The following is a 101,349-nucleotide window of genomic DNA, read 5'->3' on the forward strand; positions in this document are numbered from 1 at the left end:
CTGGTCGACAGCAGCAGCGCGATGACCATCGGCGCCATGCCCTGCTTGAACGCACGCACGGCGCGCAGCTCGCGGTTGCGGTGGCCCCACTGCGCCGCCACATAGGTCAGCACCGTCGACGGAATCATGATGCCGAGCATGGTCACGGCCACGCCGAGCAGGGCGGCCGTCATGCTGCCGGCATTCATGCCGACGTGCCAGCCCATCAGCGCGACGAACAGCACGTTGGGCCCGGGCGCGGCCTGCGCCAGCGCGATCGATTCGTTGAACTGGGCCTGGGTCAGCCACTGGTGCTGCTCGACCAGGAAGCGGTGCATTTCCGGCGTGGTGGAGATGGCGCCGCCGACCGACATCAGCGACAGCATCAGGTAGTGGCCGAACAGGTTGGCCCAGTCGGCCCAGCCGAGCACCAGGTGCAGCGGCGCGTTCATGGCTGGAGCCTGCGATAGGTCAGCACGCAACTGACGCCGCCAAGTCCGAACAGCACGTAAATGAGCGGCACCTGCAGCAGCGCCACCAGCACGAAGCCGGTGATGGCGATGGCGGCGCACCATGCCAGCGGCATGGGATTGCGCGCCAGCGCGCCAGTGAGCTTGAGGCCGGCTGCGCCGATCAGCCCGGCCGAGACGGCCGCCATGCCGCGCAGCGCGCCGGCGACGTGCGAGTCGGAGGCGAACTGGGCGTGCAGCAAGGCCAGCAGCAGGATCAGCACCAGCGGCACCGCCAGCATGCCGGCCAGCGCCGCCATCGCGCCGGCCAGGCCGAAATAGCGTCCGCCGATCATCATCGACAGGTTGATGACATTGGGGCCGGGCATGACTTGGGCGACGGCCCAGTCTTCGATGAATTCGTCCGGCGTCAGCCAGCCCTTGCGCTCGACCAGTTCGCGCTGGACAACGGCGAGCACGCCGCCGAACCCTTGCAGTGCAAGCAACGTGAAGGAAACGAACAGGTCGGTCAGCGACTGTGGCGCGGGCCGCGGAGGCAAAGGCGCGGGGATCATGCGTCCATTATCGCGTGCGTGCGCGGTGCTGTCCATGCCGGCAGGAATCGATTTTACGGGGCCGGACGTGGCGTACGACGCGTGCATTCGGATGGTGTTAGTGTGCACCTCAGCGCCCGATGAGGCCGCTTCAATAATTGCAGCCTCGATGGGAATGTGACATTGACTTTACAATTTATTGTTGGATACTCTGTAGGCAATCCGCGCCCCCGTCGTTACATGTAAAGGAACCGCGATGACTCAAGTCCTCAATCCAATGGCAGGCGAACTGGCCTTGGATGAAACAGCTTATGAGCGGCGCGACGTACGTAGTCGCGATATCGTCGATCACGCCATTTCCGTCCAGCAAACGCGCAACACCATGTCAGCACTGGAATACATGAAGTCCCACGACGTTGCCGCAGAGGTCATCGAGCGCGTGTTGCTCGATCCGGATCGCCGCCGCGCCATCGCAGAGCATTAAGCTCGTCCACCGCCGCCGCGCCATGCCGCGCGCGACCGCCTTAATCGTGTAAGAATGATATCGAATTCTGTCCTGTTCAGAACGCCAGGCCAGTGGGGTTATACACAAAAAAGTCCCACAGGAATTGTCGAGATATTTTTTCGCACTTTCTTCATTGACTTTCTAAGTCGTTGATTTTAATCACAATATTTATTGCCTTCCGAACGGGCACTTTGTTGAAACCCGCATCGTTACAGGCTTGCGCGATGTCAAGGGGGGCTTATCCACAAAGTTATGCACAACTGCTGTGGATATCTGAAAAAGTGCTTTAGAAACGGCCACTTACGTGAATCGGCATGGATTGACGCGCGAGCGCGGCTGGCGCCGGCCTGCCTTTGTCGCCGCCATTTTCTAAAAATGCCCGAAATCTGCTTGCGCCAGACAACTGGACGGATGTACAGTCATATTCCTTTCCAGTTTGAATGCATGCCATGTCCGTCGTTGCTGTCCCCGTCGCTTCCGATGACCCGTACGCCAGCCTGAACCGCGAGCAGCGTGCCGCCGTCGAGCACGATATCGGCGCCCAGGATGGCGTATCGCGGCCGTTGCTGGTCATCGCCGGCGCCGGTTCCGGCAAGACCAACACGCTGGCGCACCGGGTTGCCCGGCTGATCCAGAGCGGCGCCGATCCGCAGCGCATCTTGCTGCTGACGTTCTCGCGGCGTGCCGCCAGCGAGATGACGCGCCGCGCCGGCAGCGTGCTGCACCGCGTGCTCGGCTTGCGCGGCAGCCAGGCGCCGACCAGCCTGCCGTGGGCCGGCACCTTCCACAGCATCGGCGCGCGCCTGCTGCGCGAGTACGCCGGCCGCATCGGGCTGGAAGAATCGTTCACCATCCATGACCGCGGCGATTCCGAAGACCTGATGGGAATGGTGCGGCACGACATCGGCCTGACCCAGACGCAGAAGCGGTTCCCGTTGAAGGGCACTTGCCTGTCGATTTATTCGCGCGTGGTCAACAGCCGCGACCCGCTGCCGCTGGTGTTGCAAAGCACTTTCCCTTGGTGCAACGAATGGGCGGAGGAACTGAAGACGCTGTTCGGCGCCTACGTCGACGCCAAGCAGGAACAGAACGTGCTCGACTACGACGACCTGCTGCTGTTCTGGTCCGAGATGGCGGCCGATCCGGAGCTCGGTCCCGAGCTGGGCGAGCTGTTCGACCACGTGCTGGTCGACGAGTACCAGGATACCAACCGGCTGCAGGCGGCCATCATCACCGGCATGAAGCCCGACGGGCGCGGCGTGATGGTGGTGGGCGACGATGCGCAGTCGATCTATTCGTTTCGCGGCGCCACGGTGCGCAACATCCTCGATTTTCCGAAACAGTTTTCGCAGCCGGCGCAGATGATCACGCTGGACCGCAACTACCGGTCGACGCAGCCGATCCTGGACGCATCGAACGCAGTCATCGATGCGGCGCTGGAGCGGCACGCCAAGAACCTGTGGACCGACAAGGTGTCGACCGCGCTGCCGCAACTGGTGCTGATTCCCGACGAGGCCGAGCAGGCGCGCTGGGTCTGCAACCGTATCCTTGAGCATCGCGAGGCCGGCATCGCGCTGACGGCGCAGGCGGTACTGTTTCGCGCCGCCAGCCATAGTGCCGCGCTCGAGCTCGAACTCATGCGGCGCAATATTCCGTTCGTTAAGTTTGGCGGGCTGAAGTTTCTGGAGGCGTCGCACATCAAGGACGTGCTGGCGGTGCTGCGCTTTGCGCAGAATCCGAGCGGGCGGCTGGCCGGCTTCCGTGTGGCACAACTGATTCCCGGCATCGGCCCGGCCAACGCCGCCAAGTTGCTGGACGCGGTCGGCGAAGCGGCCGAGCCGGTGCTGGCCGTGGAGCAGTTTGTGGCGCCGACAAAAAGCAGCGGCGACTGGCAGCAGTTTGTCGACCTGTTTCGCGCGCTGCGCACGCCAGGGCTGCGCTGGCCGGCCGACATCGAGCTGGTCAAGAACTGGTACATGCCGCATCTTGAGCGCATGCACGACGACGCGCAGGTGCGTGCGGCCGATGTCGAGCAACTCGCCGCGCTTGCAGGCGGCTACGGCACGCGCGAAAACTTCCTCGCCGAAATCACGCTCGATCCGCCGGAAGCGACCAGCGACCGCGCCGGGCCGCCTTTGCTCGACGAGGATTACGTGATTCTGTCGACCATTCATTCGTCGAAGGGGCAGGAGTGGAAATCGGTGCACGTGCTCAACGTCGTCGATGGCTGCATTCCGTCCGACATGAGCACTGGCAATGCCGATGATATCGAGGAGGAGCGACGCCTGTTGTATGTGGCGATGACGCGTGCCAAGGAGCACTTGCACCTTGTGGTGCCGAACCGCTTCTTCATCAAACAGCAGGCGCAGATGGGCGATCGTCACGTGTACGCCGCGCGCAGCCGCTTCATCAGTCCGGCGATGCTGAAGCATTTTGAGGAATGCGTGTGGATTACCGCCGACACGCAGAAAAGCCGCAAGCCGATGCCCGACAGCGTGCGGATGCTGGTGCGCGATCGCGCGCGCAAGGCGTGGAAGTAGGGCGGATCAGGCGGGCGGCAGGGGTGTGGCGACGGCAATGTAGTGCTGCGCGGCGCCGTCCGAATTTTTGATGGCGAGCACCGAGCAATGAAGGCGGCGCGGGCCGGCGGGCAGCGTGGTATTGATGTCGCCGGTCCAGGAACCGTCACGCGCCAGGGCGACACGGATATCGTTGGCAAGCGCTTCGGGAAATGGCTGGCGATGGACCGCGTGCAAGTCGCGGCCGCGCAGTTGTTCGCGGGCGAGGCCGGCGAAGTGGCAGAACAGCGGGTTGGCGTCGAGTATGCGGCCGTGGAGATCGAGCGTGAGCACCATCGCGTGGTGGTCGACCGCGGCCTGGACTTGGCGGGCGCGGTCGAGTTCGGCCAGCGCGTCATTGCGGGCCTGAGCTGCGGCGGCCAAGGTTGCGTAGGCGCGCAGCGAAGCGATGACGGTGGTGAACAGTTTGCGTGTCGTGAGATCAGTTTTGCTCCAGAAATCGCTGATGTCGTAATCGACGATAATGCTGTGCTCGAGTGCCTGGCCAGGCTGGCCGGTGCGCAAGACGATGCGAACGAGGTCGTTGTGCAAGGTTTCGCGTACCTGGCGCGCCAGGCGCAGGCCGGCGTCGGGCGTTTCCATCATGACGTCGAGCAGGATCAGGGCTACGTCGGGGGTATCGCGAAGCTTGGCCAGCCCTTCCTTGGCGGAGTAGGCGTGGAAAAAGCTGAGGCGGCGACCAAGAAAGTTGGTGGTGCTGAGTGCGAACTTGGTGACGACGTGCACATCGACATCATCGTCGACGATCAGGATGCGCCAAGGCGCCGGCTCTGCCGCGTTGGCGCCGGCCGACGACGCTTCCTCATCATTGAGGAACATGTCCGGCTCATCTTCATCGACATGATCGGTTGCTCGCATCTGCCAACACTAAGTCAGTGCGGGCGCTTTGTCAAAGCAATTCCCGGCGCATGAAATTGGCTGCAGAGCCGCAATTTTCGCCGACTTATCCCCTGTTGTAGGAATTTGTAGGAATATGCCGCATAGGAGCTTGATGGAAAAAACGATGACGAAGGCAAGTCATTGATTTTGTTCATTTTTAATTTTGCCTTTAGAACGGGCATTTTGTTGAAAACCGCGTGAATACGGGCCTTCCGGGGAGTCGGAAGTGCCTTATCCACAACGTTATCCACAGTTCGTGTGGATATCAGGAAAAGTTGAATTAAATCCGTGGGTTAGCGAAGAACGGACGTCGAGTTCACCTCCGGTTGCCATGACTTTATAGTGCTTCTCAGCACTTCATCGTGCTAAGAAGTAAATCTCGCACGCGGCGTCCGGTTCGTGGTTTACTTCGAGTACTCGTCGAGAAGCGCACGTATTTCCTGTTTGGAAAGCTGTCCGGATTTCAGGATAGCGGCGAGATCATCCTTGGTGATTGGGTTGCGAGCGAGGATGCGCTTGAGGTCTGCTTTGTCTATAGCGAACGCGGTAATTGGAACTATCGAAGTCGGATCGTCGAGTTCGCTTAGCGGAAGGGGGAACCTGTCCACATTGACGTAGATCTTGTACCTGGTGAAACCCTCGGGGAAATCCCGATCGTGATACAGGGTCGTGCCCGTAGGCAGGAGATGAAACGGACCATTTCTACTGTGGCTTCCCAGGAGCATTGGGACCTGAAGCTGGTGCACTTTGATCGCTGTTGGTCTTGCTTTCTCATGTGCGTAAGTTCCCGACCCCATCAGAGCAACCATGATTACGACGGTCATCTTCGACTCACGAGTTGTCTCTAAGGGCCGAGCAGGACCGCTTTGGCTGAATTCAAAAAGTTTCGGTGCCCCTCGAGTTTTAAGATTGCGTCGGGTCCCATTGCCAGATGGTTTTGCCGTATGCCGAATCAAAATTTGGAGCGCGTTCTCCCTGCGTGAGGCGTCGGCGCGAGTTTGCGTGTGCAGGAGTGAAGTAGAATCCAGAGGTTCTACACATCTCACCGCCTATCACTTGTTTTAGCAGCGTGATTTCGGCTTTCGCTTCATCTGGCATAGCGTCGTCAAATTCACCTTCCATAATTTCCACGAAATACCAGTTGCATGGCCGGTCCACGAACGCTTCGTCTGCGATAGCCAGAGCCGCAAAATCCCGATGTTCCTTCCCTAACATGTAGACGGTCGGCTCGAATAATTTCACCCATTGACTCTTGGTGGCGAATTCAAACATTTTCTCTTCATCGATCCAGAGATTGTCTCTGCCAATTTTTTTAAGCGCCTCGATTCCAATATCACTAAACGTCTTGGACGGACGCAGCTTGCCGCCGCCATTTCCCATCCATGCAAATTGAAGCGATGCGTTTGGGTCGTCTTGAGAGACATAAACGCCTGTTCGACCGGGCGTTTTTCCACTTTGGCCGGTTACGTCCGTCCTTATGCGAAAGCGTGGCAGTTTCGGGTGCTCCAACACGAACTTCGCGTATATGTGGTGAAATCCAAAGTCAGACCAACGGCTGTCATGGTAATCATCAAGGGTTTGGTCGAGCATGATTGCATAGTCGCTGATTTCTCTTACTATCCTCTCAAAAGCGTCTTCTTCTTCAACCGTCGCCCACTGTGTTGAATATTCTGCGATGGCGCGAAAGCAGTCATTCGTACCAGACTTTGCGTAGCGCTCCAGCGCGCGGCCAGCCATATCTTTAACGAGCGATGCTTGAAAGTCCTTCAAAAATGGCCAAGCGTTATTTGACCAATTTGCCACAGTGTTGCGTGTGCCCCAACGCGGATCCACTAGAACCGAATCGCGGCCCTGCTGTTTAGCAGCAGACAGCAAGGGGTCGATAAAGCCGTTCATCAAGTCTGACACCATCCTGTGGAGGCCTTTAAGATAATCCAGTGATGCGAAGTGGTAGAGCATGGCGGCTTGTTTTCGCTGCCAAGCGGTTAGCTTTAGCTCGTTCGGATTAGATACTGATATATTCATCTCGCCGCTCCGTTGGTAAGTTGGCCCGGCAAAGCCGGAATGCCAATTTTTCCTGAAAATCCTGGACCATCGAAATCGGTGTATCCCCACCCGGTTTCAAAGGGTCCCGAAATGCTCGGGTGGTTAATTTTTTCACGAATTGCCAGGTGATTTTCGAAGAATATTGTTTTCTGTCGGTTGTTCATGTTAGCTGTGAGCGCATCGGCCTCTGCTTGTGTTAAAGACTTGCCCAAGGATTCCTTTTTTCCGTTTTTCTTGAAATAAGTAATTGTGTCGGCGCGAGCATCCCCTTTGGGAATATTAAATACTATTTGCTCCCAGCCTCCTTCAAGATGGTGTTCCGGCAATCCCTGTTTTGTCTGACTAGAAGCCATCCCTGCCCAAGTATTCAGCCTCTCTCCTGCTTTGACATCATAGTTAGCAAACTGTCCATTGGCATTCCAGTCTGGCCAGACCCCGAGGTGCCGCCGCCAGGCTGCCTTAGGGTCAGGAGAGCTTTGCAGTTTCCTAAAAATTTCTTCCGAGATCCAACAATCGCTCATGCCGCGGCTACTTGGCGAAACGATTCGGTATAGTCGGGCAGGTCCGTGAATCACGTTTGCCCTCAATGTGTGAAATGACGCGATACTCTGATTGTTCAGATTCGGAAATTGATCGGCCGGTGTTCTATTGTTGCCTTTCGTGTCTCGATGGGATGACATTCGAACTACTAACTGTCTCGCATTTAATGCCTCAACGGGACGATGAAAGCGGTCACCCGCCGAGGATAAATATCCCGGCTTCCGCTTGCGCATGAGGGCAATTGCATGGGATTCCGGGAGAACACCGCGATAGTGAATGTTCGCCGTATCTAGGGAAGCGCTGAACAATTGACGATTTCTGCGCAGTCGACGCGCGCAACAGAGCCGCGTTTTTGGGGTGCCTCAATTTTCATTCTCAAGCAGTCAAACCGGCGAATTTTGCCATTTTTGATGCATTTTCCCTGTGCTTCCGTCCTCAGGACGGAGCTCGGGTTTCAGAGACCCTAAATTGTCGGCCAGCCAGCACCAGATTAGCGAAGCCGAACAGCGTGAACAGTTGCGCGGTGTTTTTCGCCAGGCCACGATAGCGCGCCTTACGATGGCGGAAGAGGTTCTTCACAACGTGGAATGGATGCTCAACTTTCGCGCGAACGCTGGCCTTCAAGTGCTCCAGCTTTTCCGTCATGCGGCCGAGTTTGTTGTTGGGCAGCGCCTTGCGTTTGGAGCGCTTCATCGCGACGTGCCAGGTCACGCTTTTTCCAAGATTTTCTTCGCGTTTTTCGACGCTTTGGTAGCCGGCGTCGCCCATCGCCGCGACTTCATCACCATGCAGCAGTGCGTGTGCCTGCGTGACGTCCGACACGTTGCCGGCAGTGCCGATCACGGTGTGTACGAGGCCAGACGCCGAGTCCACACCGATGTGGGCTTTCAGCCCGAAGTGCCAGTCGTTACCCTTCTTGGACTGGTGCATTTCTGGATCGCGTTTCTTGTCTTTGTTCTTGGTCGATGGAGGTGCCGCGATCAGCGTGGCATCGACGATCGTACCTTCCCGCATCATCAAACCCTGCGCTGCCAGGTGCCCGTTAATCGTCTCGAAGATCTTACGTGTGAGTTCATGGGTCTCAAGCAGTCGACGAAATTTCAAGAGCGTCGTCGCGTCCGGCGCCGACTCGCGATTGAGGTCGATACCGACGAAGGCACGAATCGCCTGGCTGTCGTAGATCGCGTCTTCAATGCCTTCGTCAGACAGGCCGAAGCACTGCTGGGCCACGTACATGCGCAGCATGCGCGCCAGTCCGATCGGCGGGCGGCCAGCGCCTTCTACCTTCGGATAGTGCGGCTCGATCAGTTCATGCAATTTCGACCAAGGCGTGACACTGTCGATCTTCGCGAGGAAGCGATCGCGCCGGGTCAGCTTCTTTTTGGCGGCGTATTCGAGGTCGGAAAAACTCTTCTGCATGATCAACTGGACGGTGGTCGCGATGGCATTATTGTCGCAGGTCTTGCCAGCGACCGGAACGGGTTCCGGAAGAATAAATCAGTGCTTCCCTAGAATGGCATGTTGCTTCGTCAATATCTGAAGCTCTAGTTTTGCAATTACTTTATCGACAAGCCGTTGGGTTGGTTGGAGCGCAGCTCCAATGTATTTGTCGGCGACTTCGCGGACGCTTTTCACTTGCTCTAGCGCTGCCTTGGCCTTCGCGCTAATAACGGGAATAGCGTTGACGCGGCTCGCAAGCGTATCGAGCACCTTGATTCCTCGATCGAATGCCGCCATCACGGCAGCCGTATTGATCTTCCCGCGCAGCGACTTCAACTCATCTGCCAGCCATTGGAAAACTTCGTCGACTCGTTTCGACTTCAGGAAAAGCTGTACATCTCTACGCCTTAGGAAAGTTATCACCCAGGTCATTGCGCCATTCAATGCTTTCTCAACTGCTAGTCCGCCCTCGCGGCGGATGAAGGCGAAGAAGATCTTTAAGACTCCTTTCGCAAGCGATCCCAAGCTTGGAAACAGACCAATTAAAGTCAGGAGCAAGGAAACCCATGTCCAAGAGTCTGCGGGTGCCTTGCCGATCTTTTTGCAGTCAGCAATAAGGTCCCTAATGTCGCAGACCTGATCGATGAGCGGAATCATCGATATGCCTGCGTCCACCAAAATTTGTCCCGTAGTGCGGTTCTCGTTGAAGTCGCCTTCCACCGCCTCCCAGAACCATACAAACGGATTCGAGCTGGCCTCATGTTTGGGTTCGGGTTCGTTCGTTGCCCACGCAAGGGCATCCCTCAATTGTGTTGTTTGGACGACTTCAGCCATTAGGGTCAGCCTCGGGAAAGGTTTTTAACGCGGGACGCAAAAGTGGATTAGTTGTTCGCTATTTTTTCGAGCGCTGATGCTGGATCTTCTTTGGTGGGCTTTCGTGGCTTGTAGAACACCTTTTTGACTGGTTTGTTGAGAACGTTGTCATGGCGCGCCTTGCCGCTTGAGTCGAGCGTGCCGGTCAGCACGCCGCCTTTTTCCAAATGAATCTCGTAGTCCGCTCCCCCGACTCCCTCACCGGTTTCTGGATCGAGATAGTGCAGCGCGATCCAGTGAGATTCGGTTTGCGTTTCGCTTGGAAGATTCGCCAGGTTTGCGCCTTTGCGACCGCCACGATCGAAAAGATGCTGCCCGCCCTTGACTGTAAAATTTCCTGGGCATGCGAAGGTGATGTTGCCGCCCTCGAGCGTGATGGCCGACTGGCCAGCCTGGACCACGATCTTTTCCTTGGCGCGGATCTCGATCGAATCGTTGACCGAGATGACCGTAATGGCCTTGTCGGCAAGGATCTCGAGTTGGTCGGTGTGCGATTGCAGCGACAACTGGCCATTGCCGGCGAAGGCCTGGATACCGCCGGAGTGCGTGAAGAATGAAGCAGCGCCGCCTGCGACGGACGCGACCGTATGGCCGGCGGTGTAGTGCGTGTCGGATTGCGTCGTCCAGTGCACGTGCTGGCCGGCATACAACACCGTCGACGCCGGCGTTGCCCAGTTGATGGTGCTGGCCGAATCCATCAGCATCAGCGGGGCGCCGAACTTCTCCACCGGCTTGGACGAATCGGGATCCCTGCTGCCTGGCTTCGCTTTGAAGGCGCCGTCGTGCTTTCCCTTTTCCTGCGGATCGAGCAAGTCGATGAACTTTTTCTGAGCCTCCAGTCCATCCTTGCTGGTCAGCGCATTTTGCTGAACCGCGGCATCAGCCAGCGCCTTGCTCAGTTCGGATGCGCCTTTCATCGCCGAGATGGCTTCGGCCGCATCGAGCTGTGTCGAGCCGGCGCCACTGCCATTTCCGCTGCGCCCCGCCGTCGAGATCAGCACGCCGTCGCCGCCGCGCACCACACCCCATGCATCGGTGCGCAGTTCGAATCCGCTGCCGCGGTAGTTGCCGCGCTGGGCGGAGCCAGCCGGCTGCTGGACGATATAGCCCAGATTGAGCTGGGTCGCCGCCGTGCTGGTTGCCAGTCGCGTGCGCAGTTGTGACTGGGTGTCGTCGATCTGCCATTGGTTGTACCCGCCGCCATCAAAGTTGCGGCTGTGGATGCCAGACAGCACGCCGGCATGGTTGGCACTCGCATCGACGCCGGCAGAGTAGGGCGGCTCGTCATTGCCGGTGTACAGCTGCGACACGATGAGCGGCCGGTCGATGTCGCCTTCGACGAAGTCGACCAGCACCTCGGTGCCGATACGCGGCGTGAACTGGGTGCCCCAGTTGGGGCCGGCAAGCGCTTCTGCCACCCGCACCCAGGCGCCTGAGGCATCATTGCCGGGGGCATTGCCGCTTGGATCGGTGTTGTGCGCGGCGCCGCCGGCATTCGGGCTCGTCCCGCGCTGCCAGGCAAACTGGATCTTGACCTGATGGTCGCGACCGGTTGTCGCTACCGCACCCGGCAGCCCAACCACCAACGCCGTCTGGGAGCCTACTGCGATGCTGCGGCGCGCCCTGATTGCGGCGGGAACGATGGCCGCGGCCTCGCGCACGCAGCCGAAACTGTTGCGATAGATGCCGTTTTCGAGCTGATGCTGCGTGGCGCGCGCCAGCGCCGGCTCAAAATTGTTGCGCGCTTCGTGGACTACCCAAAGCACGGTGTAACGTTCATCGCCGAAACGCTCATGCTGGGTCAGCTGGAAGGCATGTCCGGCGGCCATCTGGCGCACCGCGCCGGCGCCTTCGCATTGCTTATTGTCGAGCTCGTGCGATTGCAGCACCAGTTCGCTATGCGCCTGTGCAGCCATCGCATCGGCGTGGCGCCGCTCGTCGCTGCCGTCGTGCATCGCCAGCACCGGCAATTCGCCGGCGTCGAGGCCGGACACGCGCTCAGCGGCAGGGGCGATGAGCTCGTCGGGATGCCAGCTGCTGCTGGTCACCGAATTGGGGGCGATCCGGCGCACCGCGGCGAACTGGTCGATCGCATCTTGCGTGTCGGTCGCGCGCACGCCTTGGAAGCGCAGGTCGGCATCGCCGGGCACGTCCGGAACAACCGCCTTGCTGTCGAAGATGACGAACTTGTGTTTCGCCTGCGAGGTCGAAGAAGAGGTGTCGGACTGCTCATGCTCGAAACGCCAGCTGAGGCCCTCGGACGCCAGGACGCGCTGCAGGAAATCGAAGTCGGTCTCGCGGTACTGCGTGCAAATCGGCCGTGGCGCGAGCGGCTGGCCGATGTCGCATTCGAGCCGAACCTGCGGGTAGTCGGCCAGCAGCTCGATGGCGATTTCCTGCGCGTTCTTGTCCTGGAAGATGTAATTGTCGCTGCGTTCGCGCAACAGGTGCAGCGCCGGTTCGAGCCGCAGCCGGTAGCGCGCCACGCCGCCGTCGGCGCCCACCCAGCCGGCGGCGGTGCAGATGCCATGCCAGGCGCGGCGGCTGCCATCGGCCTGCAGCAGCTTGATGGTGATCTCTTCGCCAAGAAACTGGTCGAGTTCGAGGTCGGTCGATACGCTGAGCGCGTCGACGTCGAAGCAGAACAGCTCGTTGACAGCTTCGCGGCCGGTGAAGCGTTCGGCCATCAGCGATTCAGGCAACGTCGAGTCTTGCGCGGTGGCCAGCGTGATCAGCCGGGCGTTCTGGCTCAGGCCGGTGCCAAAAAAGCCGAGTGCGGAGATGAGGGGCGCCGACATCAGGAAGCAACCGCCACTAGTTCGAGCTTCAGGTCGCGCATTCCGGACGGCACGTAGACCGCGATCGACTGCGCCTGCAACATGCGCTCGTACATCGGCCCTTTGCTGTCGAGCGTGAAATAGCAGGTGTCGGGGCGCACCGGCACCGCGGCCGGCACTTGCGGCGCATGCTGCAGCCGCACGCCGGGCATCGCGGAAAGCACGAACTTGTCCACATCATCCGGCGCGCCAACCTTAAAGCGCAGCGGCACCACGTCGACCAGCTCGAGCGCCGGCATGTCGGCCGAGACCGCCAGGTAGAAGGCGGTGCGCTCGTCGATCTTGCCGGAGTCGAGCACGCCGTGGTGATACGACGGCCGCGTCTCGGTCAAGGTAATGGCGAAGTATTTCGACGAGATGACGGTGTCGAGCAGCTCGCGGATGATCAGGTGCAGCTGGGCAAACGAGGGCCCGGGATCGGCATGCTGGTAGGCCGGCAAGTCGGCCAGTACATAGTTCTTAGAAAACGTCATCAGCGAGCCGGCTAGGCCGAGCAGCTGCTGGTACAGCCGCTCCGGGTGAAAGGTCGGGTGCTGGAAGTAATGGGTCAGCGACGCGAACGCCGAGCTGGCCGTGTGCAGCAGCCAGAAGGTCGACATGTCGCCCGAGCGGTACTCGATGACGTTCTTGCTCGGCTCGCGGTGATGGCCATGCAGGGCGCTGACCTTTGCCTGCAGCGCGTCCATCAGCCGGCGCAATTGCAAAATCAGCAGCGGCGCACTGCGGATCGACAGGCTCGGCGGGATGAAGGTCGGATCGACCTCGAAGCCGCCGGTCGACACACGGCGCAGCCGCACCAGCGGAAAGTTGACGTAGGAGTCGCGCGGTTCGGTTTCCGACACCAGGCGCAGGGTTTTCTTCAGGTACGTCAGTTCGGCCAGCGCCGCCTGGGTGTACAGGTCGGGCGTTTCGCTGGTTCGCTGGGCGTAGCGGGCGCTGTTGTTGGTCTGGCCGGCTGGCGTGAAGTTGCCGCCGAAGTGCTTCAGCGCCGGCAGGGCGGCGTGGAAGGTGACGGTCTGGCCGGGGCCGATTTCGCTCAGGTCGACCGCTTCGGGCAGGCCGTCGTTGCCGGGCGCGTTGTAAATTTCGCCATCGGGGAACACTAGCGACAGCTCGAGCACGCGCAAGGTGTTGCTGGCCAGCGCTTCGCGGTCGAACTGGGCGTGGCCAACGCCCCAGGCGTAGGGGTGCAGCGCCTTGATGCTCTCGTGCAGCCGGTGCTCGTGGTACTGGTCTTGTTGCTGGAAATGTTGCGGCCGCAGGAACAGCCCTTCGCCCCACAAGACTTTGCTCGCAGTACTCATCATGATCCTTGGTTCGGGAGGGAGGAGGCGCGTCGGCGCCGCATAGTGTCTTGATCCAAGAAACCATTTCACCGGGAAATTGCTTGCCTGCTTTTGTTCTCGATCAAGCCAAACGAGTTCGGGAGGCAATAAATTCGACATCTGGCGCCGCTGTTGCGGGCGAAAAATGGAGCGGACACATCGTGGAAGAATTGCTGCCCTACTACGAACGCGAACTGGGCTTTTTGCGCCGCTACTCGCGCGAGTTCTCCGAGCGCTATCCTAAGATTGCCGGGAGGCTGCTGATCGCCGGGGAGGTATGCGAAGATCCGCACATCGAGCGCATGATCGAGTCGTTCGCGTTGCTCAACGCGCGCGTGTCGAAGCGGCTCGACGACGACTATCCGCAGTTTACCGAGGCGCTGTTCCAGGTGCTGTACCCGCACTACCTGCGGCCGTTCCCGTCGTGCTCGATTGCGCATTTCGACTGCAGCGGCGGCGCCGTCCAGCTGACCGCGGCCAGCGAAATCCCGCGCGGCACGGAAATGACGTCGCGCCCGGTACAGGGGACAATCTGCGTTTTCCGCACGTCATATCCGATCACGGTCGCGCCGATTGAACTCAATCGCGCAACGTTTTCGGCGATCCTGGAAGCGCCCGAGGCAGCACAGGCGCCGGCCGGCGCCAGTTCCTGCCTCAGCCTGACGCTGCAGACCACCACCGACCAGGTGTCGCTCGCCCAGCTCGGCGTGGCGTCGCTGCGCGTGTTTATCGATGGCGAGCCATCGTTTTGCGCGGCCTTGCGCGACGCGCTGTTCATGCGCGCGGTGAAAGCCTACGCCGAGGCCGATGGCAGCGGACGCTGGATCGCGCTGCCGGCGATTCCCGTCAAGCCGGCCGGCTTCGCCGAGGAAGACGCGCTGATCAGCTTTTCCGCCCGCTCGCAACCGGCATACCGGCTGCTGACGGAGTATTTCTGCTTTCCCGAAAAGTTCAACTTTTTCGATATCGACCTGGCCACCATCTCCGCCGCTTTGCCGGCCGGCACCCGAAAGGTGACCTTGCACCTGGCGCTGGCGGGACTGCGGACCGACTCGAACACGGCGCGCATGCTCGGTACGCTGTCGGCCAACAACGTGCTGCTGGGCTGCACGCCGGTGATCAACCTGTTCAGCCAGCGCGGCGAGCCGATCCGGCTGACCCACACCTGCGAAAGTTACCCGGTGCTGGCCGATGGGCGCCGCGCGTTCGCCTACGAAATTCACTCGATCGACTCCGTGCGGCTGGTGCGGCAGACGCCGCAGGGCGAGTCGGTAGTCGATTTCGGCCCGTTCTATTCGTTACGCCACGGCCAAACGCCGGAGAAAAATGGCCACTACTGGGTCTTGCGGCGCGACGACGCGCTGTCAGAAAAAAGTCCCGGCTTCGAAACCGCGATCTCTATCGTCGACATCGATTTCGACCCGGCCGAAGTGGAAACCGACACGCTCAGCATTGACCTGACCTGCACCAACCGCGACTTGCCGGCGTCGCTGACGTACGGCGTGCGCGGCGGCGACCTGTTCTTGCCGGGCGGCTCGCACATCCGCGCGGTCAGCTTCCTGCGCAAGCCGAGCCCGACGTACCGCTTCCCTCGCGGGCGCGGCGCGCACTGGCGGCTGATCTCGCACTTGTCGCTGAACCACCTTTCGCTGTCCGGCGGCGGACTGGAGGCGTTTCGCGAAATGCTGACCTTGTACGACTTGCCGCGCTCGCCCATCTCGCAGCGCCAGATCAGCGGCATCGACGCGATTGCCCACAAGCCCGCCAATGCCTGGCTGCCCGGCAATCCTTTTCCGTGCCTGGTGCGCGGCGTCGAAGTGCGGCTGACGATCGACGAAGAGGCGTTTGTCGGCAGCGGCATCCATGCATTCGCCCACATCGTCGAGCGATTCCTCGGCCTGTACGTGCATGCCAACAGCTTCACCCAGCTGGTGGTCGTATCGAAGAAGAACGGGGAGGAACTGTTGCGATGCTCACCACGAAGCGGCGATTTGAACCTGGTGTAATCGAGCGGCTGTTCGCCGAGCCGCATCGCTTCGAGTATTTCCAGGCGGTGCGGATGCTGGAGTTGTGGCTCAAGCGTCACGGCGTGCCGCATGAAGGCGCGGTGGCCAATTTCCTGCGCTTCCAGAATTCTGTCTCGCTCAACTTTCCGCCGAGCCAGATCGAAGCTGTGCAGCCGGAGCCGCGCGACCTGCCGCGCGACGCCAAGTCGCTCGGCGAGGCGCTGCAGCGCGCCGAACTGAAATACATCCGCGTCACGCCCGCCTTCATGGGCATGCTGGGCATGGCCGGCACCTTGCCGGCGCACTACACCGAACGCATTGCCGCCCACCAGCTGTTCGACAAGGATGAAGGGCCACGCGCCTTTGTCGACACGTTTTCGAATCGCGCCCTGGCGCTGTTCTACGAAGCTTGGAAAAAGTATCGGCTGGAACTGAAGTACCAGCTCGACGGCAAGGACCAGTTCCTGCCGCTGCTGCTGGCGCTCGCCGGCGTCGGCCACACCTCCTTGCAGCGGCGCATGGACGACGCCGATGGCGAAGGGCTGCGCGACGAGTCGCTCGGCTACTTCTGCGGCGCGCTGCTGCACCGGCCGACGTCGGCCGGCTCAATCGCGCGCGTGATGGCCGAGTATTTTGGCGTGCCGGTCGTCATAAGGCAATTCGTCGGCAACTGGTACGCGATGCCGCTGGAGCAGCAGAGCAACCTTGGCGGCGCCAACGCCGTGCTGGGCGCCGGCGCGGTCGTCGGCGCGCGCGCGTGGCAGCGCGACTTGCGCCTGCGGCTGACGGTCGGGCCGCTCGCGCGCGCCAACTTCGTCGCTTTCCTGCCGGGCGGCAAGGCGGCGCGCGTGCTGGCCAAGATGCTGACGATGTTTACCGGCCTCACGTTGGAATACGAAGTAGAACTTGTGCTGCGCGCCGCCGACGTGCACTGCGTGGAGTTGCGATCGGAGCGCGAAGGCGGCTTGCTCGGCTGGGATACATTCCTCGGCGACAGCGCCGGCGGCGCCGACCGGCGCGACGTGCGCTACGAAATCAACGCTATCTAAACGCAAAAGCTGGTGTCAGGTCTGACATTCGGACATTTTCAGAGAGAAATGTCCGAATGTCAGACCTGACACCAGCTTTTGGAGGGCGATCAGGCGCGCCGCACCAGCAGCGCGCAGCGGTAGTGGCTGTCCGAATTGCTCAGGCACAGAACCTCGCCGCCGTTGGCGAGCGCGTCGTGGCCGGCCAGCGCCAGTGCCGCCACCGGGCCGACCGCGCCCACGGTGCCGCAGCAGGCGCCCACGCTCATCATCTGCGTTGCCAGCTCCAGATGGGGCAGCAGCGCGCTGGCCACGCCCATCAGCTCGCCGACGCGGGTCGGGCGCAGGTCGGCGTCGGCGCATATGGCGGTGATGGCGGTGGGCTCGGTCTTGCTCTCCTGCAGCGCATGACGGCTCAGGCAACTCAGCATCTCGGTATTGATGTTGCCGGGTGCATCGGCCGACCCCGGACGCTGGCCGTCACAGGCGCCTTGCAGCGCCGCCACGCCATCGAGCCCGAGCAACGGCGCCTGGACGGCGTCGGCCAGCAGCAGGCCGGCCGCGCCTTCGCCCGGCACCTGGCCGCGCGGCGTGCGCCCGGAGAACAGGACGCGCCGCTCGCTCCAGTCGCGCACGCTGTCTTCGCCGATGTAGGAGTCGCACGCCACCAGCATCGTCAGGCTGGTGGAGCGCGCCAGGACGTCCACCAGCGAAAAGGCGGCCTCTTCGCCTGCAGCGAGCTGCAAGCGCTGCGCCGGCCAGCCTTGCTGCTCGACCAGGTGCAGGAACCAGTCGGCGGCGGCCTGGCGCTGGGGCAGTGGCCAGCCGGATGGCAACACCGGGCGCAGTTGCAGCAGCGGCAAGGCGACGGCGGCGCGTTCGGACGGGCCGGCCGCCAGGTAGTCGGGCAGCAGCGGGTGCATCAGCGCGTGCTCGGTCAGGTCGGCCACCACCGCGCCGCCCAGCGACAAGGCGCGCCATTGCTCGTCGCTGAAACTCAGTTCGGCCATGCCGCGCAACGCCAGCCACGGCGTCATCACCTCGCGCGCGGAGGGATCGTCGGCCGATTCGATGCGCCCGCTAAGTACCGGATAGCCGGCGTCATCGGTCAGCTCGATGTCCAGTTCGCACGGCGCCGCGTTCGACAACAGCGACTCGGCCAGTTCCTCGAGCGATTCGCCACCGCGCAGCCGGACCGCACCGGCGGCGATGGCGGGCAGGACGGCGCGCGGGGCGCTGGTGTCGGCGGCGGCGGGCTGCGCAATCGGCGCCGCGGTCTGGCGCGCGCGCATCGCGTTGTTGCCCAGCCACAGCGCCAGCAAGATCGCCACCGGCAGACCCAGCAGCAGTTGGCCGATCGCCATTTCTGACGGCGTCGCGCCGGACGAGCGCCAGTAGAATACCGATGCCGTCCAGCAGGTGGCGAAGACGGCAACGGCAAGCAGGCTGTTGCCTACCCAGGACGGCGCGGAGCGTAACGGATTTTCCATGGCTAGATGAGGTCCTTGGTGGCTTGCTGGCTGGCGATCAATGTGGCGCCGCAAGTGGTCAGGTCGCCGTGGCGGGCCACCGGCTTGCCGTCGACAATCAGGGTGGCGTCGCCGGCGGCGATCGGGTTGGTGCCGTGGCCGGGCAGCGGGCAGGCGGTCTTGTCGCCCATGCGCGCCACGGCAATATCGCCCGAGGTGGTGGTCGGCGATGCTTCGATGACGGAACCGCCGTGGGAAGTCTTGTCGCCTAAGCGAATGAATGCACCTGGCATGGCCGGCTCCGATGAAGTTTCCGACCGGGAATGGTCGAACATCGCTTATCGTAGCCGTCTCATCTCGCGCGGACTTGAAGATGAGCAATAACTTGGCGCGGCGTCGCCGCCGTTAGATACGCGCTGTCAGGCGGTTCAGTTCTTGCAGGAAACGGTCGCGCGCCAGCCCCGGCGGCCATGGCTCCCATGCCTGGCCGCCGTACACTTCGGCCAGCGGATCGCAGGTCAGCGGCGGCACCGTGATCTTTAGTGTGTGCAACACCTCGTGCGCCGACCATCCGACCACGTGCACCGCTTCGCTGGCGGCGGCGAGCCGGTCGGCGCGCTTGTGGATGGCGTGCTCTTCGGGCGTCCAGGCCGGCAGGCCATAGCGCAGGAACACCGCGCGGTCGAGCCGGCTTGTGAGGTCGCGAAAACCGTCGCCCAGAAACGGCTTGAGCACCGAGATGCAGTCGAAGCCGAGCAGCCCTTCCTCGGCGTCGTGCAGCAGCTCGCGCAGTTCGGCCAGCGGCGCCAGCGACGTGGCCGAGGCGGCGCGCCGCAGCAGCATCACCGTGATCGAGTGTTGCGCCACCGACAGCGGCAGCGGCCATGCCGAGTGCCCGCCCCAGCGGTAGGTACGCGCCAGGCCGAGCGCCAGGTCTTCGTCCTCCCAGTCGTCCGGGCTTGGGTCGAGCAGGTCGAGTCGCTTGCCCGAAGGCATGCGCACCCAAGCGCGGGTGTGGGCGGGGGACCCGGGGGCGTTTGGCAGGCTGGTCATGGCGTAATTTTACACAGTGCCGGGCGCGGCGCGATTGGCGGCGCGAATTGATCCGCAACGCACCGGCCTTTTGCGAAAGCTCGGCGTTGGCCCGGAAGAATGTCATCACGCACGCCGCTTTTTGGACCACAATGACAGGCGTCGCGGCTAACTGGAGTGGCCGATGGGGGAAACGATGGAACGGATCGATTGCGATGTGCTGGTCGTTGGCGGCGGCATCAACGGCGCCGGCATTGCGCGCGACGCCGCAGGGCGCGCTCTGCGCGTGGTGCTGTGCGAAAAAGACGACCTGGCCGCGCATACTTCATCGGCCTCCAGCAAGCTCATTCACGGCGGGCTGCGCTACCTCGAACATCGCCAATTTGGCTTGGTGCGCAAGGCGCTGATCGAGCGCGAACTGCTGCTGCGCAGCGCGCCGCACATCATGTGGCCGCTGCGCTTCGTCATGCCGCACGACGCCCACCAGCGCCCCGCGCTGCTGATTCGCGCCGGCCTGTTTCTCTACGACCGGCTGGCGCGACGCGAATTTTTGCCGGCATCGCGCGGCGTCACGCTGGCACGCCACGCGGCCGGTCAGGTCATCAAGGGCGAGTTCACGCGCGGCTTCGAATACTCCGACGGCTGGGTCGACGATGCCCGCCTGGTCGTGCTGGCCGCGCTCGACGCGCGCGAGCGCGGCGCCACGGTGCTGACCCAGACCCTGTGCAGCGGCCTGCAGCGCCATCGGCTGCACTGGAGCGCGACCTTGACGGCGATCGACGGGCGCAAGACGCAAGTCAGCGCGCGCTGCCTGGTCAACGCGACCGGGCCGTGGTCCGACCGCTTCATGCAGGACGCCACCGGCGCCGCGCCAGGCCAGCATCTGCGACTGGTCAAGGGCAGCCACATCGTCGTGCGCCGCCTGTTCCACCACGCGTACGCCTACATCTTTCAGCATCCGGACGGGCGCATCGTGTTCGCCATTCCGTACGAGCGCGAGTTCACCCTGATCGGCACCACCGACCTCGAATATACCGGCAGCGTCGATGACGTGGCGATCAGCGCGGGGGAGGTCAAGTACCTGTGCCAGCTGGCCAATCACTACTTCCGCCAGCAGATCAGCGCCGCCGACGTGGTGTGGTCGTACTCGGGCGTGCGGCCGCTGGTGGAAGACGCCGGCGCCAGCGCGCAGTCGGCCAGCCGCGATTTTCGCCTGGCGCACGACAGCAGCGGCGCGCCGATGCTGACCGTCCAGGGCGGCAAGATCACCACCTTTCGCAAGCTGGCCGAGGAAGCGGTCGACTGGATCGGGCCCTTGCTGGGCAACCGCAGCGCCGGCTGGACCGCGCGCGCCTGCCTGCCCGGCGGCGATTTGTTCGGCGAGCGGCCGTCGAACCGCGGCGTGCTCGAATTCGACCAGTGGGCAGCGGCCATGCAGCAGCGCTACGGCTGGCTGTCGCCGGCGCTTGTGCGGCGCTACGCCCGCGCCTACGGCACCCGCATCAAGACGATGCTCGACGGCTGCCGCAGCCTGGCCGACCTGGGCCCGGAAATCGTGCCAGGCCTGTACGCCGTCGAAGCCGATTACCTGATCACGCACGAGTGGGCGTGCAGCGCAGCCGATATCCTGTGGCGCCGTTCGAAGCTGGGACTGCACCTGCCGTCGGGCAGTGCGGAAAAACTCGATGCCTGGATCGCCGGGCGCAAGGCCGACGCGCCGGACTAACTAGCGCGCCACGATGCGGTAGCGCAGTTCCAGCGCGTCGTGCACCGTCAGCGCGCCGCCCATCACCGACATCGGCACGATGCCGAAATCGCTCTGGCGCAACCGCAGCGTGCCGCTGGCGGTAACGGCGCCATGGCGCTGTTCTATCAGCGCTGCGGCGTCGACCGTGCGCGTCACGCCGTGCAGCGTGATCGCCAACCGCACAGGCTTTCCGTCGGCTGCGTCGGCGCGCAGCGCCACCACCGGAAAGCGTTCGGCGTCGAGAACCCTGGCCAGCATGTTCGCGCGGGTGCTTTCGATCGCCGCCGCCGACGGCGTGGTATCTAGCCCGGCTTCCTTGCGCAGCGCCGCCTCGTCCACGCTCATCTGGTCGAGCCGGAAGCTGAAGTCGGCTCGCCCGGCCGCCGGCGCGACGAAGCCGGTCACGCCGCGGCTGGCCACCACGTGATCGTGGCCGAGGCGCGCCAGGGGGCCGCCGCGCCGCACCGTGACGGCAATGAGCGACTGCGCCGGATCGATCGCCAGCACCGTCGTGCCTGCCGCTGCGGCGGCGCGATACCAGGACGCTGCGTTGTCGGCGGCCGCCGGCGGCGCCACCGGTGCGCGCGCGCACCCTGCAAGCAGGACGGCCAGCAGCAGCGGGCGCGTCGGCTTCATGCTACTTCGCATTGGCCGATACCCACGCGTCGATCGCGGGCAGGCGTTCAGCGCGTACCTTGACGCGGTCTCGAATGTCGGCAATCGCGGTGTCGGCGTCGCGCCTTGAACCGGCGGCGAGATTGGCGCCCGCATAGGCCTCAAGCTTTGCGATGGTCGCCGGGTTGGACGAGCCGGCCGCCAGGCGCGGGAAAAAGCGGCTGCGCGACGTCGCGTCGACCCGCTCGTTCACCTTGGCGATGTTCGCCAGCGCAAAGTCGAACGCCAGGTCAGGATGGCGCTGCGATACCTGCGCCAGCATCGCCGCGCTGTTGGTCACGCCAGGTTCGTCCGTCATCGCCAGGTCCATCGCTCGCCGCGCCAGCACCGGGTCGGCGGGCGCGGCGAGCAGCTCGTACAGGCTGTCCTTGATCATCGGCGACTTCTCGGCCTTCGCGGCGCGGTGCAGCTCTTCCCACGCGGCGCTGTCGGCACGCGTTGCCACCACCACCAGCACGGTCTTGCGCAGCGCGGCCGGCAATGCCTGCGGGTCGGAAGCCTGCGCCGCGTAGCGCCGGCGTGCCTCGGCGATCGTGGCGGCGTCGCCAAGTTCGCTGAGCGTCTGGATCAGCCCCGTGCGCAAGGTGGCGACGGTGGCGTTTTCGCCGGCGCGGGCATCCCAGCCTACTTGCTTCATGACCGGCGCCAGGCGCCCGAGCGCATACGTGTCGAAACGCTGCTGGCGCTGGCGCTCGCCGGCGTAATGATCGTGGATGGTGCGGAATACGTCGGCGACCTTGCCCCACACCTGGGGATCGGCGCCGAGGGTGGCGGCGTTGGCCAGCGCGAGGAAGTCGGACGCCGGCTGCAGCCCTGCCAGGCCGAGCGACCAGCTGTCGGCCAGCAGGCCCATTTGATCGATCGGCGCCAAGCTGCCAAAACCGGCGGCGAGCGCGCCGAAATGCTTCGGCGCGTACAGCGTACGATAGTAGCCGCTCTGGCCGGCGTTGACGATGACCGCGCCGCAGCCAGGCACGCTGACGCTCGCCTTGCCGTTCGAGACCAGCGTGCGCACCTGGCGGCTGGTGCCGGCCGCCTGCAGCGTCACCGGCACGCGCCAGCGCAGCGGCTTCTTGTCGGGCAGGTCGCGGCTAAATTCGGACTGGGTCAGTTCGACGCGCGTGCTGCTGCCGACGCAGTCGGCGCTCGCCACGCGGATCAGCGGCACGCCCGGCTGCAGCGTGAAGTCGTGGGCGATCGCGATGACCGGCTTGCCGGCGGCCCGTTCGACCTGGCGCCACAGGTCGCCCGACACCGTGTTCTTGTAGGCGTGTTCGCGCATGTACGCGCGCACGCCGTTGCGCCAGGCCTGCTCGCCGACGTAGTTCTCCATCATGCGGATCACCGACTCGCCTTTCAGGTAAGTGATGTCGTCGAACGCCTGGCTGGCCTGTTCGACCGTCTCCACGTGCTGCACGACCGGGTGGGTGGTGGCGACCGAATCGCGTTCCATCGCCTGCTCGCGCACGCCGACCGCATTGAGCCTGGTATTCCATTCCGGATGCAGGCGCTCCGACATGCGGCTTTCCATCCACGAGGCGAAGCCCTCGTTGAGCCACAGGTCGTCCCACCACTGCATCGTCACCAGGTTGCCGAACCACTGGTGCGCCATCTCGTGGGCGGCGGTGACGAACACGATCTGCTTGTCGCCCTGCGTCGAAATCGCCGGGTCGAGCAGGATGGCGTATTCGAACGTGAAGATCGCACCCCAGTTTTCCATCGCGCTGAAGAACTGGCTGCGGCCGGGCGCGGCGATGTTGTCCAGTTTGGGCAGCGGGTAGTGCACGCCGAAGTAGCGGTTGTACTCGACCAGCAGCGACTTGGACGCGTCGAGTGCGAACGCGGCTTGCGCGGCGCGGCCTTTCGGCGTGACCACGCCCAGTTCGGTGCCGTCCACTTTCGTCGTCACGCGGTCGAATTCGCCCAGTCCGAAGAACAGCAGGTAGGTCGACATCTTCGGCGTCTGGGCGAACCTGACCAGGCTGCGACCGTCGGCCAGCGCCGTCGTTTTCGCCACCGGCATATTACTGACCGCCATCTGGCCGGCGGGGATCGCCGCTTCCAGCGTGAAACTCGCCTTGTAGGCCGGCTCGTCCCAGGAAGGAATCATGCGCCGCGCGTCCGAGTTCTCGAACTGCGTGTAGAGCGCGCGCTTCTTGCCGTCGGCGCTGTCGTAATCGAGCGAGAACAATCCAACCGCTTGCTGGCCGATCAGGCCCGTGTAGTCGAGCGCGAGGCGGTAGCGGCCCGGCGCGATCGGCCTGGCGAAGCGGAAGGTGGCCGTCTGCGCGTCGGCGTCGACGCTGGTCGTCGCCGTCATCGGGGCGCCGCCGGCGCCGGCGGCCAACGTGACGCGGCGGAACGCCAGGTCGGCGGCGTTAAGCGTGATCGAGTCGGTCGGCGTCAGCACGTCGAGCGTGATGGTGACCTTGGCTTCGAAGGTGGAGCGCGCCGCGTCGGGCGTGATCGACACATCGTAATGTGCAGGGCGCGCACTGCGCGGCAGCTGGGTGGTCGCTTGCGCGGCGGGTGCGGCGGCCGGTGCGGCCATGACCGGTTGGATTGCCAGGCCCGCCAGGGCGAGTACGGCTGCTGAAATCAGGGTGCGATGCATGAAAACCTTTTGTAATGACGCGGCGTGACGAACCGCGCGACGAGGGTGATCAGGCAATCTAAAGCGAAAGCGGCACTCTGTCAACGCGCGGCGTCCCGCGCGCTGATACGCCGAATCTGGCGGCGCTAGCGCGCAGTCCAGTTCTGCCAGTTTGCATCGGCCAGCTCGAACTCGTGGCGCAACGCCTGCTGCATGGCGAGAACGTCCGTCGGGGTGGCCGGGCGTGCGGCGCCATGAGCGCCGTGCGGCTGATTTTGCGGCTGGGGATCGAACCCCTGGCTGCGTACTTCCTGGCTCGCCACCCCCAGCTCGCGCGCACGCGTGAGCACCTCGACGGTGACGGCCGCCTGACGATTCCAGATCTGCGCGGCGGTGCCGATCGGGATCAGCGCGCCGCCGAGTCCAAGGTCGGTGGCATACGAGCCGCGCGTGCCGCTCCAGCGCATGGTGCCGGAGCGCGTCAGCAAATCGGCCAGCCTCGCGGCCATGACGACACCCGAATCGTCCCAATTCTGCAGGTGCGGACGATCCGCGACCGGGCCGCGGAATGCGCCCACCTCGCCGCTGGTGCCGACCGCACGCAGCGCTTCCCAGAACAGCATCGCCTGATCGCAGCGATGGGCATCGAGGCGATGCAGCCACGAGGTCTCGTTTTCGATGACGCCGCCATCGCGGTTCAGCCAGCGCAAGCCGGCAAAGCCAAGATCGACCGCCATGCCGAAATTGTGGTTGCTCTCGCCCGGGCCTGCATTGGTCACGCCGCGGCCGCTCGCGAGCAGCTCATACTGCGTCTGAAAATCACGCCGGTCGCCCTTCGGACAGACATTGATGGCGATGCTGTGCAGAGCGTGCATGCGGTTGATGCAAGCGATGACCTTGACGCGGAAGCCGGCAGTGAACGTATCCGCATTGGCGGCGGCGATGTTCCTCTGCAGTTGGGCGTTCGGCGCCGCGACGTACACAGTCGTGCCCAGCACCCGCATATCTGAAAAATCGCGGTCAACATTTTCGAGCAGCTTGGTCCAGGTGGCGTCGCCAGGCCTGACCAGCCCTGCCGCCACGGCCGGATTGGGCGGCGCCAATTCATGGTCCGCTTGAAAAGCGCGGATCGCCCCCTTGGTGATGGGGCCGCAGATGCCGTCACAGGACGACAGGTAAGGCGCCGCAGGCGTGGGCCGCCGCGCCGTTTTTAACAGGATTGCCTGCAGCAGCGCGACATCGCTGGCCGCGTTGGTACCGCTATCGCCGACCGAGGCGCGAATCGTTTGCATGGTGAACCTCCTTCAAAGAGAGTAAATCCCAGACTTTTTATTCGTAGCAGGTGAACGGTAAGATTTCGGACAGGGTCGGCGCATCCTTCACGCCCATCAATGAAGCTTTCAGAGTGATCGTTCGGCATCCGGTATGGGGAAGCCAGAAACCCACGTAGCTCATGCCTTCGGTATTCGCGGGGCCTAACGCGGAGGTGCTGTTCAAGATGACGCGATCGCGCGCCCTGGTACGATTCGACGAAAACTGCGTGGCGCCGCTTTCCGTTGCCAGCAAGCGGATTTGTACGCGTTGAGGAACCGCGGCCATGCGGCCCACATCAACCTTGACGGTGATGAAAGTGGACACCGAAGCGAATTCACCGCTCGGGACATTGCCCAATTCCGGCGCCCCTCTTGCCAGCATGTCGGCCGACAGCGAGCCTGTTTTACTGCTGAACGAATAAGCCTGGAACGCCGCCAGCCGAACGGCGCCTTCCGCGGCAGCGGGCACCGCCAGGCACAAAGCGAAGGCAAGCGAATGCAAGAACAGTGTGCTATGCATGCTATATCCTTATCGCTCGCGCTTGGGAAGATAAATGAGAAACCCGTTCGAAATGATAGGCGCATCGTTGGTGCACGGCGCGGCGCCTTCGTTAATGCTGCGCGCCGTCGCCATCGGTTGTCAAGCGCGCTGTGAGCGAAACAACAGCAGGCGCCGATTGCGGCTATGATCGGGCAGCGAGGCCTTCGCCGGCTTTGGCAACGCCCGAATCCCATCCTGGAGAACGCATGAAACTGTACATCAGCACCTTCGCGCCGAATCCGCGCCGCGTCACCATGTTCATTGCCGAGAAGGGCATCGGCGGCATCGAAAACGTCATGATTGACCTCAACGCCGGCGAGCATCGCCGCGCTGCGTTTGTCGCCAAGAACCCGCTGGCGCGGGTGCCGGCGCTGGAATTGGACGACGGCCGCGTGCTGTGCGAGACGCGGGCGATCTGTACCTACATCGAGGGGATGCACCCGGAGCCGAACCTGATGGGCGAGGGCTTCGAGGAACGCGCCTTCATCGAGATGGCCGACCGTCGCGTCGAGCTGCATCTGTTCGCCGGCATCGCCAACTGCGTACGGCATACGCATGCTGGCCTGGCGGTGCTCGAGCAGCCGCAGTTTGCCGAGTTCGGCGCATCGCAAGGCGAGAAGATGCGCGAGGCCGCGCGCTGGCTCGACAGCGAACTGGCGCGTCAACCTTATGTAGCGGGGCAGCGCTTCACGGTGGCCGACATCACCGCGTTTTGCGCGCTCGAATTCGCGCGCGCACTGATGAAGTTCAGGCCGGGCGCGGAGGGGATGAACAACTTGCAGGAATGGCGCGACCGCATCGCCGCGCGGCCGTCGGCGGCCACCAGGGTCTGACCATTTGCCGGGACTCGGCGTCCCCGTCAGACCCAGGACGCGGCTTACCCGATGCGCTTGTACCAGTGCTGGTGCGGGAAAACACCCTGGTAGCTGGCGGCCAGCTCGTCGCCGTCCGGGATCTCGCGGTCCAGCCCAAGTACGCCGAACAGCGACAGGCTGTCGTGGAACAGCCCGATCACGCGCTGGCGCAGCATCGGCCCGAAATCACGCAAGGCGCGCTGGCAGATGATCAGCTGGAATTCGTTGAACGACGCATCGGTCACCAGGTTGTACTGGGCCCACGTGATGCGGCTGCGCAGCGATGCCAGCAAGGTCGCGCGGCCGTCCTGGATGTCGAAATATTCGGCCAGCTGCGCCGTTCCGCCGCTCCTGAAATAACTCTCCTGGTACCGTTCCATGCGCTCGGCCGGAAAACTGGCCAGGCTGGCCGCAGCCAGTATCTCCTCGTTGGCGACAGTGGCGTAGATTTCGGTGCGCAGGTGCAGCTGCTCCTCAGCGAGCAGGATCGCCAGCGACCACGCCTGCTCCGGCCCGGCGCATTCGGCCAGCCACACCTTCGGCACCGCCGACGCGCGCAGGCTCGCTGCCAGCACGATGCGCAGTTGGCGCGCCTGCTCCGGATCGTCGAACAACGTCGCCGGCTCCACCGACAGCGCGCGCAACAGCGCCGCGCCGGCGCCGGGGTCGTGCAGCACGCGCTCCTGCAGCGACGAGACGGTGTTCAGTGCCCGCGCCTGCATCACCTGGTGCAGCTTGCGCCGCAGCGTCGGACGGTCGTAGGACCTGAAGTCGTAGCCGAAACGCTGAAACAGCGCTTCGAGCAGCAGCTCGATTTCAAGTTCTTCGGTCGCCAGCCCACCTTCCATTGTCAGGAAGCCGGTCAATGCAGCCACACGCGCATCAGCGACAGCAGCTGCGCCACGTCGACCGGCTTGGTGATGTAGTCGGAAGCGCCGGCGGCGATACACTTGTCGCGGTCTCCCTTCATCGCTTTTGCGGTGAGGGTGATGATCGGCAGCGACTTGAATTTCGGAATACGCCGGATCGCGCGCATCGTGTCGTAGCCGTCCATTTCCGGCATCATGATGTCCATCAGGACGATCTCGATGGTCGGATCCTTCTCCAGCACCTCGATGCCGTCGCGGCCGTTTTCGGCGAACGACACCTGCATCTGCTGGCGCTCGAGCAGCGAGGAAAGGGCGAAGATGTTGCGCAGGTCATCGTCGACAATCAGAACCTTGCGTCCGGCCAGGCCGCCGTCGGCGGCATGGATTTCTTCGAGCATGCGGCGCTGCAGTTCGGGCAGCGACGCGTGCGAACGGTGCAGGAACAGCGCCGTTTCGTCGAGCAGGCGCTCGGGCGAGCGCGCATCCTTGATGACGATGGTCTTGGCGTAGCGCTTCAGCTTCGTCACTTCCTTGCGCGACAATTCCTTGGCGGTGTAGATCACGATCGGCAGGTCGCGCAGGTTCGGCTCCTTGCCGATCACGTCGAGCAGGTCGAAACCGCTGATGTCGGGCAAGGTCAGGTCCAGCACCATGCAGTCGAAGTGCGACGTCCGCAGCGCCTCGAGCGCGTCGGCGCCGTTTTCGACCGCGACGATGCGCAGGTCGGAGTCGCCGATCAGCGAGACGATCGAATCGCGCTGCATTTTCTCGTCGTCTACCACCAGCAGGCTGCGTTTGCCGCCCATCAGGAATTTCTGGATGCGGGTGAATTCCTCCTGCAGCGCTTCGCGGTCGACCGGCTTGTTGATGTACGAGATCGCGCCCTGGCGCAGTGCGCGTTCGCGTTCGCGCATGCTCGACATCACATGCACCGGAATGTGGCGTGTGCTCGGGTCGCGCTTGAGGCGGTCGAGCACCGTGAAGCCGTCGATGTCGGGCAGGTCGAGGTCGAGCAGGATCGCCGACGGCAGATAGTCGCGCGCCATCGACAGCACCGAGTCGCCCAGGTGGGTGACGATGCCCTTGAAGTTTTTCTCGCGCGCGAATTCGAGCACGATGCCGGCGAAGGCGGCGTCGTCCTCGACGATCAGCACCGACGGATCGCCTGGGGCGATCAGGCCGCGGTCGTCGAGCGTGCCGTATTCGACCAACTGCACCATGGCGCCACCGGACATCGTCAGCGGCGTGACTTCGTTCTCGAGTTGCAGCGTGTTGGCGTACACCACCTGGGCCGGCGGCGCCATGCGCGCAGGCTGCGGCTGGCGCGCCTGGTCGTAGTTGATGAAGCCGGCGCGGTTGTACGGCAGGAACAGGGTGAACGTGGAACCGGAGTTGACCACCGATTCGACCCGAATCTCGCCCCCCAGCAGGCGCGCCAGTTCGCGCGAAATCGACAGGCCAAGGCCGGTGCCGCCGTACTTGCGGGCGGTGGAGCCGTCGGCCTGCTGGAACGCTTCAAAGATCAGCTGCAGCTTGTCGGAGGCGATGCCCACGCCGGTATCGTTGACAGAGAACGCCAGCACCGCATCGGCGTGCACCAGGTTCGGGTGGTCCGATGTCCAGCCGCTGGTAACGAGCGAAATCTGCAGCGCGACCTGGCCATGGCTGGTGAACTTGAACGCGTTCGACAGCAGGTTTTTCAGCACCTGCTGCAATCGCGTTGTATCGGTCATCACCGCGGTCGGCAGGGCGTCGGCCAGTTCGACCGTGAAGCCGAGATGCTTCGCTTCGGCCATGTGGCGGAAGGTGCGGTCGACGTAGTTGCGCAGGTTCGAAAAGCGGTACTCGGACACGTCCAGCGTGACGGTGCCGGACTCGATCTTCGACAGGTCGAGAATGTCGTTAATCAGGGTCAGCAAGTCGGAACCGCAGCCGTGGATGGTCTTGGCGAATTCGACCTGCTTGCCCGACAGGTTACCTTCCGGGTTATCGGACAGCTGCTGCGCCAGGATCAGCAGGCTATTGAGGGGTGTCCGCAGCTCGTGCGACATATTTGCGAGGAACTCTGACTTGTACTTCGACGACAGCGCCAGCTGGGTCGCCTTTTCCTCCAGCGCCAGCTTGGCCTGTTCGACCTCGCGGTTCTTTCGTTCCACCTCGATGTTCTGCTCGGACAGCAGGCGCGCCTTTTCGGCCAGTTCCTGGTTGGTCTGCTGCAGCTCCTGGGCGAGAGACTGGGATTGCGTCAGCAGCGACTCGGTACGGCTGTTCGCCTCGATCGTGTTGAGCACCACGCCGATCGACTCCATCAGCTGGTCGAGGAAGGACAAGTGCGTTTCGGTAAAGCGGTCGAGCGATGCGATCTCGATGACCGCCTTGACCTGCTGCTCGAACAGGATCGGCAGTACGACGATGTTGGTCGGCGGCGCCGCCCCCAGGCCCGACGACACGACGATGTAATCGCGCGGCACGTCGGTGAGCCAGATGCGGGTCTTCTCGACGGCGCACTGGCCGACCAGGCCTTCGCCCGGCAGGAAAGAGGTGGCCAGCTTGCGGCTGGAGCGGTAGCCATAGCTGGCGATCATGCGCAGGCGCGCGTCGATCTCCTGCGAGTCCATCATGTAGAACACGCCGTGGTGGGCCGACACCAGCGGCGCCAGCTCGGACAGGATCAGCTTCGTCACTGCCTGCAAGTCGCGCTGGCCCTGCAGCAGGCGGGTAAAGCGCGCCAGGTTGGTCTTGAGCCAATCCTGCTGCGCGTTCTTCTGCGTCGTTTCCTTCAGGTTGCGGATCATCTCGTTGATGTTGTCCTTCAGGTAGGACACCTCGCCGCGCGCCTCCACCTGGATCGAACGGGACAGGTCGCCGCGCGTCACCGCCGTCGCCACTTCACCAATGGCGCGCATCTGGTTGGTCAGGTTCGCCGCCAGCTGGTTGACGTTCTCGGTCAAGTCCTTCCAGGTGCCGGCCACGCCGGACACGTTTGCCTGCCCGCCCAGCTTTCCTTCGGTACCCACCTCGCGCGCCACCCGCGTCACTTCCGACGCGAACGAGGAGAGCTGGTCGACCATCACGTTGATGGTGTCTTTCAGTTCCAGGATCTCGCCCTTGACGTCCACCGTGATTTTCTTCGACAAGTCGCCGCGCGCCACCGCCGTCGTCACCGCCGCGATGTTTCGCACCTGGCCGGTCAGGTTCGACGCCATGAAGTTGACGTTATCGGTCAAGTCCTTCCAGGTGCCGCCGACGCCCGGCACGTACGCCTGGCCGCCCAGCTTGCCTTCAGTACCGACCTCGCGCGCCACGCGCGTCACTTCCGACGCGAACGAGGACAGCTGGTCCACCATCACGTTAATCGTGTTTTTCAGCTCGAGAATCTCGCCCTTGACGTCCACCGTGATCTTCTTCGACAGGTCGCCGTTGGCTACCGCGGTGGTCACGTCGGCGATGTTTCGCACCTGGCCGGTCAGGTTACCCGCCATCGAGTTCACGCCGTCGGTCAAGTCTTTCCAGGTTCCGGCGACGCCCGGCACGTTCGCCTGGCCGCCGAGCTTTCCTTCGGTACCGACTTCGCGCGCCACGCGGGTTACTTCGGATGCGAACGAGTTCAATTGGTCGACCATCACGTTGATGGTGTTTTTCAGTTCCAGGATCTCGCCCTTGACGTCGACCGTGATCTTTTTCGACAAGTCGCCGTTCGCCACCGCGGTCGTCACGTCGGCGATGTTTCGCACCTGGCCGGTCAGGTTACCGGCCATCGAGTTGACCGAGTCGGTCAAGTCCTTCCAGGTGCCGGCCACGCCCTTCACCTGCGCCTGGCCGCCCAGTTTTCCTTCGGTACCGACCTCGCGCGCCACCCGCGTGACTTCGGAGGAGAACGAGGACAGCTGGTCGACCATCACGTTAATCGTGTTTTTCAGTTCGAGAATCTCGCCCTTGACGTCCACCGTGATCTTCTTCGACAGGTCGCCGTTAGCCACCGCGGTCGTCACGGTGGCGATGTTACGCACCTGGCCGGTCAGATTCGATGCCATGAAGTTGACGTTATCGGTCAAGTCTTTCCAGGTGCCGCCGACGCCCGGCACGTAGGCCTGACCGCCCAGCTTGCCCTCGGTGCCGACTTCGCGCGCCACCCGCGTCACTTCGGACGCGAAGGAGCGCAGCTGGTCCACCATCACGTTGATGGTGTCTTTCAGCTGCAGGATCTCGCCGCGCACGTCGACGGTAATTTTCTTCGACAAGTCGCCGTTCGCCACCGCGGTCGTCACCTCGGCGATGTTACGCACCTGCGACGTCAGGTTGCCGGCCATCGAGTTGACCGAGTCGGTCAAGTCCTTCCAGGTGCCGGCCACGCCTTTTACCTGCGCCTGGCCGCCGAGCTTGCCTTCGGTACCGACCTCGCGCGCCACGCGCGTCACTTCCGACGAGAACGAGGAGAGCTGTTCGACCATAGTGTTGGCAGTGGTCGCCGCGCGCAGGTACTGGCCCTTGAGCGGATGGCCGTCCACCTCCAGCGCCATCGTCTGTGACAGGTCGCCTTTTGCCACGGCGCCGATCACGCGCGCCATTTCCGTGGTCGGGCGCACCAGGTCGTCGATCAGGGTGTTGACCGAACTGATGATGGTGCCCCAGCCGCCGGCCACGTTCGGCACCGCCGCGCGCTGCGTCAGGCGCCCTTCGCGGCCGACCACGCGCGACACTTCCGTGACCGCCTTGACCATCTTCTCTTTCGTTTCGATGATCTCGTTAAGCGTGTCGGCGATCTTGCCGACGACGCCGGTCCAGTCGGACGGCATGCGCGCGGTGAAGTCGCCCTTCTTTAACGCCATCAGCGTCGACAGCAGCAGCTTCGCGTCCAGCTCTTCAATGAAGTCGCTCATGTTATTCATCGACAGTATCCTCGTTTTTCGGGAGTGGAAAAGGTGGCCGGATGGTGCTTCCGGCTCGTGGAATAGGGGTGTTCTGTAGTGGTGCGAACAGCAATGCGGACATCGCCGGCGCCGGCGCCGGCTCGCCCAGCAGCGCGCCCTGGAACTGGTCGCAACCGAGCGCGGCGAGCACCTCGAGCTGCGCTTCGCTGTCAACGCCGAGCGCGCGCACCGACAGCCCAAGCGCGCGCGCCAGGTGGATGATCGCCGCGACCATGTCGGCGCCGCCTTCGGCGCCGATGTCGCGCACGAAAGCGCCATCGATCTTGAGGGCGTCGAAAGGCAGGTCGCGCAAGATTGTCAGGGACGCGCCGGCGCTGCCGAAATCGTCGACAGCCAGGCGCACGCCGGCCACGCGCACCGCGTCGAGCGCCGGCTTGACGTCGTCGGCGCCGACCAGCAGGCGCTCGGCGATCTCCAGTTCGAGCAGTCCGGCCTCGATGCCGCATTTGGCCAGGTGCGCGGCGACCCGTTCGGGCAGGGTCGAATGAACATGCATGGACGCCAGGTTGACCGACATGACCAGCGCCGGCAGCCCGGCCTTGTGCCACAGCGCGGCCTGGGCGCAGGCCGCGCCGATGGTCCAGTCGCCGACCTGGTCGAGCAGCTTGCGGTCGGTCACCCGGTGCAGGAACTGCGCCGCCGCCAGCAGGCCGTCGCGCGGATGACGCCAGTAAAGCAGCGCCTCGACGCCGGACAACGCGCGCGTGCGCACGTCGGCGTGCGGCTGGTAATGCAGCGCCAGTTCACCGTTGCCGAGCGCCCGCTGCAGCTCGGCCGCCCAGCGCGCGTGTTCGACTTCGCGCGCGTTGAGCTCTTCGCGGAAGTATTCGATGCTGCCGCGGCGGTGCTGCTTGGCGTGGTACATCGCCGTATCGGCATTGCGCAGCACGATGGCGGCGCTGGCGCCGTCCTGCGGATACAGGCCGATGCCGATCGACGACGAGGTGAAGATGGGCTGGCCGCCGATCTCGAACGGCTGCGCGTTGGCCTGCTCGATCTTGCGCGCCACCCGCGCCGCGTTGGCGGAGGCGCCGGCGCCCTCGAGCAGCACGACGAATTCGTCGCCGCCGAGCCGCGCCACCACGTCCGACACCCGCACCGCGGCCTGCAGGCGCCCGGCGAACTGGCGCAGCAGTTCGTCGCCGGCTTCGTGGCCGAGCTGGTCGTTGATGCTCTTGAAGCGGTCAAGGTCGAGGAACAGCAGGGCGAATTGGCTGTGATGGCGCTCGGCGTAGGCGAGCGCGTGTTCGAGCTGCTGGATCAGCGCGCGGCGGTTGACCAGGCCGGTGAGGGCGTCGCGAATCGACAGCTCGTGGGCGCGCGTTTCGGCCAGCTTGCGCTCGGCCACCTCGAGCTCGAGTTCGGCGTTGATGCGTTCGAGGTCCTGCAGGCGCTGCACGCGCAGGTCCTGGTACAGCGCCGACAGTTCGTCGGTCTTGGCCACCAGTTCGAGGTTATTGCGGGTCAGGGCAACGAACACGGCGACCTTGGTTTGCAGGATCTGCGGGATCACCGGGGTAAACAAGTAGTCGACCGCGCCCTTCTGGTAAGCCTGCAGGCGGTGCATTTCGTCGGCGTAGTGGGCGGTAATGAAGATGATCGGCACGGCCGCCGAGCGCGGATGCGAGTGGATCGCGTCGGCGGTTTCAAAACCATCCATGCCCGGCATGTTCACGTCGAGCAGGATGACGGCGAATTCGTGCATCAGTACCTGGCGCAGCGCCTCGTGGCCTGACGTGGCGGTGATGAGCTCATATTCGCCGTCGAGGGCCGGCTGGTCCAGCAGGCTCTGCAGCGCGAACAGGCTGGCCGGATCATCGTTAGCTAGTAGGACTTTAGGGATCTGCACGTCGGGACAGGTCGGTTATCGGATTTTTCGGTAGAGCATGTTAATTCACTAACGCGTGGAAAGATACGCTTGCCAGCTCCAACGTCAAGCATAAGCTCGGCGCTTCAACATTGCTCGCAATATTTGCTACTTTGGCAATCGTGGAGGCGAGGTGGCGAAAGATTAGCCGAAAAAGTGTTTCCTAGGCGCACGGTACAAGCCGGTATGATCCACCGTTTTCTCATCGCCGCGCGTTTGTGCGTTTACCACAATCCGCCGACCTACGCGTTGCAGCAGGTGCGAATTCCTTGCGGTCGGCGCGGCACGCCGCCCGCAGCGCCGGGTTCAAGCAAAGTATGGATCGGTAGTAGTTTAATGTTGATTTATTGTAAATAGTCAACTACGATCGTAGGTATTGGTGTGCATGGTTGCGGCCGGCAACAGCGGCGTCAAGGGGACAAATATGGTCGAACTTAGTCAACTGATGAGACTGATGGACAGCACTTCAGAGTCAGCCTGGAGCAAAGCGTTGTTCGACGTTGCAGAAGGGCTCGGTTTCGATTCGGTGTTGTACGCAGCCTTACCATCCAAACACGCCAACCTGGAAACATCGTTCTTGCATAGCAATTACTCCGAAAAGTGGCGCCTCCACTACGATTCGTCCAAGTTGCACTACGTCGATCCAACCGTGCGCCACTCGATGGGCCACGTCACGCCACTTGTGTGGGAGCCGGAAACCTTTACACAACGCGACGAGTGCGCCTTGTACGAGGATGCTAGCCACTTCGGTATCCGCTCGGGCATCACTTTTCCGATGCACGGATGTAACGGTGAGGCCGGCCTGATCAGCTTTGCCACGGATGCGCTGCCAGGCGATGATTTTCACAAGCGCCTGACGCACTACATGGCCGACCTGTCGCTGGTGCGTGACTACGCGTTCGAGTCCTCGCTGACCTATGTCAAGGCGCACAACCACGCCGAGCCGGCGCCGCATCTGACCAAGCGGGAGCTTGAAGTGATCAAATGGGTAATGGCAGGCAAATCGTCGTGGGAGATCTCGCGGATCACCGATTGTGCCGAAGCCACCGTCAATTTTCACATCTCGAATATCCGCCAGAAGTTCAATGTCAGTACGCGCCAGCAGGCGATCGTCAAGGCGATCGCGCTTGGCATCATTACTCCAGAAGATCCCCATCGATAAGCTTGCCGGTAACGTATAGCTTGACGAGCAATGCGACAGGGAGCGGCACCCCAAGCCCGGTTTCGAACCGGCTGCCGCTCGACTGCGTGACCCCGAAGCGCGCCCAGAAAGTTGCCTGGCTTTCTCGCTTGCTGATGCGAAATTGGCGGAGTCCGATCTGAGCCTGCACCCGTGGAGGCTGGCTGACCGGGTCGTTGGCCGCATACGCTACTGGTGTGCTGGCGACGGCCGGGCGGCAATTATAGTCTTGGTCCATTTTCATCCCCTCGCAAAACAAATCCGCAGTATTTCATTTCCGCACCCCGTTTCCAGCTATCACTTCTGCTAGTTATGCGAATTCCATATTTACGTGATTCTACATGCACGTTGCATAACTTCAACACGAAAGCGAGGCACGGAAATGGCAATGCACATACAAATTGCAGCACGTAAAGACTTTAAATCGCCTGATCTGTGGGAAATGCATACATTGCGCGCCAAAGTGTTCAAGGACCGTCTCGGCTGGGAGGTCCCGGTGCTGAGCGGAATGGAGATTGACGGCTATGACGCCCTCGACCCGATGTACATGATGATTCGCGAGCCGGGCCGCGGCACGTTGCGCGGGTGCTGGCGCCTGTTGCCGACCGAAGGGCCCTACATGCTCAAGGATTCATTCCCGGAACTGCTTCATGGTGAAATAGCGCCCCAGAACGAGCACATTTGGGAGCTCTCTCGTTTCGCCATCCAGACAGACTGTGATTCCCGCTTCGGCCTGTCGCAAATCACCTTGGAATCTTTCTCCGAGATGGTGTTGTACGGACGGGACCATGGCATCGAGCGCTACATTACCGTGACCACCACCTCACTGGAACGGTTGGTGCGGCGCGCCGGCGTTGCCGTTACACGGCTGGGGCCGCCGGTGCAGATCGGCATTGAAATGGCGGTGGCGCTGTATATCGATGTCGATGCCACCTACGCAGCCCTGTTCGGACAGCGGCTCGACTCGTAGCGGGCAAATCAGGATACTGGCGCCGGCGCGCGGTGGTTCGCCGGCAAAGCACCGTTCGCTCTGGGTTGTGAGGCACCGGATTGCTAGGGCAAGTGTTCGGTGCGCGCGTCGTCGCTAAAAAATTGCTGAGCAAATGTATTTATCTCCGTCATTAATAGTATATTTGTAATACGGCGCGCACTTGGACGAGGCGCACCCGGCGACGGGGTTAGATTGATGACGCAAGCGATATCGCGCAGCATGGGCAGTACAGCGACCGGCAGCGGCCCGGCGCGGCTGCTGCTTCGCGCCGCCGGCCTGGTGTTCTCGGCGCTGCTCGGCGCCTTGTTGTACACAATGGCGGCCAGCACGGTCGAGGGCGATGCTCGCCAGCGCTTCAACGGCATCGCCCGGGGCGCCCAGTCTGCGCTGGCGGCGCGCCTGGCCACGTTCAACGACCTGGTGCGCGGCACCAGCGCCTTGTTCGAGGCGTCCGATGATCCGGTCACGCGGCTGCAGTTTCATCGCTACGTCGCCGCGCTCGACGTGCCGCGCAACTTCCCCGAGGTCGACCTGCTGTCGTATGCCGTCAGCGTCGGCGACGCCGGGCGCGACGCCTTCGTCGCCCGCGTGCGGGCCGACCGCAGCCTGGCGCCGGGTGGCTATCCATCGTTCGACATCCGGCCGGCGGGCCGGCGCGAGCGCCATGAAGTGCTCACCTTCGTCGAGCCGGCGCGCCACTTCAGGCGCTACTTCGGCGCCGACATCGCGCAAAACCCGGCGATCGCCGCGGCGCTGGCGCAGGCGCGCGATACCGGCCTGCTCAGTTCCGGCGTGCCGATCATGTTCGACGCGCCGTCGCCGCACATAAGCCTTGGCATCGGCCGGCCGGTGTACCGCAAAGGCGTGCCGCTGACCGATGCCGCGGCCAGGCGCGCCGCCTTCCTCGGCATGGTCGGCGTCGAGTTCAGCGTGCCGGGGCTGGCGCAAGGGGTCCTCGGACGGGTCGGCATGCCGGGCCTGCGCCTGACGCTGTACGCCGCCGGCGGCGCCGCGGCGGACCAGCGCGCGCTGGCCATCGGCGCCGGCGACCGGCTGCTGTTCGGCGCAGGTGCGCCGCCCGGCGCCAGTTTCGAGACGGTGCTGCCGGTCGACTTCAACGGCAGTCTGTGGAAGGCGCGCTTCTCGCTGCCGCTGTCGCACCTGTACAGCCAGTTCGACCGCGCCTTTCCGTTTCTCGCGCTGGCCATCGGGGTGGTGGTGGGCCTGCTGGTATATGCATTCTTCTTCACCTTGTTCTGGTCGCGCCGGGTGGCGATCGCCCAGCGGCTGCTGCTCGACACGGTGCTCGACAGCGTCGAGGCGCATGTCTACATGAAGGACCGCGATCGGCGCTTCACCTACATCAACGCGCGCACCGCCGAAGCGATGGGGCGCCAGCCGCACGAGGTGATCGGCAAGCTCGATCGCGACGTGCTACCGGCGGCGCTGGCCGACGCCTACTGGGAGCAGGACCGCTGCGTGTTCGACAGCGGCGCGCCGAGCGCCGGCCAGCACCAGTTCACCCAGCTCGATGGCCAGGTGCGCCAGTTCTGGACCGTGAAAGTGCCGGTGGTGGAGGCAGGCGAAGTGGGCGCGGTGATCGGCCTGTCGACCGACGTCACCGAGCTGCACGAACTGAAGGCGCAGGCCGATGCCGCCAGCCTGGCCAAGAGTAACTTCCTGTCGAACATGAGCCACGAGATCCGCACGCCGATGAACAGCATCATCGGCATGACGCACCTGGCGCTCAAGTCGGCCGCCACGCCGAAGCAGCGCGACTACCTCGAAAAGATCTACCACTCCAGCCAGCACCTGCTCGGCATCATCAACGACATCCTCGACTTTTCCAAGATCGAGGCCGGCAAACTGGACCTGGAGGCGATCGACTTCGGCGTCGCCACGCTGATGGAAAACATCGCGCACCAGCTGGGCGAAGCGGCCAGCTGCCGCCGCCTCGCGCTCGAATTCGACCTGGCGCCCGGCCTGCCGCGCCAGCTGCGCGGCGACCCGCTCCGGCTCGAACAGGTGCTGCTTAACTTTACCGGCAACGCCATCAAGTTTTCGCACGACGGCGTGGTGCGCATCCACGCCTGCGCGCTCGAGGACACCGAGCACGACGCGCTGGTGCGCTTCGAGGTGCGCGACAACGGCATCGGCATGACCGAGGCCGAAGTGGGCGAGTTGTTCAAGTCGTTCCACCAGGCCGACCCGTCGACTACCCGCAAGTACGGCGGCACCGGGCTGGGACTGGTGATCAGCAAGCAGCTCGTCGAACTGATGGGCGGCAGCATCGGCGTCGACAGCACGCCCGGCGTCGGCAGCACCTTCTGGTTCACCGCGCGCCTTGGCAAAGGCGTCAGGTTCATGCGCGCCGGGCCGACGCCGGTGCCGCGTGAAGTGCTCGACCAGATCGCCGGCGCCTGCATCCTGCTGGTCGAGGACAACGTCTTCAGCCAGCAGGTCGGCCAGGAACTGCTGGAAGAAGCCAGCGCCACCGTCGTCGTCGCCTGCAACGGCAAGGAAGCGGTCGACCTGATGCTGCGGCGCCGCTTCGACTGCGTGCTGATGGACCTGCAGATGCCGGTGATGGACGGCTTCGAGACGACCCGCATGATCCGCTCCGATCCGCGCCTGCGCGAGTCGGTGGTGATCGCAATGACCGCCAACGCCGGGCGCGACGACCAGGCCCGCGCGCTGGCATCGGGCATGGACGAATTCGTCACCAAGCCGACTTCACCGAACCAGCTGTTCGAGGTGATCGCCCGCTGCCTGCGCGCGCGCGCGCCGGCCGCCGCGCCGCTTGCATGCGAGACGGCGCCGGCGCCTGTCGCGCCGCTGTTCGACAAGGCGGCGCTGGCGCTCACCTTCGGCGGCAACCCGCAGAAGATGCGCAAGTACGCTTTCATGTTCCTCGACTCGGCGGGCGATGGCCTTGCCGTCGTCGGCGAGGCGCTGGCGCGCGCCGACATCGAGCGCGCCGCCGATACCGGGCACCGGATGAAATCGGCCGCGCGCGCGGTCGGCGCGATGGAGTTTGCGCAGCTTTGCCAGCAGCTCGAGCAGCTGCGCATTGGCGGCTCGGTGGCCGATGCCAGCCTGTTGCTCAAGCGCATGGTGGCGTTGCGTGCGCTCCTCGCCGAGCACATGGCCGGCGAACTGGTCGAACCGCCGTCCGGATGAGTGCGGCCCTACCGCCGGCGCGGTAAAAATAGTATGCTGTGGCGCTGCCGACTCGGCCATTTAACGGAACACCATGGCATCTCCCGTCTCGCCCGGACTTCTGATCCTGCACGGTAACCAGCTCGAACAATTGCGCGCCGCGCTGTTCGGCTGGCTGCGCAATCATCCGCTCGCGCCGCTCGAGTCGGAGATCATGCTGGTGCAGTCGAACGGCGTGGCCGAATGGCTGAAGATCGCGCTGGCCGAGGAAACGGGCGTGTGCGCCGCCACGCGCGTGGCGCTGCCGGCGCGCTTCTTGTGGCAAGCCTACCGCGGCATGCTCGGCGCCGAGCGGGTGCCGAAACGCTCGCCGTTCGACAAGGCGCCGCTGACGTGGCGCCTGATGCGCCTGTTGCCGGCGCTGTTGTCGGACGACGGCTTCGCGCCGCTGCGCCACTTCCTCGGCGACGGCGACCCGGAACGCCGGCTGCAGCTGGCCGAACGCCTGTCCGACCTGTTCGACCAGTACCAGGTGTACCGCGCCGACTGGCTCGACGACTGGGCCGCCGGGCGCGACGTGCTGCGCGACGCCCGCGGCGAAGCGGCGCCGCTGCCAACCGACCAACTGTGGCAGGCGCAGCTCTGGCGCGCCGTCAACGACAGCCTGCCGGCGGCGCTGCGCCAGTCCGGGCGCGCCACCATCCACAGCGAATTCGTGCGCGCTAGCGAGGACGGCGCGCTGCCTGCGGCCAGGCTGCCGCGCCGCGTCGTCGTGTTCGGCATCTCGGCGCTGCCGTACCAGACCTTGCAGGCGGTGGCGGCGCTGTCGCGCCACTGCCAGGTGCTGCTGGCGGTGCCCAATCCGTGCCAGTTCTACTGGGGCGACATCATCGAAGGGCACGAGCTGCTCAAGGCCCGCCACCGGCGCCAGCAGCCGCGCGGCGGCGTTGACCTGTCGCACGTGCCGATCGAAGACATGCACTCGCACAGCCACCCGCTGCTGGCGAGCTGGGGCCGGCAAGGGCGCGACTTTGTCCGCATGCTCGACGAATTCGACAGCGCCGCCGAGGGCCGCTTCGAGAACATGCGGGTCGACCTGTTCAGCGAAGGCGAGGGCGACACCTTGCTCGGCCAGGTGCAGGCGGCGGTGCGCGACCTGCTGCCGCTGTCGGAGCATGCGCGCCTGGCGCCCGATCGGCGCGACCGCTCGATCGAATTTCACGTCACCCACAGCGTGCAGCGCGAAGTCGAGGTGCTGCACGACCAGCTGCTGTCGTGGTTTGCCGCCGGCGATGCGGGCGGCGCGCCGGCATTGCGTCCGCGCGACGTGGTCGTGATGGTGCCCGACATCGATACGTTTTCGGCGGCGATCCATGCCGTCTTCGAGCAGCACAAGCGCAGCGACGCACGCTTCATCCCTTTCGAGATCGGCGACGTCAAGGACCGCAGCGTCAACCCGCTGCTGGTGGCGCTCGAGTGGCTGCTGCGCCTGCCGCAGCAGCGCTGCCGCCAGAGCGAGGTGCGCGACCTGCTCGACGTGCCGGCGCTGGCAGGTCGTTTCGGCCTCGAGGAAGAAGACCTGGCCACCCTCGGCCAGTGGATTGAAGGGGCCAGCGTGCGCTGGGGACTGGACCAGCAGCACCGCGACGGCCTCGGTCTCGGTTCGGCCGGCGAGCAGAACGCCTGGATCTTCGGCGTGCGGCGCATGCTGCTAGGTTACGCCAGCGGCGCCGGCGCCAGCTTCGCCGGCATCGAGCCGTACGCCGAAGTGGGCGGCCTCGATGCGGCGCTGGCCGGCTCGCTGGCGCAACTGATCGAGACGCTGCTGGCGTGGCGCGCCAGCCTGGCGCAGTCGCGCACGCCCACCGAATGGGGCGAGCAGGCGCGCGCGCTGCTGGCGGCGTTTTTCGACGGCGCGGAAGAAGGCGACCGCCTCACGCTGGCGCAACTGCGCGAGGCGCTGCAGAACTGGCTCGAGACGTGCGACAACGCCGAATTTGCCGAACCGGTGCCGCTGGCGGTGCTGCGCGAAGCGTGGCTTGGCGCGCTCGACGAGCCGACCTTGAATCACCAGTTTGTCTCTGGCGGCGTGACTTTCTGCAGCCTGATGCCGATGCGCGCGGTGCCGTTTCGCGTGGTGTGCCTGCTTGGCATGAACGACGGCGACTTTCCGCGCCGCGCGCGCCATGCCGATTTCGATCTGCTGGCGCTGCCCGGCATGGCGCGCCCGGGCGACCGCTCGCGCCGCGACGACGACCGCTACCTGATGCTCGAAGCGCTGCTGGCCGCGCGCGACAAGCTGTACGTCAGCTGGGTCGGACGCAACGTGCGCGACAACAGCGAGCAGCCGGCCTCGGTGCTGGTGTCGCAGCTGCGCGACTACCTGGAGGCGGGCTGGGACCTCGATTTGGAAGCGATGACCACCGAGCACGCGCTGCAGCCGTTCAGCCGCCGCTATTTTGAACAGGGCGGCTTGCCGACCTACGCCGGCGAATGGCGCGCCGCCCACGCCGCTGCCGCTGCCGGCGACGACGCGCCGCTGCCGCCGTTCGAACTCGATGGCGAATACCGCCTCAAGCTGGCCGAACTGGCCAAGTTCCTCAAGCAGCCGGCGCGCTACTTTTTCCAGCGCCGGCTCGGCGTCTGGTTCGCCGACGCCGATGCACTGGGACAGGACGAGGAGCCGTTCTCGTTTAACGCGCTGGAACGCTACCTGCTCGAAGACAGCCTGCTCGACGACGGCGGTGCGCCCGAAGCGCTGGACGAAGTGCGCGCCAGCCTCGCTACCCGCGCCGAACGGCTCGGACGCGAGGGCGTGCTGCCGATAGGGCTGATCGGGCGCAAATGGGAAGAGCAGCTGATCGAAGGCCTGGTGCCGGTGCGCACTGCCTGGCTGACCCTGGGCGCCCGTTTCCGCGAGCAGGCGCCCAAGCTCGCCATCAGCCTGCGTTTCGACGGCATCGAACTCGATGACTGGATCGACAAGCTGCGCACCAGCGAAGATGGCGCCGCCTGGCTGATGCAGATCTCCTCGAAGGTGCTCGACAAGAAGGGCGCGGCGCGCGGCGACAAACTGATCGGCGCCTGGCTGCGCCAGCTGGCCGCCGCCGCCGCCGCCGGCCATCGGGTGACCGGCTACCTGGTCGCGCGCGATGCGATCGTCACGATGGCGCCGCTCGATGCGGCCCACTCGCATGTTGTGCTCGCCGGCCTGGTTGCCCTGTGGCGCCAGAACCTCGACCACCCCTTGCCGGTCGCCTGCAGGACGGCGCTGGCCTTGCTGCGCAATGGCGACGCGCGCGCCACCTACGACGGCAGCTTCGAGATCGGCGGCGAAGTGCAGGACCTGTGCCTGGCGCGCTTGTGGCCCGACTTTGCCGCCCTTGCTGCTGGCGGGGCTTGGCTGCAGACGGCGCAGGCGCTGTATGGCCCGCTGGCCGACTGGCTCGATGCGCACGTCGTCATCGCCCCGCTCGACAAGGAGCAGGCATGAGCGAACTGTTGAAACCGATCGACTTCCCGCTGCACGGCTCGCGCCTGATCGAGGCCAGCGCCGGCACCGGCAAGACCTGGACCATCGCCGCGCTGTACGTGCGTTTGGTGCTCGGCCACGGCGGCGAGAACGGCTTCGGCCGCGCCTTGACGCCGAACGAAATCCTGGTCATGACCTTCACCCGCGCCGCCACGCGCGAGCTGTCGAACCGGGTGCGCGAGCGCCTGGTGGAGGCGGCCGCCTTCTTCCGCGCGGAGGAGCCGGGCGACGATCCGTATCTGGCCGCGCTGGCCGCATCGTATCCCGGCCACGCCGAGCGGCAGCAGGCGGCGCACCGCCTGATCATGGCCGCCGAGACGATGGACGAAGCGGCCATCTTCACCATCGACGCCTGGTGCCAGCGCATGCTGCGCGAGCATGCGTTCGACAGCGGCAGCCTGTTCGACGAGGAACTGGTCAGCGACGAACACGCGCTGTTCGAAGACGCGGCGCACGACTACTGGCGCCAGAACGTCTATCCGCTGGGCAGCGGCGCGCTGGCCGCGCTGATGGCATGCTGGCAGGATGTCGGCGCGCTGAAGCAATCGGTGCGCGAACTGGTGCGCCGTGTGCATCTGCTCGGCGCGGTGCAAGACGAGCCGCTGGCCGGCCTGATCGCGCGCGTCGAACGCGCGCAGCTGGCCGAACTGGCGCGGCTGAAGGCCGGCTGGGCCGAGCGCGCCAACCAGATGGAGCAGTGGATCGCCGGCCAGCGCGCGGTGGTGCCGAAATGCTTCAACGGCAGCAAGCTGCGCGCCGATTCGCTCGTCAAGTGGTTCGATGCGCTGCGCGCCTGGGCCGACGATCCGGCGCTGGTGATGCCGGCGATGACCGACACCGCGTGGCACCGGCTGACGCCGGACGGCATTACGGACGCATGCAGCAAGGACTTCAGTGTCGCCGCGCCCGAGTGCTTCGAGCACACTACCGAGCTATGGGAAGCGCTGAAGGCAATCGCGCCGCTTTCGCACGCTTTGTTCCGCCACGCCGCGACCAGCATCGCGCAGCGCATGGCCGAATTAAAGAAGCGTAGCCGTCAGTTCGGCTTTGCCGACATGCTGGACCGGCTCAAGGCGGCACTCGAGGGCGACAACGGCGAGCAGCTGCAAAAGCGCATCGCCGCGCAGTATCCGGTGGCGATGGTCGACGAATTCCAGGATACCTCACCGGACCAGTATGCCATTTTCAACTTGCTGTACCGGGTAGCCGACAACGACCCGGCGCACGGCTTGTTCCTGATCGGCGACCCGAAGCAGTCGATCTATGGCTTTCGCGGCGCCGACATCAACAGCTACCTCGCGGCGCGCGCGTCTACCGAGGGGCGCCACTACAAGCTGGGCACCAACTACCGTTCCACCAAGGCGGTGGTGGAGGCGGTCAACCAGCTGTTCCTGCACGCTGAAAACGGTTTTGCGGCGGGTGCGTTCAAGTTCAGGAAAGGCGACGTCAACCCGCTGCCGTTCGACGCGGTCGGGGCCGAGGGTCGCCAGGAACACCTGGTCGGCGTCGAAGGGCCGTTCCAGGCGCTGGCGGTGTGCAGCTCTGACCGCGAGGACATGCGCGCCGACGACTACCTCGAATTCTTTGCCCATCACTGCGCCGAGCATATCGTCTCGCTGCTGAACGATCCGAAGGCAGGGTTTTGCCACACCGACAAGTTCACCCGGCTGGTCCCGGCCGACATCGCGATCCTGGTGCGCAACCGGCGCGAGGCGGCGGCCGTGCGGCACGCACTGGCTCAGCGCAAGGTGCTCAGCGTCTACCTGTCCGACAAGGATTCCGTCGTCGACAGCGACGAGGCGGCCGACGTGCTGCGCTGGCTGTACGCGGTGGCCAATCCGCTCGACGGCGGCCTGGCGCGGGCGGCGTTCGCCACGCGCACGGCGGGGCTCTCGCTGGCTGCGCTGGCGCGCATGTCGTCGGACGAACTGGCGTGGGAAGAACGGGTCGAGCAACTCAAGGCGCTGCACGTCGTCTGGCAGCGCCAGGGCGTGCTGGCGATGCTGCGCCGCTTCGTCCACGAACTGAATTTGCCGTCGACTTTGCTGCGTGAAGCCGGCGGCGAACGCCGGCTGACCAACCTGCTGCACCTGGCTGAATTGCTGCAAACGGCCAGCAGCGGGCTCGATGGCGAGCAGGCGCTGATCCGCTGGTTCGCCGAGCAGGTGGCCGGCATCGGCGACGGCGGCGACGAGCGCGTGCTGCGCCTCGAAAGCGACGCCGAACTGGTCAAGGTGATCACGGTCCACAAGTCCAAGGGCCTGGAGTATCCGCTGGTGTATCTGCCGTTCGCCGTCACCGCGCGCAAGACGGACCGGCGCAACCGCAGCTTCTTCGAGTTCGTCGATGAAGACCACAAGCGCACGCTCGACCTTGGGCTGTCCGAGGCCGCGCTCGAGGCGGTGGACCGCGCGCGCATCGAGGAAGACCTGCGCCTGCTGTACGTGGCGTTGACGCGCGCGCGCCATTTCCTGTGGCTCGGCGTGGCGGCGGTGGCGGCAAAGAAGGCGGGCGAAAACAAGCTGCACGAGTCGGCGCTCGGCTACCTGCTCGGCGGCGGGGCGGCGATCGCGGCGGCCGACATGCACGGCCACTGGCAAACGCTGAAAGGCGATTCCACCGCCATCGACCTCAAACCGCTGGCCGCGCCCGAAGGCGTGACGCGGCTCGCGCGCGAGGAAGTGCGTCCGCCGCTGATGGATGCCGCGGTGTTTGCCGGCAGCTTCGAGCGCAACTGGTCGGTCGGTTCCTTCACGTCGCTGACGCGCCAGACCGGCAAGGCGCCGATGCACGCGCAGGAGGAAACGCTGCTGGAAGATGAACCGAAGCAGGCGCCCGCACGGGCCGACGACGCACCCTGGCATCGCTTCCCGCGCGGCTCGGTGCCGGGCAACTTCCTGCACGAACAGCTCGAGTGGATGGGGCAGGAGGGTTTTGCCACCGTGCTCGATCCGAATTTCGATGCACGCCTCGGCGCCCGCTGCGAGCGCGCCGGCTGGGGCAACCGCAAGGAAGACGCGATTGCCTGGCTGCGCGAAGTGGCGACGACGAAGCTGCCGCATCTCGATGCGCCACTGGCGCAGCTGGACGGCGTGCTGCCGGAGATGGAATTCTGGTTCCCCAGCCAGCACCTGAAAAGCGCGCAGCTCGATGAACTGTGCGCCCAGCGCATGCTCGGCGGCGTGGCGCGGCCGGTGCTGCCGGAGCGCCAGCTGCACGGCATGCTGAAGGGCTTTGCCGACCTGGTGTTCGAGCATGAAGGGCGCTACTGGGTGCTGGACTACAAATCGAATTCGCTCGGCGCCGGCGACGCCGCCTACAGCCGCGCCGCCATGGCGGCCGGCATGGCGGCGCACCGCTACGACATCCAGGGTGCGATCTACATGCTGGCGCTGCACCGATTGCTGCGCAGCCGGCTGGGCGACGCTTACGATCCGGCGCTGCAACTGGGCGGCGCGCTGTTCATGTTCCTGCGCGGGATCGCCAATCCGACGACGCGTGGCTGCTACGTGCTGGAGCCCGACCTTGAACTGCTCGACGGCCTCGAACGGCTGCTGGATGACGCGCAATGAAGCCTGACACCGACATGCATGCACTGTGGGCAGCGGTCGACGCCCTGACCGAAGCGGGCGAACTGCGCCGGCTGTCCGGCGCCTTTGCGCGCTTCATCGGCTCGGTCGGCCACGCCACGCCGGCGCTGATGCTGGCCTGCGTGCTGCTGTCCGAACTCGAAGGACGCGGCCACAGCTGCCTGATGCTGGGCGAACTTGTCGACGACCCGTGCACGCTGACCGGCTGGAGCGAGCAGCAGTGGCAGGCCCTGGCCGCGGCCGCCGCGCCGCTGCCGAAAAGCGTCAAGGCCTGGAGCGCGCTGCTGTCCGGCGCCGAGCAGGTATGGCAGGCTGGCGACCTCAGTTTCGACCAGCCGCTGGTGCTCGACGGCGCGCGCCTGTACCTGCGCCGCTACTGGCGCGACGAGACGCTGGTGGCCGGCAGCATCGGCGCGCGGGCGCGCCAGCTGCGCGCGGTCGATGCGGGCCAGGTGCGCGGCTGGCTCGACATCCTGTTCGCCTCGCACCGCAAGGCCGAAACGCCGGACTGGCAGAAGCTGGCCTGCGCCATCGCGCTGCGCGGCTCGGTGGCGATCATCACCGGCGGCCCCGGCACCGGCAAGACCTACACCGTGGCGCGCCTGCTGGCGCTGCTGTTCGCGGTGGCGCCCGACGCCGGCGGCCTGCGCATCGCGCTGGCGGCGCCGACCGGCAAGGCCGCGGCGCGCCTGAAGCAGTCGATCGACAAGGCGCTCACTGAACTGGCCGACAAGGTGGGCGACGAGCTGCCGCTGCGCGAACTGACAGCGCGCATGGGCGCCGCCCGCACCCTTCACAGCCTGCTCGGTGCGCGGCCGGACACGCGCGCGTTCGCCCACCACCAGGGCAATCCGCTCGACGTCGACGTGCTGATCGTCGACGAGGCGTCGATGGTCCACCTCGAGATGATGGCGTCGCTGCTCGATGCGCTGCCGGCCGGCGCCACGCTGGTGCTGTTGGGCGACAAGGACCAGCTGGCGTCGGTGGAGGCGGGCGCGGTACTGGGCGACATGTGTCACGACGCGCAGGCCGGCGGCTACGATGCCGCCACGATGGCGTACGCGCTGGAGGCCAGCGGCGAGACCATTCCGCCCGCCTTTGCCGGCGCCGCCGGCGCGCTGGCGCAGCAGACGGTGATGCTGCGCCACAGCCGCCGCTTCGGCGGCCCGATCGGCCAGCTGGCGCTGGCGGTCAACGCCGGCGAAGTGGCGCGCGCGGAGGCGGTGCTGCGCGGCGGCGACGACGCGGTGCGCTGGATCGAGCACGCGCAGCAGCACCACGTGCTGCAGCTGGCGCAGGAGGGCTACCGGCCGTATCTGGCGCTGCTGCGCGCATCGGGCGACGCTGGCGACGACGGCTGGGCAAAGGCAGTGCTGCAAAGTTTCGAGGCGTTCCGGCTGCTGTGCGCGGTGCGCGACGGCGAGTGGGGCGTGACGGGACTGAACGCGGCGATCGAACAGAAGCTCGAAACGGCGCGCCTGATCCGGCGCCGCGGCGAGTGGTACGTCGGACGGCCGGTGATGGTGACGCGAAACGACTACGGCACCGGCGTGTTCAACGGCGACATCGGCCTGACCCTGGCCGACCCGGCGCGGCCCGATTCACTGCGCGTGTACTTCCAGGAGGGCGACAAGGTGCGCAGCGTGCTGGCCACGCGCCTGCGCCACGTCGAGACGGCGTATGCGATGACGGTGCACAAATCGCAGGGCTCCGAATTTGCGCACACGGTGCTGGTGCTGCCAAAGTCGGGCGGCTCGATGCTGGCGCGGGAACTGGTGTACACCGGGATCACGCGCGCCAGCGTGGTGTTCACGCTGGTGACACCGGCCAGCGCGGTGCTGGCCGAGGCGATCGGCCGGCGCACGCGCCGGGCCAGCGGGCTGCGCGATATGCTCGGAGGCTGACTCACCATGGGCCCCCGCTTCGCGACGATGGCGGTTGTACCGCTAACAATAAAAAAGCCACCGCTGTAGGTGGCTTTTTGTTGTGCGGCGCTGTAATTACGCGCGGCGGTGGCGTGCCTTGACCGTCTTGGCGTCGCGCGAGCGCATTGACGCCTTCATGATGCGCGCTTCGGCGCGTGGATGGGCGCGCGCCAGCACTGGGGCCGCGTCGCCGGTCATGAAGCGTCGGATCGACAGCGCGTCGACCACCCGCACCGACGATGCCTTGGCGTTGAGCAGCACCAGCGTGGCGTTCTTGCCGGCCGCCTTGATGCGCATGATCAGGCAGCGGCCCGCTTCCTCGGTGTAGCCGGTTTTCGACAGGCCGATGTCCCAGCCCTTGGCGCCGACGAGGCGGTTGGTGTTGTGGTACTCGACGCCGCGGCCGTTGATGTTGATGATGTCCTTCGAGTCGGTGGTGATGCGCGCGATCTCGGGATAGGCCGAAGCTGCGACCGCCATCTTGACCAGGTCCGACGCGGTCGACTTGTTATTCGGCGACAGGCCGGTTGGCTCTTCGATTTTCGTTTGCGTCATGCCGAGGGCGGCGATCTTGGCGTTGACGGCAGCCTTGAACGCGGGCGTGCCGCCCGGGTAGGTGCGGCCAAGCGAGGCGGCGGCGCGGTTATCCGACGACATCAGCGCCAGCTGCAGCACGTCCTGGCGCGAGATGGCGGCGCCGACCGGCACGCGCGAGGTGCTGTGCTTGAGCATGTCGACGTCGACCTGCTCGATGTAGATCGGCGCGCTCATGTCCTGCTTGGCGTCGAGAACGACCATCGCCGTCATCAGCTTGGTCAGGGACGCGATCGGGACGATCGCGTTGGCGTTCTTTTCGATCAGGACCTTGCCGGTGTCGTCTTCGACGACCAGCACCGATTGCGATCCATAAGGACCGGCGACGGCGGCAGCGGCTGAAATTGTTAACAGGACGGCGGCGAACAGTTTTTTCATGTGGGTGTGTGTTTGTGACTGCAGCGGTTCAAGATCGGGCGCCAGGGACGAGGGCGCTGCGCGAGATGAAAACATTCTGGCTGTGAAGCAACATTACTTAGTCGCGAAGATATCACCAACATGGGGGTGTGTCTATGGCGCACAAGCATAAAGCGGCCTCAACTTGTAACAAACATGAAAAAAAGGCCCTGCTTTGCGGCAGAGGCTTTTTAAACAGACCATCTGAGCGGGCTGCAATTATTTCGGCTGGTAAATCTTGTCGAACTCGCCGCCGTCGTCGAAGTGCTTCTTCTGCGCCTGTTTCCAGCCGCCGAACAGCTCGTCGACGGTGAACAGCGCGATCGGTTTATAGTTGGCGGCAAATTTTTTGGCCACCGCCGGCGAGCGGACCCGCAGGAAGTGCTTGGCGCCAATTTCCTGGCCGGCTTCCGAATACAGGAAGTTCAGGTAAGCGGTGGCTTGTTTGCGCACGCCGCGCTTGTCGACGACCTTGTCGATGACGGCGACCGGCGACTCGGCCAGGATCGAGTTGGGCGGGTACACCACCTCGAAGTTGTCGCCAAATTCACTGCGCACCATTTGCACTTCGTTCTCGAACGTCACCAGCGCATCGCCGATCTCGCGCTGGGTGAAGGTGGTGGTGGCGGCGCGCCCGCCGGCGTCGAGCACCGGCACGTTCTTGAAGATGCGGGTGACGAGTTCGCGCGCCTGCGCTTCGGTGCCGCCTTTCTTGAGCACCGAGCCCCACGCGGCCAGGTAGGTGTAGCGGCCGTTGCCGGCCGTTTTAGGGTTCGGAATGACAACCTTGACGCCCGGCTTGGCCAGGTCGTCCCAGTTCTTGATCTGCTTCGGGTTACCTTTACGCACCAGAAACACCATGGTCGAGTAATATGGCGCCGCATTGTTGGGGAATTTTTTTGCCCAGTCCTGCGTCACCAGGCCGCGGTCGGCCAGCATGTCGATGTCGTTGGCCTGGTTCATCGTCACGACCGACGCCTCGAGGCCGTCGGCCACCGAACGCGCCTGCTTGCTCGAGCCACCGTGCGACTGCTTGATGATGACGGTTTCGCCCGTCTTCTTCTTCCAGTCGGCGGCAAACACCGGATTGATGTCCTTGTACAATTCGCGCGCAACGTCGTACGACACGTTGAGCAGCTCGACGTCGTCGGCCGCGCGCGTTGCCAGCGGCAGGGCCAGCGCACCCAACAGCAGGGCGGCGATGAAGCGGCGTGTCGGGAGCAGCGTTGGTTTGGTCATCTTGTTCTCGCGGTGTGTGGACAGTAACGCATAGTCCGACAATTGATGGTGGAAATGGAAGAACAGTTTCGTCATATGCTTAGATGGCAACGTTGTAGCGATGCCGCAATGGCACGACGGCGAGCGGACCCAACGGGCAAACGGCGGCGCTTCGGTGTATAGTCTTTTATATGTATCTTGAACGGTAGCAATACCTTATTCTATTAATCATTGCTTTATGATCACCACCATGGGTATTCAGATTCGTTCGGCAGCACCAGAAGACGCCGTTGCAGCGTGCAGCGTGCTGCGCCGCTCTATCGAGGAATGCTGCGTGCAGGATCACCAGAACAACTCCGAGAAGCTGGCCGCGTGGCTGGGCAACAAGACGCCAGAGAACGTGGCCTGCTGGCTGACTTGGCCGACCAACTACACGCTGGTGGCCGAACGCGATGGCGAAGTCGTCGGCGTCGCGCTGCTGACCCAGGCCGGCAAGCTGTCGCTGTGCTATGTGTTGCCCGAAGCGCAGCATGGCGGCGTTGGCAAGGCGCTGCTGGACGGCGTCGAAGCGAAGGCGCGCGACTGGGGCATAGGCGTCGTCAAGCTGCACAGCACCACCGCCGGGAGCGACTTTTACGCACGCAACGGCTACACCTTTGCCGGCAAGGAAAGAACTTGCTACGGCATCGACTCGGACTTCTTCTGGAAGCAGCTCGACGCCGAGCCGGAGGCCGCCGGCGGTGCGGCCAAGCGCTTCTGCAACTGCGGCGTCAAGTAACACCCGCCATTTTCCCGATCGAATCCGTTGTCGTGCGCGCAGCGCCTGCGTTATAGTGTGCGCCTCCTATTGATGGGTACCATATGGCTTCGCGCAGAGAATTTCTCCAACACGGTTTATGCTTGTCCACGCTCGGCGCGCTGACCGTTCCGCTGATCGGCTGCGCCGCGCCGGCCAGCCCGCCGCCGCCTGCCTCCGCGGCCAAGCCCGCGGTCGCCGTGCGCACCGCCAGCCGCACGGCGCCGCCCGCGCGCGCGCCGGCCCAGTCAGCCGGCAATGCCGAGATGGCGCCGCCGCCCGATATCTTCGACGCCCAGGCGCTCGACATGGACTTCTGGCTCAAGCCGCGCATGCTGTCGGTGATCCGCCCTCAGTCCGGCGAAAAGGCGCGGGTGCTGTACTGGCGCGACGGCGAAGTCATCGATTCGGCCTACCAGGAACTGTGCCACATCATGCGCGACGTCGTCGGCAAGGAAACCGCGCCGATCGACCCGAAGCTGTTCGAAACGCTGTGGGGCACGCAGGCGTTCCTGGCGCGCTACGGCATGGAGCAGCCGCTCGAAGTCCTGTCGGGTTACCGCACCGCCAAGTCGAACGGCAAGCTGATCGAGCAGGGCGTGCCGGCGGCGCGTCAGTCGCTGCACATCGAGGGCAAGGCCGCCGACATCCGCATCGCCAACCTGAACGCCGAGGTGCTTGGCGGGCTGGTACGCAGTTTTCGGCAGGGCGGGGTGGGATTCTATTACCGCGAGGGGCCGCGCGGCGGCTGGATTCACGCCGATACGGGCCTTAAACGCACCTGGAAAGGCTAGTTTCCAAACTTTGTCAGGTATCGCGTTGTCCAAATCAGTGCCCGTCGCACGTCGGGGTTCAACTGATTCGAGGAGATAGCTATGGCAACCATGAATATTCCCAACGACCGCCGCCACATCCCTGAGCGCCGCACGACAAACGGCACGCATCACGGGGCCAGGACGGCGGCGCTCGACTACGTTGCAATGGCACTGCTGATCATCGGCGGTCTGAACTGGGCGATGGTGGGCCTGTTCAGCATCGACGTTGTGGCAACGCTGTTCGGCGTCCAGACGCCGGTGACGCGATTTATCTACGTGGTAGTGGGCCTGGCCGCGCTGTATGCGATCTACCTGATCAGCAAGATGGCGGCGGCGTCGCGACACTGAACCTCTTTTGCTCAGGTCTGCCGGCCGGCGCTGCGCGATGCCAGCATCGACTTTGCATGATGTCGAGGAACGCGTGCAGGATCGGTGACTGGGCGTTTTGCCGGTACAGCACGCACAGTTCGACATCGCGCAGCCATTGCGGGTCGAGCGGCCGGTAGAGCACGCCCGGCAGGCGCGGGCTGGTGGCCGATGCGGTGGTAATGCACCGGCCAAAGCGCGCCGATACCAGCGCGATGCCGGTCAGTACGTCCTCGACTTCCTGGCCCACTACCAGCCGCAGGCCGTCGTTGCCCGAGCCGAAGATGCCGACGTCGAGGCGCCCCAGGTAGCCTTTACCGGCGTACTGGGTTTTCTCCCTGGCCGCCTTCACCATCGCCAGGATATTTGGCGCCTCCTGTCGCATCACCTCGCCGGCGCCGGTCAGCTCGACCCCGTGCGGAGTGCGTATGAACAGCGTCGTCCCCAGTTCCTCTTCCAGGCCATGAATCTGCCGCGTCAGCGGAGGCTGCGCCATGTGCAACTGCGCGGACGCCCGGCTGAAACTGCCTTCTTGCGCCAAGGCGAGAAAGTATCGCAATTGCTTTAGATGCATGTTGCCGATTACGGCATATGTCGTACCGAATCGGTATAGCGTTCACCCGAAAAGGGGTTCCGCAATGATGTGTCCACCTAGATTGCGTTGCAGGAATCAGCTGGGTACCTCGACAAACCAACTTGGCGGCAACACCAAAGAAATCGGTAAAAACCAGGGGGCGCCATGGCGCAATTGCCGCCTGACCGCTACCGGCCGCGAGCGCGCGCCGCTGACGGCAGCGGCCGCGGCGCGGTTCGCAGGCCCTGTCGGTGCGCGCCGCCAGGGCTTGTAACATGTCCGCTGTTGACATGCGAATACGACCGGTGATACCTTCGATATTCGAAGAATGGGAACGTCGTTCTTCTATACGGAATATCTATGCGCACTCTCCACACTGCGAGGCAAACTTGGAAGAATCAACCCGGCCATGTGATCCGGCCGCTGCAGCGACGGCCATGCCCGCCGTGCTGCTGTGGCAGTTGTTCCTCTGTTTCGTCAAGGTCGGGGTGACTTCGTTCGGCGGCAGCACGCAGGCGTGGATCTACCGCGCCGTCGTCGAGGAGCGCCGCTGGCTGACCGAAACCGACTTCCTCGCCGGCGTCACGATCGCCCAGATCCTGCCGGGCGCCAATCCGGTCAATCTGTCGCTGTACGTCGGCCAGCGTTTGCGCGGGTGGAGCGGCGCGCTGGTCGCCACGCTGGGCATGGTGGCGCCGGCGATCTGCATCGTGCTGGCGGCCGGCGCGCTGTATGCGCGGCTGGCGCACTTCCCGCTGACGCACTTCCTGCTGATCGGCATTGCCACCGTCGGCGTCGGCGCGACCCTGGCCGCCGGGCTGAAAGTGGCGCGCAAGATCGAACGCCGGCCCGCCATCATCGTCATCGGCCTGGCCACCTTCCTGGCCGTCGGCGTGCTGCACTGGTCGATGGTGCCTGTGGTGGCGGTGCTGGCCCCGCTCAGCATCGCGCTGGCGGCGCGGAGGCCGCATGGATAACCTGCTGCTGCGCCTGATCCTGGTGTTTGCGCCGCTGTCGATCCTGTCGATCGGCGGCGGCCAGGCGATCATCGCCGACATCCAGCATCAGACGGTCGATGTCTACCACTGGCTCACCAATGAGCAATTTGCCGACATGTTCGCCATTTCGCGCGCCACGCCCGGACCGAACACGCTGATCGCATCGCTGATCGGCTGGCACCTGGGCGGCATCTCCGGCCTGCTGGTGGCGACCCTGGCGATGTATGTGCCGTCGTCACTGGCATTCATGACGGCGACTACTTTCTGGCACCGCAGTGAAGGCGGGCATTGGAGAATGGCGATCGAGCGCGGCCTGGCGCCGATCGCGGTCGGCCTGATCTTCGCCGGCGCGTTGACGATCCTGCAGGCGCTGCGCCTCGGCGCGCTTGGATGGGCAACGACAGCGGCGGCGATGGCGGTGCTGTACACCACCAAGGCCAATCCCTACCTGGTCATTTTTTTGGTGATCGCGCTGTACCTTGCGGTGTTCTTCATCGCCTAGCGCGCTTCGCCGCAGGTGCGGTGCGGCGCCCCGCACAGCGGGCGCCGCACCGTTGCGCCGCTAGTCGAAGCCGGCGTGGCGGAAGCGCGCGCTGCCTTCGGCGCTGACCAGCAGGTCGGCAAACTGCGCCGCCGCCGTGCCTGGCGTGGCGCTGCCAAGCGCGACGCCATAGTTCGACGCCAGCTGCAGTTCGGCCGGCAGCAGACCGACCAGCGTATCGCCCTTGACATGCAGGATTTCGCTGATCTGCGTGACCCCGATTTCCGCCTTGCCGTTGGTGACCAGCTGCATCACTTCGAGGCCGTTCGCCGCCAGATGCGACTTGCCGCGCACCGCGTCGCCGATGCCCAGCTTGTCGAGCATCTTGCCGAAGTGGATGCCGGTGGTGGCGCCCCTTGCGGGGTCGCCGTAGGCGATGCTGTCGGCGCCGAGCAGCGACGCGCGAAACGACGCGGCGCTGCTCAGGTCGGGCACCTTGCCGCCCTTGCGCACCGCCACGCCCATGCGCACCACGCCCAGCGAGCGCGCCGCCGGCGCCACCAGGCCATCGGCGGCGAGCCCTTTCAGGCGCTCGGCGGCGTTGATCACCAGGTCGTTGCGGGCGCCGCCGCGCACTTTGCTCTCGACCCCGCCGGCGGTGGAAAACTCGAAGACGACGCGGTGGCCGGTGGCCTTTTCGAATTGCTCGGCCAGCTCGGTCACCGGCACCTGCACCGCCGCCGCGCTGATTACCTTGATGTCGGCGGCCAGCGCCGCGGCGCCGTGCGTCAGCAGCGCCAGTGCGGCGCCGCAGGCCAGGCGCGACAGCGGCGGCGGCGGCGGCCGGCGCGCCGTCATACGATGCGCACCGACAGATTCGGCAGGCGGTCGATGTGGCCTTCCATGACATCGCCCGCCACCACCGGTCCGACATTTTCCGGCGTGCCGGAATAGATCACGTCGCCCGGCATCAGCTCGAACGCCTCCGACAGCTTGCTGATCTGCTCAGCGACCGACCAGATCATCATCTGCAGGTTCGAATTCTGTTTCTGCTGGCCGTTCACCTTCAGCCAGATGGTGCCTTTTTCGAAGTGGCCGATGCTCGCCACCGGATGGATCGGCCCCATCGGCGCCGAGCGGTCGAAGCTCTTGCCGATCTCCCACGGCTTCTTCTGGTCGCCCATGCCGCGCTGCAGGTCGCGCCGCGTCATGTCCAGCCCGATGGCATAGCCGAACACGTGATCGAGCGCGCGCTCGATCGAAATGTTGCGCCCGCCCTTGCCGATCGCCGCCACCAGTTCGATCTCGTAGTGGTAGTTCTTGGTCAGCGCCGGATACGGGTGGTCGGCGGTGGTGCCCGGCGCCACATACTGCACGGCGTCGGTCGGCTTCTGGAAAAAGAACGGCGGTTCGCGGTTCGGGTCCGAGCCCATCTCGCGCGCATGGGCGGCGTAGTTGCGGCCGATGCAGTAGATGCGGCGCACCGGGAACATCTCGCTGCTGCCGACGATCGGCACCAGCGTCTGCGCCACCGCGAACGGCGTCTTGACCCGGTCGCTGGCGCCGACCGGCAGCGCGCAGCCGGCTACCGTCCCCGCTGTCATCAGTCCTGCTGCCTGCAACATCGCGCGCCGATTCATCGTCTTGTCCATATGTCTCCTTTTGAGGGTATAGGTACTGCCGGTTGTGGTACGAAAGTGCACTGCAACAAATGAGGGCGCCGGCACCGCCGCGGCCGCGCGCTTACGGCGCCGGGTCGATGTCCTTCTCGTGGCGGGCGTTGTTGATGCCGCCGCCCAGCAGCAGCAGCGCGGTAGTGGCGAAGATCGGCACGATGCCGAACGCGCTGCCGAGCGAGCCGAATACCAGCGGCACCATGATCTGGGTGAATTTGTTGACCGTCAGCCGCATGCCGAGCGCTTCGCCGGAGCGCCCGGGCGGCGAATGGTTGTAAGTGAGGATCGTCGACAGCGGCTGGCCGCATCCGAGCCCGAGTCCTAGCAGGAAAGCCACCGCCGCCAGCACTACCGGGTCGCGGAACGCCGGCAGCAGCAGGAAGGTCGCGCCCGACACGAGCAGCGACCAGGTCAGCACCCGCATCTCGCCGTACTTGCGGCTCATCGCCGGCATCCACATGCGCACCACGAAGGCGGCCGCCGCCTGCATGCCGATGATCACGCCGATCGCCGATGCCGACAGGCCGATCGCGCGGCCGTGAATCGGCATGTAAAAATTGAACAGGTCCATCCCGGTCAGGATCACGCCGCTGGTGAGCAGGGTGTTGCGCAGGCGCGGGATCTGCAGCAGTTCGAGGGCGCTGCCGTGCGCCCGCGCCTGGGCGTGCGCGCGCGGCGGCGGGATGAAGCGGTGCCAGAACAGCATGAACAGGCCGGGCCAGATCGTCACCGCCGCCAGCACATAATAGCTGGCCGTGTAGCCGCCGCGGTCGACCATGAAGCCGACCAGCATCGGCCCGCCCATGCCCGACAGCGCCGAACCGAGGCTGAAGGTGCCGAAGTTGGCGGTGCGCTCGGCCTGGCTGCCGAGCGCGCCGATCAGGTTGTGCGAGGCGACGTGGAAAAAAATATTCGCGGTGCCGATCACCGCCGCCGAGACGAACAGCGCGGCCATCCCGGGGAACATGGTCGGCACCAGCATGCCGCCGCACAGCGCGAACGAGCCGAACACCATCGGCCGGCGCATGCCGACGCGGTCCGAATAGCGGCCGGCGTACACCGCCAGCAGCAGCGGGAAGATCGCGTACATCGAAATCAGCAGGCCGATCGTCAACGGGCTCGCGTGCAGTTCGATCGCATACAGCGCGACCAGCATCTTGCTGCCTTTCAGGCCGATCTGGTTCAGCACTGACAGCAATACGGTAAGGTAGACGGCCATGCCACTCCCGGTGATCGCAACCCGCACGCGACGCCACGCTTGACGGCATCGTCTGCTGATTCTAGTATAAGATCGTGCTGATATGTAGACCTTGGTTCCGCATATCGGAATTGTTGAAAAATACACGCATCGACCGATGCGATTGTCCCAATGGATGCGATGGTGCGATGAAACCTGGCCGCAACGACCCCTGCTCGTGCGGCAGCGGCAGTAAATACAAGCAGTGTTGCGGCAAAATTATCGCGCTGCGGCCGGCCGCGCCGGCGCCGCCATCGTCGCGTTCGTGCGGCACCTGCACCGCCTGCTGCGATGGCTGGATGGTCGGCACCATCCACGGCCATGCAATGAAACCGGGCACCCCATGCCATTTCGTCGGCGCCGGCGGCTGCACCATCTACGGCGAGCGGCCCGAGTCGCCGTGCCGCACCTTCGTCTGCGCGTGGATGGCGCCGGCCAGCCCGTTTCCCGACACCCTGCGGCCCGACCTGTGCGGCGTGATCATCGCCAATGTGCGCTGGCGCGACCAGCCGGCCTACCTGTTGCGCTCAGCGGGGAAGGATCCTGATGGCGCGTTGCTGGCGGCGATGCAGCGTTTCTCGATGCAGACCGGGCGGCCGTTCTTCTACGAGATCGCCGGCGAAAAGCTTGGCTTCGGTCCCGCCCAGTTTCAGCAGGATATGCTGCAACGCGCCCAGAGCGGCCTGCCGATGTGGTGAGGGCGCGGGCGCTGCAGCGCAGCATTCGCCTGCGTTCCTTTATATGGAACTTGGTTCCATTTTTTCTTGACACGCGCGGCGATGCGCTATAAAACATCTACTCAGCCAGCGTTACGCGATTCCCTCTGAGGAGATGACCCATGTCCGCCGCCATCAAATTGACCGTCAACGGCAAGCCGCAGAACATCGCCGCTGCCCCCGATACACCTTTACTGTACGTACTGCGCAACGATCTCGGCGTGACCGGTCCGCGCTTCGGTTGCGGCCTGGCGCAGTGCGGCGCCTGCACGGTGCACGTCGACGGCGCTGCGGTGCGCTCGTGCGTGACGCCGGTCGCCGCGGTCGCAGGCAAGCGCATCGTCACGCTGGAAGGACTGGCCGCCACGGCGCCGGCCGGCGCGGCGCTGCATCTGGTGCAGCAGGCCTTCATCGACGAACAGGCGGCGCAGTGCGGCTACTGCATCAACGGCTGGATCATGACGTCGGCGGCGCTGTTGAAAGCGAAGCCGAATGCGAGCGACGCCGAACTGCGCGAGGGCCTGGCAGGCCTGAAGTGCCGCTGCGGCACCCACATGAGCATCCTGCGCGCGGTCAAGCGCGCAGCCATCGAACTGGCGAAAGGGTAGATCATGGCGCACACCGATGATATCGACGTGGACGCCGGGTTGTCGCGGCGCCGCTTTCTCGGCACCGCCGGCGCGCTGGTGGTGTCGTGGGCGCTGCCGCTGCCGCTGCCGGCCGCCGCCGAGGCGGCATCGTTCCCGCTGACGATCGCGCCCGACATGCTCGACTCGTGGCTGGCGGTGCTGCCCGACGGCAGCGTGATCGCCTCGGTCGGCAAGATCGAGGCGGGCATGGGCATCGGCACCTCGTTCGCCCAGATCATCGCCGAAGAACTTGACGTCCCGTTGGCCAGGGTGCAGGTGCGCATGGGCGATACCGCAACCACGGTCGACCAGCGCGGCACCGGCTCGAGCAACGGCATCATCACCGCCGGCCCGATCCTGCGCCGCGCCGGCGCGCAGGCGCGCCACACCTTGCTCGCCATGGCGGCGCAGCGACTCGGCGCGCCGGCCGACCAGCTGGTCGTCGCCGACGGTGTCGTCAGTGTCGCCGCCGACCCGCAGCGCCGCGTCGGTTATGGCGAGCTTATTGGCGGCAAGCGCTTCGACCTCCAGCTGAGCGACAAGGTCGAGGCCAAGCCGCCGGCCCGCTACACGCTGGTGGGCAAGCCGGTCCAGCGTTTCGACATCCCGGCCAAGGTGGTTGGCGCCTATCCCTACCTGGTCGACCAGCGCGTGCCGGGGATGCTGCACGGGCGCGTGGTGCGTCCGCCCGAAGCCGGCGCGCGCCTGCTGGCGGTGGCGCCCGGGCAGAAATTTCCCGGCCTGGTGAAGATCGTCGCCGAAGGCGATTTCGTCGGCGTGGTGTGCCGCCGCGAGGAGCAGGCCATCGCCGCCGCGCGCGAGCTCAAGCTGACCTGGTCGCGCCCGCAGCCGATGTTCTCGGCCTCGTACGACGCGCTGTACGAGACGCTGCGCACCAGCACCCCCAAGTCGAGCAAGCGCGGCACCGACGTCGGCGACGTCGATGCCGCGCTGGCCGGCGCCGCCGGCGTCGTCGAGGCGCGTTATGATTATCCGTTCCAGTCGCACGCGTGCATGGGGCCGGCGTGCGCGCTGGCCGACGTCACGGCCGATGGGGCAACCGTCTGGATGGGCGGGCAGAAACCTTACGGTTTGCGCAAGGCTCTCGCCGGCCTGCTCGGCCAGCCGGCCGAAAAAGTGCGCGTGGTGTGGGTTGCCGGCCCCGGCTCGTACGGCATGAACGACGCCGACGACGCCGCGATCGACGCGGCGCTGTTGTCGCGCGCCGTCGGCAGGCCGGTGCGGCTGCAGTATTCGCGCGCCGACGGCACCGGCTGGGACCCGAAAGGCCCGCCGGTGACGACCCGCATGCGCGGCGCGCTCGACGGCGCCGGCCAGGTGCTGGCCTACGACCTCGAGGCGCGCGGCTATTCGGGCCGGATCCGGCCGTCCGGCACCGACGCGCCGGGCGACGCGCTGTCGGTGCAGCTGATCGGCGGCGCCAAGGCGAAGAGCAGCGACCTGTTTCAGTATTCGGATGAGAACTACCGCTTCCCCAACAAGCGCAAGACGAGCCACCTGGTGGCGTGGGAGCAGTCGCTGCCGACCGGGCTGCGCACCGCCCACCTGCGCGATCCGGACGGCATGTCGATGTGCTTTGCCAGCGAGTGCTTCATCGACGAACTGGCGCACCGGGCCGGCCGCGACCCGGTCGAATTCCGCCTGGCGCACCTGGCCGAGGGGCGCGATCGCGCCGTCGTCGCGGCGGTGGCGCGCAAGGCCGGCTGGGTGGCGCGGCCGGCGCCGGCCGGCAAGCGCGCCGGCGTGGTGCGCGGGCGCGGTATCGCCTACGCGCCGCGCGCCGGCACGATGGTCGCGCTGGTGGCCGAAGTCGAAGTGAATATGGACAGCGGGAAGATGCGCGTGACCCGCTTCGTGGTCGCGCACGACTGCGGCTTCGTCGTCAATCCAATGAGCCTGGCCGGCACCATCGAGGCGAATCTGATCCAGGCGATGAGCCGCGCCATGTACGAACAGGTCGAGTTCACGCCGTCGCGCGTCACCAGCGTCGACTGGGCCACCTACCCGGTCGCCGAAATGGCCGACATGCCAGACGCCATCGACATCGAGATCGTCAACAACCATGTCGACGCCAAGTCGCTCGGCGCCGGCGAGCCGTCGACGCGGCCGGTCGCCGCCGCGATCGGCAACGCGCTGTTCGACGCCACCGGAGTGCGCATCCGGCGTGTGCCGTTTACCAGCGCCGCCTTGCGCGCCGCCTTTCGCGCCGCCTGACGCGCGGCGCCATTTTATCCGCCCACCGAGAAGAGACCCAGTATGCCGCATGACAAAGACCGCACCCACTGGCATGAGCCATCCGGGAACAAGAAGGCTGGCTTCGGCCACTTCAGCAAGCAGCCGACGCCGTACGATGCCTTCATGGAGGAGGAGGGGGTGCCGGTGTTCCGCGGCCTCGGTATCAGCCGGGTGCAAGACCTGCCGCTGTTCCCGTGGAAGCGCAAGGGCGGCCGCGGCCACTTCATCCAGCTGTACGGCACCGAGGGCAAGTGGGGCTGCTATGTCGTCGAGGTGCCGCCGGCCGGCGCGCTCAACGTCGAGAAGCACATGTTCGAAGAGATCTACCTGGTCGTCGAGGGACGCGGCACCACCGAAGTGTGGCAGGAGGGCGACAGCCGCAAGCACGTGTTCGAATGGCAGGCCGGCTCGATGTTCTCGATTCCGATGAACGCGCTGTTCCGCATCGTCAATGCCACTTCGAGCGGCGCGCTGCTGTTGGCGGGTAATACGGCGCCGAATGTGATCAACATGATCAACAACTTCAATGCGGTATTCAACAATCCGTTCGTGTTTACCGACCGCTTCAGCAGCGCCGACGATTTCTACCGCGCCCGCGACGAGATCGAGCCCGATCCGGTGCGCGGCCTGGCGATGTGCCGCACCAACCTGATCCCCGACGCCATGCACTGCGAGCTGCCGCTCGATAACCGCCGCTCGCCCGGTTACCGCCGCATCGAGCCGTTCATGACACAGAACTGCTTCTACTTCTGGATCGGCCAGCACGAGAACGGCCGCTATTCGAAAGGCCACGCGCACACCTCGGCGGCGGTGCTGATCTGCCTGCGCGGCAAAGGCTACACCTACACCTGGCCGGAAAAGCTCGGCGTGACGCCGTGGCAGGACGGCCATGCCGACCAGGTGCGCCGGCTCGACTACGAGCCGGTCGGACTGGTGACCGCGGCGCCGGGCGGCGCGCGCTGGTACCACCAGCACTTCAGCGTCTCGGAAGAGCCGTTCCGCCTGACCGCCTGGTTCGGCCCGCACAATCCGGGGCGCGACGCCGGCCCGCCGGGCGAGAAGCACACCGACTACACCGCCATCGACGTGCACGAGGGCGGCACCGCGATTCCGTACTGGATGGAGGATCCCTTCATCCGCCGCGAGTACGAGGCGACGCTACGCCAGAACAAGGTGCAAAATCGCATGGATCCCGCCTGGTTCATGCCGCCGGCGCGATGAGCGAGGACGGCCGCATCTTCTTCAGCAGCATCGGCCGCGCCCTGGAGGAAGAAGACGAGATCCGCCTGCTCAGCGTCGGCGTCGACATCGGTTCGTCCACCTCGCACCTGGTGTTTTCCCGCATCGTGCTCGAACGGATGGACAACCGCTACGTCGTCGCCGAGCGGCGCCTGCTGCACGAGTCGGAAGTGATGCTGACGCCTTACTGCGCCGACGCCACCATCGATGCCGCGGCGCTCGGCCGCTTCATCGAACGCCAGTACGCGCTGGCCGCCGTCGCGCCGCACGAGATCGACACCGGCGCGCTGATCCTCACCGGGGTGGCCGTACGCCGCAGCAATGCGCGCGCGATCGGCGACCTGTTTGCCGCGCAAGCGGGAAAATTCGTCTCCGTCAGCGCCGGCGACGCGCTCGAGGCGACCCTGGCCGCCTTCGGCTCCGGCGCCGCGGCGCGTTCGGTGCGCGAGGCGGCGCGCGTCATGAACATCGACATCGGCGGCGGCACCTCGAAGATCGCCGTCTGCGAACGCGGCGAACTGGCCGAACTGACCGCCATCGACATCGGCGCGCGCATCGTCTGCTTCGACGAAGGCGGCCGCGTCACGCGCATCGAGCCGGCCGGCGCGCGCTTCGCCGCCGAAGCCGGCCTGTGGCTCGAACTCGGCGCGGCGCCCAACCCGGCGCTGCTGCAACGGATGGTGGAGAACATGGCCGACCGGCTGATGCAGGCGGTGCGGCTGCCGGCGGTCGACGCCGCACTGGCCGCGCTGCTGCGCCTCGAGCCGATGAAGAACGAGCGCGCGCCCGACGTGCTGACCTTTTCCGGCGGCGTCTCGGAATACATTTACGGACGCGAGGGCGGCGCCTTTGGCGACCTTGGCGCGGCGCTGGCGCGCGCCGTGCTCGCGCGCGCGCAGCAGTGGGGGCCGCGCATCGAACAGCCCGACCAGGGCATTCGCGCCACTGTCGTCGGCGCCTCGCAGTACACGGTGCAGGTCAGCGGCGGCACGATTTTTATTGCGCCGGCGGCTCTCCTGCCGCTCAAGAACGTCGCCGTGATCACCCCGGCGCTGGCGCTCGACGCCGACGTCCTCGACGCCGGCGCGCTGGCCGCCGCGGTGCGCGCGGCGCTGCGCCAGTTCGACCTGCACGACGGCGAGCGCGCCGTGGCGCTGTGCTACCGCTGGCAGGGTTCGGCCACCTTCGCCCGCCTCGACGCCTTTTGCCGCGCCATGGCCGATGGCATGGCGGTGCTGCTGGCACGCGGCCTGCCGCTGGTGCTGGTCGGCGACAGCGACGTCGGCGGCCTGGTCGGCATGCATTGCCGCCAGGAGCTGGCGCTGGCGTGCCAGATCGTGTCGATCGACGGCATCACGCTCAAGGCCTTCGATTACATCGACATCGGCGCGCTGCTGCCGGCGTCCGGCGCGGTGCCGGTGGTGATCAAGTCGCTGGTGTTTCCGGCGTCGGCGGCGCCCGGGCTGCGCGCGGGCTGACATGGGCGCCCGCAACGATCCTCGCTTGGGTTCCTTTATATGGAACTGCGTTTCATTTCTTGCTGTTGCGTCGAATTGGCCCTACAATAAACCCGAGCACCAGCCGTCCGCAGCGCAGCGCGCACGGCGGCAAGTGCGAGCCGGACATCGTGTCGTTTCTCACAGGAGCAGCCATGAACCACCTTGACGTGCGCGCCAGCCGATTGATGCAATGGTGCGGCTGCGCGCTGCTGGCCGCCGCGCTGTGTGCGCCGGCCGCGGCGCAGGCCCCGGCCGCCGGTAAGAGCGACGCGCTGTACATGTACCGCGGCGCCGACCGCGATGCACGCCTCGTGGAGAGGGCAAAGCAGGAAGGCAGCGTCGTCGTCTACACGTCGCTGGCGACGCGCGAATCGACCCCGCTGGCGCAGGCGTTCGAGAAAAAATACGGCATCAAGGTCGAGCTGTGGCGCACCACCAGCGACAAGGTCGTGCAGCGCGCGGTGACCGAAGGCCAGGCGCGCCGCTACTCGGTCGACGTCCTCGAGACCAACGGTCCGGAGATGGAGATGCTGGCGCGCGAAAAGCTGCTCGCCGAGTTCTACAGCCCGCACCTGGCCGACCTGCCGCCGAACGCGGTGGCGCCGAGCAGGCTGTGGGTCACCGACCGTCTGAATTTTTTCGTGGTCGCCTTCAACACCGCCAAGATCAAGCGCGAAGACATCCCGGCCCACTACGAAGGCTTCCTCGACCCGAAATGGAAGGGCCAGATCGGCATCGAGGCGACCGATTCGGAATGGATGGCCACCGTCATCAAGAAGCTCGGGCAGGAGCGCGGCATGACGCTGTTCGAGCGCCTGTCGGCGATGCGCCCGGACATCCGCAAGAGCCACATCCTGTTGACCGAAATGGTCGGCGCCGGCGAAGTGCCGGTGGCGCTGACGGTCTACAACTCCGAAGTCGAATCGCTCAAGCGGCGCGGCGGCCCGATCGACTGGGTCGCCGTCGAGCCGGTCATCGGACGCCCGCAAGGCATCGGCGTGGCCAGGAATGCGCCGCATCCGAACGCGGCGCTGCTGTTTGCCGATTTCGTCCTGTCGTCAGAAGGCCAGGAGTTGTTCAGCGCGATGGGGCGTGTGCCGTCCAGCCTGAAAGTCAAAAGCACCCTGAACCGCTTCGCCTACACGATGATCGATCCTGCCACCGTGCTCGACGAGAATGAAAAGTGGGAAGCGCTGTGGGACAAGCTGTTCCTGAAAAAATGACGGCGCCGCGGCGCCACCGGAAAGTGATCAGACAATGATGCATACAATGCCCCAAGATTGGCTCGGCCTCGTGCTGGTAGTGTTCGTGCTCGGCATGAAGCACGGCATGGACCCCGATCACCTGGCCACGATCGATGGCATGGCCCGCTTCAACGCGCTGACGCGGCCGCGCCTGTCGCGCTGGGCCGGCTTCCTGTTTTCCCTCGGCCACGGCCTGGTGGTCACACTGGTGGCAACCATTCTTGGCTATAGCGCCGCCGAATGGGTGGCGCCTGCCTGGCTCGAGCAGGCCGGCGCGTGGATCTCGATCGTCTTCCTGCTGGCGCTGGGCGGCGCCAACCTGCGCGCCGTCCTCAGCGCCGCGCCCGACCAGCCGGTCGCGCCGGTCGGGCTGAAGGGGCGCTTCCTGCGCCGCTTCGCCGAAGCGAGCCATCCGGTGGTGATCGCCGGCGTCGGCGCCGCGTTCGCCTTGTCGTTCGACACGATGAGCCTGACGGCGCTGTTTTCCGTCACCGCGTCGAAACTGGCCGGCGTGCTGTTCTCGATCGGCCTCGGGGTGCTGTTCATGCTCGGCATGATGCTGACGGACGGCGTCAACGGCTTCTGGGTGGCGCGGCTATTGCGCAAGACGAACCGCCGCGCGCTGATCGCCTCGCGCGTGATGGGATTGTCGATTGCGTTCCTCAGCCTGGCCATTGCGGCGCTCGGCATGGCCAAGTATTTTGCGCCGGCCCTGAGCGCAATGATCCAGGGCGCCGGCTTGCTGATGGGCGGCGGCCTGGTGGCGATCGTGCTTGCCAGCTTCGTCCTGGCGATGCGGCTGTCGCAGCCGGTGCGGGCAGCGTAAAAGGTGTACCGAACTTGAGTTTCTCCTGCGGCATTGCTAGACTTCGTTCTACATAACGGAAAGAGGAACGAAAAATGGAACGCAAGACCAAGCCAGCGGCAGAGAAGACCCGATTGTCGTCGGTCGCCAACGCGATCCGCCTGATCAAGACGTTCTCCGACGAGGATTATGAGATCGGCATCAGTGAGCTGGGCAAGCGGCTGAAGCTGCCGAAGAGCACCGTGCACCGCCTGGCCAGTACGCTGGTCGATGCCGGCATGCTCGAGCAGAGCGAGGAGAACGGCCGCTACCGCCTCGGGCTGGTGGTGTTCGAACTCGGTTCGCTGGTGCGCCGCAAGATGGATTTTTACAGCGAGGCCAAGCCGGTCCTGATGGCCTTGCGCGACAAGACCGAGGAGTCGGTGCACCTGGCGATCCTGGTCAACAGCAGCATCATGTACATCAACAGCCTCGAGACCAAGAAGGCGATCCGCATGCGGCTGGAAGTGGGGGTGCGCAAGCCGGCCCATTCGACCGCGGCCGGCAAGGCGATCCTGGCGTTCCAGCCGGCCGATGTGTTGGCGCGGGTGCTGGCCGAGGGCTTGAACGAACATACCGCGAACACCATCGTCGACGCGGAGGAGTTCAAGCGCGAACTGGCGCTGATCCGCACGCGCGGCTTCGCCACCGCGGACGAGGAAAACGAAGTGGGCGTGCGCAGCGTCGCCGCGCCGGTGCGCGACCACAGCGGCAATGTGATCGCCGCGATCAGCATCGCCGGGCCGGTGCAGCGCCTGACCAAGAAAGTGATGGCCGCGTTTGCGCCGGATGTGGTCAGCGCGGCCGAATCGGTATCGACGCGCCTGGGCTACCACCCGCTGCGTTCGGCGCGGGCCCACCGGCTGGCATAGCAGGCCGTTCGACGGTCGTTTGCCGGTGGTGGGTACGCTGTACGAAGTTGGATAACCTTAACCATTGGAGACGATCATCGTTGCCACGTTCAATATCGCGCTCGCCGACGGCGGGGCGCAGTTCCCCTGCGCCGCCGACGACACCATCCTGCGCGCCGCGTTGCGCGCCGGGGTCGGCCTGCCTTACGAATGCAATGCCGGCGGCTGCGGCACCTGCAAGATCGAGCTGGTGGCCGGCGATGTGGCGTCGAACTGGCCTGGCGCGCCGGCGCTCGGCGAACGCGATGTGGCGCGCAGGCGCGTGCTCGGCTGCCAGTCGCGCCCGCTGTCCGACTGCACCGTCAAGGCGCGCGCCGGCGCCCAGTATGCCCAGGCGAGCGTGCCGCGCCGCGTGCGCGCCACGCTGGCGGCGAGCCGCGAGCTGACCCACGACCTGCGCGAATTTCGCTTCGCGCTGCCCGAACCGATCGACTTCAAGCCGGGCCAGTATGCTTTGCTGTACCTGCCGGGGGTGGACGGCCCGCGCGCCTATTCGATGTCCGACATCGCGCAGGGACAGTCGAGCTGGGATTTCCTGATCAAGCGCAGCGCCGGCGGCGCCGCCACGTCGGTGCTGTTTGACAGCTTGCGCAAAGGCGACGAAGTCACCATCGACGGTCCTTACGGCATGGCCTACCTGCGTACCGACGTCGACCGCGACATCGTCTGCATTGCCGGCGGCTCGGGCCTGGCGCCGGTGGTCTCGATCGCCCGCGGCGTCGCCGCCAATCCGGCGATGGACGGCATCAAGGTGCACCTGTTTTACGGCGGGCGCGGCGTGCGCGACATCTGCGGCGAAGACATGCTGCGCGCCTTGCCCGGTTTCGGCCAGCGCTTCCACTTCCATCCGATCATTTCCACGCCCGACGAGGCCGACCAGAAATCGTGGCGCGGCAGGTTCGGCTTCGTCCACCAGCTGGCGCTCGAAACGATCGGCGTGGCGATGGCGTCGCACGAAATCTATTTCGCCGGCCCGCCGCCGATGGCGCAGGCGGTGCAGCGCATGCTGTTCGAGGAAAAGGTGCCTGGCGCGCAGGTGCACTTCGACGCTTTCTATTAATTCACCGATGTGGAGTGAGCACGTGTCAAAACTACGATTAAGCCTGGGCTGCTGGAACTATGACCGCACCCGCAGCCTGCTAGAGGGCCGCATCCAGCCCGACGGCATCGACCTGAACTACCTGAACATGCCGGTCGAGGAGACGTTTTTCCGCATGCTGCGCAACCGCGAATTCGACGTCGCCGAGATGTCGCTGTCGTCGTACACGGTGTCGCTGTTCAAGGACAGCCCGTTCATCGCCATTCCGGTGTTCCCGTCGCGCTTCTTCCGCCACTCCTGCATCTATGTAAACAAGGACAGCGGCATCCGCGAGCCGAAAGACCTGATCGGCAAGCGCATCGGCAATCCCGAATACCAGATGACGGCGCCGGTGTGGATCCGCGGCGTCCTGCAGGACGAGTACCAGGTGCCGGTCGACAGCGTCACCTATTTCACCGGCGGCGAGGAGGAGCCGAACCGCTCCGAAAAGCTCAAGCTCGACCTGCCGTCGAACATCCGGCTCGAACGGATCGGCCCGACCCAGACCTTGTCGGCCATGCTCGCCAGCGGCGAAATCGACGCGCTGTACACCGCGCGCATGCCGTCGTCGTTCCACGGCAGCGACAAGGTGCGGCGCCTGTTCGACGATTTCGTCCCGGTCGAGCAGGATTACTTCCGCCGCACGCAGATCTTCCCGATCATGCACACGGTGGTTATCCGCCGCGACGTCTACGAAAAAAACCGCTGGGTCGCGCAATCGCTGTACAAGGCGTTTTGCCAGGCGCAGCAGGAAACCTACCAGGACCTGTACGAGACCGCCGCGCTGAAAGCGATGCTGCCGTGGCTGACCGCACACGTCGAGGAGGCGCGGCGCGAGATGGGCGACGACTTCTGGCCCTACGGCTTCGAGAAGAACGTCGCCACGCTGTCGACCTTCCTGCGCTACTCGTACGAACAGGGGCTGTCGAAGCATTTGCTGACGCCGGCCCAGCTGTTCGCCCCCGAAACACTCGAATCATTCAAGATCTGACGACATGGACAACAGCGACGAGCAGCAGGGCAAGCGCGGCCACAGCCTGGGCGACCACCAGTATGGCCAGGACTTCAATCATGTTCACGACGACGGCGACGACGCCGATCATGACCACGACGACTTCGGCGGCGCCGACGGCGATCTCGAAAACAACCCGGTGTGGCAGCAGGACCATGTGGCGCTGGTCAGCGTCGGTATCGACATCGGCTCGTCCGGCACCCAGGTCATTTTCTCGCGCATCAAGCTGCGCCGCATGGGCGAGGAGCTGTCGAGCCGCTACGTCGTGGTCGAGCGCGAGACGCTGTTCCAGTCGCCGGTGGCGCTGACGCCTTACCAGAGCGAGACGCGGATCGACGAGGCGGCGCTCGGCGCCATCATCGACCAGGCCTACGCCGGCGCCGGCATGCACCCGGACGACATCGACACCGGCGCCGTGATCCTGACCGGCGAAGCGCTGCGGCGCGAGAACGCGCAGGCGATTGCGGCGGTGCTGGCCGAGCAGGGCGGCGAATTCGTCTGCGCCACTGCCGGCCACCACATGGAGTCGATGCTGGCGGCGTACGGCTCGGGCGCGGCGCGCGTCTCGCACGACATCGGCCAGCGCGTCCTGAACATCGACATCGGCGGCGGCACCACCAAGCTGGCGCTGGTCGAAGCGGGCAAGGTAAAGGGCACCGCGGCGCTGCACATCGGCGGTCGCCTGATGGTGGTCGACGCCGACGGCCGCATCGTCCGGCTCGACCCTGCCGGCCAGTATCACGCGCAGCAGGCCGGGTTCGACTGGCAGCTGGGCGCCAGCGTCACGCGCGCGCAGATGGCGGCGGTGGCGGACTGGATGGCCGGCGCCCTGCTGCAGGCGCTGGCGCCACGCGCGGCCGACGCGGTTGAGAGGCTGTACCTGACTGACCCGCTGGCAGACACCGGCGGCGTCAAGGGCGTGATGTTCTCCGGCGGCGTGGCCGAATACGTGTACGCGCGCGAAAAGCGCGACTTCGGCGACATGGGCCAGCTGCTCGGCCAGGCGCTGCGGCGCCGTCTCGACGCCGGCGCACTGGCGTGGCCGGTGCTCGACGCCGGCGAGTGCATCCGCGCCACCGCGCTGGGCGCATCCGAATATTCGGTTCAGCTGAGCGGCAATACGACCTATATCTCCAGCCCCGGGCGCCTGCTGCCGCGCCGTAACCTGCAGGTGCTGCAGCCGGAGTTCCGCTGCGGCGCCGAGATCGACGCCGACGCGCTGGCGCAGGCGATACGCGGGCACTTCAAGGCCTTCGACCTGGTCGAAGGCGAGGCCGAGGTGGCGCTGGCGTTCCGCTGGAGCGGGCCGCCGTCGTACGTGCGCCTGGCCGCCTTCGCCGCCGGCATCGTCAAGGCGATGGCGAGCACGCTGGCGCAGCAAAAGCCGCTGTACCTGATCCTCGACGGCGACCTCGCGCACACGCTGGGCAACCTGCTGCGCGAAGAGATGGACGTCGTCAGCGAGATCCTGGTGATCGACGGCGTGGTGCTGTGGGACTTCGACTACATCGACCTCGGGCGCATCCGCATGCCGTCGCAGACGGTGCCGGTGACGGTGAAGTCGCTGGTGTTCAGCCAGGATCCGCGCACCGCCGCCGGCAAGGTGCGCGACGACCTGAAATACCGTCCTCACGTGCGATCGCGCAGCGTCGCCCATGCGCACGCCCATAGCCACGGCCACGGGCCGGGACAGCATACTCACGACCGCGGACAAGACCATGAACACTGATGCGCAGCCAGGCCAGTTCGCCGCACAAAAGCAGATGCTGGCCGATGCCATCCTGATGCTGGAGCGGGCGCAGGTGATCGACTTCAACGGCCACTTCAGCTGGCGCGTGCCGGGCCGCGACTGCATGCTGATTAATTCGGGCCGCTCGGTGCGCAGCGCGCTGACGGCCGCCGACATCGTCCTGATCGACTTCGACGGCAACCTGGTCGACGGCGCCGACGTGCCGCCGATGGAGTTTCACATCCATTCCGAAATCTACCGGCGCCGCGCCGACGTCAACGCGGTGGTGCACACCCACCCGCTCTGGTCGACGCTGTTCAGCATGGCCGGCGTGCCGGTGCAGCCGGTGATCATGCAGGCCGCGGTGCTGGGGCCGATCCGCGTGTTCGACAAGACCGCGTCGATCAACCGCCGCGAGCTTGGCGCCGAACTGGCCGAGGCGCTCGGCGACGGCCGCGTCATCATGCTCAAGTCGCACGGTTCGGTGGCCGTGGCCGACGACATCGTCGGCGCGTTCGTGCTGGCCGTGTATCTCGAAGAGACCGCGCAGCGCCAGCACCTCGCCGCGCAGCTGGGGCCAGTGACGGTGCTCTCGGGCGAGCAGGTCGACAGCATCGCGCGCAACCTGTGGAAGCCGAACCTGCTGCGCAAGGTGTGGGACTACCACCTCGGCAAGTTGCAGCGCTGATGGGGCGCGCGCGCGGCAGATTCGTGGCTGGGAAGGGTGTGCAAAACGTTCGCTGCTAGCTCTGCGCGAAACCTTACCGCGGTCCGTGCGCACATTTACCCAGGATTGTGAAAAAAAAAGCGATTGTTGTTGACATCAAATCCACACATGGGTAAATTCAATTCATCAAATTTCGGACCGATGGTCCACATAGCAGAACGACGATAAAGGCGCTGAAAAGCGGCCGAATGCCCGCGCAGACGGGCCCATATAAAACTACGAGGAGACGCTTCGACATGGAAGCTATTGCACCGGGACGCGGAATGCCTGCAGTGTCGCCCAAGGGCTGGCGCAACGTCGATTTGAAATGGGTGGTGATTGGGGTCAGCGTACTGGTGGTCGCCTACCTCGCGCTGATGCCGCTGTTCTTCCTGCTGTGGCAGAGCTTCTTCACGCCGCGCACCGCCACCAAGGCCGCCACTTTCACTTTCAGTAACTACACCAGCGCCTACACGAGCGTCGAGACGCTCAAGTTGCTGTTCAGCTCCGTCACGTTCGCCAGCGGCACCGCGATCTTCGCTTTCCTGGTCGGCACTGTGCTGGCATGGATGAACGAGCGCACCAACACGCCGTTCAAGTCGCTGTTCTTCGCGCTGTCGATCATCCCGCTGATCATTCCCGGCATCCTGTTTACGGTGGCGTGGATCCTGCTGGCGAGCCCGAAGATCGGCATTCTGAACCTGCTGCTGCAAAGCTGGTTCAACACCGACTACGTTTTCTTCAACATCTACTCGATGGCCGGCATGATCTGGGTCGACGGCCTGCATTATTCGTCGATGGCGTTCTTGGTCATGAGCGCGGCGTTCCGTTCGATGGACCCGTCGCTGGAGGAGTCGGCCATGATGAGCGGCGCCAGCGTGCCGCAGATCGCCTGGCATATCACGCTCAAGCTGACCTGGCCGGCGATCGCCGCGACCTTGCTGATCCTGTTCGTGCGCGCCATCGAATCGTTCGAAGTGCCGGCGCTGCTTGGCCTGCCGGTCGGCATCCAGGTATTCACGTCGTCGATTTACCAGGCCATCCACGCCTATCCGAGCAAGATCGGCCTGGCCTCGTCGTATGCCGTCACGCTGCTGCTGATCACCGCGGTCGGCATCTACTTTCAGTCCAAGCTGTCGAGCCAGGGCAGCAAATACTCGACCGTCACCGGCAAGGGCTTCCGGCCGCGCGCCATGGACCTTGGCCGCTGGCGCTACCTGACGGCGGCGGTGTTCCTGCTGTACTTCTCGTTCATCGTCATCCTGCCGTTCCTGGTGCTGGTGTGGTCGTCGCTGCAAAAATTCTACAGCGTGCCGTCGATGGCGGCCATGCAGAACCTGACCTTCGATGCCTACCGCTTCATCATCAACTATCCGACCCTGATCAACGCGGTCCTCAACAGCCTGATGCTGGCGGTCGGCTGCGCCACCGTGGTGATGCTGCTGACGTCGGTGATCTGCTGGATCGTCGTCAAGACCAAGATACCGGGACGCCATCTGCTCGACAGCCTGGCCTCGCTGCCGATGGTGTTCCCCGGCCTGGTGCTGGGCCTGGCGCTGATGATCTTCTATCTGTATTTCGACATCGGCGTCTACGGCACCATGTGGATCATGTTCATCGCTTACGTCACCCGCTTCATGCCGTACGGCCTGCGCTACAACACGACGTCGATGCTGCAGATTCACAAGGAGCTCGAGGAGTCGGCGGCGATGAGCGGGGCGTCGTGGGGCACGACGTTCCAGCGCATCGTGCTGCCGCTGCTCAAGCCAGGCCTGATCGCCGGCTGGATCTACATCGTCATCGTCTCGATTCGCGAGCTGTCGACCTCGATCCTGCTCTACAGCCCGGGCACCGAAGTGATCTCGGTACTGATCTGGGAGCTGTGGGAGAACGGCCAGTATGTCGAACTGTCGGCGCTTGGCGTGATGTTCATCGTCGCCCTGTTCATGCTGGTGATGCTGGCGCAGTGGGTCGGCAGGAAATTCGGCGTCAAAGAAACCTGATCATCTATCTAGCCAGGAGAAACCCATGTTGAATGTGAATGCGCTGTACACCGAATACCCGAACGACAAGGGCGCCATCGTCAAGGCCGCCCAGGACGTTTCGTTCTCGGTCCCGGAAGGGAAGCTGTTTACGCTGCTCGGGCCTTCCGGCTGCGGCAAGACCACCACGCTGCGATCGATCGCGGGACTGGAGCGGCCCAACGCCGGCGACATCACCGTCGATGGCGAGGCGGTGTATTCTGCCGGCCGCGGCATCTTCGTCGCACCCAACAAGCGCAATTTCGGCATGGTGTTCCAGTCGTACGCGATCTGGCCGCACATGAACGTCTTCAAGAATGTCGCGTTTCCGCTCGAAGTCGGGCGCGCCAAGTTTAGCAAGGCGCAGATCGAAGAAAAGGTGCTGCGCGTCCTGACCGCGGTGGGCCTCGACCACGTCGCCGAGCGTGAGGCGACCAAGATGTCGGGCGGCCAGCAGCAGCGGCTGGCGCTGGCGCGCGCGCTGGTGATGGAGCCGAAGCTGCTGCTGCTCGACGAGCCGCTGTCGAACCTCGATGCCAAGCTGCGCGAGCGCATGCGCTTCGAATTGAAGCGGATGCAGCGCGAGCTTGGCCTGACCACCATCTACGTCACCCACGACCAGAGCGAGGCGCTGGCGCTGTCGCACGAGATCGCGGTGATGAACGCCGGCCGCATCGTGCAGATCGGCTCGCCGCGCGAGATCTACGAGCGACCGCGCAACCGCTTCGTCGCCGATTTCGTCGGCCTGACCAACTTCCTCGACGCCACCGTCGACCTGCCCGACGGCGACAACGACGGCTACCGCGTCCATTCGAGCATCGGTCCGCTCGCGGTCAGCTCGATGGATCCGTATGCGCGCGGCGCGGCGGTGGTCATCTCGGTGCGGCCGGAAGACATCGAGCTGCACCTGCAGCGCCCGGAAGGCGTCAACGTCGTCGAAGCGAAGGTCGACCTGAAGGTGTTTCTCGGCGAGTACCTCGATTATCAGGTGCTGGTCGGCGATCAGCGCCTGCTGGCGCGCGCCCATCCGTCGTTCAAGGCAGCGGTAGGCGAGAGCGTGTTCCTGCGCATGAGCCCGGAAAAATGCATCACGATCCAGGACAATACCAATTACCGAAAGGCGGCGTGAGATGGCGACCGAAGAGCTTTACCATAGCAAGAAAGACCGCATATTCGTGCGCGCCATCGCCGGCGCCTACAACCTGAAGGACGAAATGGCGCGCCTGCGCGCCATGCCGCGCGTGCGCCGCGCCAGCGAGATCCCGTTTGTCGACGGCCCGCAGGCCTACAGCCGCCATTACGTCGAGCCGAAGGACGGCATCACCCAGACCTTCCACCTGCACCTGGAGGAGTACGGCCCGGGCGGACGCTCGCAAAAGCACGGCCACGTCAACGAGGCGGCGTTCTACATTCTCGACGGCGACGGCTACGAGATCCATGACGGCATCCGCTACGACTGGTCCGCCGGCGACGTCGCCATTGTCCACAACAACTGCGTGCACCAGCACTTCAATGCCTCGTCGACCAAGCCGGCGCGCGCGCTGGTGATCAAGACCAAGCCGATGTACCTGTTCATGAACATGCTGTTCCAGTACCAGGTCGAGCCGCGCTCGCCCGACCCGGCGCCGGGCGGCGAGAACTTCCAGGTGCGCGAAGCCGAGATCAATTTCAACCACGCCGATCCGGCGTGACATCCACATCGAACAATTGAGGGGAAATTCAAGATGGCATGGGGCGAATCAAAGACCTGGCTGACAGGCAGCGACAACCAGGCGCTGTACCAGGCATTGCTGGACGACTCCGAAGCGGCGCCGGTGCGCAATTCGAAGCGCAAGAAAGTGGTGCATCCGAGCGACATGCCGTGGGAGCTGTCGCGCCAGGGCATTCTCAAGCACCTGCTCAACGAGCAGATGAACACCCGCATGGAGTCTGTCGACGCCTACATGCAGCTGATCCCGCCGGGCAGCCGCTCGGGCAAGCACCGCCACCTGGCCGAGGAATGCGTCTACGTGCTCGAAGGGCGCGGCTACGACCTCCACCAGGACTGCGATGTCGAGATCACCGATACCTACCACTGGACGCCGCAGGACGAGGTCAAGCGCTACGAATGGGAAGCGGGCGACGTGATCTACATTCCGCCGAATACCATCCACCAGCATTTCAACGCCGACCCGGCGCGGCCGGTGCGCCTGATCTCGGCGATCAACCGCATCTACCAGAAGTTCGGCCTGAACGACCTCGAACAGATCGAGGACGCTCCCGAGTACCGTCCCGGCGTCACGCTGACGGCCGCCATGGTGGCCGAAATGATGCAGAACAAGGCCTGAGCGGCGCAGCCGAATTTACCCAACAAGCGAGAAACTACGATGGCGAAAGATGCAATGGTATCGGCCGAAATGGCCAAGAAGTTCGAAACCGAAAAAGAGTCGCCTTACACGCGCTGGGTCGCCGCCGAAGGGCTCGACATCATCAGCGCCCATTACATACCGAGCCTGAACACGGTCGAGCTGAAGCCGTGGGCGCGGCGCGGCGGCGCCGGCGTGTTCATCAACCACGAAGCGTCGCGCACGTCGAACGACTGCTATGTGTGCGAAATCCCGCCGGCCAAGCAGCTCGAACCGCAACGCCAGCTGTTCGAGGAGATGATTTACGTGCTCAAGGGCCGCGGCTCGAGCACGGTGTGGAACGACGCCGGCCAGAAGGTCAGCTTCGAGTGGCAGGCCGGCTCGCTGTTCGCCATCCCGCTCAACGCCTGGTGCCAGCATTTCAACGGCTCCGGCAAGGATGCCGCGCGCTTCGTCGCCGTCACCAACGCGCCGCCGGTGATCAACCTGTACGAAGACCTCGACTTCGTTTTCAATACCGCGCACGACTTCAAGAACCGCTTCTCGGGCGAGCCTGACTACTTCGACAACAAGGGCGAGCAGAAAGGCCTGCTGCTGGAGACGAACTTCGTCGCCGACGCGGTCAACCTGCCGCTGATCAGCGCCAAGGAACGCGGCGCCGGCGGCGGCCACATTCGCTTCAACATGGCGAAGGGATCGATGAACAGCCATATCTCGCAGTTCCCGATCGGTACCTACAAGAAGGCGCACTGCCACGGACCCGGCGCCCACGTGATCATCCTGTCGGGCGAAGGCTACAGCCTGATGTGGCCTGAAGGGGAAGAACCGCGCCGCTACGAGTGGCAGGTCGGCTCGATGATCGTGCCGCCGAACCTGTGGTTCCACCAGCATTTCAATACCGGCTCGACGCCGGCGCGCTACCTGGCGTTCAAGCACGAAGTGGTGTCGATCCGTAATGCGCAGGGCGTGCCGAAAGCATGGATCAGCCAGCGCGTGGGCGGCGACCAGATCGACTACGCCGACGAAAGCCAGGTGGTGCGCACCACGTTCGCCGATGCGCTGGCCAAGCATGGCATGGCGCCGCGCATGGAAGAGGCTTACCAGGCCGAACTGGCCGACCTGCCGCCCAAGCCATAAGCGAGGCGGGCAGCCGATCAGCATCCAATTGGATGGGTAGTTCAATGCGATCCCGGCCGCAACGCCTGCGGCCGGGAAGATAGCTCGAGTGGTTGGCGCTGAGGTTCTCAAAACTAAAACATGAATCAGGAGACATAAATGCTGCAAAATCCAAAACTGACTGCGGTCGCGATTGCCGTCGCCGCCAGCCTGTGCGCGCCGCTGGCAGCGCAGGCCCAAAGCCACGTCACCGTCTACGGCAAGCTGTATCCGCAGCTGGTGCATGCCGACATCTCCGGCGCCACCGGCACCGGGGCCGCCGTCAGCCGCTTGTCGGCGACCCCGGTCGGCGGCGCCGACTACACCACCAACACGATGGACTCGCCCAATTCGCGGCTCGGCTTTCGCGGCTCGGAAGACCTGGGCAGTGGCCTGAAGGCGATCTTCCAGCTAGAAATGGGCTTCGGCGTCGACACCGGCCTCAATACGTCGTCCACCGCGCTGTTCAGCCGCGACACCTGGGTCGGCCTGCAAGGCGGCTTCGGCACCGTGCGCCTTGGCAGCATGGATACCGTGTACAAGAATCTCGGCGACACCCTCAGCTTCCTGGGTATATCGAGCGGCAACTTCATCTCCACAAGCAATATCCTGTCGAAGCCGGGCATCGGCTCCAGTTCGGCGGCCAGCTTTCACCTGCGCCGCGCCAACAGCATCATCTACGAGTCGCCGGAGTTCGGCGGCGCCCAGTTCCTGTTCGACTATTCGCTCGGCGAAGTGGCCAACGATTTCAGCCGCGGCGCAGTCATTTCCACCGGTGTCAAGTACGAAGCGGGCCCGCTCTACGCGGCCATTGCGTACGAGCGCCACAACGACCTGTTCGGCGGCTCGAAGAACGTGCCGAGCGCGCTGCGCAACGACACCAACCTGCTGGCCAATTCGCGCGACAGCGCGGTGCGCGCCACCGTGCAGTACAAGTTCGGCAAGCAGACGCGCGCCGAGGTCAACGTCGCTCAGTTGAAGTACGAGGAGACCGGCGGCGGCGTCGGCAAGTTCCGCAATTACGAGCACATGGCCTGGTCGCTTGCGGTCGAGCACAAGATCACGCCGGCCGTCACGCTGGTCGCTTCCTATGGCCTGGGCACCGACGGCACTTGCTCGATTACCGGCCAGGCCTGCAGCACCAACGGGCTCGAAGGCAAGATGTTCAACGTCGGCGCCGGGTACTACCTGTCCAAGCGCACCATGCTGTACGCGATCGGCTCGTACATGGGTAACGGCGTCTCGGCCACCTACAGCAACCTGAACGACGGCAAGCCGTTGCCAGGCCAGGACCTGAAGATCGTGGCGCTCGGCCTGAGCCACAGCTTCTGACGTAGCAGCTCTGCCTGGCGGCCGCCGGCCGCCGGGTGTTCGACCCTGATTTGCAGTTGTCACCTCATATGAAGGATGGACGCTATGCATTCGACGTGGGCACTGGTATTACGCAAGCTTGGCTTGGCGGCAGCGGCATGTCTGCTGATCGCGCCGCTGGCGCGCAGCGCGCCGGATCCGGCCGCCGCTGCCGGCGCACTCTACATGTACCAGGGCGCCGACCGCGACGCGAAGCTGGCAGCGGGCGCGCGCAAGGAAGGCATGGTGTCGATCTACACCTCGTTAAATCCCAAGGACGCGGCGCCGATTGTCGACGCGTTTGAAAAAAAATACGGCATCAAGGTGGTGCTGTGGCGCGCCAGCGGCGAAAAGATGGTGCAGCGCGCGCTGACCGAGTCGCGCGCCGGCCGCTTCACGCCCGACGTGTTCGAAAGCGACGGCGTCGAGATGGAGATCCTCGCGCGCGAAAAACTGCTGCGCGAATTCGCCAGCCCGTCGTTTGCCGAACTGCCGCCCGGCGCCTTCCCCGCGCATCGCCAGTACGTCGCCGACCGCTTTAACTTCTTTACCATCGCCTACAACACCAACCTGGTCAGGCCGGAGGACGTGCCCAACACCTACCAGGACCTGCTGCTGCCGCGCTGGGCCGGCAAGATCGGCATCGAGGCGAGCGACAGCGACTGGTTCGCCGCGCTGGTCAAGAGCATGGGCGAAAAGGAGGGCATGGCATATTTCCACAAGCTGGCGCAGGGGCGCCCGCAGGTGCGCACCGGCCACACCCTGATCTCGGAGCTGGTCGCCGCCGGCGAGATCCCGCTCGCCGCCGCCGTCTACAACCACGCCGTCGAGCGCCTCGCGCTGTCCGGCGCGCCGATCAAATGGAAGGCGCTGGCACCGACCATGGCGCGACCGGGCGCGATCGGCCTGGCGCGCAACGCGCCGCATCCGCACGCCGGGCTGCTGTTCGCCGACTTCATGCTCTCGCGCGAGGGCCAGGAGGCGATCAAGGCGCGCAACCGCGTGCCGGCCAGCAGCGCCGTCGACAGCACGCTCAACAAATTTCCATTCCAGATGATCGACCCTGCCATCGTCCTCGACGAGTCGGAGAAATGGGAGAAATCGTGGGCCGACCTGTTCTTGAACGGGAAAACGGTCAAGAAAACCGATTAAGCATCACCAGCAGAGGCCCGCGGCACGCGACGCCAGCGGGATGACAACAGCCTTATCAATCCGCGAAGAAAGGTATCACCCATGAAGATCCAGCACATCAAACGCAAGGCGCTCGGCGCCCTCGTCAGCGGCGCCGTCGCCGGTGCACTGTTCGCCCTGGCCGGACCGGCGTTCGCCGCTGCCGCCGCGCCGAGCAGCCTCGAAGCGGCCACCTACGCCGGCGCCGACCGCCAGGCACGCCTGGTCGCCGCCGCCCGCAAGGAAGGCGAACTGATGATCTACACCTCGGTGCCGGTCGACGACATGGCGATACTGACCGCCGCCTTCGAGAAAAAATACGGCATCAAGGTCAAGGTCTGGCGCGCCGGCTCCGAAAAAGTGCTGCAGCGCGCCGTCACTGAAACGCGCGCCAACCGTTTCGACGTCGACATCATCGAAACCAATGGCCCCGAACTGGAGTCGCTGCACCGCGAAAAAATGCTGCAGGAAGTGAAGTCGCCTTACCTGGCCGACCTGATCGGACCGGCAATCCAGCCGCACCGCGAATGGGTCAGCACGCGCCTGAACATCTTCGCGATGGCCTACAACACAGGCAAGGTCAAGGCGGCCGATGTGCCGAAGACCTACCAGGACCTGCTCGATCCTAAATGGAAGGGCAAGCTGGGCATCGAGGCCGAAGACCTCGACTGGTTCGCCGGCGTCATCGCCGAATTGGGCGAGGCGAAGGGGCTCAAGCTATTTCGCGACATCGTCGCCACCAACGGCATCTCGGTGCGCAAGGGCCACACCTTGCTGACCAACCTGGTCGCCTCCGGCGAAGTGCCGATGGCGCTGACGGTCTACAACTACAAGGCCGAGCAGATGAAGAACAAGGGCGCGCCGATCGAATGGTTCACCATCGCGCCGGCGATTGCGCGGCCGAACGGCGTCGGCGTCATGCGCGCGGCGCCGCATCCGAACGCAGCGGTGCTGTTCTACGATTTCATGATCAGCGACGCCCAGCCGATCCTGCTGGCGCGCGACTACGTCCCGACCAGCAAGCAGGTCGACACCAAGTTGAACAAGATGCCGATCAAGTTCGTCGATCCGAAGGTCGTGCTCGACGAGGACGCCAAGTGGAGCAAGCTCTACGAAGAGATCATCACCAAACAGTCCAAGTAACCACGCATCGTCTAACAAGGAAATATCATGGGCAAGGAATCACACTACAACAGCAAGAAGGATCGCGTGTTCCTGCGCGCGATCGCCGGACCGTACAACCTGAAGGACGAACTGACGCGCCTGCGCTCGATGCCGCGCGTGGTGAAGGGCTCGGAGATGAAATTTACCGACGGCCCGCAGTCGTTCTCCAAGCACTTCGTCGAGCCGGTCGACGGCCTGACGCAGACGCTGCACGTCCACCTGGAAGAGTATTCGCCGGGCGGGCGCACGCAAAAGCACGGCCACGTCAACGAGGCGGCGTTCTACATCCTCGACGGCACCGGCTATGAAATCCACGACGGCATCCGCTACGACTGGGACGCCGGCGACGTCGCCATCGTCCATAACAACTGCGTGCACCAGCACTTCAACAAGGATCCGCTGAAGCCGGCGCGCGCGCTTGTGATCAAGCCGAAGCCGATGATGATGTTCATGAACCTGTTGTTCCAGCAGCAGGTGATTCCGCGCCCGACCGAGCCGACCGAAGGCGGCAAGGATTTCGAGCCGCGCCACTTCGAGCAGGACTACAACCACGACGCCGCCTGAGGCGCGCACCAAAAAGGAATCGAGATGGCCTGGAGTGAATCGAAAGCGTGGTTGACGGGATCCGACAACCAGGCGCTGTATCAAGACCTGCTGGACGACGCCACCAGCGCGCCGGCGCGCAACGCCAAGCGCAACAAGGTGGTGCATCCGAGCGACATGCCGTGGGAGCTGTCGCGCCAGGGCATTCTCAAGCACCTGCTCAACGAGCAGATGAATACCCGCATGGAGTCGGTCGACGCCTACATGCAGCTGATCCCGCCGGGCAGCCGCTCGGGCAAGCACCGCCACCTGGCCGAGGAATGCGTCTACGTGCTCGAAGGGCGCGGCTACGACCTGCACCAGGACTGCGATGTCGAGATCACCGACACCTACCACTGGAAGCCGCAGGACGAGGTCAAGCGCTATGAATGGGAAGCGGGCGACGTCATCTACATTCCGCCGAATACCATCCACCAACATCTCAACGCCGACCCGGCGCGGCCGGTGCGCCTGATCTCGGCGATCAACCGCATCTACCAGAAGTTCGGCCTCAACGACATCGAGCAGATCGAGGATGCGCCGGAATACCGCCCAGGCGTTATCCTGTCTGCCGAGCTGGTGGCGCAATACATGTCCGGCCAGCGCAAATAAACGCCCCCAACCACGCCAGGAAAAATCTCATGAAACGATCGTTTATCAAACACTTTGGCCTGGCGCTGCTGGCCGGCGCGCTCGCCGCGCCCACCTTCGCCCAGGATTACTCGCTGCTGAACTACAGCGGCCCGGATCGCGAACAGAAGGTGCTGGCCGCGGCGAAGAAGGAGGGCGCCTTCACGCTCTACACGTCGATCGCCGAAAAGGACCTGGCGCCGCTGGTGGGGCCGTTCGAGAAGAAGTACGGCATCAAGGTCAAGGTGTGGCGCGCCGGCAGCGACAAGGTGCTGCAGCGGACGGTCACCGAAACCAGTGGCAAGCGCTACGACGTTGACGCCATCCACATCAGCGCGCCCGAGATGGAAGCGCTGTACCGCGAAAAGGTGCTGCAGCCAGTGGCCACGCCCGCCTTTGCCAGCCTGCTGCCGGGCATGCTGCCGGCGCACCGCGAATGGGCATCGACCTTGCTGACGGTGTTCGTGCAGGCCTATAACACCAGCGTCGTCAAGAAGGAGGAGCTGCCCAAGAAGTTCGAGGACCTGCTGCAGCCGAAATGGAAGGGCAAGCTGGGCATCGAGATGGAGGACTTCGACTGGTTCGCCGCCACCGTCACGTCGATGGGCGAAGCGAAGGGGGTCAAGCTGTTCAACGACATCGTCGCCGCCAACGGCATCTCGGTGCGCAAGGGCCACTCGCTGCTGACCAATATGGTCGGCTCGGGCGAAGTGCCGCTCGCGCTCACGGTCTACAACTACATGCCGGAAGCGGCACGCAAGAAGGGCGTGCCGATCGGCTGGTTCGTGCTGGAGCCGGCGGTGGCCCGCGCCAACGGCATCGGCATCGCGCGCCGCGCCCCGCATCCAAATGCGGCGCTGCTGTTTTACGACTACATGCTGTCGGCCGAAGCGCAGAAGATCCTGGTTTCGCTCGATTACGTGCCGACCAATGCGTCGGTCGACTCGCCGCTCGCTGGCATGAAGTTGACCGTTATCGATCCCGCCGTCACGCTGAACCAGATGGACAAGTGGAACAAGCTGTACGACGACGTCGTGCTCAAGCGCGCCGGTAAGTAGACGCCGCGACGATGGGCGAGTGGCTGGCGCTATGCTCGGCGGGGTGTTTCGCCGCCGCCAACGTGACCATCACGCGCGGCGCCGTCAAGGGCCAGGATAACGGCGCCTTCCTGTCGATCCTGCTGACGATGTCGATCGCCGGCGCCTGGTGGCTGTGGCGCAGTGCCGTCCACGGTCTGCCGTCGCCGGACATGGCGTCGCTGCTGTGGTTCGGCGGCGCCGGCATCCTCACCATGTTCATCGGCCGGGTGTTCCTGTATGCGTCGATCCAGCGCCTGGGCGCGGTGCCGGCGTCCGCCGTCAAGCGCCTCAACCCGCTGTTTTCGGTGCTGCTCGGGGTGCTGCTGCTGGGCGAGGCCTTCGACGGCGCGATGGCGCTCGGCATGCTGCTGATTGCAGCCAGCTTCGCGGTGCTGATCCGCCAGTCGCTGCGGGAGGCACGTCCGGCCGACGGCGAGGCGCCGCGTTCGCTGCGTGCCACGCTGGCCAACCTCGGCTACTTCTACGGCCCGGTCTCGGCGCTGGCGTACGCGTTTGGCTACGTCGCCCGCAAACAAGGCCTGGCCGGCATGCCCGATGCCGCGTTCGGCACCATGTTCGGCGCGGTTGTCGGCGCGCTGATGTTCGTCTTGATCGCCCGCTTTGTCGACAGCTACAAGGTGGCACTGCGCCAGACCTTCGCTGTCTTCAACCCGTGGCTGTTCGCCGCCGGCGTACTCAGTTCGGCCGGCCAGCTGCTCTATTTTGCCGCGCTAAACGGCAGCACCATCGCGCGTTGCGCGATGCTCAGTTCGATGGAGGCTTTTTTCACGATCTTTTTTACGGTGCTGGTCACCCGCTCGGGCAAGCAGCTGACCGCGCCGGTGCTGCTGGCCTGCGCCCTTGGCGTGGCCGGCACCGCGTTCATCGTCATCAAGTAACGCGGTCGCTCAGGCGCTTTGCTGGCGCGGGCACACGCCGGCCAGGTCCGCCGCCAGCGACGGCTGCTTCGGGTCGATGTAGACCTTGCCGTCGATGGTGTGCACCGCGTACGTGCGCAGCGGGATCATGCAGGGCGGGGTGACTACTTCGCCGGTGCGGATGTTAAAGGCGCCATTATGAAAGTCGCATTCGATGATGTCGCCGTCGATGTAGCCTTCCGACAGCGAGCCGGGGCCGTGCGTGCAGGCGTCGTCGGTGACGTAGTAGCCGTCGTCGAGATGGTACACGGCCAGCGACAGGCCGTCCTTTTCGACCTTGGCGGCGCAATTGGGCGCCACGTCGGTGCTGGCGCACAGCTCGAGCAGGTCCTGCAGTTTGAATTCGGTGGTGGTTGTCATGGTCAGTGCCGTTTTTTTCAAGAGGAGATGAGAGAAACGCAAAACAGGGAGGTCCCGCGCTGCCGGGATTGACAGTGCGACTGGACTGATGATATCTTAAATCACCAAATAGGAACAGCGTTCCACATAAAAGAACGCAAGCCAGATCGTCCGGCACCGGCGCCTCCAGTGCGATGCAGGCAGCGCGATTCCATCGACCGACAAGCATTTTTGAGGAAACCTGAAATGACCAAGCGCGAACAAAACGAATTACTGACCCAGACCGGCCCCGGCACCCCGATGGGCGACCTGTTCCGCCGCTACTGGATGCCGGCCCTGATGTCGTCCGAACTGCCCGAGCCGGACTGCCCGCCGGTGCGCGTCAAGCTGCTCTCCGAGCGCATGATCGCTTTTCGCGACAGCAGCGGAAAGCTCGGCCTGACCGACGAATTCTGCGCCCACCGCGGCGTCTCGCTGTGGTTCGGCCGGGTCGAGGAAAACGGCATTCGCTGCCCTTACCACGGCTGGAAGTACGACACCAGCGGCCAGTGCGTCGAGGTGCCGTCCGAGCCGGTCGAAAGCGGCTACTGCAAGAAGATCAAGCTGAAAGCCTATCCGATGATCGAGCGCGGCGGCATCATCTGGACCTACATGGGCCCGCCGGAGCTGCAGCCGCCGCTGCCCGAATTTGAATTCGCCACGGTCGCCAAGGAGCGCAGCTACGTCTCCAAGCGCCACCAGGAATGTAACTACCTGCAGGCGATGGAAGGCGGCATCGACTCGTCGCATGTGTCCTTCCTTCACAGCGGCGCGCTCGAACGCGACCCGCTGTTCAAGGGCGCGCGCGGCAACAAGTACAACCTGCAGGACTTCCAGGTCAAGTTCGAGGTGGTCGAATCGGACGGCGGCCTGCTGATCGGCGCGCGCCGCAACGCCGAGGAGGGTAACTACTACTGGCGCATCACGCAGTGGGTGATGCCGTGCTTTACGGCGATCCCGCCGCGCGGCGACCATCCGATCCACGGCCACTTCTGGGTGCCGATCGACGACGAGACCTGCTGGTCGTGGAGCTACGACTATCATCCGACGCGCGACCTTACCGCCACCGAAGTGCAGGCGATGGACGACGGCCACGGCATCCACGTCAAGCTGATCCCGGGCACCTTCATCCCGGTGCAGAACAAGGACAACGACTACCTGATGGACCGCGCAGCGCAGAAGGCCAAGATCAGCTACAGCGGCATTTCCGGCATCGCCATCCAGGATTCGTCGCTGCAGGAAAGCATGGGGCCGATCGCCGACCGCAGCAAAGAGAACCTGGTTTCGACCGACAACGGCATTATCATGGCGCGCCACCGCCTGCGCAAGGCTGCGCTGGCGCTGCAGAAGGGCGTGCCGCCGCCGGGCCTGGAAGCGATCACGCACCGGGTTCGCTCGGCCGCGCTGGTGCTGCCGCCCGACGTCGCCTTCAAGGACGCCGCCAAGGATGCGCTGATCGCGCGCGAAGGCGTGCCGCTGACATCGGTGTAGCGCATGGCCATGCTGGGTGCGGCCAGGAAGGACGCCGCCCACTTCGCCGCCCTCGACCGCATCAAGGAGTGGACGCGCGAACGCTTCAAGCTGCCCGCCGCGGCGCCGATCGTGGTGTCCGAGCTGGCCTGCTCGGTGCCCGGCTGCCCGCCGCTGGAAACGGTGGCGGCCTTCTGGAGCGCCGACGGCAGGCGCTACCAGTTCAAGCTGTTCAAGCCGCCGGAACAGGTGACCCCCGACGATCTGCCCTACACCTGGCTGATGAAGTCCCTTGAGGCGGCCGAGGGCGCCGGCCTTGACTGCTGCTAGCCCGACTTACGAAAACAACGGAGATGCCTGATGTCTGAACTGCACCTGAAGACCGCGATCCAGACCCTTGGCCACACGCGCGCACTGAAAGACGGCACGGTGACGCCGCAAGGATTTACCTTCGATTTCGAGGACGTTTCGCCGATCATCCAGGCGTTTCGGCGCATGGTGCGCGGCAGCGATTTCGACGTCAGCGAAATGGCGATCACCACCTACCTGTGCGCGCGCGCCGCCGGCAAGCGCATCACAGCGTTGCCGGGTTTTCTGGTGCGGGCATTTCACCATGGCGCCGTGCTGCACAATGCCGCGCGCGGCAGCTTCGAGCCGAAGCAGCTGGAAGGCCGGCGCGTCGGCGTCAACCGCGGCTACACCGTCACAACGGGCGTGTGGGCGCGCGGGGTGCTGCAGCACCAGTACGGCGTCGACCTGTCGAAGATAACCTGGGTCTTGTCGGGCGACGAGCACGTCGCCGAATTTATGGCGCCGGCAAACGTCGTGCGCGTCGAGCCGGGCCAGCAGCTCGAGCAGATGCTGCTGGACGGCGAGATCGCCGCCGCCACCGGCCTGGCCACCGACCATCCCGATCTGCAGCCGCTGATCCCCGGCGCCAAGGCGGCCGGCTTCGCCGCGCTCGAGCGCGACGGCTATTACCCGATCAACCACACCGTGGTGGTGCGCGACGAGCTGCTGACGGCCCATCCGCAACTGGCGGCGCAGCTGTTCGATGCGTTTGCCGAAGCGAAGCGTTTGTACGTTGCCCGCCTGCGCGCCGGCGCCATCGCCGAGCCGACCGCCTCCGACACGCTCTACGCCCGCGTCATGCAGATCACCGGGGCCGACCCGCTGCCGTACGGCGTCGAGCCGAACCGGCCGATGCTGGAGATGGTCATGCGCCTGGCCGCCGAGCAGGGCATCATCGCCGCCCCTTACCCGATCGAGCAGCTGTTCGCCGCCGGCACGCTGCAGCTCGCCGCCTGACCCAACTCACCTAGGAAATCGCATGGATACCCAACAATCGGCGGTGACGCTGCCACAACTGCAGCAGATGAAGCGCGACGGCCGCAAGATCGTCGGCATGGTGGTGTGGGACTACCAGATGGCGCAGATCGTCGACCGCGCCGGCATCGATATCGTCTCCGTCGGCGACACCGTCGGCGTCAACCTGTGGGGCCACGCCAACCCGTTCGAGATCACGATGGACGAGATGCTGGTGGTCTGCAAGGCGGTGCGGCGCGGCGTCAAGCGCGCGCTGCTGAGCGCCGATTTTCCGTTCGGCCCGCTGCAGGAGGGCACCCAGTACGCCGTCAGCGCGGCCATCCGCATGGTCAAGGAGGCCGGCATCGACATGCTCAAGCTCGACGGCGCCGCCGATTTTCCCGACACCGTCACCGCCATTGCGCGCGCCGGCATCCCGGTGTTCGCCCAGTTCGGCATCACGCCTCAGACCGCGCTGCAATACGGCATTCCGTACAGCGCCGCCAATTCGGCCGGCGCCGTCGTCACCGACGACATGATCGAGCGCCTGGTCCGTGAGGCCAGGCGGCTCGAGGACGCCGGCGCCACGCTGCTCGACTTCACCAATTCCGGCGCCGCCGCCGGCGCCGCGGTGGCGGCGGCGGTCAAGATCCCGGTGATCGGCGGCTTCGGCGGCGGGCCGTGGCTCGACGGCCGCATGCGCATGGCGCACGCGGCCATCGGCTACCCGGCCAGCGCCATCGATTCAGCGGTCGAAAACTACGCCAACGTCGCCCGGATCGCGCTCGACGCCATTGGCGCCTTCGCCGCCGATGTCCGCGCGGCGCGCCAGATCAAGGGCGCCGTGCCCGTCAAACCCGCAGCCTGACCGGAGACCGCCATGCCTTTCGTCCACACCGACGGCATCGAAACGCGCTACGACATGATCGGCACGGGCCCGCCGCTGCTGATGTTTTCGCCGGGCGGCTTCAACGCCACGCTCGAGCAGTGGTCCTCGCTCGGCATCTACGCCCGCACCCGGCCGCTCGAGCATCTCGCGCGCCATTACACCTGCATCGTGTTCGACCGCCGCGAATGCGGCCAGTCGGGCGGGCGCATCGAAACGGTGGGCTGGAACGACTATGTCGCCCAGGGCAAAGCGCTGCTGGCGCACCTTGGCATCGCCAGCGCGCACATGATGGGCGGTTGCATGGGCTGCAGCCCGGTGCTGGCGTTCGCCGCCGCCCATCCGCAAATGGTGCGCAGCATGGTGCTGTACTGGCCTGTCGGCGGCGCGCGCTATCGCTTGACCAGCGAAGCGCGATTCGCCGAGCACCTGGCCTACGTCGAGCAGCACGGCCTGGCGCAGGTCGTCGCGCTGGTGCGCGAAGGGCGCAAGCCGTTCGGCGCCGATCCGCGCGGCGGACCGTGGGCCTCGGTGATCGCGCGTGACGGCGATTTCGCCGAACGCTTCGCGCTGCAGGATGTCCAACAATACGAGCACCTGGTGACGGCGATGGCGCATGGCCTGATCGACCGCGACACCGCGCCGGGCGCCGAGCCGGAACAGCTGATGGCGCTGCAAATTCCGGCGCTGGTCATTCCCGGCAAGGACGCCTCGCACGCGACGTCGGCCGCGCGCTACCTCGAAGAATGCCTGCCGCGCGCCGAATACTGGGATGCCGCGCCAGCCGACCAGTCCGAAGAGGCTACTGCGGCGCGCCTGCTGCAGTTCCTCGCCAACGCCGATAAACTCACCGACCTGCCGCCGCCATGATCATCGACACACACTGCCACTACACCACCGAGCCGGCTGCCTTCCACACCTTCCGCGACAAGCAGCTGGCCGGCCTGGCCGACCCCGCGCGGCGGCCGCCGACCACGCAGCCGGACATCAGCGACGAAGCGCTGATCGCCTCGGTGCAGCCGCAGCTCAAGCTGCAGCGGGAGCGCGGCAGCGACCTGACGATCTTCTCGCCGCGCGCGGCCGGCATGGCGCACCACGTCGGCACCGAAGCCACCAGCCACCAGTGGGCCGCCGTCAGCAACGACATCATCCATCGCCTCTGCACCCTGTTGCCGGATAATTTCGTCGGCGTCGGCCAGTTGCCCCAGTATCCCGGGGTGTCGCCCAAAAACTGCCTGGCCGAACTCGAACGCACCGTCGACCAGCTCGGTTTCGTCGGCGTCAACCTCAATCCCGATCCGTCCGGCGGCTACTGGACCGATCCGCCGCTGATCGACCGCTACTGGTATCCGATCTACGAAAAGCTGTGCGAACTCGACGTGCCGGCGATGGTGCACGTCACCTCGTGCTGCAATCCGGCCTTCCACCACACCGGCGCCCATTACATCAACGCCGACACCACCGCCTTCATGCAGCTGATCCAGGGCGACCTGTTCAAGGATTTCCCCACCCTCAAGCTGGTAATTCCGCACGGCGGCGGCGCCGTGCCTTATCACTGGGGGCGCTACCGCGGGCTGTGCCTGAGCATGAAGAAGGTGCAGCTGCTCGATCACTTGATGAACAACGTCTTCTTCGACACCTGCGTCTACCACCTGCCGGGCATTGAGCTGCTGACCAAGGTAATCCCTATCGGGAACATCCTGTTCGCCTCGGAGATGCTTGGCGCGGTGCCGGGCATCGACCCCGAAACCGGCTTCAGTTTCGACGACACCAAGCGCTACATCGACCAGGTCGCGGGCCTCGGCGACGCCGAGCGCTATCAGATTTTCGAGGGCAATGCGCGCCGCGTCTATCCGCGCCTGGACGCCTTGCTGAGCGCGCGCGGCCATCCGGCCCGCGCCGCGTAATTTAAAAAAGGGGCGCGCGTGGGCGTTCGGCGAGCGTTCTTTTATATGGAACGCAGTTTCATTTTTGATTGCCCTGTGCGAAAAATGCACATACAATGATTTCAGAACAAGTATCCGGCATGACTTTCGAGGAGAACCGCATGTCCACCATTCCCCGCCTGAACGGGATCATTCGCGCGCTCGAGGCCGGACAGCATTCGTTCACGCTGTTCGCTCCGTGTGAGGCCGAAACCGCCATCGAGCTGTCGATGTCCGGCTACGACGGCGTCGTGTTTGAAGGCGAGCACCGCGGCTGGGACATCGCCGCCTTGCGCAACAGCCTGCAGTTCATGCTCAATCGCGCCCAGATCGTCGAAGCCGGAACGGCCGCGCCGTCGGTCACGCCCACCGCGCGCATTCCCGCCAATGGCGCCGAAATGAACCAGTTCCTCGCCAAGCAGGCGCTCGACATGGGCTGCTACGGCATCATGTTCCCGCATATCAGCACGGTGCAGGAGGCGTACAACGCGGTCGCTTCCTGCCGCTACCAGCGCCTCAAGGACAAGCCTCTGTACGAGCCGGCCGGCGTGCGCGGCGACGGCCCGATGCAGGCGGCGCGCTATTGGGGACTGTCGATGCAGGAGTATTACGCGCGCGCCGACGTCTGGCCGCTGGCGCCGCAAGGCGAAATCCTCGCGGTGCTGCAGATCGAAGACCTGGCCGGCATTGCCAACCTGCCGGACATGCTCAAGGAAGTACCGGGCATCGGCGCGGTGCTGATCGGCGAGGGCGACCTCGGCCAGGAGCTCGGCGTCCCGCGCCAGCCCGAGCATCCGCTGGTGCTCGACGCGATGGCGCAGATCGTCTCGATCTGCAAGCAGCACGACGTCATCGTCGGCCATCCGCGCGTGTCGCCGTCGAATATCGAGCGGGTCAAGGCCGAAGGCTACCGCTACCTGATGTGCCCCGCGCCGCGCAACTACGCCTCGCTCGAACATGCGCGCAAGGCCACCGGCCGCTAAGCGGCCACCGACATTCATCTTCAAGGAGCAGTTGTGGAAAAAGTACTCGCGGCGGTAAAGACCGGTCCAAGCAAGATCGAAATCCAGGAATTTCCGATGCCGGAGGTGCCGGCAGACGGCGCCTTGCTGCGCATGGAGGTGGCCGGCATCTGCGGCACCGACGTCAAGATGTACAAGCAGCCGCTGGCGCGGGGGCCGGTCATCATGGGCCACGAGAACATCGGCTACATCACCAAGGCCGGCGCCGAATTCACCCGCCGCAAAGGCTTCAAGGAAGGCGACCTTGTATTCGTCGAGCACTACGTCGGCTGCATGAAGTGCGAATGGTGCCACCAGGGCGAGTACCGCCACTGCGAGAACACCGACTGGCGCTACAACCCGGACGGCATCCGCTACGGCTATACCAGCGCCGACAAGCCGCCGCACCTGTGGGGCGGCTTCGCCCAATACGCCTACCTGCCGTGGAATTCGGTGATCCACAAGGTACCGGCCGGCGTCACGCCGGAGCTGGCCGGCCTGGTCACGCCGATGGCCAACGGCATCGAGTGGTCGCTGTTCGATGGCGGCGTCGGCTACGACAGCGTGGTGCTGATCCAGGGGCCGGGCCAGCAGGGACTGTCGCAGACGGTCATCTGCAAGCAGGCTGGCGCCAAGCTGATCATCGTAACCGGCACCTCGAAGGACGCCGCTCGGCTGGAGGTGGCCAAAGCGCTGGGCGCCGATTTCGTCATCGACGTGCAGAAGGAAGATCCGCTCGAACGCATCATGGAGATCACCGGCGGGCGCGGCGTCGACGTCGTGCTCGACTGCACCGCCGGCGCCGGCACCTTCCCGATCCTGCTCGGCGTCGAAGCCTGCAAGCGCAAGGGCGGCGTCATCGTGATGCAGGGCGAAATGCCGGAATTCCCGAATTTCCCGATCGCTAAAGTGACGCTCAAGTTCATCACCCTCAAGAGCGCGCGCGGCCACAGCTACCGCGCATGCGAACTGGCGCTGGCGCAGATTGCGTCCGGCCGCTTCCCGCTGGAAAAGGTCACCACCCACAAGTTCGGCCTGAAGGACGTCGACCTGGCGATCCGTTCGGTCGGCAACGAGGGGCTGCCCGACGTCATCCACGCTTCCCTGATGCCGTGGATGTAAGGACGCCATGAGCGCGCCGATCGCCGAGCACGGCCAGCGTATTCCGGTCACTGTGCTGACCGGGTATCTCGGCGCGGGCAAGACCACGCTGCTGAACCGCATTCTGTCCGAGCCGCACGGCCGCCGCTACGCGGTGATCGTCAACGAGTTCGGCGAGACCGGCATCGACGGCGACCTGGTGGTCGGCGCCGACGAAGAGCTGTTCGAGATGAACAACGGCTGCATCTGCTGCACCGTGCGCGGCGACTTGATCCGCACGCTGCACGAGCTGCTGGCGAAAGGCGGCAGCTTCGACGCCATCATTATCGAGACCACCGGCCTGGCCGATCCGGGACCGGTGGTGCAGACTTTTTTCGTCGACCATTTCCTGCAGGCGCGCACGGTGCTCGACTCGGTGACGACGCTGGTCGATGCGCGCCACATCGGCCTGCGCCTGGCCGACAGCCGCGAAGCGCGCGAGCAGATTGCCTTCGCCGACCAGATCATCCTGAACAAGACCGACCTGGCCGGCGAGGCCGAACTGGCGGCAATCGAAGCGCGCCTGAAGGCGATCAATCCGCTGGCGCCGATCCTGCGCGCCCAGCGTGCCAATGTCCCGCTTGACCTGCTGATCGGCCGCGGCGGCTTCGACCTGGCGCGCATCGTGTCGCTCGAGCCGGCTTTTTTGCAGGCCGAGGAAAACGGCCACGTGCACGACGAGCACTGCGGCCATGTGCATGACGAACCGCAGCACGACCACCAGCACGACAGCGATATCGGCGCCGTCGCCTTGCAGTCGGAGTGGCCCCTGGACGGCGACAAGATCAGCGCCTGGCTCAATGCGCTGGTCGCCAGCAAGGGCGCCGACATCCTGCGCGCGAAGGGGATCATCGACGTCGCCGGCGAGGCGCGCCAGCTGGTGTTTCAGTCGGTGCACATGGTCCTGGAGGGCGACTTCCAGCGGCCGTGGCGAGCCGGCGAAAATCGCGCCAGCCGCCTCGTGTTCATCGGCCGCCACCTGGACCGCGCCTTGCTCGCGGCCGGTTTCGAACGCTGCATCGCTTAGGGACCACCATGCAACCAATCAGCAACGCCCGTGCAGCCACCCATACCCACCACCGCATCGCGGTGGCCAATTCGCAGCCGCGCCGCATCAAGCTGGTCGGCCTGGGCGACGGCGGGCGCGCCATCGCCGACGCGCTCGACCTGGCGCTGCTGCGCGACGTCGCCGTGGTCGGCGCCGATCCGGCACAGCTGGCTGGCGCCGAGATGATCGTCACGATTGCCTGCGCCGGCGACGACCTCGCCGCCGCCCCGGCCATCTTGCAGCTGGCGCGCGCGGCCAACGTGATGGTGACCGGCATCCTGCTCGACCAGGGCGATACCCACGCCGAGCTGCCGAAACTGCGCGCCGCCTCCGACATCCTGATCGTCGCCCGCGACGCCAGCTACGTCTCCGACATGCTTGCCCAGCTGGGTGCCTGACCCACCGACCACCCAAGGAGACACCATGCCCCGCAATCCGCTTTCCTCGCTGCTCGCCGCGCTGATTCTTTGCAGTGCACCGGCCGCGCACGCAGCCGACGTGCCGTTGCGCGTCGGCGTCAGCGCCGCCAGCAGCGACGCCGTCTTTTACATCGCCGACAAGAAGGGCTACTTCAAACAGGAAGGGCTGGCGGTGACGTTCACCCCGTTCGACTCGGCTGCCAAGATGGTGGCGCCGCTCGGCGGCGGCCAGCTCGACATCGGCGGCGGCTCGCCGTCGGCGGGCCTGTACAACGCGGTCGAACGCGGCATCGACATCAAGATCGTCGCCGACAAGGGATCGACCCCGGCCGGTTACGGTTTTCAGCCGCTGCTGGTGCGCAAGGACCTGGTTACCAGCGGCCGCTACAAGTCGCTGAAGGATTTGAAGGGCATGAAAATCGCCGGCAGCGCGCCCGGCAGCGCCTCGACATCGACGCTGAACGAGGCGCTCAAGAGCGTCGGCCTGAAGACGTCCGACGTCGAGCGGGTGTTCATGGCGTTCCCGCAGCACGTGCAGGCGCTGCAGAACAAGGCGGTCGACGCCGCGATGACGACCGAACCGTCGGCCACGCGGGCGGTGCAAAGCGGCGCCGCGGTACGGGTGATGGGCGACGATGCGATCTACCCGGACCACCAGCTGGCCGTGGTGCTGTATTCCGGTGAATTCATCAAGCAGAACCCGGACGCGGCGAAGCGCTTCATGCGCGCCTACCTGAAGGCGGCGCGCGACTACAACGACGCGCTCAAGGGTGGCCGCATCGCCGGCCGCGACGCCGCCGGCATCATCGCCATCCTGACCGAATACACCAACATCAAGGATCCGAAAATCTTTGCCGCCATCACGCCGCAAGGCACCAATCCCGATGGCCGGGTGCATGAGGCGAGCCTGAGGAACGACCTCGCGTTCTTCAAGGAAGAAGGGCAGGTCAAGGGCAACGTGACGGTCGAGCAGGTGCTCGACATGCAGTTTGTCGAGGCGGCGCTGAAGGAACTGGGCCCGTACGTAGCCAAAAAAGCCAAATGAATGGCGCAGCGCTGCGCCGGCCGGCGCAGCGCATTACAAAGGAGATCAGGCATGAACAACAGGAACATGATGCGCTGGGGCGCGGGGCTGCTGCTGGCCTTGAGCACCGCCGTGGCCAGCGCGGCCGAACCGGTGGTGGTGCGCGTGGGCCTGGCCAACGCCAGCAGCGACGTCGGCTTCTTCATCGCCGACAAGAAGGGCTACTTCAAGCAGGAGGGATTGAACGTCAGCTTCCTGGCATTCGATTCGGGCGCCAAGATGGTCGCGCCGCTCGGCAACGGCCAGCTCGAAGTGGGTGCCGGCTCGCCGTCGGCGGGCCTGTACAACGCGATCGAGCGCGGCATCGACATCAAGATCGTCGCCGACAAGGGGTCGACGCCGCCAGGCTACGGTTACCAGCCGCTGCTGGTGCGCAAGGACCTGGTCGACAGCGGCCGCTACAAGTCGCTGAAGGACCTGAAGGGCATGAAGATCGCCGGCAGCGCCACTGGCAGCGCCTCGACGTCGACCCTGAACGAGGCGCTGAAAAAAGCCGGCCTCAAATACGGCGACGTCGAACGCATTTTCCTCGGCTTTCCGCAGCACGTGCTGGCGCTGCAAAACAAGGCGGTCGACGCGGCGATGACGACCGAGCCGTCGGCCACCAAGGCGGTGCAAAGCGGCGCCGCGGTGCGCGTGATGGGCGACGACGTGATCTACCCGAATCACCAGTTGGCGGTGGTGCTGTACTCGAGCGCTTTCATCAAGGACAACCCGGCAGCGGCAAAGGGCTTCATGCGCGCCTACCTGCGCGCGGTGCGCGAATATAACGATGCGCTCAAGGACGGCAAGATCGCCGGCCCCAACGCCGCCGAGATCATCGCCATCCTGACCGAATATACCAACGTCAAGGATCCGGCGGTGTACCGCACCATCACCCCGCAGGGCTGCAATCCGGACGGCGCCGTGCATCTGGCGAGCCTGAAGAACGACCTCGCTTTCTACAAGGAAGAAGGGCACGTCAAGGGCAATGTCACGGTCGAACAGGCGCTCGACAACTCGTTTGTCGAGGCGGCGTTGAAGGATCTCGGTCCCTACAAGCCGCGCAGCGCCAGGAAGTAGGCGCCATGGACACCAGACCGAACGCGCGGAAGGCGGACATCAAGATCCGCATGCGCAACCTGACCAAGACCTTCGACGGCGCCCACGGCCTTGTCACGGCGCTCGACGATGTGACGCTCGATATCGAGGCCGGCAGCTTTTTCATGATCGTCGGGCCCAGCGGCTGCGGCAAGACCACGCTGCTGCGTATCCTGGCAGGCCTCGATTCGCCCACTTCCGGCTCGTTCGAGATCAGCGCGCCGGCGGCGGGGCGGCCGGCCAATTCGATGGTGTTCCAGGGCGACTCGCTGTTTCCCTGGATGACCGTGTTCGAGAATGCGGCGTATGGCCTCAGCCTGCGCAACAAGCCGAAGGCGGAGATTGCCGACGTGGTCGGCCATTATCTGAACCGTACCGGCCTGTCGCGCTTCACCAGGGCCTATCCGCACCAGCTGTCGGGTGGCATGCGCCAGCGCGTGTCGATCGCGCGGGCGTTCGCCAACGACCCGGACATCCTGCTGATGGACGAGCCGTTCTCCGCGCTCGACGAACAGAACAAGGTACTGCTGCAGGAAGAGCTGCTGCGCATCTGGGAGGAGACCCGCAAGACCGTCGTGTTCATCACCCACAGCGTCGACGAGGCAGTCACGCTGGGCGACCGGATCATGATCATGAGTGCGCAGCCCGGCAGGATCAAGCAGATGGTCGACGTGCCGTTTGCGCGCCCGCGCGACGTGCTGGAGCTGCGCGCCCGTCCGCAATACGGCGAGCTGGTGTATTCAATCTGGGGCCACCTGCGCGACGAAGTGCAGCGCGCCCGCGCGCAAGATGAAGAGAGTGTGAAGACATGAGTACCTTGCCTGAAACCCGCCCCGCGCCGATGCGCGCGGCCGTCACGCGCGCGCCGCGCCGGCGCCTGAGCGCCGGCAACCGCGACCGGCTGATCAGCCTGGCATCGCCCGTGCTGCTGTTGCTGCTGTGGGAGACGCTGGTGCGCATCGGCGTGCTCGACGCCCGCTTTTTTCCCGCCCCCTCGAAGATATCTGAAACCTTGTTTGCGTTGGCGGGCGACGGCACCCTGTGGGTCAACACCTGGGCCAGCCTGCAACGCCTGTTCTGGGGCTTCCTGCTCGGCGGTATTCCGGCCCTGCTGCTCGGCATCGCGATGGGACTGAACCGGCCGCTGCGCGCGTTTGTCAATCCGCTCGTCGCGACGACCTATCCGGTGCCGAAAAGCGCGATCTTTCCGCTGATTTTGCTCATTTTCGGCCTCGGCGAATCGTCCAAGATTGTCATGGTCGGGATCGGCGTGTTCTATCCGGTGCTGATCAATTCCTGCACCGGGGTGCTTGGGATCAGCAAGATCTTCCTCGATGTCGGCCACAACTTCGGCGCCACGCGCTGGCAGGTGTTCCGCACGATCGCCATCCCCGGCGCCGTGCCGCACATCATGAGCGGCGTCAAGCTTGGGGTAGGGATGGGGCTGATCCTTATTGCGATCGCAGAAATGATCGGCGCCAAGAGCGGGCTGGGGTTCATGATCTGGAACGCCTGGGAGATCCTGTCGGTGGAAACGATGTACGTCGGCCTGATCGTGATCGCCGTGCTCGGGTTCGCGTTTTCGATGATACTCGACGAAGTCGAGCGTGTGCTGATCCCCTGGAAGGACGGGCGCTGAAGCGGGACGGTTCCGATATTCACGGATGGTATAGGTGGTATCGGAACTGGAAATTGGGCTAAGCAGGCAGAGTGGATTATCATGCGGGAAATAATATTTCCCTGGAGTTTTCCTTGCCATACCTGACATCCGCGCCGTCCGTGGCCGAATTCCCAAACAGCGTTGCTTCGACCGTCACCGATTTCGTCTCCGGCCTGCAACGCATCAACGCACGCCGGGCGCCGGCCCGCAGCGCATCGGCCAAGGCGACGCCGGCAAATCGCGCCGCCGCTGGCCGCAGTGACATTTCGTTGCCGAGTTTGTCCGCCGGATTCGGCGACATCGCCTGGCGCAGTTGAATGCTGGCGGCGGCTGGCCGGCGCGATCGGCGAACGTTGCCGGCCGTGACGCTCGGCGGCGCTGTTGCAGCCTCGCCGGACCCGATTGGCAGCGTTTCCCGGGTTCGCGCGTCTGCACGGGTTGTCGTGGTGCGGGGCCCCGGAATCGAACCGGGTTATCAGTCTTAGGTATGCTACCGACTCGGACTGGGCTTTACCAATAAGCGAACCTCGCAAATGAATAGTACCGCATAATTCCAGAATGGCAATTAATATTCGCGGATATCAATATTAATTCTTTCACGGAATCTAGTCATATTGATAGGGTTTTACCGGGACGTCATTGTCGTGGTGGTTTTCAAGGTCATTCAGGTCAACCATGTGATCCCACCAGATGTACCATCCCTCCGCCTGGCTTTCTTCCACTTCCGGGTGCTGCGCCATGTACTCGTGCATGAATTGATCAAATTCTGATACGTAGCCGCCGGGGCCGCTACGGGTCTGCTCACGTTTCGTACTCATAGTTCCCCCCTTTGACCCGCGTTTGACCTCTCTCAGCTTGGTGAGTTCTCCACAGACAGTTCGGCGCCGCCAGTTTGGATGTACTGCACGAACGAAATGCCGTACGATACGCGCCGTCAGCTGCCTATTTTGAAGACGCAATGAATCAAGAGTTACTGAAGGAATCTACTGCCACCGATGCGGCGCCACGCTTTCGCCCGGTGCCGTGGACCTCGCTGGAAACGCCGCAGGACGTCGAGCTGTGGATTGACGAGCACAACCGCAGCTTGCAGGAAAATATCGGCCCGCAAGAGACCGGCTACGGCGTCTGCTTTACGCTCGCCGTCGGCGGCAACATCTTCATGCAAACCAGCGGCGACGCCATCATGCTCGACGTCGAGCCGGACGCTGCTTGGGTGGCGCCGCTGATCATCGCCGCGACCGGCGCCGCCGAGCCGGCCGGGCAGCTGTGGGTGCTGCCCGAAGACAGGCTGGTGCAGCTCATCGTCGGCGTTTCCAGCTTGGTCGCCAGTACGACGCTGGTGAGCGGGCACAAGTTTGGCTCGCGCAATCGCAAGATGGCATAGCCGCCTCATCTACTTTTTTCTACCGATCGGACAACGTCATGCGCCTGGACGCCACCTACACTTTCCGCCGCCACGCCTTGAAACTGGCGGCGCTGGCGCTTGTCGCCGGCCTCGCGTTGCCGGCCGCCGCTGCTGACCTGCTGACCACCGCCAAGGCGCGCGGCACGTTGCGCATCGCAATGGAAGGCACCTATCCACCGTTCAACTTCAAGGATCCGAAGACCGGCGAGCTGGCCGGCTACGACGTCGACGTCGCGCGCCTGGTGGCCGCCAGGCTGGGCGTGAAGCCCGCGTTCGTCAGCACCGAATGGGCGGCGATCCTGGCGGGACTGGGCGCCGGCAAGTACGACGCCATCGTCAGCCAGGTCGGCATCACGCCGAAGCGCCTCGAGGCCTTCGACTTTTCCGAGCCGTACACCTACTCCAGTGCGCAGCTGATCGTGCGCAAGGACGAGCGCGCCAACTACGCGACGCTGGCCGCGCTGAAGGGCAAGAAGCTTGGCGTGGGGCAGGGCAGCGTGTTCGAGCAGCAAGCCAAGGCGGTGCCCGGCATCGAGGTCAAGAGTTACCCGGCGGCGCCGGAAAACCTGCAGGACCTGGCAGTGGGGCGGATCGATGCCGCGCTCAACGACAGCCTGATGGTGGCCTACCTGCTGAGCAACTCGACGCTGCCGATCAAGGCCGGCGCGCGCGTCGGCAACGTCGAGCGCATGGGCATTCCGTTTCAGAAGGGTAATCCGCAGTTCAAGGCCGCGGTCAACAAGGCCTTGGCGGACGCGGCGGCCGACGGCAGCCTGAAGAAAATCTCGGTAAAGTGGTTCGGCACCGATGTCAGCCGTCCGGCACCGTAAGATGTCGCGCCGCTGAGCCTTGATGGACCTGTTCAACCTGCTGCGCGACGCCGCGCCCGTGATGCTGACCGGCGCCGGCTACACGCTCGTGTTCGCCATCGCGTCGATGGTCGGCGGGCTGGCGCTCGGTTTTCCGGCCGCAGTGATGCGCATGTCTCCGTACGCACTGCTGCGCTGGCCTGCCACGCTGTACGTCAGCGTGATGCGCGGCACGCCGCTGCTGGTGCAAATTTTTGTCATCTATTATGGGTTGCCGAGCATCGGCATCGAATTTACCCCGGTCACGGCCGGCGTACTGGCGCTGTCGCTCAACGCCGGCGCCTACCTGTCGGAAAGCTTGCGCGGCGCCATCGACAGCATCGGCATCGGCCAGTGGCGCGCCAGCTTCAGCCTTGGCCTCGGCTACTGGCAGACGCTGGGACACATCGTGTTGCCGCAGGCACTACGGGTGGCGGTGCCCTCGATGAGCAATACCTTGATCAGCCTGATCAAGGACACCTCGCTGGTGTCGGTGATCACCATGACCGAACTGATGCTCTCCACCAAGGAAGTGATCGCCACCACTTTCCGTCCCTTGCCGCTCTACATTGCCGCCGCCGCAATCTACTGGTGCATGAGCCTGGCTTTCGAAGCGGTGCAGCGCCGCGCCGAGCGCCGCCTCAACCGCGCACATCAGTAAACCTGACAACGGGGTCAGACCTGGGTCTGACCCTAATGCCGCTAAGTTAAGCTTTTTTTTCCTCAGTCGTCTTTTTCGTCAATCGTTTTTCGGGATAGCGCTGCGCTACTGCTTTAACGACCCGGGCGAACTTTCGTCCGGGTCGTTGGGCTTTCAGGTCTAGCACCAGCCTTTCACGCAATCGCTTCAGTATTGCAGGAAGTTTTCCCTGCGCGGTGGCCGGCCCGATCATTAGCAGTTCGTTCTGTATGGTGACCAAGGCCAAGGTAAAACTGATTTCGGT

88 protein-coding genes, 1 tRNA gene and 1 pseudogene (1 of these 90 only partly in view) are annotated in these 101,349 nt (G+C 64.8%); 59 read left to right on the forward strand and 31 right to left on the reverse strand.

What is annotated here, in order from left to right:
- Both ACP7DD_RS01485 and ACP7DD_RS01490 read right to left on the reverse strand, forming a co-directional pair.
- Nucleotides 1-431, reverse strand: partial view of a chromate transporter gene (locus ACP7DD_RS01485; protein ID WP_426172909.1) — the 5' portion only. Its footprint begins 154 nt before the window's first position; only the first 431 of its 585 coding nucleotides appear in the window; the start codon lies at nucleotides 429-431; its stop codon lies off the left edge, out of view.
- Entirely contained in the window at nucleotides 428-1,003 is a 576-nt protein-coding gene (locus ACP7DD_RS01490; protein WP_426173000.1) for a chromate transporter, read from the reverse strand. Before ACP7DD_RS01490 ends, ACP7DD_RS01485 begins: the two co-directional genes overlap by 4 nt.
- A gap of 235 nt (nucleotides 1,004-1,238) precedes the next feature.
- Between ACP7DD_RS01490 and ACP7DD_RS01495 the strand changes: the two genes are divergently transcribed.
- Together ACP7DD_RS01495 and ACP7DD_RS01500 are read left to right on the forward strand one after the other, a co-directional pair.
- Nucleotides 1,239-1,466 (forward strand): hypothetical protein, encoded by a 228-nt coding sequence (locus tag ACP7DD_RS01495; protein WP_426172910.1) that lies wholly within the window; start codon nucleotides 1,239-1,241, stop codon nucleotides 1,464-1,466.
- A 470-nt stretch (nucleotides 1,467-1,936) separates the two neighbouring features.
- Entirely contained in the window at nucleotides 1,937-4,027 is a 2,091-nt protein-coding gene (locus ACP7DD_RS01500; protein WP_426172911.1) for an ATP-dependent helicase, read from the forward strand.
- A gap of 6 nt (nucleotides 4,028-4,033) precedes the next feature.
- Here ACP7DD_RS01500 and ACP7DD_RS01505 read toward each other — a convergent pair whose 3' ends face one another.
- The 8 genes from ACP7DD_RS01505 to tssK all read right to left on the reverse strand — a co-directional run bounded on the left by ACP7DD_RS01505 (nucleotide 4,034) and on the right by tssK (nucleotide 13,985).
- Complete coding sequence (locus tag ACP7DD_RS01505; protein WP_426172912.1) at nucleotides 4,034-4,885, reverse strand: PAS domain-containing protein; 852 nt, start codon at nucleotides 4,883-4,885, stop codon at nucleotides 4,034-4,036.
- A gap of 464 nt (nucleotides 4,886-5,349) precedes the next feature.
- A complete protein-coding gene (locus ACP7DD_RS01510) occupies nucleotides 5,350-5,769 on the reverse strand; it encodes a hypothetical protein (RefSeq protein ID WP_426172913.1) in 420 nt (139 codons plus the stop codon).
- A 79-nt stretch (nucleotides 5,770-5,848) separates the two neighbouring features.
- Nucleotides 5,849-6,970 (reverse strand): hypothetical protein, encoded by a 1,122-nt coding sequence (locus ACP7DD_RS01515; RefSeq protein WP_426172914.1) that lies wholly within the window; start codon nucleotides 6,968-6,970, stop codon nucleotides 5,849-5,851.
- Complete coding sequence (locus tag ACP7DD_RS01520) at nucleotides 6,967-7,512, reverse strand: hypothetical protein (RefSeq protein ID WP_426172915.1); 546 nt, start codon at nucleotides 7,510-7,512, stop codon at nucleotides 6,967-6,969. The genes ACP7DD_RS01515 and ACP7DD_RS01520 overlap by 4 nt, the downstream gene beginning before the upstream one ends.
- A 454-nt stretch (nucleotides 7,513-7,966) precedes the next feature.
- Complete coding sequence (locus ACP7DD_RS01525; RefSeq protein ID WP_426172916.1) at nucleotides 7,967-8,950, reverse strand: IS5 family transposase; 984 nt, start codon at nucleotides 8,948-8,950, stop codon at nucleotides 7,967-7,969.
- Nucleotides 8,951-9,028: 78 nt separating this feature from the next.
- On the reverse strand, nucleotides 9,029-9,805 hold the full coding sequence (locus tag ACP7DD_RS01530; RefSeq protein WP_426172917.1) for a hypothetical protein: 777 nt from the start codon (nucleotides 9,803-9,805) through the stop codon (nucleotides 9,029-9,031).
- A gap of 47 nt (nucleotides 9,806-9,852) precedes the next feature.
- Nucleotides 9,853-12,642, reverse strand: a complete 2,790-nt coding sequence (locus ACP7DD_RS01535) for a type VI secretion system Vgr family protein (RefSeq protein ID WP_426172918.1) — start codon at nucleotides 12,640-12,642, stop codon at nucleotides 9,853-9,855.
- Nucleotides 12,642-13,985 (reverse strand): type VI secretion system baseplate subunit TssK, encoded by a 1,344-nt coding sequence (gene tssK / locus ACP7DD_RS01540; RefSeq protein ID WP_426172919.1) that lies wholly within the window; start codon nucleotides 13,983-13,985, stop codon nucleotides 12,642-12,644. The genes ACP7DD_RS01535 and tssK overlap by 1 nt, the downstream gene beginning before the upstream one ends.
- A gap of 182 nt (nucleotides 13,986-14,167) precedes the next feature.
- Here tssK and tssF point away from each other — a divergent pair, with 182 nt between their 5' ends.
- Nucleotides 14,168-16,012 (forward strand): type VI secretion system baseplate subunit TssF, encoded by a 1,845-nt coding sequence (tssF, locus tag ACP7DD_RS01545; protein WP_426172920.1) that lies wholly within the window; start codon nucleotides 14,168-14,170, stop codon nucleotides 16,010-16,012.
- Nucleotides 15,976-17,061: a type VI secretion system baseplate subunit TssG gene (gene tssG, locus ACP7DD_RS01550; RefSeq protein WP_426172921.1), complete on the forward strand. Its 1,086-nt coding sequence runs from the start codon at nucleotides 15,976-15,978 to the stop codon at nucleotides 17,059-17,061. Before tssF ends, tssG begins: the two co-directional genes overlap by 37 nt.
- Before the next feature lie 89 nt (nucleotides 17,062-17,150).
- Here tssG and ACP7DD_RS01555 read toward each other — a convergent pair whose 3' ends face one another.
- The 3 genes from ACP7DD_RS01555 to ACP7DD_RS01565 form a co-directional block, all read right to left on the reverse strand.
- On the reverse strand, nucleotides 17,151-18,530 hold the full coding sequence (locus tag ACP7DD_RS01555; protein WP_426172922.1) for a hypothetical protein: 1,380 nt from the start codon (nucleotides 18,528-18,530) through the stop codon (nucleotides 17,151-17,153).
- A 2-nt stretch (nucleotides 18,531-18,532) separates the two neighbouring features.
- Entirely contained in the window at nucleotides 18,533-18,802 is a 270-nt protein-coding gene (locus ACP7DD_RS01560; protein ID WP_426172923.1) for a PAAR domain-containing protein, read from the reverse strand.
- Nucleotides 18,803-18,914: 112 nt separating this feature from the next.
- Nucleotides 18,915-19,562, reverse strand: a complete 648-nt coding sequence (locus ACP7DD_RS01565) for a phosphohydrolase (protein ID WP_426172924.1) — start codon at nucleotides 19,560-19,562, stop codon at nucleotides 18,915-18,917.
- 163 nt (nucleotides 19,563-19,725) lie between these two features.
- Between ACP7DD_RS01565 and glpD the strand changes: the two genes are divergently transcribed.
- Entirely contained in the window at nucleotides 19,726-21,267 is a 1,542-nt protein-coding gene (gene glpD, locus ACP7DD_RS01570) for a glycerol-3-phosphate dehydrogenase (protein WP_426172925.1), read from the forward strand.
- Here glpD and ACP7DD_RS01575 read toward each other — a convergent pair whose 3' ends face one another.
- From ACP7DD_RS01575 to ACP7DD_RS01590, 4 genes are all read right to left on the reverse strand, one after another.
- On the reverse strand, nucleotides 21,268-21,924 hold the full coding sequence (locus ACP7DD_RS01575; RefSeq protein ID WP_426172926.1) for a YceI family protein: 657 nt from the start codon (nucleotides 21,922-21,924) through the stop codon (nucleotides 21,268-21,270).
- 1 nt (nucleotide 21,925) lies between these two features.
- Complete coding sequence (locus tag ACP7DD_RS01580) at nucleotides 21,926-24,577, reverse strand: M1 family metallopeptidase (protein ID WP_426172927.1); 2,652 nt, start codon at nucleotides 24,575-24,577, stop codon at nucleotides 21,926-21,928.
- Nucleotides 24,578-24,702: 125 nt separating this feature from the next.
- Nucleotides 24,703-25,848: a hypothetical protein gene (locus ACP7DD_RS01585; RefSeq protein ID WP_426172928.1), complete on the reverse strand. Its 1,146-nt coding sequence runs from the start codon at nucleotides 25,846-25,848 to the stop codon at nucleotides 24,703-24,705.
- Between the two features lie 37 nt (nucleotides 25,849-25,885).
- Entirely contained in the window at nucleotides 25,886-26,389 is a 504-nt protein-coding gene (locus ACP7DD_RS01590) for a hypothetical protein (protein ID WP_426172929.1), read from the reverse strand.
- A gap of 227 nt (nucleotides 26,390-26,616) precedes the next feature.
- Between ACP7DD_RS01590 and ACP7DD_RS01595 the strand changes: the two genes are divergently transcribed.
- Nucleotides 26,617-27,243, forward strand: a complete 627-nt coding sequence (locus ACP7DD_RS01595; protein ID WP_426172930.1) for a glutathione S-transferase family protein — start codon at nucleotides 26,617-26,619, stop codon at nucleotides 27,241-27,243.
- A gap of 44 nt (nucleotides 27,244-27,287) precedes the next feature.
- Here the strand turns inward: ACP7DD_RS01595 and ACP7DD_RS01600 are convergent, their stop codons facing one another.
- The 3 genes from ACP7DD_RS01600 to ACP7DD_RS01610 are packed head-to-tail and all read right to left on the reverse strand — an operon-like array spanning nucleotide 27,288 to nucleotide 34,913.
- Entirely contained in the window at nucleotides 27,288-28,139 is an 852-nt protein-coding gene (locus ACP7DD_RS01600; protein ID WP_426172931.1) for a CheR family methyltransferase, read from the reverse strand.
- Nucleotides 28,127-33,022, reverse strand: coding sequence for a response regulator (locus ACP7DD_RS01605; RefSeq protein WP_426172932.1), 4,896 nt, complete (start codon nucleotides 33,020-33,022; stop codon nucleotides 28,127-28,129). Before ACP7DD_RS01605 ends, ACP7DD_RS01600 begins: the two co-directional genes overlap by 13 nt.
- Nucleotides 33,015-34,913 carry a putative bifunctional diguanylate cyclase/phosphodiesterase gene (locus ACP7DD_RS01610; RefSeq protein ID WP_426172933.1) on the reverse strand — a complete coding sequence of 633 codons (1,899 nt, stop codon included), beginning with the start codon at nucleotides 34,911-34,913 and terminating at the stop codon, nucleotides 33,015-33,017. Before ACP7DD_RS01610 ends, ACP7DD_RS01605 begins: the two co-directional genes overlap by 8 nt.
- A gap of 442 nt (nucleotides 34,914-35,355) precedes the next feature.
- Here ACP7DD_RS01610 and ACP7DD_RS01615 point away from each other — a divergent pair, with 442 nt between their 5' ends.
- Entirely contained in the window at nucleotides 35,356-36,093 is a 738-nt protein-coding gene (locus ACP7DD_RS01615; RefSeq protein WP_426172934.1) for an autoinducer binding domain-containing protein, read from the forward strand.
- Here ACP7DD_RS01615 and ACP7DD_RS01620 read toward each other — a convergent pair.
- A complete protein-coding gene (locus ACP7DD_RS01620) occupies nucleotides 36,068-36,349 on the reverse strand; it encodes a helix-turn-helix domain-containing protein (protein WP_426172935.1) in 282 nt (93 codons plus the stop codon). The genes ACP7DD_RS01615 and ACP7DD_RS01620 overlap by 26 nt on opposite strands.
- Nucleotides 36,350-36,493: 144 nt before the next feature.
- Between ACP7DD_RS01620 and ACP7DD_RS01625 the strand changes: the two genes are divergently transcribed.
- From ACP7DD_RS01625 to recD, 5 genes are all read left to right on the forward strand, one after another.
- Nucleotides 36,494-37,081, forward strand: coding sequence for an acyl-homoserine-lactone synthase (locus ACP7DD_RS01625; RefSeq protein ID WP_426172936.1), 588 nt, complete (start codon nucleotides 36,494-36,496; stop codon nucleotides 37,079-37,081).
- Between the two features lie 240 nt (nucleotides 37,082-37,321).
- A complete protein-coding gene (locus tag ACP7DD_RS01630) occupies nucleotides 37,322-40,282 on the forward strand; it encodes a CHASE domain-containing protein (protein ID WP_426172937.1) in 2,961 nt (986 codons plus the stop codon).
- Between the two features lie 73 nt (nucleotides 40,283-40,355).
- Nucleotides 40,356-43,754: an exodeoxyribonuclease V subunit gamma gene (gene recC, locus ACP7DD_RS01635; protein WP_426172938.1), complete on the forward strand. Its 3,399-nt coding sequence runs from the start codon at nucleotides 40,356-40,358 to the stop codon at nucleotides 43,752-43,754.
- The gene (gene recB / locus ACP7DD_RS01640; RefSeq protein WP_426172939.1) at nucleotides 43,751-47,365 is read left to right on the forward strand and encodes an exodeoxyribonuclease V subunit beta; all 3,615 of its coding nucleotides are present in this window, start codon (nucleotides 43,751-43,753) and stop codon (nucleotides 47,363-47,365) included. Before recC ends, recB begins: the two co-directional genes overlap by 4 nt.
- The gene (gene recD, locus ACP7DD_RS01645; protein WP_426172940.1) at nucleotides 47,362-49,287 is read left to right on the forward strand and encodes an exodeoxyribonuclease V subunit alpha; all 1,926 of its coding nucleotides are present in this window, start codon (nucleotides 47,362-47,364) and stop codon (nucleotides 49,285-49,287) included. Before recB ends, recD begins: the two co-directional genes overlap by 4 nt.
- A gap of 96 nt (nucleotides 49,288-49,383) precedes the next feature.
- Here recD and ACP7DD_RS01650 read toward each other — a convergent pair whose 3' ends face one another.
- The gene (locus ACP7DD_RS01650; RefSeq protein WP_426172941.1) at nucleotides 49,384-50,280 is read right to left on the reverse strand and encodes a serine hydrolase; all 897 of its coding nucleotides are present in this window, start codon (nucleotides 50,278-50,280) and stop codon (nucleotides 49,384-49,386) included.
- 237 nt (nucleotides 50,281-50,517) lie between these two features.
- Nucleotides 50,518-51,537 carry a sulfate ABC transporter substrate-binding protein gene (locus tag ACP7DD_RS01655; RefSeq protein ID WP_426172942.1) on the reverse strand — a complete coding sequence of 340 codons (1,020 nt, stop codon included), beginning with the start codon at nucleotides 51,535-51,537 and terminating at the stop codon, nucleotides 50,518-50,520.
- A gap of 229 nt (nucleotides 51,538-51,766) precedes the next feature.
- Here ACP7DD_RS01655 and ACP7DD_RS01660 point away from each other — a divergent pair, with 229 nt between their 5' ends.
- The 3 genes from ACP7DD_RS01660 (at nucleotide 51,767) to ACP7DD_RS01670 (ending at nucleotide 53,475) form a co-directional block, all read left to right on the forward strand.
- Complete coding sequence (locus tag ACP7DD_RS01660; protein ID WP_426172943.1) at nucleotides 51,767-52,294, forward strand: GNAT family N-acetyltransferase; 528 nt, start codon at nucleotides 51,767-51,769, stop codon at nucleotides 52,292-52,294.
- 83 nt (nucleotides 52,295-52,377) lie between these two features.
- Complete coding sequence (locus ACP7DD_RS01665; RefSeq protein ID WP_426172944.1) at nucleotides 52,378-53,106, forward strand: YcbK family protein; 729 nt, start codon at nucleotides 52,378-52,380, stop codon at nucleotides 53,104-53,106.
- 81 nt (nucleotides 53,107-53,187) lie between these two features.
- A complete protein-coding gene (locus ACP7DD_RS01670) occupies nucleotides 53,188-53,475 on the forward strand; it encodes a DUF378 domain-containing protein (RefSeq protein ID WP_426172945.1) in 288 nt (95 codons plus the stop codon).
- On the opposite strand, the gene ACP7DD_RS01675 is transcribed toward ACP7DD_RS01670, so the two are convergent.
- Complete coding sequence (locus ACP7DD_RS01675) at nucleotides 53,444-54,067, reverse strand: LysR family transcriptional regulator (RefSeq protein ID WP_426172946.1); 624 nt, start codon at nucleotides 54,065-54,067, stop codon at nucleotides 53,444-53,446. The two genes, ACP7DD_RS01670 and ACP7DD_RS01675, sit on opposite strands and share 32 nt — an antisense overlap.
- A 389-nt stretch (nucleotides 54,068-54,456) precedes the next feature.
- On the opposite strand from ACP7DD_RS01675, the gene ACP7DD_RS01680 reads away from it, so the two are divergent.
- Both ACP7DD_RS01680 and ACP7DD_RS01685 read left to right on the forward strand, forming a co-directional pair.
- On the forward strand, nucleotides 54,457-55,044 hold the full coding sequence (locus ACP7DD_RS01680) for a chromate transporter (protein ID WP_426172947.1): 588 nt from the start codon (nucleotides 54,457-54,459) through the stop codon (nucleotides 55,042-55,044).
- Entirely contained in the window at nucleotides 55,037-55,567 is a 531-nt protein-coding gene (locus ACP7DD_RS01685; RefSeq protein WP_426172948.1) for a chromate transporter, read from the forward strand. Before ACP7DD_RS01680 ends, ACP7DD_RS01685 begins: the two co-directional genes overlap by 8 nt.
- 60 nt (nucleotides 55,568-55,627) lie before the next feature.
- Here ACP7DD_RS01685 and modA read toward each other — a convergent pair whose 3' ends face one another.
- The 3 genes from modA to ACP7DD_RS01700 form a co-directional block, all read right to left on the reverse strand.
- On the reverse strand, nucleotides 55,628-56,404 hold the full coding sequence (gene modA, locus ACP7DD_RS01690; protein WP_426172949.1) for a molybdate ABC transporter substrate-binding protein: 777 nt from the start codon (nucleotides 56,402-56,404) through the stop codon (nucleotides 55,628-55,630).
- Nucleotides 56,401-57,198, reverse strand: coding sequence for a fumarylacetoacetate hydrolase family protein (locus ACP7DD_RS01695; RefSeq protein WP_426172950.1), 798 nt, complete (start codon nucleotides 57,196-57,198; stop codon nucleotides 56,401-56,403). Before ACP7DD_RS01695 ends, modA begins: the two co-directional genes overlap by 4 nt.
- Nucleotides 57,199-57,289: 91 nt before the next feature.
- Nucleotides 57,290-58,441 (reverse strand): MFS transporter, encoded by a 1,152-nt coding sequence (locus ACP7DD_RS01700; protein WP_426172951.1) that lies wholly within the window; start codon nucleotides 58,439-58,441, stop codon nucleotides 57,290-57,292.
- A gap of 167 nt (nucleotides 58,442-58,608) precedes the next feature.
- Between ACP7DD_RS01700 and ACP7DD_RS01705 the strand changes: the two genes are divergently transcribed.
- The 24 genes from ACP7DD_RS01705 (at nucleotide 58,609) to ACP7DD_RS01820 (ending at nucleotide 84,717) form a co-directional block, all read left to right on the forward strand.
- Nucleotides 58,609-59,157, forward strand: a complete 549-nt coding sequence (locus tag ACP7DD_RS01705) for an SEC-C metal-binding domain-containing protein (RefSeq protein ID WP_426172952.1) — start codon at nucleotides 58,609-58,611, stop codon at nucleotides 59,155-59,157.
- Between the two features lie 140 nt (nucleotides 59,158-59,297).
- Nucleotides 59,298-59,783, forward strand: coding sequence for a (2Fe-2S)-binding protein (locus ACP7DD_RS01710; protein ID WP_426172953.1), 486 nt, complete (start codon nucleotides 59,298-59,300; stop codon nucleotides 59,781-59,783).
- 3 nt (nucleotides 59,784-59,786) lie between these two features.
- On the forward strand, nucleotides 59,787-62,039 hold the full coding sequence (locus tag ACP7DD_RS01715; RefSeq protein ID WP_426172954.1) for a molybdopterin cofactor-binding domain-containing protein: 2,253 nt from the start codon (nucleotides 59,787-59,789) through the stop codon (nucleotides 62,037-62,039).
- Between the two features lie 42 nt (nucleotides 62,040-62,081).
- The gene (locus ACP7DD_RS01720; RefSeq protein ID WP_426172955.1) at nucleotides 62,082-63,281 is read left to right on the forward strand and encodes a cupin; all 1,200 of its coding nucleotides are present in this window, start codon (nucleotides 62,082-62,084) and stop codon (nucleotides 63,279-63,281) included.
- A complete protein-coding gene (locus ACP7DD_RS01725) occupies nucleotides 63,278-64,777 on the forward strand; it encodes an ethanolamine ammonia-lyase reactivating factor EutA (RefSeq protein WP_426172956.1) in 1,500 nt (499 codons plus the stop codon). Before ACP7DD_RS01720 ends, ACP7DD_RS01725 begins: the two co-directional genes overlap by 4 nt.
- Nucleotides 64,778-64,950: 173 nt before the next feature.
- A complete protein-coding gene (locus ACP7DD_RS01730) occupies nucleotides 64,951-66,021 on the forward strand; it encodes an ABC transporter substrate-binding protein (protein WP_426172957.1) in 1,071 nt (356 codons plus the stop codon).
- A 46-nt stretch (nucleotides 66,022-66,067) separates the two neighbouring features.
- Nucleotides 66,068-66,868 carry a nickel transporter gene (locus ACP7DD_RS01735; protein WP_426172958.1) on the forward strand — a complete coding sequence of 267 codons (801 nt, stop codon included), beginning with the start codon at nucleotides 66,068-66,070 and terminating at the stop codon, nucleotides 66,866-66,868.
- Between the two features lie 74 nt (nucleotides 66,869-66,942).
- The gene (locus ACP7DD_RS01740) at nucleotides 66,943-67,758 is read left to right on the forward strand and encodes an IclR family transcriptional regulator (protein ID WP_426172959.1); all 816 of its coding nucleotides are present in this window, start codon (nucleotides 66,943-66,945) and stop codon (nucleotides 67,756-67,758) included.
- A gap of 64 nt (nucleotides 67,759-67,822) precedes the next feature.
- Complete coding sequence (locus tag ACP7DD_RS01745) at nucleotides 67,823-68,857, forward strand: 2Fe-2S iron-sulfur cluster-binding protein (RefSeq protein WP_426172960.1); 1,035 nt, start codon at nucleotides 67,823-67,825, stop codon at nucleotides 68,855-68,857.
- Nucleotides 68,858-68,879: 22 nt separating this feature from the next.
- The gene (locus ACP7DD_RS01750; RefSeq protein WP_426172961.1) at nucleotides 68,880-69,866 is read left to right on the forward strand and encodes an ABC transporter substrate-binding protein; all 987 of its coding nucleotides are present in this window, start codon (nucleotides 68,880-68,882) and stop codon (nucleotides 69,864-69,866) included.
- 4 nt (nucleotides 69,867-69,870) lie between these two features.
- The gene (locus tag ACP7DD_RS01755; protein WP_426172962.1) at nucleotides 69,871-71,616 is read left to right on the forward strand and encodes an ethanolamine ammonia-lyase reactivating factor EutA; all 1,746 of its coding nucleotides are present in this window, start codon (nucleotides 69,871-69,873) and stop codon (nucleotides 71,614-71,616) included.
- The gene (locus ACP7DD_RS01760; protein ID WP_426172963.1) at nucleotides 71,606-72,304 is read left to right on the forward strand and encodes a class II aldolase/adducin family protein; all 699 of its coding nucleotides are present in this window, start codon (nucleotides 71,606-71,608) and stop codon (nucleotides 72,302-72,304) included. The genes ACP7DD_RS01755 and ACP7DD_RS01760 overlap by 11 nt, the downstream gene beginning before the upstream one ends.
- Nucleotides 72,305-72,606: 302 nt before the next feature.
- Nucleotides 72,607-74,325, forward strand: a complete 1,719-nt coding sequence (locus ACP7DD_RS01765; protein ID WP_426172964.1) for an ABC transporter permease — start codon at nucleotides 72,607-72,609, stop codon at nucleotides 74,323-74,325.
- A 25-nt stretch (nucleotides 74,326-74,350) separates the two neighbouring features.
- Nucleotides 74,351-75,472 (forward strand): ABC transporter ATP-binding protein, encoded by a 1,122-nt coding sequence (locus ACP7DD_RS01770; RefSeq protein WP_426172965.1) that lies wholly within the window; start codon nucleotides 74,351-74,353, stop codon nucleotides 75,470-75,472.
- Between the two features lies 1 nt (nucleotide 75,473).
- Nucleotides 75,474-76,034, forward strand: coding sequence for a cupin domain-containing protein (locus tag ACP7DD_RS01775; protein ID WP_426172966.1), 561 nt, complete (start codon nucleotides 75,474-75,476; stop codon nucleotides 76,032-76,034).
- A 33-nt stretch (nucleotides 76,035-76,067) separates the two neighbouring features.
- Entirely contained in the window at nucleotides 76,068-76,670 is a 603-nt protein-coding gene (locus ACP7DD_RS01780; RefSeq protein ID WP_426172967.1) for a cupin domain-containing protein, read from the forward strand.
- 39 nt (nucleotides 76,671-76,709) lie between these two features.
- On the forward strand, nucleotides 76,710-77,825 hold the full coding sequence (locus ACP7DD_RS01785) for an ethanolamine ammonia lyase-activating protein (RefSeq protein WP_426172968.1): 1,116 nt from the start codon (nucleotides 76,710-76,712) through the stop codon (nucleotides 77,823-77,825).
- A gap of 138 nt (nucleotides 77,826-77,963) precedes the next feature.
- Complete coding sequence (locus ACP7DD_RS01790) at nucleotides 77,964-79,175, forward strand: porin (protein ID WP_426172969.1); 1,212 nt, start codon at nucleotides 77,964-77,966, stop codon at nucleotides 79,173-79,175.
- An 84-nt stretch (nucleotides 79,176-79,259) separates the two neighbouring features.
- Nucleotides 79,260-80,345: an ABC transporter substrate-binding protein gene (locus ACP7DD_RS01795; RefSeq protein ID WP_426172970.1), complete on the forward strand. Its 1,086-nt coding sequence runs from the start codon at nucleotides 79,260-79,262 to the stop codon at nucleotides 80,343-80,345.
- Nucleotides 80,346-80,426: 81 nt separating this feature from the next.
- Nucleotides 80,427-81,506 (forward strand): ABC transporter substrate-binding protein, encoded by a 1,080-nt coding sequence (locus ACP7DD_RS01800; RefSeq protein WP_426172971.1) that lies wholly within the window; start codon nucleotides 80,427-80,429, stop codon nucleotides 81,504-81,506.
- Between the two features lie 27 nt (nucleotides 81,507-81,533).
- Nucleotides 81,534-82,091, forward strand: coding sequence for a cupin domain-containing protein (locus ACP7DD_RS01805; protein WP_426172972.1), 558 nt, complete (start codon nucleotides 81,534-81,536; stop codon nucleotides 82,089-82,091).
- Between the two features lie 24 nt (nucleotides 82,092-82,115).
- Nucleotides 82,116-82,721 carry a cupin domain-containing protein gene (locus tag ACP7DD_RS01810; RefSeq protein ID WP_426172973.1) on the forward strand — a complete coding sequence of 202 codons (606 nt, stop codon included), beginning with the start codon at nucleotides 82,116-82,118 and terminating at the stop codon, nucleotides 82,719-82,721.
- 29 nt (nucleotides 82,722-82,750) lie between these two features.
- Nucleotides 82,751-83,797, forward strand: a complete 1,047-nt coding sequence (locus ACP7DD_RS01815; protein WP_426172974.1) for an ABC transporter substrate-binding protein — start codon at nucleotides 82,751-82,753, stop codon at nucleotides 83,795-83,797.
- Nucleotides 83,798-83,808: 11 nt separating this feature from the next.
- On the forward strand, nucleotides 83,809-84,717 hold the full coding sequence (locus ACP7DD_RS01820) for an EamA family transporter (RefSeq protein WP_426172975.1): 909 nt from the start codon (nucleotides 83,809-83,811) through the stop codon (nucleotides 84,715-84,717).
- A 9-nt stretch (nucleotides 84,718-84,726) separates the two neighbouring features.
- Here ACP7DD_RS01820 and ACP7DD_RS01825 read toward each other — a convergent pair whose 3' ends face one another.
- Nucleotides 84,727-85,116 carry a non-heme iron oxygenase ferredoxin subunit gene (locus ACP7DD_RS01825; RefSeq protein ID WP_426172976.1) on the reverse strand — a complete coding sequence of 130 codons (390 nt, stop codon included), beginning with the start codon at nucleotides 85,114-85,116 and terminating at the stop codon, nucleotides 84,727-84,729.
- 225 nt (nucleotides 85,117-85,341) lie between these two features.
- Between ACP7DD_RS01825 and ACP7DD_RS01830 the strand changes: the two genes are divergently transcribed.
- The 15 genes from ACP7DD_RS01830 to ACP7DD_RS01900 all read left to right on the forward strand — a co-directional run bounded on the left by ACP7DD_RS01830 (nucleotide 85,342) and on the right by ACP7DD_RS01900 (nucleotide 98,469).
- Complete coding sequence (locus tag ACP7DD_RS01830) at nucleotides 85,342-86,625, forward strand: Rieske 2Fe-2S domain-containing protein (protein WP_426172977.1); 1,284 nt, start codon at nucleotides 85,342-85,344, stop codon at nucleotides 86,623-86,625.
- A gap of 3 nt (nucleotides 86,626-86,628) precedes the next feature.
- Nucleotides 86,629-86,934, forward strand: a complete 306-nt coding sequence (locus ACP7DD_RS01835; RefSeq protein WP_426172978.1) for a hypothetical protein — start codon at nucleotides 86,629-86,631, stop codon at nucleotides 86,932-86,934.
- Nucleotides 86,935-86,964: 30 nt separating this feature from the next.
- On the forward strand, nucleotides 86,965-87,912 hold the full coding sequence (locus ACP7DD_RS01840; RefSeq protein ID WP_426172979.1) for an ABC transporter substrate-binding protein: 948 nt from the start codon (nucleotides 86,965-86,967) through the stop codon (nucleotides 87,910-87,912).
- A 22-nt stretch (nucleotides 87,913-87,934) separates the two neighbouring features.
- The gene (locus ACP7DD_RS01845; RefSeq protein ID WP_426172980.1) at nucleotides 87,935-88,777 is read left to right on the forward strand and encodes a 3-methyl-2-oxobutanoate hydroxymethyltransferase; all 843 of its coding nucleotides are present in this window, start codon (nucleotides 87,935-87,937) and stop codon (nucleotides 88,775-88,777) included.
- 12 nt (nucleotides 88,778-88,789) lie between these two features.
- On the forward strand, nucleotides 88,790-89,665 hold the full coding sequence (locus tag ACP7DD_RS01850) for an alpha/beta fold hydrolase (RefSeq protein WP_426172981.1): 876 nt from the start codon (nucleotides 88,790-88,792) through the stop codon (nucleotides 89,663-89,665).
- The gene (locus ACP7DD_RS01855) at nucleotides 89,662-90,702 is read left to right on the forward strand and encodes an amidohydrolase family protein (RefSeq protein WP_426172982.1); all 1,041 of its coding nucleotides are present in this window, start codon (nucleotides 89,662-89,664) and stop codon (nucleotides 90,700-90,702) included. Before ACP7DD_RS01850 ends, ACP7DD_RS01855 begins: the two co-directional genes overlap by 4 nt.
- Nucleotides 90,703-90,842: 140 nt before the next feature.
- Nucleotides 90,843-91,703 carry an HpcH/HpaI aldolase family protein gene (locus ACP7DD_RS01860; RefSeq protein WP_426172983.1) on the forward strand — a complete coding sequence of 287 codons (861 nt, stop codon included), beginning with the start codon at nucleotides 90,843-90,845 and terminating at the stop codon, nucleotides 91,701-91,703.
- A 33-nt stretch (nucleotides 91,704-91,736) separates the two neighbouring features.
- Nucleotides 91,737-92,843, forward strand: coding sequence for a zinc-dependent alcohol dehydrogenase (locus ACP7DD_RS01865; protein ID WP_426172984.1), 1,107 nt, complete (start codon nucleotides 91,737-91,739; stop codon nucleotides 92,841-92,843).
- Nucleotides 92,844-92,850: 7 nt separating this feature from the next.
- Nucleotides 92,851-93,888 (forward strand): CobW family GTP-binding protein, encoded by a 1,038-nt coding sequence (locus tag ACP7DD_RS01870; protein WP_426172985.1) that lies wholly within the window; start codon nucleotides 92,851-92,853, stop codon nucleotides 93,886-93,888.
- A gap of 8 nt (nucleotides 93,889-93,896) precedes the next feature.
- Entirely contained in the window at nucleotides 93,897-94,307 is a 411-nt protein-coding gene (locus tag ACP7DD_RS01875; RefSeq protein WP_426172986.1) for a hypothetical protein, read from the forward strand.
- Between the two features lie 25 nt (nucleotides 94,308-94,332).
- Nucleotides 94,333-95,373, forward strand: coding sequence for an ABC transporter substrate-binding protein (locus ACP7DD_RS01880; RefSeq protein ID WP_426172987.1), 1,041 nt, complete (start codon nucleotides 94,333-94,335; stop codon nucleotides 95,371-95,373).
- A 51-nt stretch (nucleotides 95,374-95,424) separates the two neighbouring features.
- Nucleotides 95,425-96,474 carry an ABC transporter substrate-binding protein gene (locus ACP7DD_RS01885; protein WP_426172988.1) on the forward strand — a complete coding sequence of 350 codons (1,050 nt, stop codon included), beginning with the start codon at nucleotides 95,425-95,427 and terminating at the stop codon, nucleotides 96,472-96,474.
- Nucleotides 96,475-96,479: 5 nt separating this feature from the next.
- Nucleotides 96,480-97,304: an ABC transporter ATP-binding protein gene (locus ACP7DD_RS01890; protein WP_426172989.1), complete on the forward strand. Its 825-nt coding sequence runs from the start codon at nucleotides 96,480-96,482 to the stop codon at nucleotides 97,302-97,304.
- The gene (locus ACP7DD_RS01895; protein ID WP_426172990.1) at nucleotides 97,301-98,131 is read left to right on the forward strand and encodes an ABC transporter permease; all 831 of its coding nucleotides are present in this window, start codon (nucleotides 97,301-97,303) and stop codon (nucleotides 98,129-98,131) included. The genes ACP7DD_RS01890 and ACP7DD_RS01895 overlap by 4 nt, the downstream gene beginning before the upstream one ends.
- Nucleotides 98,132-98,202: 71 nt before the next feature.
- Entirely contained in the window at nucleotides 98,203-98,469 is a 267-nt protein-coding gene (locus ACP7DD_RS01900; RefSeq protein WP_426172991.1) for a hypothetical protein, read from the forward strand.
- A gap of 127 nt (nucleotides 98,470-98,596) precedes the next feature.
- On the opposite strand, the gene ACP7DD_RS01905 is transcribed toward ACP7DD_RS01900, so the two are convergent.
- Together ACP7DD_RS01905 and ACP7DD_RS01910 are read right to left on the reverse strand one after the other, a co-directional pair.
- Nucleotides 98,597-98,683, reverse strand: a tRNA-OTHER gene (locus ACP7DD_RS01905).
- Between the two features lie 74 nt (nucleotides 98,684-98,757).
- Nucleotides 98,758-98,970, reverse strand: a complete 213-nt coding sequence (locus tag ACP7DD_RS01910; protein WP_426172992.1) for a DUF3460 family protein — start codon at nucleotides 98,968-98,970, stop codon at nucleotides 98,758-98,760.
- 140 nt (nucleotides 98,971-99,110) lie between these two features.
- Here ACP7DD_RS01910 and ACP7DD_RS01915 point away from each other — a divergent pair, with 140 nt between their 5' ends.
- Genes ACP7DD_RS01915 through ACP7DD_RS01925 form a run of 3 tightly spaced genes read left to right on the forward strand, consistent with a single transcriptional unit; the run spans nucleotide 99,111 to nucleotide 101,066 of the window.
- Entirely contained in the window at nucleotides 99,111-99,536 is a 426-nt protein-coding gene (locus ACP7DD_RS01915; RefSeq protein WP_426172993.1) for a hypothetical protein, read from the forward strand.
- 38 nt (nucleotides 99,537-99,574) lie between these two features.
- Nucleotides 99,575-100,387 (forward strand): transporter substrate-binding domain-containing protein, encoded by an 813-nt coding sequence (locus ACP7DD_RS01920; RefSeq protein ID WP_426172994.1) that lies wholly within the window; start codon nucleotides 99,575-99,577, stop codon nucleotides 100,385-100,387.
- A 22-nt stretch (nucleotides 100,388-100,409) separates the two neighbouring features.
- A complete protein-coding gene (locus tag ACP7DD_RS01925) occupies nucleotides 100,410-101,066 on the forward strand; it encodes an amino acid ABC transporter permease (RefSeq protein WP_426172995.1) in 657 nt (218 codons plus the stop codon).
- A 46-nt stretch (nucleotides 101,067-101,112) separates the two neighbouring features.
- Here ACP7DD_RS01925 and ACP7DD_RS01930 read toward each other — a convergent pair.
- Nucleotides 101,113-101,349, reverse strand: a pseudogene (locus ACP7DD_RS01930) (IS4 family transposase); the annotation flags it as partial.

Source organism: Massilia sp. TWR1-2-2 (genome assembly GCF_049897565.1).
Lineage (GTDB): Bacteria > Pseudomonadota > Gammaproteobacteria > Burkholderiales > Burkholderiaceae_D > JAFCUW01.

Bases quoted from the DNA above. Each gene is read 5' to 3' on its own strand.
- ACP7DD_RS01490 (WP_426173000.1), bottom strand. From the start codon at position 1,003: ATGATCCCCGCGCCTTTGCCTCCGCGGCCCGCGCCACAGTCGCTGACC.
- ACP7DD_RS01495 (WP_426172910.1), top strand. From the start codon at position 1,239: ATGACTCAAGTCCTCAATCCAATGGCAGGCGAACTGGCCTTGGATGAA.
- ACP7DD_RS01500 (WP_426172911.1), top strand. From the start codon at position 1,937: ATGTCCGTCGTTGCTGTCCCCGTCGCTTCCGATGACCCGTACGCCAGC.
- ACP7DD_RS01505 (WP_426172912.1), bottom strand. From the start codon at position 4,885: ATGTTCCTCAATGATGAGGAAGCGTCGTCGGCCGGCGCCAACGCGGCA.
- ACP7DD_RS01510 (WP_426172913.1), bottom strand. From the start codon at position 5,769: ATGACCGTCGTAATCATGGTTGCTCTGATGGGGTCGGGAACTTACGCA.
- ACP7DD_RS01515 (WP_426172914.1), bottom strand. From the start codon at position 6,970: ATGAATATATCAGTATCTAATCCGAACGAGCTAAAGCTAACCGCTTGG.
- ACP7DD_RS01520 (WP_426172915.1), bottom strand. From the start codon at position 7,512: ATGAGCGATTGTTGGATCTCGGAAGAAATTTTTAGGAAACTGCAAAGC.
- ACP7DD_RS01525 (WP_426172916.1), bottom strand. From the start codon at position 8,950: ATGCAGAAGAGTTTTTCCGACCTCGAATACGCCGCCAAAAAGAAGCTG.
- ACP7DD_RS01530 (WP_426172917.1), bottom strand. From the start codon at position 9,805: ATGGCTGAAGTCGTCCAAACAACACAATTGAGGGATGCCCTTGCGTGG.
- ACP7DD_RS01535 (WP_426172918.1), bottom strand. From the start codon at position 12,642: ATGTCGGCGCCCCTCATCTCCGCACTCGGCTTTTTTGGCACCGGCCTG.
- tssK (WP_426172919.1), bottom strand. From the start codon at position 13,985: ATGAGTACTGCGAGCAAAGTCTTGTGGGGCGAAGGGCTGTTCCTGCGG.
- tssG (WP_426172921.1), top strand. From the start codon at position 15,976: ATGCTCACCACGAAGCGGCGATTTGAACCTGGTGTAATCGAGCGGCTG.
- ACP7DD_RS01555 (WP_426172922.1), bottom strand. From the start codon at position 18,530: ATGGAAAATCCGTTACGCTCCGCGCCGTCCTGGGTAGGCAACAGCCTG.
- ACP7DD_RS01560 (WP_426172923.1), bottom strand. From the start codon at position 18,802: ATGCCAGGTGCATTCATTCGCTTAGGCGACAAGACTTCCCACGGCGGT.
- ACP7DD_RS01565 (WP_426172924.1), bottom strand. From the start codon at position 19,562: ATGACCAGCCTGCCAAACGCCCCCGGGTCCCCCGCCCACACCCGCGCT.
- glpD (WP_426172925.1), top strand. From the start codon at position 19,726: ATGGGGGAAACGATGGAACGGATCGATTGCGATGTGCTGGTCGTTGGC.
- ACP7DD_RS01575 (WP_426172926.1), bottom strand. From the start codon at position 21,924: ATGAAGCCGACGCGCCCGCTGCTGCTGGCCGTCCTGCTTGCAGGGTGC.
- ACP7DD_RS01580 (WP_426172927.1), bottom strand. From the start codon at position 24,577: ATGCATCGCACCCTGATTTCAGCAGCCGTACTCGCCCTGGCGGGCCTG.
- ACP7DD_RS01585 (WP_426172928.1), bottom strand. From the start codon at position 25,848: ATGCAAACGATTCGCGCCTCGGTCGGCGATAGCGGTACCAACGCGGCC.
- ACP7DD_RS01590 (WP_426172929.1), bottom strand. From the start codon at position 26,389: ATGCATAGCACACTGTTCTTGCATTCGCTTGCCTTCGCTTTGTGCCTG.
- ACP7DD_RS01595 (WP_426172930.1), top strand. From the start codon at position 26,617: ATGAAACTGTACATCAGCACCTTCGCGCCGAATCCGCGCCGCGTCACC.
- ACP7DD_RS01605 (WP_426172932.1), bottom strand. From the start codon at position 33,022: ATGAATAACATGAGCGACTTCATTGAAGAGCTGGACGCGAAGCTGCTG.
- ACP7DD_RS01615 (WP_426172934.1), top strand. From the start codon at position 35,356: ATGGTCGAACTTAGTCAACTGATGAGACTGATGGACAGCACTTCAGAG.
- ACP7DD_RS01620 (WP_426172935.1), bottom strand. From the start codon at position 36,349: ATGGACCAAGACTATAATTGCCGCCCGGCCGTCGCCAGCACACCAGTA.
- ACP7DD_RS01625 (WP_426172936.1), top strand. From the start codon at position 36,494: ATGGCAATGCACATACAAATTGCAGCACGTAAAGACTTTAAATCGCCT.
- ACP7DD_RS01630 (WP_426172937.1), top strand. From the start codon at position 37,322: ATGGGCAGTACAGCGACCGGCAGCGGCCCGGCGCGGCTGCTGCTTCGC.
- recC (WP_426172938.1), top strand. From the start codon at position 40,356: ATGGCATCTCCCGTCTCGCCCGGACTTCTGATCCTGCACGGTAACCAG.
- recB (WP_426172939.1), top strand. From the start codon at position 43,751: ATGAGCGAACTGTTGAAACCGATCGACTTCCCGCTGCACGGCTCGCGC.
- recD (WP_426172940.1), top strand. From the start codon at position 47,362: ATGAAGCCTGACACCGACATGCATGCACTGTGGGCAGCGGTCGACGCC.
- ACP7DD_RS01650 (WP_426172941.1), bottom strand. From the start codon at position 50,280: ATGAAAAAACTGTTCGCCGCCGTCCTGTTAACAATTTCAGCCGCTGCC.
- ACP7DD_RS01655 (WP_426172942.1), bottom strand. From the start codon at position 51,537: ATGACCAAACCAACGCTGCTCCCGACACGCCGCTTCATCGCCGCCCTG.
- ACP7DD_RS01660 (WP_426172943.1), top strand. From the start codon at position 51,767: ATGGGTATTCAGATTCGTTCGGCAGCACCAGAAGACGCCGTTGCAGCG.
- ACP7DD_RS01665 (WP_426172944.1), top strand. From the start codon at position 52,378: ATGGCTTCGCGCAGAGAATTTCTCCAACACGGTTTATGCTTGTCCACG.
- ACP7DD_RS01670 (WP_426172945.1), top strand. From the start codon at position 53,188: ATGGCAACCATGAATATTCCCAACGACCGCCGCCACATCCCTGAGCGC.
- ACP7DD_RS01675 (WP_426172946.1), bottom strand. From the start codon at position 54,067: ATGCATCTAAAGCAATTGCGATACTTTCTCGCCTTGGCGCAAGAAGGC.
- ACP7DD_RS01685 (WP_426172948.1), top strand. From the start codon at position 55,037: ATGGATAACCTGCTGCTGCGCCTGATCCTGGTGTTTGCGCCGCTGTCG.
- modA (WP_426172949.1), bottom strand. From the start codon at position 56,404: ATGACGGCGCGCCGGCCGCCGCCGCCGCCGCTGTCGCGCCTGGCCTGC.
- ACP7DD_RS01695 (WP_426172950.1), bottom strand. From the start codon at position 57,198: ATGGACAAGACGATGAATCGGCGCGCGATGTTGCAGGCAGCAGGACTG.
- ACP7DD_RS01700 (WP_426172951.1), bottom strand. From the start codon at position 58,441: ATGGCCGTCTACCTTACCGTATTGCTGTCAGTGCTGAACCAGATCGGC.
- ACP7DD_RS01705 (WP_426172952.1), top strand. From the start codon at position 58,609: ATGAAACCTGGCCGCAACGACCCCTGCTCGTGCGGCAGCGGCAGTAAA.
- ACP7DD_RS01710 (WP_426172953.1), top strand. From the start codon at position 59,298: ATGTCCGCCGCCATCAAATTGACCGTCAACGGCAAGCCGCAGAACATC.
- ACP7DD_RS01715 (WP_426172954.1), top strand. From the start codon at position 59,787: ATGGCGCACACCGATGATATCGACGTGGACGCCGGGTTGTCGCGGCGC.
- ACP7DD_RS01720 (WP_426172955.1), top strand. From the start codon at position 62,082: ATGCCGCATGACAAAGACCGCACCCACTGGCATGAGCCATCCGGGAAC.
- ACP7DD_RS01725 (WP_426172956.1), top strand. From the start codon at position 63,278: ATGAGCGAGGACGGCCGCATCTTCTTCAGCAGCATCGGCCGCGCCCTG.
- ACP7DD_RS01730 (WP_426172957.1), top strand. From the start codon at position 64,951: ATGAACCACCTTGACGTGCGCGCCAGCCGATTGATGCAATGGTGCGGC.
- ACP7DD_RS01735 (WP_426172958.1), top strand. From the start codon at position 66,068: ATGCCCCAAGATTGGCTCGGCCTCGTGCTGGTAGTGTTCGTGCTCGGC.
- ACP7DD_RS01740 (WP_426172959.1), top strand. From the start codon at position 66,943: ATGGAACGCAAGACCAAGCCAGCGGCAGAGAAGACCCGATTGTCGTCG.
- ACP7DD_RS01755 (WP_426172962.1), top strand. From the start codon at position 69,871: ATGGACAACAGCGACGAGCAGCAGGGCAAGCGCGGCCACAGCCTGGGC.
- ACP7DD_RS01760 (WP_426172963.1), top strand. From the start codon at position 71,606: ATGAACACTGATGCGCAGCCAGGCCAGTTCGCCGCACAAAAGCAGATG.
- ACP7DD_RS01765 (WP_426172964.1), top strand. From the start codon at position 72,607: ATGCCTGCAGTGTCGCCCAAGGGCTGGCGCAACGTCGATTTGAAATGG.
- ACP7DD_RS01770 (WP_426172965.1), top strand. From the start codon at position 74,351: ATGTTGAATGTGAATGCGCTGTACACCGAATACCCGAACGACAAGGGC.
- ACP7DD_RS01775 (WP_426172966.1), top strand. From the start codon at position 75,474: ATGGCGACCGAAGAGCTTTACCATAGCAAGAAAGACCGCATATTCGTG.
- ACP7DD_RS01780 (WP_426172967.1), top strand. From the start codon at position 76,068: ATGGCATGGGGCGAATCAAAGACCTGGCTGACAGGCAGCGACAACCAG.
- ACP7DD_RS01785 (WP_426172968.1), top strand. From the start codon at position 76,710: ATGGCGAAAGATGCAATGGTATCGGCCGAAATGGCCAAGAAGTTCGAA.
- ACP7DD_RS01790 (WP_426172969.1), top strand. From the start codon at position 77,964: ATGCTGCAAAATCCAAAACTGACTGCGGTCGCGATTGCCGTCGCCGCC.
- ACP7DD_RS01795 (WP_426172970.1), top strand. From the start codon at position 79,260: ATGCATTCGACGTGGGCACTGGTATTACGCAAGCTTGGCTTGGCGGCA.
- ACP7DD_RS01800 (WP_426172971.1), top strand. From the start codon at position 80,427: ATGAAGATCCAGCACATCAAACGCAAGGCGCTCGGCGCCCTCGTCAGC.
- ACP7DD_RS01805 (WP_426172972.1), top strand. From the start codon at position 81,534: ATGGGCAAGGAATCACACTACAACAGCAAGAAGGATCGCGTGTTCCTG.
- ACP7DD_RS01810 (WP_426172973.1), top strand. From the start codon at position 82,116: ATGGCCTGGAGTGAATCGAAAGCGTGGTTGACGGGATCCGACAACCAG.
- ACP7DD_RS01815 (WP_426172974.1), top strand. From the start codon at position 82,751: ATGAAACGATCGTTTATCAAACACTTTGGCCTGGCGCTGCTGGCCGGC.
- ACP7DD_RS01820 (WP_426172975.1), top strand. From the start codon at position 83,809: ATGGGCGAGTGGCTGGCGCTATGCTCGGCGGGGTGTTTCGCCGCCGCC.
- ACP7DD_RS01825 (WP_426172976.1), bottom strand. From the start codon at position 85,116: ATGACAACCACCACCGAATTCAAACTGCAGGACCTGCTCGAGCTGTGC.
- ACP7DD_RS01830 (WP_426172977.1), top strand. From the start codon at position 85,342: ATGACCAAGCGCGAACAAAACGAATTACTGACCCAGACCGGCCCCGGC.
- ACP7DD_RS01835 (WP_426172978.1), top strand. From the start codon at position 86,629: ATGGCCATGCTGGGTGCGGCCAGGAAGGACGCCGCCCACTTCGCCGCC.
- ACP7DD_RS01840 (WP_426172979.1), top strand. From the start codon at position 86,965: ATGTCTGAACTGCACCTGAAGACCGCGATCCAGACCCTTGGCCACACG.
- ACP7DD_RS01845 (WP_426172980.1), top strand. From the start codon at position 87,935: ATGGATACCCAACAATCGGCGGTGACGCTGCCACAACTGCAGCAGATG.
- ACP7DD_RS01850 (WP_426172981.1), top strand. From the start codon at position 88,790: ATGCCTTTCGTCCACACCGACGGCATCGAAACGCGCTACGACATGATC.
- ACP7DD_RS01855 (WP_426172982.1), top strand. From the start codon at position 89,662: ATGATCATCGACACACACTGCCACTACACCACCGAGCCGGCTGCCTTC.
- ACP7DD_RS01860 (WP_426172983.1), top strand. From the start codon at position 90,843: ATGTCCACCATTCCCCGCCTGAACGGGATCATTCGCGCGCTCGAGGCC.
- ACP7DD_RS01870 (WP_426172985.1), top strand. From the start codon at position 92,851: ATGAGCGCGCCGATCGCCGAGCACGGCCAGCGTATTCCGGTCACTGTG.
- ACP7DD_RS01875 (WP_426172986.1), top strand. From the start codon at position 93,897: ATGCAACCAATCAGCAACGCCCGTGCAGCCACCCATACCCACCACCGC.
- ACP7DD_RS01880 (WP_426172987.1), top strand. From the start codon at position 94,333: ATGCCCCGCAATCCGCTTTCCTCGCTGCTCGCCGCGCTGATTCTTTGC.
- ACP7DD_RS01885 (WP_426172988.1), top strand. From the start codon at position 95,425: ATGAACAACAGGAACATGATGCGCTGGGGCGCGGGGCTGCTGCTGGCC.
- ACP7DD_RS01890 (WP_426172989.1), top strand. From the start codon at position 96,480: ATGGACACCAGACCGAACGCGCGGAAGGCGGACATCAAGATCCGCATG.
- ACP7DD_RS01895 (WP_426172990.1), top strand. From the start codon at position 97,301: ATGAGTACCTTGCCTGAAACCCGCCCCGCGCCGATGCGCGCGGCCGTC.
- ACP7DD_RS01910 (WP_426172992.1), bottom strand. From the start codon at position 98,970: ATGAGTACGAAACGTGAGCAGACCCGTAGCGGCCCCGGCGGCTACGTA.
- ACP7DD_RS01915 (WP_426172993.1), top strand. From the start codon at position 99,111: ATGAATCAAGAGTTACTGAAGGAATCTACTGCCACCGATGCGGCGCCA.
- ACP7DD_RS01920 (WP_426172994.1), top strand. From the start codon at position 99,575: ATGCGCCTGGACGCCACCTACACTTTCCGCCGCCACGCCTTGAAACTG.
- ACP7DD_RS01925 (WP_426172995.1), top strand. From the start codon at position 100,410: ATGGACCTGTTCAACCTGCTGCGCGACGCCGCGCCCGTGATGCTGACC.